The organism is Pararhizobium polonicum (assembly GCF_001687365.1).
GTDB lineage: Bacteria > Pseudomonadota > Alphaproteobacteria > Rhizobiales > Rhizobiaceae > Pararhizobium > Pararhizobium polonicum.
In genome coordinates this window covers 113864-229206 of record NZ_LGLV01000007.1, presented here as the reverse complement: position 1 = coordinate 229206, position 115343 = coordinate 113864, and the positions used below count along the sequence as shown (strand labels likewise).

Below are 115343 nucleotides of genomic sequence, written 5' to 3'. Positions count from 1 at the left end.
GAAGGCTTCCTGCCGCCGTCGCTGGTGGCCGGCAATCCGGAATTCCTGCGTCCGATGGTCGGCGTTCTTCCCGCCGACGGCCATTTCCTGCATTTCTGTTCCTTCGAGATCGGCCGTGGGCCGGATGGCAACTGGTGGGTGCTGTCGGACCGCACCGAGGCGCCATCGGGCGCCGGTTTCGCGCTCGAAAACCGGGTGGCAACGACGCGCGCCTTTTCCGATCTCTATGCCGAAACCCATGTCCATCGTCTGGCCGGCTTTTTTGGCGCCTTCCGCGACGAACTGCAATCGCGCAAGAAACATCCCGACGACCGCATCGCCGTGCTGACGCCCGGCGTTGCCAACGAAACCTATTTCGAACACGCCTATATCGCCCGCTATCTCGGCTTCATGCTGCTCGAGGGCGAGGACCTGACCGTCATCGACGGCCGGGTGATGGTGCGCACCGTTGCCGGCCTCAAACCCGTCGGCGTGCTCTGGCGCCGCCTCGATGCCGCCTTTGCCGATCCGCTGGAGCTCAACCAGAGTTCGCATATCGGCACACCCGGCATTGTCGAGGCGCTGCGCTCCGGCTCCGTTTCGATCGTCAATTCGCTTGGCTCCGGCATTCTCGAAACCCGCGCCTTCCTCGCCTTCACGCCGACCATCTGTCGTCATCTGTTGGGCGAGGACCCGCTGCTGCCGAGCATCGCCACCTGGTGGTGCGGCCAGCAGCCGGAGCGCGATCAGGTCGCCCGCAACATCGAAAAGATGGTGATCGGCCCAGCCTATTCCACCCGCCCCTTCTTCGACGACAACGGCCAGTCGATCCTCGGTTCCTCGCTGCGCGACAATGCCAAGGTCTCGGCCGCCGAATGGCTGCAGGCAGACGGCCCCAAGCTCGTCGGGCAGGAAGTCGTCACGCTCTCCACCACGCCAGCCTGGGTCAACGGCAAGCTGACGCCGCGGCCGATGAGCCTGCGCGTCTACGTTGCCCGCACCCGCGACGGCTGGCAGGTGATGCCCGGCGGCTTTGCCCGCATCGGCTCCGGCGCTGACGCAGCCGCCATCGCCATGCAGGCCGGCGGTTCGGCCGCCGACGTCTGGATCGTCAGCCAGAAGCCTGTCGAGCAGATGACGCTTCTGCCGGCCGAGGAAAGTTTTATCCGCATCATGCCCGGCAGCCTGCCGAGCCGGGCGGCCGACAACCTCTTCTGGCTCGGCCGTTATATCGAGCGGGCGGAAGGCGCATTGCGCATCCTGCGCGCCTGGCACGGCCGCTATGCCGAAACCGCCAATACCGAAATGCCGCTGTTGAAGGATATCACCGACTATCTGGCCGGGCTCGATATCGATACCAAGCAGCCGGTGCCCGACAGCCTGATGGCCAATATCAACAGCGCCCTGTTTTCGGCCAGCAACATCCGCGACCGCTTCTCCGCCGATGGCTGGCTGGCGCTCAACGACCTCGCCAAGACCGCGCGCAAATTCCAGTCGACGGTTCAGGCCGGCGACGACGCCACCCATGCGATGACCATCCTCTTGCGCAAGCTCGCCGGCTTTGCCGGTCTGGTGCATGAAAACATGTACCGCTTCACCGGCTGGCGCTTCCTGTCGATCGGCCGCTATCTGGAGCGCGGCCTGCACATGACCCGGCTGCTCGGCCATATGTCCGGCGAGGACGCACCGGACGGCGCCTATGACATGCTGCTTGAAATCGGCGACAGCGTCATGACCCACCGCCGCCGCTACAACGTCAATACCGCGGCGCTGACGGTCACCGACCTGCTGGCGCTCGATCCGCTCAACCCGCGCTCGATCCTCTACCAGCTGAACGAGATCAAGACCGAGGTCGAGCAACTGCCGAACGCCTTCTCCAATGGCCAGATGTCGCCCTTCTACCGTGAAGCCATGAAACTCCATGCCGGTCTCGCGGTGATGACCCCGGAAGCCATGAACGCATCGGTCTACAACCATCTGGAACAGGAACTGGGGCGCTTCTCCGACATCCTCGCGCAAACCTATCTCGGATAGGATATGACAGCCCTCACGCGCCGGATTTGAGAAGCCCATGCTCTACGACATCAATCTGCGGATCACCTATACCTACGAAGCCCCGGTTTCCGGCGGCCGGCATGTCGTGCGCGTGCTTCCCCTCTCGCTGCCGGACCGCCAGCGGCTGGTGGCCGGCACCGTCACCTGCACGCCGGCACCCGAGGAGCGCCGCGACAGCGTCGATTTCTTCGCCAATCCCGCCACCTCGATCCTGTTTCGCAAGCAGCATGAAAAGCTGGTGATCCGCATGCAGGCGCGCGTCCAGCTCGAGCCCCAGCCGCTGACCGCCGATTTTTCGCCCGATCTCGCCGGCTTTCCGGCCGAGCTTGCCAGCGTCTGGTCGCTCGATGCCAATTCGCCGCATCATTTCCTCGGTGCCAGCCCGCGCCTGCCCGACGATCCCGCGATTGCTTCCTATGCCCGCGGCATCGCCAAACCCGGCATGACGGTCCGCCAGATCGCCACCGCCATCTGCGCCGAGATCCACAAGGATTTCGTCTACGATCCGAAGGCAACCACCGTCGACACCACGCCGCGCGAGGCCTTCAAGCTGAAACGCGGCGTCTGCCAGGATTTCACCCACGTGATGATCACCGCCCTGCGCAGCCTCGGCATCCCCGCCGGTTACGTCAGCGGCTTCTTGCGCACCATCCCGCCACCGGGCAAGGAGCGCCTCGAAGGCGCCGATGCCATGCATGCCTGGGTGCGGTTCTGGTGCGGAACCGCCTCCGGCTGGCTCGAACTCGACCCGACCAACAATATTTTTGCAGGATTGGATCATATTGTCGTCGGCCATGGCCGCGACTACAGCGATGTCGCCCCCGTCATCGGTGTCCTGAAAAGCTACGGATCGCACAAGACCGAACAGGCCGTCGACGTCATTCCGTTGAAGTGACCCAAAACGGGAACGTCCGCCGTCCCCTTTCCGCACACCGGAGCAGCCTCAACAGCCTGCATTTGCGGGATCGTTAAAATTATCATCAATTTCAACTTCCACGATCAACCCGACCGTAACACTTACCGGATAAAGGTCGCTCCATTGAAAATCACGTCTGTTTTGTGTGGGGAAAAATGGCAAAGCGTTCACTTCTTCTGCAGTCCTGTTCAAAATTTACTGGCGACCGCCGCGGCAATTTCGGCATGATGACGGCACTGTTGCTGCCGGTCCTGCTCGCCTCGGGCGGCGTCGCGATAGACCTGACCAATATGATGATGGCCAAGAACCATCTGCAGGACGCCACCGATGCGGCAGCACTCGCCGCGTCCTCGGCTCTTGCAAACCAGACATCGACCCAGGCGCAGGCCAAGCTGATGGCCAAGGACTTCGTCAAGGCCCAGATGCAGAACTGGAAGTCGTCCAGCATGACTCCGGAAGAGCTGGCCGCTTTTAACGAGGCTTTTTCCGCCACGGTCGTTGATATCGAGGAACAAACGGTCACGGTCGGCATGGGAAATAGCAAGACCTACAATGTCCAGGTCTCGTCGAGCTTCAGCGTCCCGCTCAATTCCATGACCCAGCTGCTCGGCATGAAACAAACCACGATCGGCACGACCAGCAAGTCAATCGGTGCCACCGAAGCGAAGAATGCGCTCTCGATGTTCCTGGTTCTCGATCGCTCCGGCTCGATGGCGTGGAAGACCAACGCAATCGATACCACCAGCAAATCCTGCTATACCTATCAGGAAAGCGACTGGCCCAGGGCCACGTGGAGCACACCTTGCTACGTGGCGAAGATCACGTCGCTCAAACTCGCCGTCGGCAATCTGCTTGCCCAGTTGAAGACCGCCGATCCGGACTCCAAATACGTCCGGACCGCGAGCGTGTCGTACAGCAGCCAAAAGGACAACACCGGTGCCCTCGCGTGGGGCACGGCATCAGCCCTGAGCTATGTCAATTTGCTTACCGCAGAGGGTGGCACGGATTCGAGCGGCGCATTCAAGGCCGCCCTTGCTGCACTGACACTGCCAAAGACGGATAAAAGCTCGGAAGAAAAACTCCACGAGGCAAAGAACGGCCAAACCGACCCGAAAAAATACATCGTTTTCATGACCGACGGCGAAAACAACTTTTACGGCGGCAAACAAGGCACCGGCAACGACACGAAGTCCGATAATGATACGAAGTTGGCTTGTGAATCGGCCCGGACCAATAAGATCGAGGTCTTCACCGTCGCCTTCATGGCGCCGACACGCGGCCAGACCCTTCTGAGATATTGCGCAACCGATGCCAGCCATTATTTCCAAGCGGAAAACAGTGCCGCCCTTATCTCCGCCTTCAAGACGATCGGTGAAAAAGCATCCAACTTGACCGTTCGACTGACACAGTAAGACGGAAGAAACGCACAGTAACGAGCCCGCCCGAAACATCGAGGCGGGCTTTTTTGCGTGTTATCGCCGCCCCCACCAGAACATCGGCGCGCAGACGTCCGGCAATTCGCAAGCCGTTTCGAAGACGCGGCCGGATCAATTTTCATCTTATTGAAAACGCTATTGCAAGCGCTTCGTATCGGTGCATAAATCGCTTATATGCCCCGTTGGTGTCCGCCTCCGGTCTCCCAAACCGCACGCAGAGGGTAACCCTTTTCCATGATCGATCGTTTGTCCAACGAAAAAATTCCCAGCGCCGCGCCCCGCGAATCGAACGCTGGAGTTCTCGCCCAGGAAATCATCGAACGCCTCACCTACCGCATCGGCAAGGACCCGAAAGTCGCCAAGCCCCACGACTGGCTGACGGCCGCGATCCTCGTCGTGCGCGACCGCATCACCGACAAATGGATGGAATCGACCCGCAAGGCCTACGCCACCGATGCCAAGCGGGTCTATTACCTCTCGCTCGAATTCCTGATCGGCCGCCTGATGCGCGATGCCGTCACCAATATCGGCCTGATGGACGAACTGCGCGAGGCGCTTGCCTCCTTCGGCGTCGATATCGATGTCATCGCCGCCCTTGAGCCGGATGCAGCGCTCGGCAACGGCGGTCTCGGCCGTCTGGCTGCCTGTTTCATGGAATCGATGGCGACCGTCGATATCCCGGCCTATGGCTATGGCATCCGCTACGTGCACGGCCTCTTCCGCCAGCAGATGGCCGATGGCTGGCAGGTGGAGCTGCCGGAAACCTGGCTTGCCCACGGCAACCCCTGGGAATTCGAGCGCCGCGAAAGCTCCTACGAAATCGGTTTCGGCGGCTCGGTCGAAACCGTCAATGTCGACGAGGAAGTGACCCGCTACGTCTGGAAACCGGCCGAGCGCGTCATCGCCACGGCCTGCGATACGCCGGTGGTCGGCTGGCGTGCCAAGCGCGTCAACACCCTGCGCCTGTGGACCGCCCATCCGATCGATCCGATCCTGCTCGACGCCTTCAATGCCGGCGACCACATCGGCGCGCTGCGCGAAAGCAACAAGGCGGAAAGTCTCGCCCGCGTCCTCTATCCGGCCGACGCCACGCCTGCCGGCCAGGAACTGCGCCTGCGCCAGGAGTTCTTCTTCTCCTCCGCCTCGCTTCAGGACATCCTGCGCCGCCATCTGCAGCAATATCCGGATTTCACCTCGCTCGCCGACAAGGTCGCCATCCAGCTCAACGACACCCATCCGGCCGTCTCCGTCGCCGAACTCGTCCGCCTTTTGACCGACGTGCACGGCATGGATTTCGAAGCCGCCTGGGATATCGCCCGCCACACCTTCTCCTACACCAACCACACGCTTCTGCCGGAAGCGCTGGAAACCTGGCCGGTGCCGCTATTCGAGCGCCTGTTGCCGCGCCACATGCAGATCGTCTACGCGATCAACGCCAAGATCCTGCTGGAGGCGCGCAAGCAGAAGAGCCATAGCGACCAGGAGGTCCGCAATATCTCGCTGATCGACGAGAGCGGCGACCGCCGCGTGCGCATGGGCAATCTCGCCTTTGTCGGCTCGCACTCTATCAACGGCGTTTCCGCCCTTCATACCGAGCTAATGAAGGAAACGGTCTTTGCCGATCTCCATCGGCTCTACCCGACACGCATCAACAACAAGACCAACGGCATTACCCCGCGCCGCTGGCTGATGCAGTGCAATCCCGACCTGGTGACGCTGATCCGCGGCGCCATCGGCGATGAATTCATGGACAATACCGAAGCCCTGCAGGCCCTCGACGCCTTTGCCGACAAGCCCGACTTTCAGGAGCAGTTCGCAAGGATCAAGCGGTCCAACAAGGTCAAGCTCGCCCAACTGGTCCAGAGCCGCATGGGCATCCGGCTCGATCCGTCAGCGATGTTCGATATCCAGATCAAGCGCATCCACGAATACAAGCGCCAACTGCTCAACATCGTCGAGGCGATTTCGCTCTACGACCAGATCCGCTCGCATCCCGAACTCGACTGGGTGCCGCGGGTCAAGCTGTTCGCCGGCAAGGCGGCGCCGAGCTATCACAATGCCAAGCTGATCATCAAGCTTGCCAATGATGTCGCCAAGGTCATCAACAACGACCCGTCGGTGCGCGGCCTTCTGAAGATCGTCTTCATTCCCAACTACAACGTCTCGCTGGCCGAGATCATGGTCCCGGCGGCAGACCTTTCGGAGCAGATTTCGACGGCCGGCATGGAAGCGTCGGGAACCGGCAACATGAAATTCGCGTTGAACGGGGCGCTGACCATCGGAACGCTGGATGGCGCCAACGTCGAAATGCGGGACTGGGTCGGTGCGGACAACATCAAGATTTTCGGAATGACGGCGGACGAAGTCTCCAAGGTGCGCGCCGAGGGTCACAACCCCCGCGCCATCATCGAGCAGTCGCGCGAGCTGTCGCAGGCGCTGTTTGCGATTTCCTCCGGCGTCTTCTCGCCGGATGACCGCAACCGCTTCACCGGCCTGATCGATGGCATCTACAATCACGACTGGTTCATGGTGGCGGCCGATTTCGATGCCTATGCCACGGCGCAGCGCGAGGTGGACGCCATCTGGACCGATACGGCCAGCTGGTATTCCAAGACCATCCGCAACACCGCGCGCATGGGCTGGTTTTCCTCCGACCGTACAATCCGGCAATATGCCGGGGAAATCTGGAGAGCTGGATGACAATAGTGCCAAAAGACGCCACGCCTGCCGTCCCGCCAGCCAGCCTGTCGACGGAAGAGATAGCGGCGATCCTCGCTGGCACGCATAGCAATCCGTTCGCAGCCCTCGGCGTCCATCCGGCCGGCAAGGACTTCGTTGCCCGCTGTTTCATCCCCGGCGCCGAGACGGTGAGCGTCGAGACACTGGCCGGCAAGGATATCGGCGCGCTTGCCCGGCGCGACGATGCCGGCTTCTTCGAAGGCCCGGTTGCCGTCAAGAAGACCCAGCCGGTCCGCTACCGCGCCCGCAATCCCGGCGGCGAGTGGACCGTCACCGATCCCTACAGCTTCGGTCCCGTGCTCGGGCCGATGGACGACTATTACATCCGCGAAGGCTCGCATCTGCGGCTGTTCGACAAGATGGGCGCGCATCCGATCAGGCACGACGGCTCCGACGGATTTCACTTCGCCGTCTGGGCGCCCAATGCGCGGCGCGTCTCGGTCGTCGGCGATTTCAACGAATGGGATGGCCGCCGGCATGTCATGCGGCTGCGTCAGGACACCGGCATCTGGGAAATCTTCGTGCCCGATGTCCAGTCCGGCGCCATCTACAAATACGAGGTTGTCGGCAAGAACGGCGAACTGCTGCCGCTGAAGGCCGATCCCTTTGCCCGCCGCTCGGAACTGCGCCCGAAGAATGCGTCGGTGACGACGGGCGAGATCGCGCAGGTCTGGCAGGACGAGGCGCACCGGGCCCATTGGGCAAGCGTCGATGCGCGCCGCCAGCCGATCTCGATCTATGAAGTCCATGCCGCTTCCTGGCAGCGCCGCGACAATGGCGACATGCTGACCTGGGACGAGATGGCCGAACGGCTGATCCCTTACTGCGTCGACATGGGCTTTACCCATATCGAGTTCCTGCCGGTCACCGAATATCCCTACGATCCGTCCTGGGGATACCAGACCACCGGCCTTTATGCGCCGACCGCCCGCTTCGGCGAGCCGGAAGGTTTTGCCCGCTTCGTCAACGGTGCCCACAAGGTCGGCGTCGGCGTCATTCTGGATTGGGTTCCAGCGCATTTCCCGACCGATGCGCATGGCCTGCGCTGGTTCGACGGCACCGCCCTTTACGAGCACGAGGATCCGCGCCAAGGCTATCACCCCGACTGGAACACCGCGATCTACAATTTCGGCCGCGCCGAGGTGTTTTCCTACCTCGTCAACAATGCGCTCTACTGGGCGGAGAAATTCCACCTCGATGGCCTGCGCGTCGATGCGGTCGCCTCGATGCTCTATCTCGACTATTCCCGCAAGCACGGCGAATGGGTGCCGAACGAGTATGGCGGCAACGAAAACCTCGACACGGTCCGCTTCCTGCAGACCATGAACAAGGAAGTCTATGGCAGCCATCCCGGCATCATCACCATCGCCGAGGAATCCACCTCCTGGCCGAAAGTCTCCGCCCCGGTTCATGCCGGCGGACTGGGCTTCGGCTTCAAGTGGAACATGGGCTTCATGCACGACACGCTGCAATATCTGCAGCGCGAGCCGATCCACCGCAAGCACCACCACAACGACCTGACCTTCGGCCTGCTCTATGCCTTCAGCGAGAATTTCGTGCTGCCGCTTTCCCACGACGAGGTGGTGCACGGCAAGGGTTCGCTGATCGCCAAGATGGCCGGAGACGACTGGCAGAAATTCGCCAATCTGCGCGCCTACTATGGATTCATGTGGGGCTACCCCGGCAAGAAGCTGCTGTTCATGGGCCAGGAATTCGCCCAGTGGCAGGAATGGGCGGAAGACCGTTCGCTCGACTGGAACCTGCTCGAATACCCGATGCACGAGGGCATGCGCCGGTTGGTGCGTGACTTGAACGGCACCTACCGCAACAAGGCGGCACTTCACGCCCATGACTGCGAAGGCGACGGCTTCGAATGGCTGATCGCCGACGACCGCGAGAATTCGGTCTTTGCTTGGCTGCGCAAGGCGCCCGGCGAAAAGATGATCGCCGTGATCAGCAACTTCACCCCCGTCTACCGGGAGAATTACACCATACCGCTGCCCGTGGAGGGGCGGTGGAAGGAGATCCTCAACAGCGATGCCGAGATCTACGGCGGCAGCGGAAAGGGCAACGGAGGGGCCGTCCAGGCGGTAAAAAACAGTTCAGGCATGATAACGGCCACCATCACATTGCCGCCACTTGCGACATTGATGCTGGAGCAGGATTAGCGCGTTGCAAGGCCGGCCGCAGGGCCTGGCCGGGCGGCACGTCAGAAGAATATTTGGAGAGGACACTGGTCCAAAGGACGGCTGTACCGCTCCTGGGAACCATACTATCGGGAGGAAAATCAATGGAAAAACGAATACAGCCCCTCGCCCGTGACGCAATGGCCTATGTCCTTGCCGGCGGCCGCGGAAGCCGCCTGAAGGAACTGACCGACCGTCGCGCCAAGCCCGCGGTCTATTTCGGCGGCAAGGCCCGCATCATCGACTTCGCGCTGTCCAACGCGCTGAACTCCGGTATCCGCCGCATCGGCGTCGCCACGCAGTACAAGGCGCATTCGCTGATCCGCCACCTGCAGAACGGCTGGAACTTCTTCCGCCCCGAACGAAACGAAAGCTTCGACATCCTGCCCGCCTCCCAGCGCGTCTCCGAGACGCAGTGGTACGAAGGCACCGCCGACGCCGTCTATCAGAACATCGACATCATCGAGGATCATGGCGTCGAATACATGGTCATCCTGGCCGGCGACCATATCTATAAAATGGACTACGAACTCATGCTGCAGCAGCATGTGGACAGTGGCGCCGACGTCACCATCGGCTGCCTCGAGGTGCCGCGCATGGAAGCCACCGGCTTCGGCGTCATGCATGTCGACGAAAAGGACCAGATCATCGCCTTCGTCGAAAAGCCGGCCGACCCGCCGGGCATTCCCGGCAATCCGGAGATGGCGCTGGCGTCGATGGGCATCTACGTCTTCCACACCAAGTTCCTGATGGACGTGCTGCGCCGCGATGCCGCCGATCCGACGTCGAGCCGCGACTTCGGCAAGGACATCATCCCCTATATCGTCCAGCACGGCAAAGCCGTTGCCCACCGCTTCAACCAGTCCTGCGTCCGCTCCGATTTCGAGCGCGAGGCCTACTGGCGCGATGTCGGCACGATCGACGCCTACTGGCAGGCCAATATCGACCTCACCCACGTCACCCCGGAACTCGACATCTACGACGGCACCTGGCCGATCTGGACCTTCGCCGAAATCAAGCCGCCGGCGAAATTCGTCCATGACGACGAAAACCGCCGCGGCTCGGCGACCTCCTCGCTGGTGTCAGGCGACTGCATCATTTCCGGCGCCTCGCTCAACCGCTCGATGCTGTTTACCGGGGTGCGGGTCAATTCCTACTCCCGTCTCGACGGCGCCGTGATCCTGCCGAACGTCAGGATCGGCCGGCATACGCAGCTGAGCAATGTCATCATCGACAGCCGCGTCGTCATTCCGGAAGGCCTTGTCGTCGGCGAAGATCCGGAATTCGATGCCAAGCGTTTCCGCCGCTCGGAAAACGGCGTCTGCCTGATTACCCAGGCGATGATCGACAAGCTGGACATGTGAGCATGGAGGTTCTGTCCGTCGCATCGGAAGTCTTTCCGCTGATCAAGACAGGGGGTCTCGCCGACGTGGCGGGCGCCCTGCCTTTTGCGATGAAGCCGCATGGCGTGCGCATGCGCACGCTGATGCCCGGTTATCCGACGGTCATGCAGAAGATCGTCAAGCCGCAGGTAATCGGCGGCTTCGACAATCTCTTCGGTTCTCCAGCCTCGATCCTCGCGGTGGATCACGACGGCCTCGATCTTCTCGTGCTCGACGCGCCGCACCTGTTTGATCGCGACGGCGGCCCCTATGTCGATACGACGGGGCGTGACTATCCCGACAATTTCCGCCGCTTCGCCGCCCTGTCGCTGGCCGCGGCCGAGATCGCCGGCGGCCTGCTGCCGAGCTGGAAACCGGACCTCGTCCATGTCCATGACTGGCAGGCGGCGCTGACGCCGGTCTATATGCGCTTTGGCCCCGCGTATGCGGTACCCACGGTGCTGACCATCCACAACATCGCCTTCCAGGGTCAGTTCGGCCCGGATATCTTTGCGGAACTGGCGTTGCCGCCGGAAGCCTTTTCGATGAGCTATGTCGAATATTTCGGCGATGTCGGTTTCCTCAAGGGCGGCTTGCAGACGGCCAGCGCCATCACCACCGTCAGCCCCTCCTATGCCCAGGAAATCCTCACGCCCGAATTCGGCATGGGCTTCGAGGGCCTGCTGACCTCGCGCCTTTCCAGCCTCTCCGGCATCGTCAACGGCATCGACACCGATGTCTGGGACCCGCAGACGGACAGGCACATCGCCGAGACCTATAGCGCGACTTCGCTGAAGAAACGCGAAGCCAACCGCAAGGCGCTGTCAGCCCATTTCGGCTTCGACACTGCGCCCGGCCCGATCTTCTGCGTCGTCAGCCGGCTCACCTGGCAAAAGGGCATGGACGTGCTGGCCGAGGTGATCGACGATATCGTTCACAATGGCGGCAAGCTGGCCGTGCTCGGCTCCGGCGATCCGGCGCTGGAAAGCGCCTTCATCGCCGCCGCGGCGCGCTATCCCGGCCGGGTCGGCATGGCGGTCGGCTACAACGAGCCGCTGTCGCACCTGATGCAGGCGGGCGCCGACGCCATCCTCATCCCCTCGCGCTTCGAGCCCTGCGGCCTCACCCAGCTTTACGGCCTGCGCTACGGCTGCGTGCCGATCGTTGCCCATACCGGCGGCCTTGCCGATACGATCATCGATGCCAACGAGGCAGCGCTGTCAGCCAAGGTCGCGACCGGTTTCCAGTTCTCGCCAGTCTCCGCTGCGAGCTTGCGCCAGGCCCTGCGCCGCGCCTTTACCGCCTACCGGCAACCGAAACTCTGGGCCCGCCTCCAGGCCCAGGGCATGAAATCAGACGTTTCCTGGGATATGAGCGCGCATCGTTATGCCGATCTTTATTCCAGTCTTCTTGCGAAAGGCTAAGACCATGATCAGAACCGTTCAAACCACGCCCTACAAGGACCAGAAGCCCGGAACCTCCGGCCTGCGCAAGAAGGTGCCGGTCTTCCAGCAGACGAATTATGCCGAGAATTTCATCCAGTCGATCTTCAACAGCCTCGAAGGCTTCAGGGGCGAAACGCTGGTGATCGGCGGCGACGGCCGCTACTACAACCGCGAGGTCATCCAGATCGCCATCAAGATGGCGGCGGCCAACGGCTTCGGCCGCGTGCTCGTCGGCCGTGGCGGCATCCTGTCGACGCCGGCCGCCTCCAACGTCATCCGCAAGTACAAGGCCTTCGGCGGCATCGTCTTGTCGGCCAGCCACAATCCCGGCGGCCCGACCGAGGATTTCGGCATCAAGTACAATATCGGCAATGGCGGCCCGGCCCCGGAAAAGGTCACCGACGCGATCTATGCCGGCACAAGGACGATCGAGACCTACAAGATCGCCGAGGTGGCCGACATCAATCTCGATACGGAAGGCAGCCAGAACGTCGCCGGCATGGAAGTCGTCGTCATCGATCCGGTCACCGACTATGCCGAACTGATGGAAAAGCTGTTCGACTTCCCGGCGATCCGCAACCTGATCGGCGGCGGCTTCCGCATCGTCTTCGATGCCATGAGCGCGGTGACCGGCCCCTATGCCAAGGAAATCCTCGAAAACCGGCTGGGCGCCGCCAAGGGCTCGGTACTCAACTTCATTCCGCTGCCCGATTTCGGCGGCCACCATCCGGACCCCAACCTCGTCCATGCCCGCGCGCTCTATGAGGAGATGATGGGCGATGACGCGCCGGACTTCGGCGCGGCCTCGGACGGCGACGGCGACCGCAACCTGATCATCGGCAAGGGCATCTTCATCACCCCCTCCGACAGCCTGGCCATGCTGGCCGCCAATGCCAGCCTCGCCCCGGGTTATTCCAAGGGCCTTGCCGGCATCGCCCGCTCGATGCCGACCAGCGCTGCCGCCGACCGCGTCGCCGAAAAGCTCGGCATCGGCATCTACGAGACGCCGACCGGCTGGAAATTCTTCGGCAACCTGATGGATGCCGGCCTCGTCACCATCTGCGGCGAGGAAAGTGCCGGCACCGGCTCCAACCACGTGCGCGAAAAGGACGGCCTCTGGGCGGTGCTGCTCTGGCTCAACATTCTGGCCGTGCGCATGGAAAGCGTCCAGGATATCGCCCGCCAGCATTGGACCACCTATGGCCGCAACTACTATTCCCGCCACGACTATGAAGAGGTCGACGCGGACGCCGCCAACGGCCTGGTGACGGCGCTGCGCGACCAGCTCGCCACCCTGCCCGGCAAGACCTTCGGCAAGCTGAAAGTCGCCACCGCCGACGACTTTTCCTACAATGATCCGATCGACAAATCGGTCAGCAACAACCAGGGCATCCGCATCCTGTTCGAAGGCGGCTCCCGCGTCGTCTTCCGCCTGTCGGGCACCGGCACCTCGGGCGCAACCCTGCGCGTCTATATCGAACGCTACGAACCCGATGCCTCCAGGCACGACACCGAGACGCAAGCAGCCCTTGCCGACCTGATCGCCGTCGCCGACGAGATCGCCGGCATCAAGACCCGCACCGGCCGCACCGAACCGACTGTCATTACCTGACCGGATGCGTTAGAGGGAGGCGTATGGAGAAAGACCCCCTCTGGCCTGTCGGCCATCTCCCCCACAAGGGGGGAGAGATCCTGCCGCAAAAGCTTGTTTTTAAGCCACGGACAGAACGGCAGGCCAAGCCCCTCCCCCTTGTGGGGAGGGGTTGGGGAGGGGACTTTTTTCATATGCGATAGCCTTGCCCCTAAACCAAACCCAGCCACGAAAGAACCGCGACAATGACCGACGACGAACTTGTCGCCCTCTACAAGGCCGGAAAATTCAAGGAAGCGCTGACGGCCGCCATCGGCGAAAACGGCAAATCCAAATCCACCCCCACCCGCCTCGTCATGGACAAGCAGGCCGGCAAGCTGCGCTGCTACCGGGGCAACAAGCGCGTCGAGAAGGACGCACAGGGTGAGTGGCAGCTGGTGAAACTGCTGGGGTGATAGCCCTATCGTCGGCCTTTACGGCACCGGCCGCCCGCTTGCCACTTCCAGAACCTGAAACCAGTCCTGCAGATCGAATTCGATCTCCGTCGCCCGCGCCAGCGCCGTCACCCGTTCAGGATCGGTCGAACCGATGATCGGCAGTGGCTTCGACGGCAGGCGCAGCAGCCAGGCAAGCGCCATCGTGCCCGGACCGGGCATTCCATAGTGCTCCGCAAGGCTGGTCAAAAGATCGACGAGCTGCGGATTGCCTTTCTCCCGGTCAAACAGACGGCCGCCCCCCAGCGGCGACCACGCCATCGGCACAATCCCGTAATTGACGCATGCGTCCAGCGTCCCATCATAGAGCGGCGCAGTGTGCGTCACCGAAAGCTCGATCTGGTTTGCCATCAGCGGAATGGTCAGTTTCGATTGCAGCATCGAAAACTGCGATGGCGTATAGTTCGAAACACCCACGGCCCGCGTCTTGCCTTCTGCAACCAGCGCTTCCAGAACCTCTGCCACCTCGGCTGCGTCCAGCAGGGGATCGGGCCGGTGCAGAAGCAGCAGATCGACATGATCGACCTTCAGGTTGCGCAGCGAATTCTCCAGCGACCGGCGGATATGATCCGCCGTGCTGTTATAGTGCTTGACGCGATGCTCCGGACGCGCCGGGCCGGTCAGCGCGATGCCGCATTTCGTCACCAGCTCGATCCTGTTGCGCAGGTCCGGGCGGGTGGCCAGCATCTCGCCGAACAGCGCCTCGACGCGGTAGCCGCCATAGATATCCGCATGGTCGATCGTGGTAATCCCTGCATCGAGGCAGGTATCGACGGTGCGGGCGATCGAGGCGATCTCGCTCGTTTCCCGGTTGTTGGCGATGCGAAAGGCGCCCCAGACCAGCCGCGAAAATTCCGGACCGTCACGATGAATCTTGAGGCGGGACGCGATAGTGCTGGATGACATGGCGCTCACTCGGCGGTTTGTGAAACGGACGAGACCGGTTCACGGCTGCGGTCTCCAACGTATAGAGGCCTGACAAACCCGGCACAACGGATGGACACGAAACCGCCCCTCGACACAAAAATCATCCCCGTAAATCCCCGCCTTTGAAACCTGTGTCATCCTGACGTCGTTCCGCCCATGGATACGCTGCCAGACGTGGCAGTGAGGCGGGGCCGGTGCCGGATGGTGGACAGACGTAAGCCTTCATCCGGTGGACGAACAGAAAAAGGTTTCCCTCCGCAGGCTGAAGCTGCTGCGGGCGTGCTTGTGAGCACACAGGGTTGACGCGAATGTCGGCCGTAGAGGAACCGGAGTTGCCGCCGACGACCACCGAACGGGGCGCTGGAAGGCGTCATATAAAATTACTTTGTCCTCGGCACTTTTCAGCGCCCCGGCCAAGTGAATGAACAAGCAAAACCACGGCGGATCTTCCGGGCGTGGGCAAAGGTGTTGATGTCGGTGGTCTCAACACCAGAACCATGATTTTGCGATCTCGCTGCCGGCTTCCCGGCGCGTCACGCCGATATCCTGAAGCTGCTCGTCGCTGAGTTCGGAAAGGGCGATCCGGCCGCTGCGTTTCTCGAAATAACGGGCCACCTGCGAAAGCAAGGCCAGCCAGCGGCTTTTCAGGGATATCCGGCGCGACGGGACAGCATCCGGCGCCAGCAATTCCGGTTTGTCGCCGGGGTAGTCCATCGTCATCTCGGTCAATCTCCGCGTTCAACTCCCCTCACCATGCGCTGGATTTTGATATTAAAGAAGATTATGATCTTTATGCTTTCCATAAGGAATTCTTCGGTGTCTCTCAGCCTCGACCAGCTCCACTCCTTCATTCACGTCGCCGAGCTCGGAAGCTTTACGGCCGCCGCCGAAAAGGTCGGCCTCACCCAGCCGGCCATCAGCCTCCAGATCAAGCTGCTGGAACAGCGCCTCGGCGTCCGGCTGATCGAACGGGTCGGTCGGCGCGCGCAGCCGACCCCGGCGGGCCACGACCTTCTCGTTCACGCCCGACGGATCATCCAGGACGTGGCCGGGGCCGAAGAGGCGATGATCCCGCACCGGAGCAGCGTTGCGGGCCGCGTCCGCATCGGCAGCGGCGCCACGGCCTTCATCCACCTGCTGCCGCAGGCGATCCTCAAGGCGAAAACCGGAATGCCCGGCCTGGACATCACGGTTCGCATCGGCAATGCCCATGACATCCTGCTCGATCTGGAATCGAATGTGCTCGATCTCGCCGTGGTCACCCTGCCGGCATCGGGACGATCGCTTGCGGTCGAGGAGTTCTACGAGGATGAACTGATGGCCGTCGCCCCCAAAGGCACGGCGATGCCCCCGCAGGGACCGGACGCCGCCTTCATGAATGAGCAGACGCTCCTCGTCTACGAAGGCGGCAACACCCGCCGCAGCATCGAGCAATGGATGTCCGCCGGCGGCATCCGGCTCAAGCCCGCCATGGAGTTCGGCAGCGTCGAGGCGATCAAGGAACTGGTCGCCGCCGGTCTCGGATGGTCCATCCTGCCCGGACTGTCGCTGAAGCGGGACCGGAGCGACTTTCTGGAAGCCTGCCCGGTCCGCCCGAAGCTGGTGCGCAAGCTGGGCATCGTCATGCGCCGCGACAAGCATCTCACCCGCGGGCTGCGGGAGGTCGTAAAGGCGCTTCGGGACGCGAAAACGATGCCGGTGGGAGGCTGATGGTAGGTCCACCGCCCCCTCGAGGGGAGGGTGAAACATACCGCTTGCAACATCCGCCAAAGCGGGGACAAATCGCTGTTAAACCAATCCGGTACGAAGCCGCATCCCGACTGCTCCCCGCCCGCCAGTTCAAGGTGACCCGATGCCAGACCCCACCGCCATCTTTCCCCCCGGAGCCACGCCAACACCGAACGGAACCGAATTCGCCGTCTGGTCCGCCTCCGCCTCCGGCATCGAACTCTGCCTCTACGACGCAACCGGCGACCGGGAAATCCGCCGCCTGCCGATGCAGAAGGGAACGGATGGCTGGCACCGGCTGTCCGTCTCGCAGGCTCCTGCCGGCACCCGCTACGGCTTTCGCGCCTGGGGGGCCTATGCGCCGGATGACGGTCTCTGGTTCGATCCCGCCAAACTGCTGGTCGACCCCTATGCCCGCGAACTCGACCGCCCCTTCCGCCATGATCCGCGCCTGTCCGTCTTCGGCGACGACACCGCCGATCTCGTGCCGAAAGCCATCGTCACGGAGCTACGGACCGTGCAGCCGCAAGCCCCGCTTTTTGAGACCGGCGGCCTGATCTACGAAATCGCCGTGCGGCCCTTCACCATGCTGCATCCGGGCATTCCGGAGCCCCTGCGCGGCACGGTCGCGGCGCTCGCCCATCCCGCCGTCATCGCCCATCTGAAGCGCATCGGCGTCTCCGCCGTCGAGCTGATGCCGATCACCGCCTGGATCGACGAGCGCCACCTGCCGCCGCTGGGGCTGACCAACGGCTGGGGCTACAATCCCATCGCCTTCATGGCGCTCGACCCGCGCCTCGTGCCCGGCGGCATGGCCGAGCTGCGCGACACCGTGGCAGCGCTGCATGAAGCAGGCATCGGCGTCATCCTCGATCTGGTCTTCAACCATTCCGGCGAAAGCGACCGGCTGGGCGCGACGCTGTCGATGCGCGGCCTCGACAACCAAACCTACTATCGCCACGCCGAAGGCCGGCCCGGCGAACTGATCAACGACACCGGCTGCGGCAACACGATCGCCTGCGACCACCCCGTCGTGCGCCAGCTCATCCTCGACAGCCTGCGCCATTTCGTGAATACCGCCGGCATCGACGGCTTCCGTTTCGATCTCGGCTCCATTCTCGGCCGCGATGCGAACGGTTTCCGCAGCGATGCCGCCCTCTTCACCGAAATACTGGCCGATCCGGTGCTGAAGGACCGCGTCCTGATCGCCGAACCGTGGGATATCGGCCCGGGCGGCTACCAGCTCGGCAATTTCCCGGCCCCCTTTCTCGAATGGAATGACCGGGCCCGCGACGACCTGCGCCGCACCTGGCGCGGCGACCGTCCCATCGTCGGCGCTCTGGCAACGGCGCTGGCCGGCTCGTCGAATATCTTTTCCCGAAACGGCGGCCAGCAAACCCGCAGCGTCAATTTCATCGCCGCCCATGACGGCTTCACGCTGATGGATCTCGTCTCCTATGCCGGCAAGCACAACGAAGCCAACGGCGAGGACAATCGCGACGGCCACAGCGACAACCAGTCCTGGAACAATGGCGCCGAGGGCGCGACGGACGATCCGGACATTCTGGCCTTCCGCGGCCGCGATGTGATGGGCCTGCTGTCGACCCTGTTTGCCACGCGTGGCACCATCATGCTGACGGCCGGCGACGAAGGCGGCCGCAGCCAGCGCGGCAACAACAACGCCTATTGCCAGGACAACGCCATCACCTGGGTCGACTGGGCGGCGCTTGACGACACGCTCATCGCCCACACCGCCGCCCTGTCGCAGATCCGCCTGCGCTTCGATGTCTTCCGCGAAACCGCCTTCTTCACTGGAAACGGCGATGTCGAATGGCTGCGGCTCGACGGCCAGCCGATGGGCGTCGCGGACTGGGAGAGCGACACCACCGACACTCTGGCGATGCTGCTGACCACCGGGGACGCCGTTCAGGACAAACGCACCCGGCTTGCCGTGGTGATCAACCGCAGTCACGCGCCGCAGCCGTATCAATTGCCAGTGCGGCCGGGTGTCCGCTGGCAAACCCTCCTGCCCCCGGCCGATACCGGCAGCGGCACGATCGCCGCCCGCAGCGTCAGTTTCCTCGCCGAAATATTATGAGCCTATACGGCCCGCCTGATTGCCGTTTTTCAAAAGAGCGGCATATAGAGAAAACGGGGGGATGTTTTTGATCGGAAGAGAGAATGCCGCAGGAAATTTCACTGTCTGACGTCAAGGATCTGGTCGGCAAGGAAATCGGGATCTCCGACTGGATAACCGTATCGCAAAAAACCATCGACGGTTTTGCCGATGCCACCGACGACCACCAGTTCATCCATACCGACCCGGTGCGCGCCGCCGCCGAAACGCCCTTCGGCGGCACGATCGCACACGGGTTTCTGTCACTCTCGCTCTTGTCGGCGATGAACTACAATTGCGTGCCGCGCGTGCGCGAGCAGACCATGGGCATCAACTACGGCTTCGACAAGGTGCGCTTCATGACGCCGGTGAAAAGCGGCGCCAAAGTGCGCGGCCGTTTCACCATGGCCGAGGCGCGCTTTCGCGGCGCCGGCATGCTGATGGTCACCTATGACGTCACCGTTGATATCGAGGGCGAACGCAAACCGGCGCTCACCGCCACCTGGCTGACGATCATCCAGTTCGACCCGAAGGACCGGCCGGACGATGCCTGAAGAACCCGCGACAGACCAGACCGTCCGTCTCGCGTTCGAAAAGCAGGCCAGCGCCTGCCGTGGTCTCGGCTCGCCCTTTACCGCGCAGCTGTGCACGCTGGCTGCCGGACGGCTGACGGCCAGACGGTCGAAAAGGCCGATGCGGTGGACTGGCTGCAACGGCGGCTTCGGCCCGTCCACGAGGGCCATGTGCATGTGATCTACCATACGATCGCCTGGCAATATCTGCCCAGGGCTTCACAGGAAAGAGGCGATGCGCTGATTGCCGCCGCCGGAGCACGCGCAACGGCGAGCGCACCTCTGGCACGCCTGCAGATGGAGGCGGACGACCAGAAGCACAGCGCCGCACTCAGCCTGCAGATCTGGCCGTCAGGCGAAAGACACCCGATCGGCCGCGCCGATTTTCACGGCCGCTGGGTGGAATGGACCGGCTGGCCCGGGGCTCATTGAGGCACGTTGACTTCGACAGCGGCACGGCCCCTCACCCTAACCCTCTCCCCGCAAGCGGGGCGAGGGGACGACCGAGTTTGCGGCTTGGTCCTTCTCCCCGTCAGAACGGGGAGAAGGTGGCCGACAGGCCGGATGAGGGGCTGATCACATCAGCGCATGCTAACGACGATCAATTCCCCGCATCCTCGGCAGCCTCATTCAGAAGCGCCGAAACATAGGGCGAAAACGACCGCCAGCACTCGACCCGGAACGCATCTTCACCCGTGCGCAACAGCACGATCTCGGCCTTGGCCAGAACGGTGCGCGAGCAGGCGCCGACCGGGAAGGCGGCCAGCGACAGGTCCTGCGGGCAGCCGCCATTGATGGCCACTTCGGCGCCACGGCCCTTGACGAGGATCGCCGTGTTGCGGTGGGAGATGTCGGTCGCCGAATGCAGCACGCCGCTCGACGCGACCGCCGCCATCAGGTCGGCCTCGTTTTCGTCGATCACCAGCCACTCGTCCGGACCAAGCCAGAGCGCATGGCGGCCATTGGCGGAGGCCGAAGTCTTGGCCTTCACCGGCAGCGACAGGCCAAGCGCGCCGGACAGCGCGGCCACGGCATCGGGTTTGGCCCTGAGCGAGATCCGGGTTGCGGGTGCGGCGACGGAAAGCGAAGCGGCGCCGGAGCCGCCGTGGAAGCCTGCGAGAGGCAGGGTACGCGTTGCCAGATCAGCCCCAATCAGTTCAGCCATGGATACGGCCTCCTTCCTTGTCAAAGAACACCATATCGCTCACCTCGACGGCGATCGTCTTGTCCGGCATCGGCACATAGAGCGTCTGGCCGATCTTCGCCTTGCCGCCGGCCACCAGCGCCAGAGCGATCGAGCGGCCGCAGTTTTCCGACCAGTAGGACGAGGTCACATGGCCGATCATCGTCATCGGCAGCGGCTGGTTGGGATCGGCAACGATCTGCGCGCCCTCCTCCAGCACGGCCTTCGGATCCTTGGTCAGAAGGCCGACAAGCTGCTTGCGGCCATCGGCCACCAGATCGGGACGGCGCAGGCCGCGGATGCCGACGAAGTCCGGCTTTTTCTTGCCGACAGCCCAGGAAAGCGACGCATCGTCCGGGGTCACGGTACCGTCCGTATCCTGACCGACGATGATATAGCCCTTCTCGGCGCGCAGGATGTGCATCGCCTCGGTGCCATAGGCGCAGGCGCCGAGCGCTTGCGCCCGCTCATAGATCGCAGCCCAGACGGCCGGGCCGAAATCGGCAGGCACGTTGACTTCGAAGCCGGTCTCGCCGGTGAACGACATGCGGAACAACCGGGTCGGCACGCCGCAGACCTTGCCCTCGCGAACGCTCATATGCGGGAAGGCTTCGTTCGACAGATCGATACCCTCCACCAGCGGCGCGATGATTTCGCGCGCCTTCGGACCCTGGACCGCGATGACGGCCCACTGTTCGGTGGCAGAGGTCAGCCAGACGTTCAGATGCGGGAACTCGGTCTGGAGATAGTCCTCCATATGGTTCATGACGCGGGCAGCACCGCCGGTCGTCGTCGTCACATGGAAACGATCCTCCGCCATGCGGCCGACGACACCGTCGTCATAGACGAAGCCGTCCTCGCGCAGCATGATGCCATAGCGGCAGCGGCCGGGCTTCAGCGTATCCCAGCTGTTGGTGTAGATCAGGTTGAGGAACTGCGCCGCATCCGGGCCGACCACCTCGATCTTGCCGAGCGTCGAGGCATCGAAGATGCCGGCGACGTCGCGCACCGTCTTGCACTCGCGGTTGACGGCCTGATGCATGTCTTCGCCGGCACGCGGATAATACCAGGCGCGCTTCCATTGGCCGACATCCTCGAACACAGCACCCTGTGCTTCTTCCAGAGCATGCATCGGCGTCTTGCGGGTCGGGTCGAACAGTTCGCCGCGCGAATGGTTGATCAGCGTCCCGAACGTCACCGGCGTATAGGGCGCACGGAAGGTGGTGAGACCGACCTTGGGGATTTCGCGGCCGAGCGTTTCGGCGGCGATCGCCAGACCATGGATGTTGGACAGCTTGCCCTGATCGGTCGCCATGCCATTGGTGGTAAAGCGCTTGATGTGCTCGATCGAGTGCATGCCTTCGCGCACGGCAAGGCGGATATCCTTGGCGCAGACGTCGTTCTGGAAGTCGATGAAGGCCTTGACCGTGGTGTCCGGTCCGGCCCCTTCGGCGCTCCCGGCCATGCCGCCGGTCCAGGCAAAGGCGTTCGCGCCCTGAAGCGCGAGCTTTTCCGAAGCGGTGAAGCCGGATGCATTCGACATCAGCTCGCCGGCCGCCAGCGATTCCTCGATGGTTGCCTGCAGGTCGTTGGTGCCGTTGCAGGCGCCGACGGAGAGGCAATCCTGCGCGTAAGTGCCGGGCAGGAAGCGCTGGGTCTCATTGTCATAGGCGACCTTGCCGCGCGACTGCGAGAACATATGCACCGATGGCGTCCAGCCGGCCGACATCAGCAGCGCGTCGATGGCGATCTTGCGGGCAGCACCGCCGCCGTTGCGGGCAACGGACATCGAGGAAACCCTGAGCTTGCCGCCGGTATCGACGACGCCGTGACCGGCCAGAACCTCGATGCCGAGCGCCCGGGCTTCGGCCAGAACGCCCTCGCCCGGCTGCTCTCGGCTATCGACGATGGCAGCGATGGTGACACCGGCGCGCTTGAGGTCGAAGGCAGCTTCATAGGCCGAGTCGTTGGCCGTATAGACGCCGACCTTCTTGCCGACAGCGACGCCGAAATGGTTGAGGAAGGTCCGCGCCGCCGAGGCCAGCATGATGCCGGGCCGGTCGTTGTTGGCAAACACCATGTGGCGTTCGATGGCGCCGGTGGCGATGATGACGCGCTTGGCGCGGACCTGCCAGAGGCGCTCGCGCGGCAGCTTGCGATCGGGCTTGGCCAGATGTTCGGTGACGCGCTCGTTGAGGCCGACGAAATTCTGGGCGTAGTAGCCGAACGCCGTGGTGCGCGGCAGCACGGTGACGTTGTCCATCTTGGCGAGCTTCGCAGCCGTGCCTTGAGCCCAGGCAAAGCCGTCCTGACCGTCGATGGTGACGCTCTTGTCATAGTGCAGCGCCCCGCCGACTTCCGGCTGCTCGTCGCAGATGATGACACGGGCGCCGGTCTTGGCAGCAGCAAGCGCCGCCGAAAGGCCGGCCACGCCCGCACCGATCACCAGCACGTCGCAATGGGCGTAGCGGCTGGAATAATGGTCGGTATCGTCCTCGGTCGGCGAGACGCCGAGACCGGCGGCCGCGCGGATCTGCGGCTCGTAGACATGCTTCCAGGCCTGCTTCGGCCACATGAAGGTCTTGTAGTAGAAGCCGGCGGCAAAGAACGGTGCCAACAGGTTGTTGACCGCGCCGACGTCGAAGGAAAGCGACGGCCAGCGGTTCTGCGAGATCACCTTCATGCCGTCGAACACGTCCTGCACGGTGGCGCGCACGTTCGGCTGCTTGCGGGCGGCGTCGCGCTCGACGCCGATCAGCGCGTTCGGCTCTTCCGCACCGGCCGATACGATGCCGCGCGGGCGATGGTACTTGAACGAACGGCCGACGAGATGGACGCCGTTGGCCAGCAGTGCGGAGGCAACGGTATCGCCTTCAAGGGCCGCATAGCTCTTGCCATCGAAAAAGAAACGGGCGGTTTTTGCAGGGGTGAGACGGCCTGCACCGGGGATACGATTGGCGCCGCTCATTTCGCGTCCGACTCCGTGGCTTCATGGGTTTCGACTGGGGCGGCAGCGGCGGGACGCAGCGTGCTGACATCCGGCTTCGGCAGACCGGCCTTGTAGGTGGTCAGGAACTTGTCGCTGACGGTATCGCGGGCCGCATTGAAGAAACGGCCGCAGCCGTTCAGATGCCGCCAGCGCTCGAAGGTGAGGCCCTTGAAATTGTCGCGCAGGAAGAAGAACGCCTCGAATTCTTCATCCGTCATCTCGGTCATGTTGGTCGGACGGGCGATGTGGGCGTCGCCGGCCTGGCGGAATTCGAGCTCGGAACGCTCTTCCTCGCAATAGGGGCAATAGATCAGAAGCATGGTGTTTTCCCCTTAGTGCGCAACGGCCGCAGCGGCCGCTTCGTCGATCAGGCGGCCCGAGCGGAAGCGTTCCAGCGTGAACGGCGCGTTGATCTTGTGCGGCGCATCGTTGGCGATGGTATGGGCAAAGACATTGGCCGAGCCCGGCGTTGCCTTGAAGCCGCCGGTGCCCCAGCCGCAGTTGACGTAGAGGCCCTGAACCGGGGTCTTTGCCAGGATCGGCGAGCGGTCCGGCGTCACGTCGACGATGCCACCCCAGGAGCGCATCATCTTCATGCGGCGGAAGATCGGGAACAGCTCGCAGATCGCATCCAGCGTATGGGTGATGATCTGCAGGCCGCCGGTCTGCGAGTAGGACGAATACTGGTCGGTGCCGGCACCGATGACGAGCTCGCCCTTGTCGGACTGCGAGATATAGGCGTGCACGGTATTGGACATGACGACGCAGGGGAAGATCGGCTTGATCGGCTCGGAGACCAGCGCCTGCAGCGGATAGCTGACCAGCGGCATGCGCACGCCGGCCATTTCCATCAGCACCGAGGTATGACCGGCGGCAACGACGCCGACCTTCTTGGCATTGATCTGGCCGCGATTGGTATCGACACCGGCAACCGAACCATCGGGATTGCGGCGGATGCCGGTGACCTCACAGTTCTGGATGATGTGCACGCCGCGATCGGCGGCGGCGCGGGCATAACCCCAGGCGACGGCATCGTGACGGGCGGTGCCGCCACGGCGCTGCAGGGCGGCACCATTGATCGGATAGCGGGCGGTCCTGGAAATATCGAGCGGCGGGCAGAATTCCTGCGCCTGCTCCGGCGTCAGCCATTCATTGTCGATGCCGTTCAGGCGGTTGGCATGGATATGGCGCTTAAACACCTGCTGGTCATGGATGTTGTGCGACAGCATCATCACACCGCGCGCCGAATACATGACGTTGTAGTTGAGGTCCTGGCTGAGGCCATCCCAGAGCTTCAGCGCGTGGTCGTAGATCCCCGCGCTTTCGTCATAGAGATAGTTGGAACGGATGATGGTGGTGTTGCGGCCGGTATTGCCGCCGCCGAGCCAGCCCTTTTCAAGCACGGCGATATTGGTGATGCCGTGTTCCTTGGCAAGGTAATAGGCCGTGCCGAGGCCATGGCCGCCGGCGCCGATGATGATGACATCATAGTCCTTGCGTGGCTCGGGAGAGGTCCACTGCGCCTCCCATCCCCTGTGGCCGCGCATCGCCTCGCGAGCGACAGCAAAAACCGAATATTTGCGCATCCGCCTTCACACTCCGTAGTCCCGCCCAAAAGGGCCGGTGAATTTCCTGTGGTCGCCGCTAGAAATCGCAAATCCCGGGCTTCCGCAACGTTTCTTTTGCGACGCGAGACGGCGCTTGTCGCACGAGTTGCGACATGCAGCACCCCGGCATCCTATAAGCCATTGCACATCGGCTGGAACACTATACATAACGGCCCAACACGACACCGCGTGAACAGACGTCATGCGGGAGAGGTGGAAGAAACACGGCTTTCCGGCAATTTTCAGCCCTCGAGACCAACTCGCGGCTGGACTTTGAGCAACCGATCTGGTATCCGCTCTTTCAATCGTAAAGCTTTCGGGCTCCGCGAACCATATTTTTTTGCCTCGTTGACCTGACTTCATGAGGCGAACACTCGAAACCAAAGGAACGGGATTAACGTGCAGGTACTAGTCCGCGACAACAACGTCGATCAAGCGCTTCGCGCACTCAAGAAGAAGATGCAGCGCGAAGGCATTTTCCGCGAAATGAAGATGCGTGAGGCCTACGAAAAGCCATCCCAGAAGCGCGCGCGCGAAAAGGCCGAAGGCGTTCGTCGCATTCGCAAGCTGGCGCGCAAGCGTGCACAGCGCGAAAGCGGCATCATGCCAGCCGGCCGTCCTGCGGCGGCTGCAGCACGCTGATTAGCGCTTCCAGCGCATCAGACGCGTAAATCGGGCGGGGGCGACATGGTCGCCACCGCTTTTTCTGTTTGAAACAGGTGTTCTGAATCCCGTTTCGGTTTTTGTGCGGCCGATTTGAATATCCCGGCCGTGTGCGAACAGCGCGCAGAGCGTGCTACAATGTCTTCAGACTTGGAGCGTAGCATCCACAGGGGTGCATTTAATGTGTTCCTTGACTTGAAACTGTGCATGTTGGCCCGATCTACCGCTTTCAGGCGCGGGACATGCCGCGAAACTTCGCTTAATTGAGGGATCAATCTTGACATCGACTGCCAGGACTGCGGATTTTTCCGACCACACCAGCATCAACACCGGGCGCACCAGCACACGCGGGTTCGCCTTTGCCTCAATGCTGGCCGTTGCCGGAGCGCTGATGCTTTCAGGCTGCACGACGGCGGATACGTCGAGCGACATGATGCGCGTCGAACGGGCACAGGGCAGCGACCAGAACATTGCCTCGCTGTCGGCCGTGATCGCCGCCAATCCGAGCGACCCGGAAGGCTATAATGTCCGCGGCTCGGCCTATGGCCGCGCCGGCGAATTCCGCCGGGCTCTCGCCGATTTCAACAAGGCCCTCGAACTCAACCCGCGCTTCTATCAGGCCTATGCCAATCGGGCGCTTGTTCAGCGCAACATGGGCAACCAGAGCGCTGCGCAGAGCGACTACAATACCGCCCTGCAGCTCAACTCGCGCTATGATGTCGCCTTCATCGGACGCGGCAATCTCTATCGCCAGGCCGGCCAGCTGGATCAGGCCTTTGCCGATTTCAACAAGGCGATCGAACTCGACACCACCGATCCGCGCGCCTATCACAATCGCGGCCTGATCTATCAGGCCCGCAAGCAGCATGCGCAGGCGATCGAGGATTTCTCCACCGCCATCTCGCTGTCGCCCAGCTCGCCAGAACCGTATAACGGCCGCGGCATTTCCTATGTCGCCCTGAACGACGACGACAACGCATTCGCGGATTTCAACACCGCCATCAACCTGAACGGCAAGATCGCCGAATCCTGGGCCAACCAGGCGCTGGTCTATGAGCGCCGGGGCGACAAGGTGAAAGCCGCCAAGTCCTATTCGCATGCACTGTCGCTCGATTCCAAATACGAGCCGGCCCGCGCCGGCCTTGCCCGCGTCAAGGCTGGCGGCGCCTGAAAAAGCCGCTACCTGCCGCCGAATGATATCGAACCCGCTGCTCCCGCAGCGGGTTTTTTGTTGCCTGCCATTCCCGGCCAAACGGAACCATCCGCCATGCGGACCGTTATCCGATCGTCATCCGCGCGCGGATATCCGAAACGATCGGACATCCGTGCGCAAGACCGAATGACGGGAACGGGTATGCCGCCACGACGCGCAGGCGCCCGGCCCGAACAGGAGTAAGAACAATGCTGAAACGCACAATCATCGCCGCAGCCGCCCTGGCCGCCGTATGGACCGTGCCTGCGGGCGCTGCCAACTATGTCACCCTTGGCCGGCTGGTCTGCGGCTCGGAAGGCGGCGTCGGCATGATCGTCACCTCGCAAAAGGCGCTGAGATGCACCTATACCTCGGCAGCGGGCGGCCCCGCTGCGCTCTATGACGGCAGAATCGAGAAATTCGGCGTCGATCTCGGCCAGACCGGCAAGAGCGTGATGATCTGGGACGTACTGGCCAAGACCGGCGCCAGCGACGCCAACTTCCCGCTGAGCGGCGCCTATTACGGTATCGGTGCCGATGCAAGCTTTGCCGCCGGTGCCGGCGCCAAGGTTCTCGGCGGCGGAATGGACAAGGCCTTCATGCTGCAGCCGGTCAATGTTCAGGTGCAGGAAGGCCTCAACATCGCCGTTGGCGTCGAGAAAATGACGCTGGCGCCGGCCGCGATCTGACCGTCCCGGCCCCCAGTCGCAAAAATGCCCGCTTCACCGGCGGGCATTTTTCGTATCGGGCTGCCAGTGCCGTGGACGCTCAGTGCGCCATTGCCTTGACGATATCGTCGGTCATTTTCTTGGCGTCGCCGAGCAGCATCATGGTCGCGTCCTTGTAGAACAGCGTGTTGTCGATGCCGGCATAGCCGGAACCGAGCGAGCGCTTGACGAACAGGCAGGTCTTGGCTTTGTCAACATCGAGGATCGGCATGCCGTAGATCGGCGAGGTCTTGTCGTCGCGGGCTGCCGGATTGGTGACGTCGTTGGCGCCGATGACATAGGCCACGTCGGCCTGGGCGAATTCGGAGTTGATATCCTCGAGTTCGAACACCTCGTCATAGGGCACATTGGCTTCGGCAAGCAGCACGTTCATATGGCCGGGCATGCGGCCGGCGACCGGATGGATGGCATATTTCACCTCGACGCCGTTTTCCTTCAGCTTGTCGGCAAGCTCGCGCACGGCATGCTGGGCCTGGGCGACCGCCATGCCGTAACCCGGCACGATGATCACCTTGGAGGCATTCATCATCAGGAAGGCGGCATCGTCGGCAGAGCCCTGCTTGACGGTACGGCTCACGCCGTCATCGCTGGCAGCCGCTGCCGCATCGCCGCCGAAACCACCGAGGATGACCGAGATGAACGAGCGGTTCATGCCCTTGCACATGATGTAGGACAGGATCGCCCCCGACGAGCCGACCAGCGCGCCGGTGATGATCAGCGCCAGATTGCCGAGCGTAAAGCCAATGCCGGCAGCCGCCCAGCCGGAATAGGAATTCAGCATCGACACGACCACCGGCATGTCGGCGCCGCCGATCGGCACGATCAGCAGAACGCCGAGCGTCAGGGCCAGAATGACGATCGCCCAGAAGTCGAAATGGCTTTCGGACGCCGCCAGACCGACGATGAAGAAGACGATGAGCGCCAGAAGCGCGATATTGATGACATGCCGGAAGGGCAGCATGATCGGCTTGCCCGACATACGGCCGTCGAGCTTCAGGAAGGCGACGATCGAGCCGGTAAAGGTGATGGCGCCGATGGCGACGCCGAGCGCCATTTCGACCAGCGCCTGCGCATGGATCGAGCCGATCTCGCCGATCCCGAAGGAGGACGGCGTATAGAGTGCGGAGGCTGCGACCAGCACGGCGGCAAGACCGACCAGCGAGTGGAAGCCGGCCACCAGCTGCGGCATCGAAGTCATCGGGATCGAGCGGGCGATATAGGCCCCTGCCCCGCCGCCGATGGCAAGGCCGAGAACGATCAGCACGAAGCCCCCGAACGACGGCGTCGCCAGCAAGAGCGTCGTGACGATGGCGATGCCCATGCCGACCATGCCGAGGATATTGCCGCGGCGCGAAGTGGTCGGATGCGACAGGCCGCGCAGCGCCATGATGAACAGGACGCCGGAGACCAGATAGAGGAAGGCTGCGATATTGGCACTCATGACGGCAGCCTCACTTGTCTTTTTTCTTGTACATGGCGAGCATGCGCTGGGTGACCAGGAAGCCGCCAAAGATGTTCACCGAGGCGAGGATCAGCGCCACGAAGCCGAAGCCGGTGGCAAGGCCGGACGCCGAGATACCGACCGCCAGCAGAGCGCCGACGACGATGACCGAGGAAATCGCATTGGTGACGGCCATCAGCGGCGTGTGCAGCGCCGGTGTCACCGACCAGACGACGTAATAGCCGACGAAGATCGACAAGACGAAGATCGCCAGCTGGAAGACGAACGGATCGATCGCACCGCCCGACAGCCCGTGCACCACATTGCCGGCCGCATCCGGCACATATTCGGCCGCCGTGCGCACCGCTTCGACCGCCCGGTCGAGGTCGCCGATCGCCTTGTCGAGAAGCTCATTCGCCATCAAACATCTCCCTTGGGCGGCCGCACTTCTCCCCGAAGTGCCGGCATCGCCCTCTCCAATCTTTTTAAGCTGTTGCTGCGATTGCCAGCGGCGCCGGTGCAAAATTCGGATGCACGATCGTGCCGCCATGCGTCAGCATCGTTGCCTTGACCAATTCGTCCTCAAGGTTGAGGGCGAGCGTCCTGGTTTCCTTGTCGACCATGGTCTCGAGGAAGGTGACGAGGTTCTTGGCATAAAGTGCGGACGCCGACGCTGCGATACGACCGGGCACATTGAGATACCCGACGACCTTGACGCCCTCGATCTCGACCACCTGATCGGCCACGGCCCCCTCGACATTGCCGCCGCGCTCGACGGCGAGATCGATGGCGACCGAGCCGGGCCGCATGGCTTTCAGCATCTCGCGGGTGATCAGCCGCGGCGCCGGACGGCCCGGGATCAGCGCGGTGGTGATGACGATGTCCTGTTTGGCGATATGCTCGGCCGTCAGCGCGGCCTGCTTGGCCTTGTATGCGGCCGACATTTCCTTGGCATAGCCGCCGGCAGTTTCGGCCGCCTTGAATTCCTCGTCCTCGACCGCGATGAACTTGGCGCCGAGCGAGGCGACCTGTTCCTTGGAGGCCGGACGCACATCAGTGGCGGAGACGACGGCGCCGAGACGGCGGGCGGTGGCAATCGCCTGCAGACCGGCAACACCGGCGCCCATGACGAAGACCTTGGCTGCCGGAACGGTGCCTGCCGCCGTCATCATCATCGGCATCGCCCGGTCGAATTCGGCGGCCGCATCGATCACCGCCTGGTAGCCGGCCAGATTGGCCTGGCTCGACAGCACGTCCATCGACTGCGCCCGGGTGATGCGCGGCATCAGTTCCATCGCAAAGGCGGAAACGCCGGCATTGGCCATATCGTCCAGTGCCTGCTCGTTGCCATAGGGATCCATGATCGCCAGCACGACGGCGCCGGACTTGTAGCCCGCGACCTCGGCGGACGACGGACGCCGCACCTTCAGCACGACATCGGCACTCGCGGCATCTGCCGCTGACCCGATCCGTGCACCAGCCTTCTCGAACTCGCTGTCGGGAATACGCGACAAGGTGCCGGCCCCCGCCTCAACGACGACGTCGAAACCCAGCGTCTTCAGCTTCTTGACGCTGTCGGGCGAGCCGCCAACACGGCTTTCACCGGCGGATGTCTCCAAGGGTATGAATACGGTATCTGCCACAGGTTCTCCTCCCTGAGACGGGCTTGCGGACCACGGCAAGGCCGATGATCCGATATCCCGCACACTCGATAGTCTCGCGCAGAACCGTTATCGGCCCGGCGTCAATACATGCCATGCCCGGCAATTGCCGGGCCATGGGAAAACTGGCACCTCACTCCCAAGTGCCGGCCTCGTCAAAACGTGGGAAAGCCGATCAGCGCAGCAGCACGAAGCCGGCGACATTGAGGAGGATGAAGAGAACGAGGGCCGTGAAGAAACCGGCGCTGGTGAAGAAACCGGCAGCCATGGCGATCAGCAGCGCAACACAGAAGATCGTGACGATTTTCGTGCCTTCCAGGAAGAAATTGTAGGTCTTCTCGTGTTCGGCATAATCCATCGGCGCACCCGTTTCGGCCGGTCCGGAATGATGTTCAGCCATCGTCCATATCTCCCTGAAGTTCAGCTGCGCTCTGCCCTGTGGTTGCAACGGCGAGCACCGCATCTCGTCTCAAATCCATCCTATGTGCATCCGGCGTGCCCTGCGGCACCGATTGCATATAGCGGCCATACACAAAGCCACGGTCAAACGCAACGAAAACCGCAGGCAAAGACCCGTGCATAAGCCTTTGCCTGGCATCGGGAATGCCTGACATGGAAACCCGATCAGGCCTGGCTGCGCGAACGGCTCTGCGTCGTCAGTGCCAGCCGCGCGGTCGGCAGAATCGTCAGCGGTGTGTGCTGCGTTTCCAGGCTGTCGCCGAACATCATCCGCCGCTCGAACGGCTCTGAATCGAAGAACGGAAACCGGGTGTAGAGCCAGGGCCGGATTTCGCGGACGCGGGCGGCGAGCAGCGTCAGATCGATCTTGTAGGCGCCACAGTTCTTCTGTGGAGAGACGATCGTGTCGGCATCGAAAACCCGCTTGTAGAAGGCCGCATGCTGCGGCTTGACGAGGGACAGGCAGCGATCGACATCGAAATGCTCGGACGCCATGGTGGCGACACGCAGGGTGAGATAGGGGATGGCCGGCATTTCCTTGAGAATTTCTGGATCGGCCGCCAGCCGGACCGGATCGATCAGCGACATGCCGGCATCGAGAAAACCATTGATCTCCGCGCCGAAGATCGAGCCCGAGGAGCTTACCCTGTGCTGCGGGGTCACATGATGCACCCGCACCGTACTGATCAGCCGCTCCTCGAAATAGATCCCGAAAACATAGGCGTGGCTGTCGAAATCGATGTCGTCGATCAGCGTCGTGCCGGACAAGGGCAGGATATCGGCCATCTTGTAGGCCTTGAAACGAATGCGGGCGACATCCTCCATGTCCTCCCCCGATTCTACCCGCCGGTATTCCACATGGTCCAACAGCGCGAGCAATCGCTCTGAAAACCTGTTCTGCTGCTCCGCTTTCATGTCGTCGAATGCCCCTGTTCGCGGGCTATTCATCTTGCAAACGGAGGCACCTCACAATGTTTTAATAAAATATTAACGATAAACCATTTGTTAAGGTTAACAGATCGTTAATGCTAAATTACGAAGGCATAAACCACCTGCGCAGTACCTTGAAACACAGCGCGGCCACAAGGTCTCACAGCTTGCAATCCGGATGAAATGGCGGCTGCGCAACTGGCTTAGAACGCCGGAGCGACGCGCCGGTTGCGCCGTTTCGGGACGGCCGTCTTTTTCAAAAGCGTATCGGAGAGGCTGATGATTCCCGCCGAAGGCATGGGGGCTGCGAACACATAGCCCTGCACCAGGTCGGCACATTTGAATTCGTTGATCAGGGCCAGCTGATCCTTCGTCTCCACTCCCTCGATAACGATCTTCAACCCCAGCTCGCGCGACAGGTTCACCGTGCCACGCAGAAGCTTGAAACGGCGCGCGTCCTCACGGATGTTGCGCACGAAGGAGCGATCGATCTTGATGATATCCAGCGGCAGCGCATCGAGATAGCTGAGGCTGGAATATCCGGTTCCGAAATCGTCGATGGCGATGGTGATGCCGCGGCCACGCAACTCCTGCAGAATCGTCTGCACCTTGGCGGCCTCTTCCATCAGGCAGCTTTCGGTCACCTCCAGGTGAAGCCGCGACGGGTCCAGCCCGGTTTCGGAAAGAACATCCGTGACGATCGAGACGATTTCGCTGTTGCGCAGATCGAGAACCGAGAGATTGACGGAAACGGCCATATGCCCGGGCCACTTCAGGCAGTCGAGGCAGGCCTGGCGCAGCATGAACCGGGTAATCTCGGAAACCACCCCCATCTCTTCGGCCAGCTGGATGAAGACATCGGGCGGTACGGGGCCACGTTCGCAGTGGGTCCAGCGGGCCAGCGCCTCGCAGCATTCAATCCGCGAACCGTCGGCAAGAAACATCGGCTGGTATGCGACCGAGAGCCCGCCGGTTTCCACGGCTTCGCGCAGATCGGTCTTCAGCTTCTGCCGGTCGAGATAATGCGCGTCCATTTTCGCTTCGAACGCGGTGCAGCCTCCCTTTTCGCGGCTCTTGCTTTCGAACAACGCGAGATCCGCCTTGATCTGCATGTCCTCCAGCCGGAAATCGGCGCTGTCGGCAATCACATAACCTGCGCTCATCGAGATATTGAAGGTGAAGCCACCGGCCTCATAGACGCCCCGCATCTGCGTATGCACGGCGCTTATGCGCTCTTCCAGTGCACGGCGGTTTGTCTCGTTCGGAAAGAACAACACGAATTCGTCGCCCATCAGGCGCGCCGCGATGGCCTTGTCGCCCGTCACCGTTTTCAGCCGCTGCGAGATTGCGCAGAGCAACCGGTCACCGACCACATGGCCGCGCGTATCGTTGACATGCTTGAACTCGGCGACATCGAGAACCATGAATCCGGCCTGCCCCGTGCGCTTGCCCTCGGCCAGCGTGCTAGCGACCAGCTCGCTGAAATAATCGCGGTTGGGCAGACCGGTCAGGCTATCGAACCGGACCATCTGCAGGATTTTCTTTTCCGCCCGCACCCGCGCCGTCACGTCTTCAAAGATCAGCACGACGCCGCCATTGGCGCGCTGGCTTGCCGAAAACTCGAGAAAAAGGTCGTCGGAGAACGGAATCAGTGCGCGCGACTGCAGCCCCTTCATCAATTGATCGAGCTGTTTCAGGACCTGCGTTGCCTGATCCTGCTCAAGGAACGTGTGGCGCACACCGTAACGCAGCACGGTATCGAGATGGCAATCCTTGACGCGGGCCTGATCGCCCAGATTGAGAAGCTCACATGCCCGCCGGTTGGCGACCAGAATGCGATCGTCCGCATCCAGCATGAACAGGCCATGCGGCATATTGTTGAGGGCGAGATCAAAACGGCCGGCGATCATCGAAATCTCGCTGGCGGCCAGCACGTTCTTGCGCAGGGTTTCGCGCACGCCCCGCGCCATCGACCATGTCGTCAGAATGAACGGCACCACCAGCAGCGCAAGCAGCGCCATGAATCCGTCCAGCAGGCCCAGCAGGCCGATGATGATCGGACCGCAGGCCGACAGCGACATCACCACGACGGCCCTTGCCGATCCGTAATTGCGGCCGACGAGCGAAACCATCGAGGCAAGCGTCACGGAAACGCAGGCGAGTTCCGCGAACGGATCCCTGCTGATCAGGATGCTGTAGCCGCAGGCCAGACCAAGCGTGATGGTGGCGCAGACGGCTCCCACATTGTAGCGGATTTCCCAGCGCCGAATGCCTTTGACATCCAGCGCCGCGAGATTTTCACGGTCGAACTGGCGCATCCCGATGCTGCGGACCACCCAGATCAGCGCGATGGCGGTGGCGCAGCCGAAGTAGAAGAAATCGGCGGTTTTCGCAAAGGCGAGCAAAAATGTAACGACATGCGAGAGCATGCCGATCAAAAGCATCTGGCGATATTGGTAGAGCGAGCTTACGAACGAAAGATACACCTCGGTCGGAAGAGCGCTCTGTTCACTTGATTTCATCAACCCTCTGCTCCGGTTTGGCGAAGTGTTATTCCCGAGGGTTTAACGAAAGATTTCGCGCGCTTACCGGAAAAAATCGTTCCATATACTGGGTCTGGCGGCCAAAATGCTGCCTTTCTGGAAGATTTCAACCCAGTATTGCAGCGATTCCTAAAGAATATCGCTTTTCTGCAACCGTGCATGGTTTCAACTGCGGACTGGTTATTCATTTCTTCCAGCGCCACGGTTTCTTCCCGCAATTATCCGATCGATTAACCGCTGGAATGGTTACTGTTATTCTAAGAGAAACCTGTCAAATCTTGCCCATGTCTGCCGGATGGCCATGCCCCTTCTTGCCGCCGATCGCAGTTGACTTTACCCTGCCGCTCACAGCAATGGCCTGATAAGACAGACAGAAGGCCGTGACCTGCCCGCAGCTGGAGACCCGCAATGCCCAAACCCGTTGTTGCCATACCGGCCGATTTCAGAACATTCGACGGCAACGTCTGGCATGCCACGCCGCATCAATATGTCCGCGCCGCCGTCGAAGGCTCCGGCGTGATGACCTTCCTGGTACCGGCACTCGAAACCGGCAACGACGCGGATGAAATCCTTGATCGGGTGGACGGTGTTCTCGTCAGCGGATCGCGCAGCAATGTGCACCCTTCCCTGTACGGAAAGGAGGCCAGCCAAAATGACGGCCCCTTCGATCCCGGCCGCGACGCGACGAGCCTTCCGCTGATCCGGCGTGCCCTAGAGCGCGGCGTGCCGTTGCTGGCCATCTGCCGCGGCATCCAGGAACTGAACGTCGCGCTGGGCGGCACGCTGGCGAGCGAGATCCAGGACATGCCCGGCATCTGGGATCACCGCAAGCCGGACGTGCCCGATCTCGATATGGCCTATGGCATCCGCCAGAATGTCATCGTCAAGGAAGGCAGCTGCCTTGCCTCGGTTCTCGGCGCCGGCGAAGTACAGGTGAACTCACTGCACCGGCAGGCGATCTCAAAGGCCGCGCCGCGCCTCGCCGTCGAGGCTGTCGCCGAAGACGGTACGATCGAGGCCGTTTCCGTTATCGATGCCAAGGCCTTTGCCGTTGGCGTGCAATGGCATCCCGAATACTGGGTCGGCCGCGACGGCCCGTCCTCGACCCTGTTTAAGGCTTTCGGCGATGCGGTGCGCGCCTATGCGGCATCGAAAGCCAAAGCCTGATCGCTTTTAAGCGGTCTTCCGCTTGAACGGCGTCTCGGCCACCGGGGTGAGCGCCGCACCGGTTTCGAACCACGCCACCAGATTGTCGACGACCAGATCGGCCATGGCATCCCGGGTCGCCTGCGAGGCGGAGCCGACATGCGGCAACAGCGAGGTGTTCGGCAACGCCAGCAGCGCATCGGGAACATGCGGCTCGTTCTCGAAGACATCCAGACCGGCAGCCGCGATCACGCCGCGCTGAAGCGCGTCGGCAAGGGCTGCCTCGTCCACGGTCGTGCCGCGTCCGACATTGATCAGCACGCCCTGCGGCCCCAGGGCCTGAAGAACCTCGGCATTGACCGTCCTGCGGGTGCTTTCGGTGCCCGGCACGATGACGATGATCGTATCGACCGCCTCGGCCATTCCCTTCAGCGTCGGATAATGGGTATAGGCGAGCCCATCGCGTGGCGTGCGGGTGTGATAGGCTATGGAAACATTGAAGCTTTCAAGGCGCCTGGCAATCCCCAGCCCGATACGGCCAAGTCCATAAAGACCGACGGTTCGCCCGCGCAGGCTCAGCGGCGACAGCGCAAAGGCGCCTTCCTTGGCCCAGCGTCCCTGGCGCAGCCACTGCTCGGCGGCCGGAAACCGGCGCACGGTGTTGAGCAGCAGGCCGATCGCCGTATCCGCCACCTCCTCGGTCAAAACGTCCGGTGTGTTTGTCACCACCACACCCCGTTTTGCCGCATGTCCGGCATCGACGCCATCGTAACCGACGCCGAAATTGGCGATGATCTCGAGGCTTGGAAAGGCATCCATGAAATCGGTGGGGATCTTGCCCTGCACGGCGATGCCGGTGACGCCGGACGCCATGTCCGCCGTCACCAGAGCCGGATCGGCGGCATCGACAAAAACCGTGTCGAACGTCGCAGGCAGGCGATCGAGCACGCGCTGGCTCATCTTGCCGGGCACGACAATACGCGGGCGGCCTTGCGGCATGGGTTCGCTCCTTCCGGGACTGGATCGATTATTCGGTTGAATTGGGCCGAAGCGGGCCGGTCGACTGGCGGATTCGCATTTCGGGCTTGATCAGGTGGATACCGTCCGGCTCGTGGCTGCCGTTGAGCTTGTCGAGTAGCGCCCGGGCGGCACTGCGGCCGACATCGGACTGACCGTTCCAGACGGTGGTGAGCGCCGGCGTCGAGATCGAGGCTTCCTCGAGATCGTCGTAACCGGTGACCGACACATCGCGGCCGGGAACGAGGCCGGCGCGGGCAATGCCGTTCATCATGCCGATGGCGACGAGATCGTTCCAGCAAACCACTGCCGTCGGCTTCTGCGGCAGGGAAAGCAGGTGCACCGCCGCCTCGAAACCGCCCTGCATGGAGCGCGGGCCGGGAATGCGCAGGTCCGGATCGACATCGATATTGGCCTTGCGCAGCGCGTTGACATAGCCCTGATACCGGTCGCGGCCGGTGGAGGTCTGGTCCGTGCCGCCAACCATGGCGATGACACGGTGGCCGAGGCTGATCAGGTGATTGGTGGCAAGCGAGATGCCATAGGCGTCGTCGCCGCGGAAAATCGGCACGTCGAGGCCTTCGATCGAGCGGGCGATCAGGATGGCCGGCATGCCGTTATCCTCCGCCAGCTGGATATCCTCCGGCGGCGTGCCGATGGCCGGTGACATGATCACGCCATCGCCGCCCAGCTGCAGCAGCGTCTCGATGAAGGCGCGCTGCTTTTCGACGGAATCGTAGTGATTGGAGAGAATGAAGGTCTGCCGGTCGCGGTCGAGTTCGGCCTCGATGGCCTTGAGAATTTCGCCGTAGAACGGGTTCATGATGTCGTGCACGACGACGCCGATGATACCGGAGCGGGAGGTGCGAAGGCTGGCGGCGCGGCGATTGTAGATATAGCCGAGCGCGCGGGCCTGTTCCTTGATCTTGTCGCGGGTCATGGCGGCGACGAGCGGACTGTCACGCAGGGCCAGTGAAACCGTGGCCGTGGACACGCCGAGCGTTTCCGCAATGGTGGAGAGCTTGATCTTCTGCGCCACGTTTCCCCCTCAATGCCGCCGGCTGGCTCGCCGGCGGAACACCGCTATTTTTAAATCCTCTTTAAACTGTTTAAATTGCTGCCGCAATCGCCAAATCGCAACACGGTTTCAGGGGCGTTTACTCGGCAGAAGCCGTGCCTTGAAGATTGCCGTCGACGGCGCGCAGAAGCTTCATCAGCGTCTTGATCTGCTTTTCGGTCAGCCCCTTCGTCGCCATCTCTTCCGAGGTCTTGCCCGCCTCGGCGATGGTCTGCAGGCGATCGCGGCCGATGGTGGTCAGATAGACCTTCGTCAGCCGCGCATCCTCGTCGTCGGCCCGGCGCTCCAGGAAACCCTGTGCTTCCATGCGGCCGATGGTGCGGGTCATGGTCGGCGCCTTGACACCGAGCTTCATCGCCAGCACGCCGGCCGTCAGCCCGTCGGTTTCGGCCAGCGCCAGCATGACGCCGTCCTGGCCGGCATAGAGGCCGCTTTCGAGCAGGTTGCGTGACAGAACGGTGCGCATGGAGCGCGCCGCCTGGACCAGCACCGAGGCGAGATCCTGTGCGTGAACCTCGACGTCGTGATGCTTCTTCTTAGCCCCCTTGGCTTTCTTTTCGGCCTTGCTCTTCTTTCCCATCGGTCCTCCACCAAATTTCTTGCACGGCCATCCGCTCTCTGTATGACTCGAATGACGGCCATACCGCAAGTACAACCGAAAGGCTCTCAGGAGCATGACAGTCCCCGCACCCCGTTGGAAAGACAATGTTTCCGATCTTCCGCCCGCAGCGAGAGCGGACTGGATCGCCGTGTTGCCGCTGGGCGCCCACGAGCAGCATGGACCGCACCTGCCGTTCGACACCGATACGCTGATCGCCGAAGGGCTGGTCACACGGGTGATCGACCGCCTGCCGCCCACCCTGCCCGTCACCTTCCTCCCGGCCGAACCGGTGGGATATTCGATCGAGCATATGGATGTCGAAGGCACCCGCTCGCTGACTTACGACGAAGCGGTACAGCGCTGGCTCGGCATAGCGGAAGGCCTCATCCAGCAGGGCATCCGCAAATTCGTCATGCTGAACGCCCATGGCGGCAATTCACCACTGACGACCATTGTCGCGACGGAAGCACGGGTACGGTTCAACATGCTGGCGGTGGCGACGAGCTGGACACGCTTTGGCCAGCCGGATGGCTGGATCGGCGCAGAAGACAAGGCCATCGATATTCACGGCGGCGATATCGAAACGTCGGTGATGCTGGCGCTCTATCCGGACAAGGTGGACATGACGAAGGCGGCCCGGTTCGGCTCCCGCCAGACGGATTTCACACAGCGCTTCCGGCATCTGCGCGCTTACGGCCCGCATGCGTTCGGCTGGAAGATGTCGGACCTGAACGACAAGGGCGTCGCCGGCGATGCGTCCGCCGCGACAGCGGAGCGCGGCGAACAGTTGATCGCCCATGCGGTCAGGGGCATTGTCGAACTGCTGGAGGATGTTGACGCCTTCGACCCGTCGATCCTCCGCTAGCAACGACAATCGCCTCCGGTCCTGATGCGGAAAAAGCAGCGCGAAGATCCGGCAGGCATTTGCGCTGGCGCTTTCCATCTCCTATATCAGCAGCAACCCCTGCCAGAAGGCATCCCGATTTTTCCGAGGCTCCCATGACCGAAGCATCCACAGCTGCCAAGCCCATTCCCGTCACCGTCCTCACCGGCTATCTGGGCGCCGGCAAGACGACGCTGCTCAACCGCATCCTGACGGAAGCCCATGGCAAGAAATATGCCGTCATCGTCAACGAGTTCGGTGAGATCGGGATCGACAACGACCTGATCGTCGAATCCGACGAAGAAATCTACGAGATGAACAATGGTTGCGTCTGCTGCACGGTGCGCGGCGACCTGATCCGTGTCGTCGAAGGCCTGATGCGCCGTCCCGGCCGCTTCGATGCGATCATCGTCGAAACCACCGGCCTTGCCGATCCGGTGCCCGTTGCCCAGACCTTCTTCATGGACGACGACGTGCGCGCCAAGACCGAACTCGACGCCGTGATCGCGCTGGTCGATGCCAAGCACCTGCCGCTGCGCCTGAAGGACTCACGCGAAGCCGAAGACCAGATCGCCTTTGCCGATGTCGTGCTTTTGAACAAGACCGACCTCGTCACGCCGGAAGAACTGGCGAAGATCGAGGCGACCGTGCGCGCCATCAACCCGTCGGCCCGTATCCACCGCACCGAGCGCTCCAATATCGACCTGACCAAGGTTCTCAACCAGGGCGCCTTCAATCTGGAACGGGCGCTGGAAAACGAGCCGCACTTCCTCGACCACGACGATCATCACGACCATGATCACGCCTGCGGCCCGGACTGCACCCACGATCACCACCACCACGATCACGACCATCACCACCATGATCATGATCACCATGGGCACGACCACCATCACCACGATCACGCTCCCTCGCCGATCCATGACGTGACGGTGCAATCCGTTTCGCTGCGCGGCGGCGAGATGAACCCGGACCGCTTCTTCCCCTGGATCCAGAAGATCACCCAGACGGAAGGCCCGAATATCCTGCGGCTCAAGGGCATCATTGCCTTCAAGGGCGATGCCGACCGGTATGTCGTCCAGGGCGTCCACATGATCATAGAAGGCGATCACCAGCGCGCCTGGAAGGATGGCGAGAAGCGCGAAAGCCGCCTCGTCTTCATCGGCCGCGAATTGGACAAGGAAAAGCTGGAGCGCACTTTCAACGCCTGCGCCGCCGCTCCCACTGAGGCTGCAGCACACTGATGCCCACAGTTGCCCCCCTCGATCTTCAAGGTCACGTCGCCGGCGTGGCCTTTCTCGGCGACGTGCCGTTTTTCGCCGAATCCTCCGGCCTCATCCATCGTCTCGATCATGGTCACAAGACCGTGGAAGCGCATGAAGGGCTTCTGTCGTGTATTCACGACGAAGCAACCGGGACGCTGCTGACCGGCGGCGAGGATGGCAAGGTTCTCCGCATACAGGCGGACGGCACCATCAGCGAGATCGCCAGCGCCCCGCGCAAGTGGATTTCGCAGGTCGCCGCCGGGCCGCAAGGTGCGGTCGCCTATGCCTATGGCAAGACGGCCCATGTCAGGCTCGCCGATGGCAGCGTCAAGGATTTTGCCGAGGAGCGCACCGTCGAAGGCCTTGCGTTCGCGCCCAAGGGTCTGCGGATCGCGGTCGCCCGCTACAACGGCGTCTCGCTGCATTGGGTGGCGATGGCAGGACAGCCGGTCGATCTGGAATGGAAGGGCGCCCATACCGGCGTGACCTTCTCGCCCGATGGCCGCTTCGTCGTCACCTCCATGCAGGAAAACGCGCTGCACGGCTGGAAGCTGGACACCAAACCGGGCGCCGAAACACGGCACATGCGGATGACCGGCTATCCGGCCAAGATCAAATCCGTCTCCTGGTCCGCCAAGGGCAAATGGCTCGCCTCTTCCGGCGCCCCCGCCGCCATCGTCTGGCCGTTCCAGGCCAAGGACGGGCCGATGGGCAAGGCGCCGCTCGAACTCGGCACCCGCGCCAACATCATGGTCACCCAGGTCTGCTGCCACCCGGCCGAAGAGATCGCCGCAATCGGCTATGCCGACGGCATGATCATGGTGGTCCGCTTTACCGACAGCAAGGAAGTCCTCCTTCGCCGTCCCGGCAAGGGCGCGATCACCGCCATGGCCTGGAACAAGACCGGCCGCCAATTGGCCTTCGGCTCGGAAGCCGGCGACAGCGGCGTGGTCGATATCGCGGGCTGATGTCCATTGCATGTGTGGCGCGGATCAGCGCGCCACACATGTCCCGTACCGGTTCACCACATCAATTCCACCTGCGGCCGTCCGTTCGATGTCTTTTCGATCGTCCGGCCGGTTTCGTCGATCGTGCAGTGGACGCGTTTGCGGAAGGCCGAGAAGCTGTCGAACGTCACCACATCGACCGGCTCGTCGAAATCCAGCGTCAGCCTGTAGCGGCCCGGCTGGGCGGTGATGGCCTGGACGCCGAGAATTTTCGCCTCGAAAGGCTGGCCGAGATAGTGGCCCCTGACGCGCGAGCCAAGCATCCAGGGATTGAGCGGCGGCCGGTTGCCGACCATCGCATGCAGCGTGTTCCAGTCGCGAAAGCCGTATTGCACGGCCAGAAGCTCCAGCGATTTCGAATGGGTAATGCCCTGACCGTCCGAGGCCAAACCGGCACGAAGCCGTTTCGCCTGATCCTTCAGGGCATCGAGTGAGGGTAGCGGGACTGAACCGCGCATCTTCAGGTCTCCAACATGGAGCGTGCAGTCATTCGGAGGGAGCCCGCCTTGCCACCGTTCGCACGCCACAGGATGGACGACCGAATTGGGAACGAGAGACTTCACCAAAAGCTTGACGCTTGCGGACGGCCGGGGCTCTCACCCGTTGCCGTGGCATTTACCCCAGCAGGACTTTCCTGTCAAACGATCGCCATCAGCCGGGACGGTCCGCAGTCCCGGTTTCGCTTGCAAGGATGATATCGGTCATCAGCTGGTGCAGGCTGTCGCGATAGCCGGTGCGGGCAGACGGCGCGTCTTCCTGCGATGTCATGGCGACGGTGAGGCCGAGCGAGGGCACGATATAGAGCATCTGGCCACCATAGCCCCAGGCATAGCGAACGTCCCGGCCCGCCATGGTGCGCAGGAACCAGCCATAGCCGTAGCTGTCGCCGGTAAAACGCGAATTGGTCCTGTGCTGCCAGGATTGCGCGATCCAGTCCGCCGGCACGATCTGGACGCCTTCCGGCGTCTTGCCGCCATTCCGGTATAGTTCACCGAAAGCCAGGAGCGATCGCGTGCTCATCGCCATCTGGTTACCGCCGAGATAGATGCCTTGCGGATCCCGGTCCCAGGCGGTGATGGAGAAGTCCTTCAAGGGTTCGAACCAGCTGCGCGCCAACGCCAGCGTCGATTGCCCGGACGCGCGCGTCAGGATGGCGGACAGGAGATGCGTGGAGCCTGTCGAATAGAGCATGGGACCACCCGGCTCCGCCTCGAACGGCGCGGACAATGCGCTGCGAACCCAGTTGCGGCTCGACACCCAGCGGCCGTAATTGGGGCCGGAAGTTCGTTCCAGCCCGGCCTGCATCGACAGCAGGTTGCCGACCGTCACCTGCGCCAGACGCGGGTCGGGATCATCCGGCAAGTCACGCGACAGGATGGGCGCAATTTTCTGATCGACACCCTCAAGCTCGCCCTTGGCAATGGCAATTCCGACCAGCGCCGACATGACCGACTTCGAGGCCGATTTGATATTGGTGGGTTCCCGCGATGTGTGGCCGCCATAGCCACGGTCGGCAATGATCTGACCATCACGCGACACCACCACGGATTTCAGCGACGGCAGTTGGGCGGCGCGGTCGAAAACGGCCGTCAGCCTTTCCGCCGCTCCCGGCGTCGTGGCTGCGCCATCCTGCGCATGCGCGGGAACGCTGGAAAAAACGAGGGCAAGCGACAGGGCGATCCGGTTCAACATTCCGGCATGCTGGCGACCGAAAAAGGCAAATTCCAGGGAAAAAGGCCGTCCTGGCGGATTGTCACGCGATTTTGACAGGTGCGTGACCCACTGGCCGGGAAGCGGCAGCGCGTTTTCCCAACGCCCTTCCCCCTCCGATAATTGCACCGCCCTGCCGCGAACCCGCAGAGAGGCATCCACGGCACGATCCCGAGATTTTTCCTCAAGAAGGAATTTGAGAAAGCGGCGCATTTTTTGCGCAGGCGAAAACCCCGCTCCGGAGACAGTCGGGACTCCGGAGCGGCGCTGCTTGGGAAATGGCAGGCAGCACTATCGGTTTTGGTCGAGTGTCAGGCTTTGCTGCCTGCCGGCACCGGATTCCACGGGCATTTGCCAGTGTTTCCCGATACCGCCTTCAGGACCGGACCACGCCGGGGGACGAGGCCGGTTCGCGAACCCGGTTTCCCGCCCTGAAGATGATCACAGAATGACACGGGTTTTCAGGGCGGGGATCAACGGGGATAAAAAAATCAGGCAGCCCGGCGCAGGCGCGGCATGGCAAGCTTGCGGCCGCTGGCAACCAGCATGCCGGCGGCACCGTCCAGCCAGCCGTCCTTCAGTTCCAGCGCCAGGAAGCGATCGCGCTCGAACGGACCCGGCATGACCAGATGACGTGCCTTGACGGCAAAGAAACCGAAACGCTCGTAATAGGGCGCATCGCCGACCAGCAGGATGGCGCCGTGGCCACGGCTCTTTGCCTCGCCGATGGCAGCCCGCATCAGCGCGCCGCCGATACCCTTGCCCTCATGGCCGCCATCGACAGCCAGCGGGCCAAGCATCAGGGCTTCGACCGGCACGCCGTCACGGCCGACGCCGGCTTCGACGTTCCACAGGCGCACGGTACCGATGACGTGGCCATCCGCATCGCGGGCGACCAGCGCCAGACCCTCGGCCGGAACGCGGTCGCGGCGCAGCGTCTCGGACGACTTGCGGCGGCGGTTCGGGCCCATGGCGAGGTCAAGCAGGTTTTCACGCGCGACGACGTCGCCCGGATTTTCCGTGTCGATGGTGAAGGCATTCTGCGCAAAGAAGGCGCGAACAGAATCAAGAACAGCGGCCATCTTGGCCTCCCGTACCCAATACCGTGATAAGCGGCGGTTATGACGAATTGTGAATTGGCTGCTCCGGTTTGACCCGGAGCAGGCCTGTCAGATGACGCCAATCAGATGACGTAGGACTTCAGCGGATCGAACCCGTTGAAGGCGACGGCCGAATAGGTCGTCGTGTAGGCGCCGGTGCCTTCGATCAGAACCTCGTCGCCGATCGTCAGCGAGACGGGCAGCGGGTACATGTTCTTCTCGTACATCACGTCGGCCGAATCGCAGGTCGGGCCGGCCAGCACGCAAGGCTCCATTTCGTCGGCGTCATGGATGGTGCGGATCGGGTAACGGATCGCTTCGTCCATGGTTTCGGCGAGACCGCCGAACTTGCCGATGTCGAGGAACACCCAGCGGTGGTTGTCATTGTCCGACTTCTTCGAAATCAGGACGACTTCCGCCTTGATCACGCCGGCATTGCCGACCATGCCGCGGCCCGGCTCGATGATGGTCTCCGGAATGTTGTTGCCGAAGTGCTTGCGCAGCGACGAAAAGATCGCCTTGCCATAGGCTTCCGCCGAGGGCACGTCGCGCAGGTACTTGGTCGGAAAACCACCGCCCATATTGACCATCTTCAGCTCGATGCCCTGCTTGGCCAGCTGCACGAAGACGCGCTTGGCATCGGCCAGAGCCGAATCCCAGGCATCGACCTTGGTCATCTGCGAACCGACATGGAACGAGACGCCGTGCGAAACGAGACCGAGCTGATGGGCGTAGACGAGAACGTCGACGGCCATCTGCGGCACGCAGCCGAACTTGCGCGACAGCGGCCATTCGGCACCTTCGCCGTCGGTCAGAACGCGGCAGAACACACGGGCGCCGGGAGCGGCACGGGAGATCTTTTCGACTTCCTCATGGCTGTCGACGGCAAACAGAGAAACGCCGAGCGCATGCGCCTTGGCGATGTCGCGTTCCTTCTTGATCGTGTTGCCGAAGGAAATGCGCGAAGCGGTCGCACCGGCATCGAGCGCCATTTCGATTTCAGCCACGCCGGCGCAATCGAAGTTGGAGCCCATCGAGGCGAGCAGACGCAGGATTTCCGGCGACGGGTTTGCCTTGACGGCATAGTAGATCGAGCTGTCCGGCAGAGCGTGGCGGAAAGCCTTGAAATTGTCGCGCACGACATCGAGGTCAACCACAAGGCACGGGCCTTCGGGACGTCGGGTGTTCAGGAAGTCGATGATGCGTGCAGTCGTCATGGTTCTATCCCCAATCAGGTACGCTCCACGAAGACGTGGAGGACAAAGGACATACGTAAGCACGCCCTGGAACCAGCCGGTGGAGACCCCGGATCCAGACATGCGCACGATGCGCGAATGGTGGAACAACGCCCTGCCAAGAGCTTTGATCCGCTTTGTCTGCCATTGATTGGAAGGATAACCTACCGCACGTCCGGCAATGAAGGTGTGCCTCTTCAGTAACCCCCGCTGATGGAAAGCAGGGAGAGAACAAAAAGGCCCGCACCGTCGTTGCTTCAGATGTCCTCGCATTTCCGGTTGGCCGGGATAGCGACTGGAGGGGTTAGTTCCAGGTACCTTACCAATTCCTCACCAAACGAGGGATCGGCGGACACCCATGGGCACGTGCGACTTTGGGCTGACGTGGAGATAAGAAAAAACCTTGTCGTAATCAAGACTTTTTTCGAATTCGCCGTTGAATTTTTCACGGAGACGGAAACAATCGGCGCGTTCACATTTATTGAACAATGGAGGAACTGGTCTGGATTGAGTTAAGCGCCTGATTCAAATCAATTTCCTTCAAAAAAACGGCAGACGTTCGACAAATTCCGGCGAACCGGCAAGAAAACCGGCTGGGCGCCGCCGTGAACCCGCTATTGTGACCCGGCCAGCCGATGGCGCGAATCGAACGCGGCAACGGCAATCGCACAGGCAGAGGATGAAAACCCGATGGACACCCTGACCCGCATTCGCGCCTTTATCGATGTCGTCGATGCCGAGGGTTTTTCCGCCGCCGCGCGGCGCGTCGGACGCTCGAAGGCGCTCCTGTCCAAATATGTGCGCGAACTGGAAGACGAGCTCGGCGCCCTGCTTCTGAACCGCACGACCCGGCAGTTTTCACTGACCGAGGCCGGGCATACCTACTACCGGACCGCATCGGAAATTCTGAAAGAGATCGACAATCTCGCCGATCTCGTCCGCGCCAGCAATTCCGACCTCAAGGGCCGCCTGCGCATTTCGGCGCCACGCACCTTCGTCGATGCCGAGATCGGCCAGTCGCTGATCGATTTCGGCAAGGCGCATGCGGAACTGTCGCTGGAAATCGTCTCGGACGACCGTTTCGTCGACCTGGTCGAGGAGGGTTTCGACGTCGCCGTCCGCATCACCAAGCTGGAGGATTCGACGCTGATTGCCCGCAAGCTCGACGATTTTCAGGTGAAAATCTGCGCGTCGCCGGAATTTCTCGAAAAAAGCGGACCGATCCACCACCCCTCGGAGCTGTCGCGGCACGCCTGTATCATCGATACCAACGGGCGCTCCTACAGCAACTGGCGCTTTGTCGAAAAGGACGGCACCGGCTTCAGCGTTCCCGTCGGCGGGCCAATCGAGGTCAACAGCCCGCTCGCCGCCGTGCGCGCCGCCGAATCCAGCATCGGCATCTCCAGCATCCCCGATTTCATCGCCCGGCCGAAGATCGCCGCCGGAACGCTGGTCTCCATTCTGGAAGACTATCTTCCCAAGGATCGCGGCATCTATGCGATCTATCCGCATCGCCGCTACCTGCCGACAAAAGTGCGGACCCTCGTCGATTTCCTGCATGACTGGTTTCGCAAGCACACCGGGAATTGATGCGTTTGCCGCAGGGCGAAAGTCCCAATTCCGTCCCATTTCACATACATTGCATGGATGCCGGTATTGCACCGCAACAGCCAAGGGAATCACGTCCGTATGAAACCATCGTCCCTGATCCTGACGGCAGCGGCAGTGCTTGCCCCTTCAGTTGCGCTTGCCCATCCGCATATCTTTGCCGAGGCACGCCTCGAGATCGTTGCCGACGCGACGAACCATATTACCGAGCTGCGCAATGTCTGGCGTTTCGACGAGCTTTTCTCCGCCAGCGTGGTGATGGATTTCGACAAGAATTCGAATGCGCAGCTCGATCCCGACGAGCTGGAAGAAGTCGGCAAGACGGTTCTCGATTCGCTGGCGGAATACAATTACTACACGACGATCATCCAGAACGGCAAAACCATCAAGGTCAACAAACCGGATGCGATCACCGCCGACTACAAGGACGGACAGTTGCTGTTGATGTTCGCCGTCAAGCCCGCCGAACCCATGCCGCTCAAGGGCAATCTGTCGTTCGGAGTATACGACCCGACCATGTACACGGCGATGGATTTTCCGACCGACGGCGACCTGGTGCCGGTCGGCGCCCAGCTGAACGCCTGTGAGCACAAGGTGGTTCGTCCGGACCCCGATGAAGTGCTGGCCCAGAACCAGGCGACCCTCACCGACGCTTTCTTCAACGACCCGACCGGGACCGACATGTCGAAAATGTTTGCCACAAGGATCGAATTCAAATGCTGACGGCCCGCCCCCCTGTCCGGTTGATCGGCCTTGCGCTGATGCTCACGGCCCTTTGCGCAACCATGGCCCACGCCCAGTCGCCGCTTGGCATCGGCACCGCCGAGCCGTCCTTCTCGACCACCGGCATCTTCGGCGGATTTTTCGCCTGGGTGAACATGGAGCAGCAGCGCTTCTACCATACGCTGACGGAAGCGATCAAAGGCATGCGGGAAAACCCCTGGCATCTCTGGTCGCTGATCGGGCTGTCCTTTGCCTATGGCGTCTTCCACGCCGCCGGCCCCGGCCACGGCAAGGCGGTGATCTCCTCCTACATGATCGCCAACGAGACCGAACTGAAGCGCGGCGTGCTTCTGTCCTTCCTGTCCTCGATGCTGCAGGGGCTGGTCGCCATCCTTCTCGTCGGAGCCGCCTATCTGGTGCTGCGCGGAACGTCGATCTCGATGACGCAGGCGACGCATTTCCTCGAAGTGGTCAGCTACGCCCTGATCGCGGCCTTCGGCGGCTGGCTGCTGTTCCGCAAGCTGCGGGCCATGCGGGCGCGCAGCCTGGCGCCGGCCATCGCCCACGATCATCACGGCCATGATCACCATCATGACCATGGGCACGATCACGCGCACCACGCCCATGACCACGGGCATGCGCACGATCACGGACATTCTCATGACCACGGTCACAGCCATGGGCCGGGCGAGGTCTGCGATACCTGCGGCCACGCCCATGCTCCCGATCCATCGATGCTGAAGGGCGATCGTTTCGCACTCCGCGAGGCCTGGTCGGCCATCATCGCGGTGGGATTGCGGCCCTGCTCCGGCGCGCTGATCGTACTCAGCTTTGCGCTGTTGAACGGGCTTTATCTGGGTGGCGTTCTCTCGGTCTTTGCCATGTCGATCGGCACCGCCATCACCGTTTCGGCGCTGGCGACGCTGGCGGTCACCGCCAAGGATCTGGCTGTCCGCTACGCCTCAAGCGGAGCAGCAGCCATGCGCATCAGCAACGGCATCGAAATCTCCGGCGCCCTGCTGGTGCTGGTGCTGGGCTTCGTGCTGCTCGGGGCGTCACTGCAGGGCTAGAGCGCTTCATCTTCAAACGGAAGCATTCTGCCGGAAGGAATTTCGGCCAGGACCAAGGCGGTTGGCGAAGAGCGCAGCAAAAGCTGCGGTCGAGACGGCAGCCGCCGGTAATGGCCGAAATTCATCCGGCCCAAAGGGTTGGCTGAAACCGGCCGTCCGCAGCGTCGGCCGGCTTGTACGATGGGCTCGGCATCGCCCTGCGCCGACCTTCTCGCGGCCCGGCCGGTTTGAGCCAACAGAATTGCTTCCGTTTGAAGATGAAGCGCTCCAAAGCAATTCCAGCAAAAGTGCACAGCGGTTTTGCGTCCGGAATTGCGAAAAACAAGCAGTCAGAGCCCGCGCCGGCGCTGGTAGCGGGCCCGCAGCCAGAAGATCAGGAAGAAACCGAGCACGAACAATCCGCCGAAGGCGCCGGCAAGCAACGGCGAAAAGTCGCCGATCCAGAGCATGATTTTCGGCAGGACGAAAAACCCCACCCCGACGACAAGCAGGATGATGGCGGCGGCAATCGCCGGCGAGCGGTCTTTCTGTTCCGGCGCGTTCATGCCGTCTCCTTCTGAGCAAGATCTGCGCGGATGTCTTCGAGCTTGCGCTTCTGCGTTCCGTCGCCTGAAAAATTCTCCGGCGACAACCAGGCTTCGAAGGCAGCCTTCAGCAAGGGCCACTCCCCGTCGATGATCGAAAACCACGCGGTATCCCGATTGGCCCGCTTGGAAAGCATATGCTGGCGAAAGACGCCCTCGAAGGTGAAGCCGAGGCGGTTGGCGGTCTTCTTGCTGGCTTCGTTGCGATTGTCGCACTTCCATTCGTAGCGCCGATAGCCCAGCCCCTCGAAAGCGTGCCTGGCCATCAGGTAATGCACCTCAGTCGAGAGAGGCGAGCGCGCCATCGCAAAGGAATGCGCGACACCGCCGACTTCGACCACCCCGTTTGCCGGATCGGGCCGCATGTAATTGGCCATGCCGACGACATCGCCGCTGGCCTTGTCGTAGAACACCTGCGTGATCCAGCCGGATTTCTGCACGGCGGTCAGCCAGGCATCGAAATCCGCGATGCCGCGAAAATCGTCCTGCGCGAAATATTGAAGGCGCGCATTGATATCGAGCCCGCCGAAAGCCTGCCACAGCGCGTCCAGATGCGCGGTGCGGTCATAGGGCACGATCCGGACGTAACGGCCGTCCAGCGTCACCGGCGCCGGCGCCGGACAGCCGGTCCAATTCGTCAAATCACGCATCTGCACCTCCCGGATCAACAGCACCATCGTCATGACCGGCAGGGGGCTGCCCGGACCGGTCATGACAACGGATCTGACGCTGGCATAGGACAGCTCAGTCATCCGCACAAATGCAAAGTGATGATGGATCGATCACCAGGGCGATTTGATCGGCGGCTGGCCCGTTTGCGGCACCGAAGTCTGGGGCGCATTCGCCTGCGCTTCCACCACCGGACCCTTGGCGGAAGAGACCGTCGCCTCGATATGATCGATCAATGCATCGGCAAGGCCGAGGCGTCCGGCCAGCTGATCGAGATAGCCGCGTTCGGCCCGGCTGTCGGCATCGATGGCAAGACGCGAAGCCGTATAGAGCTCGACGCGCTCTTCTTCCGTTACGGCCGCCGCAACGATGCTGTCGAGATCGACGGGCTTGCTCAATTCATCATTGAGGAACCCTTCGGCTTCCGAATCGAGACCCGACACCTTGACCTTGTCCATGATGCGGGCGCGCTCGGCATCGTCGATATGACCATCGGCGCGGGCAGCCGCGATCATGGCGCGAACCAGAACCAGCACGAAATCATTGCGGATTGCCGCCGGTTCGCTGCTGAAGCCGGAATCGGCCGGTGCGGGCAGAAGCTCTGGCTGGGCCTGTGCTTCCGGCTGTGCGACCGGCTCCTTGCCGGCCTGGTAATTCTTGTAGGCCTGATATCCGAGGCCGGCGATGGCGGCGAGACCGCCGAGCTTCAGGGCAGAGCCCGTCACCTGACGGCCGGTGCCGGTGCCGAGCAGAACGGCGGCGATGGCGCCTGCGGCCAGCGGATTGTCCTTGGCGAGCTGCGTCGCCTGCCCGGCGCGGTCCCGCACCGTGCCGCCGGCGCCCGGGATCTGCGAGCCTAAAAACTGGTCCAGCAATTTCTTCGCGTCAAACATTCGGTCACACTCCCTTGGCCGGTTGAAGTCGAATGGAGACATAGGAATGCAACGAAAGGAATACAAATAAAAGACACCGGACATGAAAAAGGCCGGCAGCAAGCGCTCCGGCCTTTTGAATGCTTTGGCGGTTGGATCAGCCCCTGAGCGCGAACGCTTCCGCGGCAAGCTTGGTGATACCGGCCCAATCGCCCCTGGCGACCAGTTCCTTCGGCGCGACCCAGGAGCCGCCGACGCAGACGACGTTGGGCAGCGACAGGTAGTCCTTCGCATTCGACAGCGAAATGCCGCCGGTCGGGCAGAACAGCGTGCCGGCAAGCGGCGAGGACAGCGACTTGAGATAGGCGGCACCGCCCGCCTGTTCGGCCGGGAAGAACTTCATCACCTTGTAGCCTTCTTCGCGCAGGCCCATGACCTCGCTGGCGGTTGCGGCACCCGGAAGCAGCGGAATGTCGGAATCATTGGCGGCGTCGATCAGTTCCTGCGTCGTACCGGGGCTGACGATGAACTGCGAGCCCGCTTCGACCGCCGCCTGGTATTGAGCGGCATTAAGGATGGTGCCGGCACCGGCGACGGCGCCTTCGACCTCGTTGGCGACGGCACGGATGGCCTCAAGAGCCGCCGTCGTGCGCAGGGTGATCTCGATCGCCTTCAATCCGCCGGCGACAAGAGCCCGCGCCAAAGGCACGGCTGTCGCAACGTCATCAATGATCAGAACCGGTACGACCGGCTGCAATTTCAGGACGGAAAGAAGTTTTTCGGTTTTCTCGCTCATGCCGGACCGCCTTTTTAAAACGATTGAAGTGACGTTCGAATACTCTTCCCATCCGCCTTTGTCGATACCAAACGGGCGCTTTCGAACCTATTCGAGCATCGTGACGCGGGCTTGACAAGCGGCCCGCTGCAACGCTTCGCCGCAGGTAACGCCAAGCCCCAAGTGCGCGCTTGTCCCATCGTCACAATCCTGTAGTCTGCGCTCGATCGGCGTCGACAAAGCGGCAGGCAGGGCAATGGCCAAGGAAATCGAACGCAAGTTTCTGGTCGCGTCCGACGAATGGCGGGATGGGGCGGATACCGGGACGCGTCTGCTGCAGGCCTATATCGTCACGATGGACGACCGCTCGGCCCGCGTGCGGCTGATGGACGACACGCGCGCCAGGCTGACCGTCAAGATCAGCAACGGCTCGATGACGCGCGACGAGTTCGAGTATGATATTCCGCTTGCCGATGCCAAGGAGCTGATGTCGAAGGCCATCGGGCTCACCATCGAGAAGACCCGCTATGAGGTGAAACATCGCGGTTTTATCTGGGAGGTCGATGTCTACGGCGGCGCCCATGACGGCCTCGTCATTGCCGAAGTCGAACTGAGTGCCGAAGGCGACACGCCGGACCTTCCTTCATGGCTGGGTGCCGAGGTCACCGGCGACCCTCACTATTCGAATCAGTATCTCTCAACCAGCCCCTTGGTTTCGAAGGCGGATCATGAGTTATCGTATTCGCCCTTCTGAACATTTCACCGGGGAATTCAAGGCGGCCGGCACCGAGCAATTGCAGCGTGCCATCGCCGCGCTGACCGAACGTCCGGACGGGCTTGTAGAGGCCATCCATCAAGCCCGCAAGAATTTCAAAAGGCTGCGCTCCCTCTACCGTCTCGCCGCTGCCGATATCCCGGCCTTCCGGCGCACGGAAAATGCGCGCATCCGCACCATGGCAAGGACGCTCTCGACGTTTCGCGATGCGACGGCTCTCGTCGAGGTCAGCCATTATCTGGCGGACCACGCGGAAACCGGAAAAGAGCGTGCGGCACTGAAGCGCATCGCCAAGATGCTGACTGCCCGGCGCGACGAACGGGCCACCAGTGAGACATCTGTCGAAGACAGCGTGGCGGCGGCGATTGCCACCTGCGGCCGTGCGCTCGAGGCACTCTCCCGCATCACCTTTGAGGACGGTGCCGGCAAGAGCGCCACACGCATCGAAAAGGGCTGGCGCAAGGCACTGGAACGGGCCGCCGCCGCACGCGCGGCTTGCGAAAACACCACCGACGCCCATCTCTTCCACGAATTGCGCAAGCGTAGCCAGGACTACCGGTTCTATCTGGACCTGCTGCGGCAGCTCTGGCCTTCCGCCATGCATGCCAAACGCAGGGAAGCGGCTGTGATCGCCGAGCTGCTCGGCCATCACAACGATCTTGCGCTGCTGTCCTCCCTCGTCAACGAACAGCCGCATCTTTTCGGAAAGAGCGAGGATCTGGCCACTCTTCGCTCCTTGATGACGACCCGGCAGGAGGCGCTGCGGAAGGCCGCGCTGAAGGTGGCGGATTCCGCCTTCCGCGACGATCCGAAGGACGAGAGCCGGACAATCCGGCTGCTTTGGAAAGACGCCGCCTGAGCCTGCGCGCCCTGCCGCAATCGGGATTGATGCTGCCACTTACTGACAGTATGGTTGGATCATGTCCCGCTCCGCCCGCCTTCTCGATCTGATCCAGCTGCTGCGCACCTACCGGCGCCCCGTCAGCGGCAGCACGCTTGCCCAGCGCATGGGCATCAGCATCCGGACGCTCTACCGCGACATCGCCACGCTGCAGGCGCAGGGCGCCGATATAGAGGGCGCGCCGGGCTTCGGCTATGTGCTCAAGCCCGGCTTTCTGATGCCGCCGATGATGCTCAGCGAGGAGGAGATCGAGGCCCTGGTTCTGGGCGCCCGCTGGGTGGCGGCGCGGACGGATGACGAGCTGAAGGACGCGGCCCGCAACGCACTGGCGAAGATCGCCGCCGTGCTGCCGGCCGACATGCGGCACGAACTCGAAACAAACTCCCTGCTTGTCTACAACACACGCGAATTGCCTCTCGACACCACCGACTTCCCCGCCATTCGCGAGGCGATCCGGCAAGGTATGAAGCTCGACATCGACTATGCCGACGTCAACGGACAGCCGACGACGCGGCGCATCTGGCCTTTTGCACTTGCCTATTTCGAAGAAACCCGCGTGGTTGCGGCCTGGTGCGAATTGCGCAATGATTTTCGTCACTTCCGCACCGACAGGTTCACCACGATGACGGTTACCGGCATCCGCATTCCGCGCCGGCGCGACCGTCTACTGGCGGAATGGCGGCATGCCCACAACGTCACTCAGGACATGTGATCCTACTGCCATAAATTGACAGCATGCCGGAATAGACAAAGTCTCCGAACCCACCGAGAGGAGACTGCCATGAAAACCGATTTTGTTCTGCCTGTCGAAAGCCCGGCCGAAAGCGCCGTTTTCTACATGGCGATGTTCGGTGCGCTGCCGCTGGAACTGTCGCCGACCTATGCAGTCGTGCTGATGAACGACGCCTTGAAGCTTGGCTTCAAGGCAAAGAAGAAGATGCTGCCGGCCGCCATGAACGCCAACGACGCAGAGCTTCCGATCTTCGTCGCCGGCCGGGAGGGTGTCGACGCGCTTCACGACGAATGGCGCAGGAAAGGTGTCCCGATCTTGCAGGCACCCGCCTCGTCGGACTCTGATTATACCTTCACCTGTACCGATCCGGATGGCCACCGCCTGCGAGTCTTCACCCCGGAAGCCGCCTGACCGCCTCTATTCCGGCCACGCGCCCGATTGCGTGTGTGGCCGGAAAGCTGTATTTCACGCCGTATGACAGACACGCTTCAAACCCCTCGCCCGGAAGCCCAAGGCCAGTTTCTGGTGGCGGCGCTTTATCATTTCGTCTCGTTCGAGCGGTTCGCCGCGTTTCGCGAGCCGTTGCAGGCGATATGTGACGACAATCAGGTCAAGGGCACGCTGCTCATCGCCCACGAGGGCATCAACGGCACGATCGCCGGACCGGAAGACGGCATCAGGGCCGTGCTGGCCTTCCTGCACGCCCAGCCCGAATTCGCAAATCTCGAGCACAAGGAAAGCTGGGCGTCGTCCATGCCGTTCCTGCGCATGAAGGCGCGGCTGAAGAAGGAAATCGTCACCATGGGCGTCGAGGATATCGACCCCAACCGCATTGTCGGCACCTATGTGGCACCGAAGGACTGGAACGCGCTGATCTCCGATCCGGATACGCTGGTGATCGACACCCGCAACGATTACGAGACGGCGATCGGCATGTTCCGCGGCGCGGTCGATCCGAACACCAAGAGTTTTCGCGATTTTCCCGACTGGGTGAAGAACAATGCGGACCTTGCGGCCAAGCCGAAGATCGCCATGTACTGCACCGGCGGCATCCGCTGCGAAAAGGCCACGGCCTTCATGAAGGAACAGGGCTTCGACGAAGTCTACCACCTCAAGGGCGGCATCCTGAAATATCTGGAGGAAATGCCCGAGGAAGAAAGCCTCTGGGACGGTGCCTGCTTCGTCTTCGACGACCGGGTGTCTGTGACCCACGGCCTGAAGGAAGGCGAACACACGCTCTGCCACGCCTGCCGCCAGCCGCTGACACCGGAAGACCGGCTATCGCCTCACCACGAACACGGTGTCGCCTGCATCCATTGCCATGAGACCCGCACCGAGGAAGACCGCCTGCGCTACCGCCAGCGGCAGCGGCAGATGGAACTGGCCAAGAGGCGCGGCGAGCGGCATCTAGGGAGCTGAATTACGGCCGGCAGTCGAATGTGACCCTTGAGCGCCACCAGACGCTCGGCAAAATCGTGGCTGACCTGCCGCAGATAAAGACAGCCGTCGATATGGGCTGCCTCGATATCGATGAAGCTTTCGGCGCCGACGGCAGCGGCAGAACGCGTCAGCAGCCGCATACAAAAGGCGGCCGCCTCACCGTGGGTTTCCGGCCAGCAATGCAGTATCGAAGGAGGAAAGTTGAAGGGCCATGATCTCGAATAGGGCCCGGAATCATTCGGTGTCAATTGCCGCTACCCGGCATGTTTTCAAATTCCGGCAGACCGCCGGCGATATGATCCCAAACGGGGCGGCGGCTTGTCATCACCGCGCTGTCCGGCTGGAACAGGGAGGGATCATCAAGGGTCCCGGCGTAGACGGTCCAGCGATCGTCGTCCGGCGGACCGGAGCCAAAAATCGGGCTGCCGCAATTCTCGCAGAAAGAGCGCACCGTCTCCGCGCCGCTGCCACCGATCGTGCTGAACGACTTTATTGCACCGGTAAACGCCACCTCGCCACGACTGAAGATCATGTAGCAGCAATGGCCTGTCCCCGTCGCCCGCTGGCAATCCCGGCAATGGCAGAAACCGGAATATTTCGGCATTGCAACTGTTCGGTAACGGACAGCGCCGCACAGACATCCACCTGTCATCATGCTCTGTCCTCCCAAGCAAGCCTCAATCCGTTTGATCCGCTCCCGTCCGCGCGATCGCCTGCGCGAAACGCTGCAGATTTTTCATGAGAATAACCCGCGTCTCGGAATCCGCCAAAATCGCACGACGCTGCTCCGGCGTCTTGCCGAGAAGATTGATGCGGAAGGACGTTTCCTCAACCAGTCGGACGGACATGGTCTTCAGCACTTCCGTCAACGCCTCAAGCGCGGAATCGCCGCGATGGGAGGCATGGATGAGCATCACCGGCTTATGCGGAATTTCATCGCGTGAGACCAGCCAGTCGAGCGCATTCTTCAGCCCGCCGGGAATGCCGTGGGCATATTCCGGTGAAGAGATGATCAGCCCATCGGCAGCGCGGATTTTGGCTGTCAGCGCCAGCACGGAGGCAGGCATATCGTCGGCTTCGCGATCGGGATTGAAGATCGGCAGGTCGCCGATCAGATCGCAGATTTCGATCGTGATCCCGGATGGAGCGATGGCACACAGCGCCTCCAGCAGAGCCCGGTTGGACGACGCCTTTCGCAAGCTGCCGGCCAGAGCGTAGAAAAACAACGGCTGCCGGCCGGATGTCATGCGCATGCCTCCCAAGACGAGAATCGTCCCGGCCATCTTGCAGACCGGGGCTCATCTGTCACCCGGCCTTGTGATTGCCTTTCGGAAACTGTTCAGCCAGTTCCTTGTACCAATGTCCGCTCTTCTTGATGGTGCGGACCTGGGTGTCGTAATCGACATGGACGATGCCGAAGCGCATCTTGTAGCCTTCCGCCCATTCGAAATTGTCCATCAGGCTCCAGGCGAAATAGCCCTTCATCGGATAACCGTCGCTGATCAGGTCCGCCGTCACGGCCAGATGATCGGCGATGTAGTCGAGGCGCGGCTGGTCGTCGACCACACCGTTTTCGACGCCCATATTGTAGGCAGCGCCGTTCTCGGTGATGTAGCAATCCGGCAATTCGTAGCGCGCATTGACCGTGCGAATGAGGTCGCCGAGCGCCTGCGGGAAAATTTCCCAGCCGATATCGGTCTTCCCGTCGCTGACAGGCTTGGCATTGACCGTTGCCGGGAATTCGGCCCCCTCGGACGGGTCGTGGGAAACGCGCATCGGCGTGTAGTAATTGACGCCCCACCAGTCGGTCTTCTGGCTGATCGTCGCCATGTCGCCATCCTCGATGGCAGGCATGCGATGGCCAAGGGCAGAGAGGAAGCTTTCGGGATATTCACCCTTGAAAACCGGACCGAAGAAGACGCCATTGTGGAAATCGAAGGCGCGTTCGGCTGCGGCCTTGTCCTCGGTGCTGTCGCTGCCGGGATAGACATGCATCGGGTTGATGACGATACCGACCGGCAGGTTGGGATATTCCTCGCGCACCGTGGCAACACCGAGCCCGTGGGCCAGATTGGTGAAATGCAGCGCATGCAGCGCCGCGTCCATGTTGCGTTCGCCCGGGGCATGGATGCCATAGAGATGGCTGAGCCAGACCGAGCACCAGGGCTCGTTGAAGGTCGCCACCGCATCCAGCCGGTCGCCGAGGCGGGCAATCACCGTCTTGGCGTAACGCTGGTAGGCATAGGCGGTCGAACGCGCCGTCCAGCCACCGTCCCCCATCAGCGCCAGCGGCAGATCCCAATGATAGAGCGTCGCAAACGCCTTGATATTCCGCTGCTTCAGCCCATCGACGAGGCGATCGTAGAAATCCAGCCCCTTCTCGTTGATCGGGCCGGTGCCTTCCGGAATGATGCGCGGCCAGGCGATCGAGAAGCGATAGGCTTCGACACCGAGGCTCTGGATCAGGTCGAGATCTTCCTCCAGCCGGTTGTAATGATCGCAGGCGACATCGCCATTGTGGCCCTTGTAGACGCGGCCCGGCATATTGGAGAAGGCGTCCCAGATCGACGGCTTGCGGCCATCCGTCTTGGTGGCACCCTCGATCTGGAAGGAGGCGGTCGCCACACCGAACATGAAATCGCCGGGGAAACGCGCGGCGAGGGTCTTGGGATCGATCATGAAATACTCCGGATAAGCGGTGCGGACTGCAACGTTGCAGTAAAACGGTCTGCGAAAAAGTCAACCGCGCGCTGGGCAAGGGTCGTCAGTTCAAGGCTGCTGCGAAGATGCGATATTCATGTTTCAGGAAAAAGAATGGCGTCGTAGTCCTGAATCCGTTGAGGATATGCAGGATCTCACCCCTGTCATCACTCACGGTATAAAAGATCAGATAGCCTCAATGGGAGCGCCTTCTAACGCCAACATGCGCATAACGCGGTACCAGCGGAAAGGCATGGGGCGATTGCACCAGCCGCTCGCAACGGTCGATCAGCTCCCGGACAAAGGTGACCGCACGACCCGGATTATCGTGAGAGATATGATCTGCGATATGCTCGATATCCGCCTCGGCCGCGTCGGTAAAAACGACGATCACGAATTGCCGTCTTTCTCCCCGCGATCATATTTGGCGACAAGGCGCGCAAGCACATCCTGTCCGAGGTTCGCGCTGCTTGGCATGTCATTTCCCTTCGGTCAGCCGACAGGAAACAATAACAGTTAGCATAACAGCAAGCGCGAACCGGATAAAGGCTGCTCGAGCAGCTTAAACCTTGATCCAGGCCCCATTCTGCTTGGACGACTGCACGCAGGCATCGACGAACACCATGCCCTTCATGCCATCGTCGATTGTCGGATAGATGACAGCCGGATCGACCGCTTCGCCGTTGCGCTTGGCGAAGATGGCGCGCGCCGCTTCGGTATAGATATTGGCGAAGCCTTCGAGATAGCCTTCCGGATGGCCGGACGGGATTCGGGAAACGCGGGCGGCGGCCGGGCCGGAGCCGGCACCGTTGCGGGTGATCAGGCGCTTCGGTTCGCCAAAGGGCGTGTACCAGAGATAGTTCGGGTCCTTCTGGGTCCATTCGAGACCGCCCTTGGTGCCGTAGACCCGGACCATCAGGCCGTTCTCGTGGCCGGGCGCCACCTGGCTGCACCAGAGCAGGCCCTTGGCGCGCTGGCCGTTCTTTTCCTTGAAGCGCATCATCACATGGGCGTTGTCGTCCAGCGCACGGCCCTCGACAAAGCTGTCGAGATCGGCAGCCAGTTCTTCCAGCTCCAGGCCGGAGACGAAGGCGCCGAGATTATAGGCATGCGTGCCGATATCGCCGGTCGAGCCGCCGGCACCGGACTTGGACGGATCGGTGCGCCAGGCGGCCTGCTTCTGGCCGCTGCTCTCGATATTCTCCGTCAGCCAGTCCTGCGGATATTCCATCTGCACCAGACGCACGGCGCCGATATCGCCATTGGCGATCATCTCGCGGGCTTGGCGCACCATCGGATAGCCGGTGTAATTGTGGGTCAGCACGAACAGCGCGTCGCTCTCGTCGGCCAGCTTCTTCAGCTTTTTGGCATCGGATAGCGTCGAGGTCAGCGGCTTGTCGCAGATCACATGGATGCCGCGCTTGAGGAACTCGCGTGCCGCCTCATAGTGCACATGGTTCGGCGTGACGATAGCCACTGCCTCGATGCCGTTCTTCAGCTTGGCTTCGCGGATGGCCATTTCCTTGAAATCGGAATAGCTGCGCGACGGGTCGAGGCCCAGTTCGGCGCCGGAGGCCTTCGCCTTTTCCGGTGTGGATGACAGCGCACCGGCCACCAGTTCGAAATGATCGTCGAGACGCGCCGCCATGCGATGCACCGCGCCGATGAATGCGCCCGAGCCGCCGCCGACCATGCCGAGACGGATGCGCTTTTGCCGAACCTCTGTGGTTCCTTCGATTGCCATGTTTTTCTCCTTGGATGTGTTTGTATATGCGGAGAGTTTTACCTCCCCCTTCAGGGGGGAGGTCGCAGCGAAGCTGCGGGTGGGGGTGATCCATTGGATGTGGTGGAAATCACCCCACCCCGGCGCTGCGCGCCGACCCTCCCCCTCAAGGGGAGGGTGAAAACTTACAGCCCCAGCATGCGCCGGTTGGCCGCCTCGTCCGTGCCGCCGTCGGCGAAATCGTCGAAGGCTTTTTCCGTGACGCGGATGATGTGGTGCTTGACGAATTCGGCGCCTTCGCGCGCGCCGTCTTCCGGGTGTTTCAGGGCGCATTCCCATTCGACCACGGCCCAGCCGTCAAAATCATGAGCCGTCAATTTCGAGAACACGGCACCGAAATCCACCTGGCCGTCGCCGGGCGAGCGGAAGCGCCCGGCCCGGTTGACCCAGCCCTGATAGCCGCCATAGACGCCCTGGCGCCCCGTCGGATTGAACTCGGCGTCCTTGACGTGGAACATCTTGATGCGCTCGTGATAGATGTCGATATTGTCGAGGTAGTCCAGGCACTGAAGGACATAGTGCGAGGGATCGTAGAGCATGTTGGCGCGCGGATGGTTGCCGACACGCTCGAGGAACATCTCGAACGTGACACCGTCATGCAGATCCTCGCCGGGATGGATTTCGTAGGCGACATCGACGCCGCAATCTTCGGCGTGATCGAGGATCGGCTTCCAGCGGCGGGCCAGTTCGTCGAAGGCAGTCTCGACGAGGCCGGCCGGGCGCTGCGGCCAGGGATAGATGAAGGGCCAGGCGAGCGCCCCGGAGAAGGTCGCATGCGCCTTGATGCCGAGATGCTTCGATGCCGTCAGCGCCATCTTGACCTGTTCGACCGCCCATTCCTGACGCGCCTTCGGATTGCCGCGCACTTCAGGCGCAGCAAAACCGTCGAAAGCCTCGTCATAGACAGGGTTGACCGCGACCAGCTGCCCCTGAAGATGGGTCGAAAGCTCGGTCACCTCGATGCCGTTTTCCCGCGCCTTGCCGGCAAATTCGTCACAATAATCCTTCGACGCCGCCGCCTTTTTCAGGTCGATCAGCTGGCTGGCCCAGGTCGGGACCTGAACGCCGATATAGCCGCAATCGGCGGCCCATTTGGTAATCGAATCCCAGGAATTGAAAGGCGCCGCATCGCCCGCGAACTGCCCGAGAAAGAGGGCCGGGCCCTTGATGGTCTTCATCTGTCGTCTCCTCCGTCGAAAGAATGACCGCTCACCCCGGCCACATCAGTCAATCTTGAAATGTTTTCTGGCGTACGTACATCTAATAACAACCGCTGAACCTGAAACGTTGCAGGGCGCCCGGGAAGCTAACATGTTTGCGCTGCCGGGCAATCGGTCTCGCGACAAAAAATTTCGCAAAGTCACCATCAAAAAGAAAAGCTGCCCATAGCACCAGGCTACGGGCAGCTCCAACATCAGACCCGGATCAGAACGGTGAATCGGGGAAGTAGAAATCCTTGGCATTTTCCTTGGTGACGAGCGTCGCGTCGATCGTGTAGACGCCGCGAACCGGAACCTGGCCGTAGAAGTTGGCAACCGTCATTTCGAGCGCGGTGCCGACCATTGCCGGCGGATAGAGCACGTCGACCGGGATCATCTTGTCGCCGTCCATGACCTTCTTGATCATGTCCTTCGAGCCGGCGCCGGCCACGACATACTGGATGTCGGTGCGCTTGGCCTGCTCGATCGCCTGCAGCACGCCGACAGCCATGTCGTCGTCCTGGCACCAGACCACATCGATCTTCGGATGCTTGGTCAGGTAATCCTGCATGACCTTGAAGGCGTCGTCGCGGTTCCAGTTGCCGAACTGGCGGTCGAGAACCTTGACGTTGGAGCCTTCGATGCCCTTGTCGAAACCGTCCTGGCGCTGCTGGTCGATCGGGATCGGCAGGCCGCGGATGATGACGACTTCGGCGTCCGGCGTCGTCGCCTTGATATATTCACCGGCCGTCTGGCCGAGAGCCGGGTTGTTGCCGGCGACATAGAGGTCGCGAACGGTGTTGTCGTTGACGCTGGGCGCGCGGTCGACGATGGCGACGAACGTGCCCTTGCTCTTGACTTCCTTGATGGCGTTGACCAGCGGATCCGGATCGGACGGCAGGATGACCAGCGCGTCGATGCCCTGGGTTTCCAGATCCTGCACGGCATTCGCCTGGCTTGCCGGATCCGGCGATGTCTTGACGATGATGTTGAGGCCCGGATGGCGCGCCATCAGAAGCTTGGCGACGCGCTCCGCATGGAACACCACACCCGAGGTCCAGCCATGGTCGGCGGCCGGGATCGAAACGCCGATCGTCACCTTCTTGTCTTCCGCGTGGGCCACGCCGGTCAGCGCCATCATGGCGACGGCCGCTACGCCCAATAATCCTTTACGCATGTTTCTCTCTCCCTAGTGAATACGGGTCTGACAGTCCGTGACCGGGCGACCCATGAACCCGGTTATTCATGATTTGCGGACCAGCGAGCGCTGAACGAGCATGGCAATGATGATGATCGCCCCCTGAATGGCCCCGATCAGATATTCGCTGATGAAATTGGACAGCAGCATGATATTGCCGACGAGCTCCAGAATGAAGGCGCCGCAGATCGTGCCCCAGACACGTCCCGCGCCACCTTTCAGCGCGGTGCCGCCAACGACGACGGCCGTGATCGCCTGAAGTTCCCACAGGATGCCCGTGGTTGCCGAGGTCGAACCAAGGCGCGGCACATAGAGCAGGACGGCGATCGCGACGCAGAGCCCCTGGATCACGAAGGCGATGGTGCGGACGCGATTGACCGGGATGCCGGAATAGCGGGCGACATCGCTGTTCGAGCCCACGGCAACGACATGCCGGCCGTAGCGGGTGCGATAAAGAACGAAGGCTGCAACAGCGGTCACCACCAGGATCACGGCGATCGGCACCGGCACGCCGAAGATCGAGCCGAAATAGGCAGGACGGTATATTTCCTGGAGGGCCGGGTCCTTCAACGTAATGGCGCCGCCCTGCGACAACCATGTCGTCAGGCCACGATAGATACCCATGGTGCCCAGCGTGGCGATGAAAGGTTCGATCCTGCCGACCGTGGTGATCAGGCCGTTTGCCAGACCGCATAGGGAACCGGCCACGACGGCGAACAGCACTGCTGCCGTCAGCATCAGGGCAGGATCGGCGATAACACCGGAGTTCATGAACAGGATCATCAGGCTGGCGACGAAGGCCACCATCGCGCCAACGGACAGGTCAAGATCGCCGGAAGAAATGACAAACGTCGCACCAACAGCGATGATGGCGATGAAGGCGCTGCGCGTCGCGACATTGGCGAGGTTGTTTAATCCGATGAAATTCGGATTGACGATCGCGCCCAGGATGAGAAGCAGCACCAGGGCCGCAAAGGGTGCGACGGCCCGAAGATCGACATCCCGCCAGTTTCGACGCCGGACTTCCCGGGTTTCCTCATTCACGCTCATATCCAAACCAACCTCCCGTCCCATTGTCCCTGGGAATTCTCTTCCTGTTCCTTGGCCCCGCACCCTCGCGCGGTCAGGCCACAGCCTTTTTCTTCAAACCCGCCGCGTAGCGCATGATCTCCTGCTCGCTGATTTCATCGCCCTCCAGCATGCCGACGATCCGCCCTTCGCGCATGACCGCAACGCGGGTGCAAAGACCGATAACCTCGGGCATCTCGGAGGAGACGACGATGATCGAGCGGCCGTCGCGGGCCAGCGCCGAAATGAAATGATAGATCTGCTGCTTGGTGCCGACATCGATGCCGCGCGTCGGCTCGTCGATGATGATGATATCGGGCTCGGTCTCCATGACCTTGGCGAGAAGCAGCTTCTGCTGGTTGCCACCCGACATGCGGCCGGCCACAACATTGCCATCGCGAACACGGATATCGAAACGGCGGCGCGCACGCTCCAAAGCGGCCGCCTCGCTGGCCGGGCTCAGATAACCGAGCTTGCCGTGATTTTCGAGGGATTGCAGCGTCAGATTGGCAATCATCCGCGAATTGAGAAGCAGCCCCTTGGACTTGCGATCCTTGGTCATATAGGCGAGGCCGCACCGGTTTGCCGCATGCACATCGCCCGACGGCACCGATTCCCCCTTGATCAGCACCTCGCCGGAAGCGCGCGACCGCAAGCCTGCAACCGCCTCCATCAACTCCGTGCGGCCGGAGCCGATCAGGCCGGAAAACCCGAGAATTTCACCCTTGCGGATCTCGAAGCTCGCATCCCGGACATAACCGGTCGAAAGGGCGTTGACGCTGAGCATGACCGCTTCATCGACATCCGGCTCGTTCTTGGCCGGAAAAAGCTTCGAAAGCTCGCGGCCGACCATCAGCTGCGCGATCGACTCCCCATCGAGGATCGCCGTCGGTGACGTCTTGATCCATTGACCGTCGCGCAGGACGGTCACCCGGTCCGTCAGCTCCATCACCTCATCGAGCTTGTGCGACACGAACACGAAACTCGTGCCCTGATCGCGCAGCTTGCGCACCTGCTTGAACAGGAAATTGGTCTCTTCGCGCGACAGAACCGCGGTCGGCTCGTCCATGAACACCACGCGCGCATCGCGGCTGATGGCCTTGGCGATTTCCACCATCTGCTTGTCGGCGATGGACAGCGAACTGATCATCGCATTCTCGTCGACATGCGAACCGAGCAGATCGAGCACGCGGCGCGTTTCGGCGCGCATGTGCTTGCGATCGAGCATGCCGAAACGCGTCACCTCACGGCCGAGAAACAGGCTCTCGGTCACCGTCAGATGTTCGGCCAGATTGAATTCCTGATGGATGATGACAATGCCGAGCGCCTCGGCCGCGCCATTGGGCGGCAGCTTGACCGGATTACCGTCGAGGATAATGTCGCCGGAGGTGGGCTGCTCGAAGCCGGACAGGATTTTGACGAGCGTCGATTTTCCAGCGCCGTTCTCGCCCATGAGCGCATGGATTTCGCCGGCTCGCAGATCGAAATCGACGCTGAAAAGCACCTGCACACCGTTGAACGACTTGCTGATGCGGCGCGCCGACAGCACGACCGCGCCGGCACCGGCCTCGATGGTCTGCGAACTCATGATCCCTCCCTGCGGCTCCCATCCGCTGGAGAAGCTATGTAAACCTTTACATAGACCATGTAAAGGTTTACATAGGAACATAACAGAGAATTCCACCCAGCGGGCTTTGACCGCCGGGCAAGTCTGTGTAGTGTCCCGCCGAGACTAAAACCCAAGGCAGAGCGCAGTGTCGAATTCCACGCCGGCAACCATCGAAGACGTCGCCCGGATTGCCGAGGTTTCGATCGCGACAGTCTCGCGTGCGATCCATATGCCGGAGAAAGTCGCCAACTCGACGCGGCTCAAGGTCAGCCAGGCGATCGCCATGACCGGCTACACGACCAATGCCATGGCCCGCAGCCTGCGGCTTGGCCGGTCCAACATGATCCTTGTCGTCGCGCCCGATATCGGCGACCCGAACTTTTCCAATATCCTGGTCGGCCTCGAGAACGAGGCGCGCGCGCATGGCTACGGCATCCTGATCGGCCACACCCAGAACGATGCCCAGCGCGGGCTGGAATATCTGAAGTTTCTCAATTCCAACCAGGCCGCCGGGCTGATCCTCTTCACCGGCATCCTGCCGTTTGGCCACCAGACCATGACCGCCCGGCTGCCGCCCAGCGTCGGCGTTTTCGAACCGGTCTTCAACGGCGGCATTCCCTATGTCGGCGTCGATGATATCGAAGGCGCCCGCAAGGCGATCGACCTTCTGCTGGCCGAGGGCCATCGCAAGATTGCCTTCATCGGCGATTCCCGCACACGGCTGGCCTATACACGGCGGCGCATGGGCTACGAGGCGGGGCTGGATGCGGCAGGGGTCGGCGCCGATCTGCGCATCGTGCTCGAAGGCGACGGCACGATCGAAAGCGGCCGGCTGGCCATCGAGCAGCTTTTCATGCGCGACACGCTGCCGACGGCCTTCATGTGCGTCAACGACCAGACCGCGATCGGCGTGATGATCGGCCTTGGCGCACGCGGCTACGATATCCCGCGGGATTTTTCGGTGACCGGTTTCGACGACGTGCCGCAGGCCGCCTTCATGTCTCCAGCGCTGACGACGATCCGCCAGCCGCGCACGATGATCGGCAAACATGCCATGGCGCTGCTGCTGGAACTCCTGTCCGACGGCCAGCCGGCCGAGACGGAAATCCTCTTGCGCCCCGATCTCGTGGTCCGCAACTCCGTCGCCGCCCCCTCGCGGGAATGGACGAAGCGCTAAGCCTTTCTGCACGACGCTCCCTCAGCCTCTTTACATCCTATTCAACGCGCTCAGGCGTAACGGCGCTCGGGCTGGCGGCGTGTGGCCTCGGGAACCCGACGCCGTTGCGAAACCGTGAACTGATCGGCGAGCCCCTTGAGGGTCGTGCTGACGCGCATCAGGTTAAGAGTGGCGGCATTGGTTTGCTCGACCATTGCGGCGTTCTGCTGTGTCATCTGGTCCATACCGGTGACGGCCGTATTGATTTCGGTGATCCCGATCGCCTGTTCCCGTGCCGAACCGGCAATGGCGTCGATGTGCCCGTTGATGTGGGTCACCTGTTCGCCGATGGTGCGCAGCGCGTCGCCGGTCCGGTTGACCAGCGAGACCCCCATCAGCACATCTTCGAACGACTTGTCGATCAGCCCCTTGATTTCCTTGGCGGCATCGGCGGATTTTTGCGCCAGCTCGCGCACCTCCTGGGCAACCACCGCAAAGCCCTTGCCCGCCTCACCGGCACGCGCCGCCTCCACCCCGGCATTCAGGGCCAGCAGGTTGGTCTGGAACGAAATCTGGTCGATGACACTGATGATCTGCGTGATCTTGCGGGACGATTCCTCGATGGCGCTCATGGCGCTCACCGCCTGTTCGACCACAGCGCCGGACTTGCGCGCCTCCTCCGTCGCATGACCGACAACGCGGCGGACCTCCTCCGTGCGAACGGCCGTTTCCTTGGAAATCGTGGTGATCTCCTCAAGCGCCGCCGCCGTCTGTTCAAGCGATGCCGCCTGCTGTTCCGTCCGGCGCGCCATATCGTCGACGGCCGTGACGAGTTCGCCGGCATTGCCGGAGGTTTCGTCCGCCGCCAGCACGATCGAACCGAGAGCTTCGTCCAGCGTTCCGAGCGCGGAATTGAAATTGGATTTCAAGCCATCGAACTGCGGCGCAAGCGCAGCACCGAGCATGGCCGTCAGATCGCCGCCGGCCAGGCCGGTCAGCGACCGGTCGAGCGCGGACAATGCCTCATCCTGCTGCAACGCCAGCGCCTGCCGCTCGGCTTCGCCGATCGCCCGCTGCTCCTGCAACGCCTCCAGATAGACCGAGATGGCATAATCCATATCGACGAAGGCCGCCTTCATGATGGCGGTCACCTCGATACTGATATCCTTTGCCTTCTTCCTGTAGAGAAAACCGTCGAGATGCTTCTCGACGACAGCCTTGATGATCGATTCCATGATCAGCGCGTAACCACCGATATACCAGCGCGGTTCGAGACCCAGGCGGGCATGCGTCTTGCCGATGCTCGTGACGGCCTCGACATATTTTTCATCAAACGCACCGGAAGCAATCTGGTCCCAATGCCGGACCTGCCGGTTCTTGGCGCTTTTGACATGCGCATCGCTGGAAAAGAACTTCGCCGTTTCCGGGTTCACTGTCGCCTTTTGGTAAAATTTGTCCAGGGCGCCATCCAGCGAAGCGGAAATGGTCGGCCTTGCCCGAACCAGGGCATCCCTCTCGTCTCCCACGAGTCCGACAAAATCGAGCCGCTCGTTGAGGTGTTTGGTCGTGGAAACGGGCGCAGACATACGGGGCATCCTAGATCAAGACGTGGAAAGGCATGCGCGCTGCGCGATCGGCGTCATGCCGGCAGATGTTCCAAGGCGTGGCCGCAGGATTAGGTCCGTATCGTTAAGAATGTCTTTCGAGCGGCGACGGCGGAGTGTCGAGCCTCATCGATAAGAGACTGTTTTCCTGTCGTATTTTCTCAAAATTGCGACAAACTGCCCGAGGGGCGCATCGATATCGATGATATCAAGGGCAGCCGAATTCGCGGCAGGCCTCGATATTTCAACATCCGTGTTCCTGTCGCCGATACCCTCCCGATCGAATGTCCTGTGCATCCGAGACCCAAAAAGTCCGGTGCCGCAAAACTGCCGATCTGCGCCGGCCATTTCGGCCGCCGCGCAACAGGAACTTTCACGCACAAGGCCGGGAAGCTTTCGCTCCCCGGCCTTGATGAAAAGCCCTGCCGGTATCAGACGTAGCGGTTGACGACGTTTTCCAGCAGTTCCTGCTTGCCGGACTTCGGCTGCGGGTTGAGATCGGTCTTTTCGACATAGGCCGTGATCTCCTCCAGCGACATGCTGGTAAGACGCTTCTGGCCCTCGGCCGATTTCCAGCCGGCATAACGTGCATCGAGCGGACCCGACAGCGCCTTGTCCTCGACCATCTTGGCCGCTGCGCGAAGGCCACGGGCACAGCAATCCATGCCGCCGATGTGGCCGATCAGCAGATCTTCCGGATCGATCGACTGGCGGCGCAGCTTCGAATCGAAATTGGTGCCGCCGGTCTTGAAGCCGCCGCCGGACAGGACCTGGTAGTAGGCCAGCGCCATTTCCGGAACGTTGTTCGGGAACTGGTCGGTGTCCCAGCCGGACTGGTAATCGTTGCGGTTCATGTCGATCGAGCCGAAGATGCCGAAGGCATTGGCAAGCGCCAGCTCGTGTTCGAAGGAATGGCCGGCAAGGATGGCATGGCCCTGCTCGATATTGAGCTTCACCTCGTTTTCGAGACCGTAGGTCTTGAGGAAGCCGTAGACCGTCGCGACGTCGTAGTCGTACTGGTGCTTGGTGGGCTCCTGCGGCTTCGGCTCGATCAGGATCGCGCCCTTGAAACCGATCTTGTGCTTGTATTCGACGACCATGTTGACGAACCGGCCGAGCTGGTCGAGTTCCTGCTTCACATTGGTGTTGAGCAGCGTCTCATAACCTTCGCGGCCACCCCACAGGACGTAGTTGTCGCCGTTAAGCTTCTGGGTCGCGTCGATGCAGGTTTTCACCGTGGCAGCGGCAAAAGCAAAGACGTCCGGATCCGGATTGGTGGCGGCGCCCGACATATAGCGGCGGTGGGAGAAGAGATTGGCCGTGCCCCAGAGCAGCTTGACGCCGGTATCGGACTGCTTCCTGGCGAAATAGTCGACGATCTCGTTGAGATTGCGGGTGTTCTCGGCAAAAGTCTTGCCTTCCGGGCGCACGTCGGCGTCGTGGAAGCAATAGAAGGGCGTGCCGAGCAGCGAGAAGAATTCGAACGCGACGTCAGCCTTGAGCTTGGCTGCCTTCATGCTGTCTTCGAACCAGGGACGCTCGAAGGTCTGACCGCCGAAGGGGTCGCCGCCCGGCCAGACGAAGGTGTGCCAATAGGCAACGGCAAAGCGCAGGTGATCTTCCATGCGCTTGCCGAGAACGATCTCATCGGGATTGTAGTGGCGGAAGGCCAGCGCATTGGTGCTGTCGGGGCCTTCATACTTGATCTTGGCGATATCGCCGAAGAAACCTGTGCTCATCGATATTTCCTCTTTGTGTTCTGAACGTCGATCGGGGTCAGTAGGCGTTGCGGATCGCCGGGTAGAGCCGGCGATACCGGTGATAGGCATCCTCGTAGGCACCACGCAGCGATGCATCGGGCTGGACGGTTTCGGCCGTGGCCGGCGCGGTGAAGACCGACAGCGGATTAGCCTTGGTCGCCGCGACGAGCCCCAGACGGGCGGCGCCGAAGGCCGCGCCGAAGTCGCCATCGGCGGGCACATCGACCGGCAGGTCCAGCGCCGTCGCAATCGACTTCAGCCAGTAGCGCGAGCGTGAGCCGCCACCGATGGCGGTGACCCGGGAAAGATTGGTGCCGGCGGCGCGCAAGGCCTCCAGGCTGTCGCGCAGCGCGAAGGAAACGCCTTCGAGCACCGCCTGCGTCAGAACCACACGGCTGCTTTCATGGCCCAAGCCGGCAAAGACGCCGCGAATGGCGGCATCGTTGTGCGGCGTGCGCTCGCCGGAGAGATAGGGCAGGAAAGTGACGCCGGACGGCGCATTGAGGCTGTCGCCAAGCTCTACCGTCAGATCGGCGGCACTTTTACCGGTGATGCCTGCATGCCAGTTGAGCGCATCGGTGGCCGAGAGGATGACACCCATCTGGTGCCAGGTGTTGGGCAACGCATGGCAGAACGCATGCACCGCGCTGGCCGGATTGGGCAGATAGCTCGCATTGGCGGCAAACAGCACGCCGGATGTCCCGAGCGACACGAAGGCGTGGCCTTCGCCGACCGTGCCCATGCCGCAGGCGGAGGCCGCGTTGTCCCCTGCCCCGCCAGCGACGACGACATTTGCGCCCATGCCCCATTTGGCCGCGAGACCGGCTTTCAGCGTACCGCCGGGCTCGGTGCCCTCGACCAGCGACGGCATATGGCTTTCCGTCAGCCCGGTCGCATCGAGCAGGCTTTCCGACCAGGCGCGTTTGCCGGTATCGAGCCAGGAGGTGCCGGCCGAATCCGACATCTCGGAAATATGTTCACCGGTCAGCCACAGGCGCAGATAATCCTTCGGCAGCAGAACCCAGTCGACCTTGTCGAAAATATCGGGTTCGTTTTCCGCCACCCAGGCGAGCTTGGGCGCTGTGAAGCCCGGAAAGACGATATTGCCGGTCAATGCCCGGAACTGCGGATCGGCATCGAGCGCCAGCGCCTGCTTGTGGCTGCGCGTATCATTCCAGAGGATGCAGGGACGCAGCACCTGGTCCTTCGAATCCAGCAGCGTCGCGCCATGCATCTGGCCCGAAAGGCCGATACCCTTGACGGCGGCAAGCTCTGCCGGATGCGCGGCCTTGAGCCCGGCAATGGCCTCTTCCGTTGCGCGGATCCAGTCGGCCGGATTCTGTTCCGACCAGCCGGGATGCGGGCGCGACACATCCATGGCGCCGGATGCGGAACCGATCACCGTCTGGGCGTCGTCGATCAGCAGTGCCTTCACCCCGGATGTGCCGAGGTCGATACCGAGATACATGATGGTCTCCCTAGTCTGCTCTGCCCTGTCCGGGCTCCTGGTTGCCGGCCTGCTCGAAGGGCAGGTCTGTTTCGCTGCCCTCATCGAAGGGCAGGTTATCCTTGAGGAAGATGTCGAGCCGGATACGCTCCTGCGCGCCGATCACCGCCACGCCGTCGGCCTTGGCCTTCAGCACGCGGATGGCGCTGCGGACCTCGTGTCCTCCGTCCTGATTGAGAACCGCGTCGATCAGCCCGTCATTGAGCGCTGCCCGGGTGTGCTGCGTCAGTTCATGGGCGATCACGCAGACCGGCTGCCCGCTCTGCCGCCGTTTCAGCGCGGCAATCAGGCCGCGATTGCCGGCGCCGAGGCTGTAGACGCCCGCGATCTCCGGCGATGCGGCAAAGGCCGCGCCGACAAGCCGCTCCGCCAGGGCGGGATCGTCCTGTCCCTCGAGAACAGGCAGCAGCGCATGGGCTGGAAAACTCTCGTTCATGACCGCGCGAAAACCCTCGAGCCGGTCGCGATGGTCGCGCACCAGCATGGAACCGGCCAGCACCGCCACCGGTCCCGACCGGCCGCCCAGAAAGCGGCCCATCAGGCTTGCAGCCGTGCGGCCCGCCGCGATGTTGTCGACGCCGGCGAAATGATCGCGCAGGGAACCCGCCAGATCGGAAACCAGCGTCACCACCGGGATGCGCGCCGCCCGAAGGCGATCGACCGCGGCAATGACATCCGGCGAATCGACCGCCACAACAGCCACACCGGCCGGAGACGCCGCGCGGGCCGCATCCAGCGCCGCGACCAGCGCCTCCACATTGAACGCCGGGACAGTGACGATGGAAATCGCCGTGCGCTCCACCGGCGAACGGCCGATCGCGGCACGTACCTGCGCTTCAAGCCCGCGCATGAAGGAGTTGTCGCCGGACGGCAGGATGAAAATGAAGGGATAGACGCGGCTCTTGGCAAGATTGGCCGCCGCCACGTCGCGGACATAGCCGATGCGCTCGATCGCCTGCTCGACCTTTTCGCGCGTCACGGTGCGGACACCGGCGCGCTGGTTCAAAACGCGATCGACGGTGGCAAGGCTGACCCCTGCCGCGGCGGCAATATCGTGAACTGTCGGTCTCATGGTTCCTCCGGGAAAGAGCCTTAGAGGAAAATTTGATGTACGTAAATCAAAAATTATCATGATCGCCGGGCGGCATTCGTTTTCCCGCAAGGGGCTGCCGGATATCAGCCGAGCCGTTTGCTGAAAGCCTTGAGAAAGGTCACATCCCCGGCATCTCCCTGCGCCTGTGCAAGGACCACATCCATATAATCCGCAGTGATGCGCGCGAGCGCAAAACCGCCCTTGTAGGTGGCGATCGGCTTGAACAGATCGAGATCGCCCTGCTTGTAGATCATCGGCGTATCATGCTCATGCCCGTGAAACAGACCGACGACATTGTACCCCTTCAGGACCGCCAGCAATGCCGCCCGGTCGTCGTCGCTCCACCAATGGGCGTGGCCGGAGCCTTCATCGTCGAAGGTCGATTTCGCCGAATCCCATTTCTCCAGCGAAAAGGCGTCCCAGCCATAGTGCTGGAACAACACCACCGGCCGGCCGTCGGCAGCCGACGCGGCAAGGTCCTGCCCGAGCCATTCCAGCCCGCCGATCGCCCCCTTGGTGGTGTCACCGCCGAAACGCTGCAGCTGCACCAGATGCAGTCCGCCCCAATCCCAGGAATAGTTGTCGGATTCGATATCGTAGTTCGCGACCGCCACCGGCGGCTTGTAGAACACCGTCTGGCGGTGATTGAGCTCGACATAATCGCGCAGTTCACGGCGGTACCAGTCGATATGCGGCGGCATGCCGTCCTGATCGAGATCGTGGTTGCCAAGGCCGTTATAGACCGGGAAATGCACCCGGTCGGGCCCGACGCCCTGCTGGTAGCGGCTGGAGAACTGCAGCAGCTGATGCCCCTCGCCGGGAACCTTGACCTGGCCGCCGCCATCATCGGTCATGTCGCCGCCGATGACGATGCCGAGCGGCGTGGCGATTTTCTGGCCCGCACCGGCAAGCCCGGTCGCCACGCCGCCGATTTCCGCTGGCCAGTCAAACTCCGCGATACGATTGACCGCCGCCACGTGCCGGAGAAGGTTGGCGTCGGTCTTCCCCTCCTGCTCGCAATTCGGGCTCAGCGTACCGCCGGAGACGAGGCAGGTGTGGACATCGGCCGTGAACAGGAACGTCGCATCGATCGGCGGCCAAGGCGACTTCGCTGCCGTCGCGGCAAACACCGGCCGGACGGACGACACCACGCCGAAGCTCAGGATATTGGTGAGAAGCGCGCGCCTGGACAGCGGGAGGAATGTGCGGTCGTTCATGCAAAATGCCCTGAAGTGTTGTCTTCAGGGCATTGTGACCGATGACTGGCGGAACGTACAGGTCGAAGGCCTGTCCGGTGATTGTATCGCTAGTGGCCGCCGCCACCGCCGCCGGTCGGTGCCGCCTGCGGTTTCTTGATCAGGAAGGCGCAGACGACCAGACTGCCGAAAAGGCCGGTGAGGATCAGGAACACATCGATGAACGACAGGATCACCGCTTGCTGGGTGACCATGCCGGACAGTTTCTGGATCGCGATCGTCGCACCGTCGAGACCGTGCGCATTGTATTTCGCGATCATGTTGTTGAGCTGATCCATGGCGGCCGGATTGCCCCATTGCACATGTTCCTGCAGCCGGGCGTAGTGTTCCTCCTGGCGCTGCGTCAGGATCGTGTTGATCGCCGCCAGCCCGACCGCACCGCCGAGGTTACGCGTCAGGTTGAAGAGACCGGAGGCGCCGCGGATACGGGCGGGCGACAGCGTACCGAGCGCGACGTTGTTGATCGGCACCATGCACATCATCAGCCCGAAACCGCGCAGGATCTGCGGCAGCAGCAGCTCGTAGAAATCCCAGTCGGCCGTCAGCGAGCTCATCATCCAGGTGCCCCCGGCAAAGCTGGCAAAGCCGATGGCCATCATGATGCGCGGATCGAGCTTGGTCGACACCTTGCCCGCGATCGGCGCCGTGCAGAACATCGCAAGCCCCGACACGAACATCGTCTCGCCGATCATCAGCGAATCATAACCCCGGATCCGGCCCAGATAGACCGGATAGAGATAGGTCAGCCCGTAGAGCCCGATACCCATGACGAAGGAAAACAGCGACCCGAACGCAAAGTTTCGATTGGCGAAGGCCCTGAGATCGACAATGGGGAAATCGACCTTGAAGGCACGGTAGAAGAAGACCAGCGCGCCGATCCCGGATGCGACGGCAGCCAGGAAGATCGTTTCGTCACTGAACCAGTCGTTCTTGTTGCCTTCCTCCAGCACATATTCCAGCGTGCCGAGAAAGACCGCCATCGACAGCAGCCCCCACCAGTCGAACTTCTTGAACAGGCTCAGTTCCGGCTTGTCGAAATCGATGAAATTCCAGGTGACGATGGTGACGATGATGCCGGGAATGATGTTGACCAGGAACAGCCAGTGCCAGGAAAACGCATGGCTGAGATAGCCGCCGACGGTCGGACCGATGGTCGGCGCCAGCGTTGCGACCAGGCCGATGATCGGCGAGACGATGCTGCGCTTGGAGGGCGGGAAGATCGTAAAGGCGGCCGCAAAGACGGACGGGATCATGCCGCCGCCGATGAACCCCTGCAGGGCCCGGTAGACGATCATCTGGTCGATGTTCGTGGCCGTCGCCGCAAGCGCGCTGGCCAATGTGAAGCCCGCGGCCGACACCGAGAACAGCACCCGCGTGGAGACGATGCGGGCCAATGTGCCGGATAGCGGGATCATGATGACCTCGGCGATCAGATAGGCCGTCTGCACCCAGGCGACCTCGTCCGAGCCGGCGCTCAAGCCCGCCTGGATTTCCGCCAGCGATGCCGAGACGATCTGGATGTCGAGGATCGACATGAACATGCCGAACACCATTGCGAAGAAGGCGATCAGGCGCTTGGGATCCATCCGCTCTTCCGCGCCGGCGGCAGGAACGGATGGGGGGGACATCCTACCGGTAGTAACAGTGGCAGCCATCGGCTTTGCTCCTGGCGCAGTCCACGTTCAGACGAACGGAACGGCCATCGTGATCATGAAAAAGGATGCATCCTGCATTGTCCGGCACCGGTCATCGCGGCAGCGGCAGATCCGATGCCGACAGCCGAAACGCCGCGCCCGAACAAGGGCGCGGCCCATCGAAACGGCAGAGCGGCTTACTGCGTCGCCGCGGTATCCTGCGTCTTCGGCGCCGTGCGCGTATCGACATCGACGACAACGCTGAGACCCGCGCGCAACCGGCCGCTGTCCAGCACATCCTTCGGGAACACGATGCGCACCGGAACGCGCTGGATCACCTTGGTGAAATTGCCCGTGGCGTTTTCGGCAGGCAGCAGCGAGAACACCGAGCCGGAGGCCGGCGAGATCGACTGGACTGTGCCGACGATCGGCTCTTCGTCGAAGGCATCCACATGGATGTTGACCTTCGAGCCCGGCACCATATGGGCGATCTGCGTTTCCTTGAAATTGGCATCGATATACAGCTGATCGACCGGAACCAGAGCAGCCAGGCGCTGGCCGGCGGAGACGAGGTCGCCGTCCTGCACCGCAAGATTGCCGATGATGCCGTCATAGGGCGCTTTCAGGACGGTAAAGCCCAGATCGCGCACGGCCTTGTCGTGGGCGAGCTGCAGCGACCGGATGGTGCTTTCGGCTTCGGCACGCTGCGCGGTCAGCACGGCGACATTGGCATTGGCGGCAACGATATTGGCATCGCCGCCGATCAGGTTGGCCTTGGCCTGATCGAGGGCAACCTGCGCGCTGTCGAGAGAGGCGACCGTACCGACGGCCTTTGACTGGAGGTCGCTGGCACGCGCGAGCGTGGTTTCGGCACCCCGGACGGCCGCCTCAAGGGCAGTTTTCTGTGCCTGCGCCTGCTGCACGCTGGCCTTGGCACCGGCAATCTGCGCATCGAAACGCTGCAGCGACAGCTTTTCGGTGTCGATCTGTGCCTGCGCCTGGTCGGCGGCAATTCTGTAATCTTCCTTGTCGAGCGTGATCAGCGCATCGCCGGCCTTGACGTGCTGGTTGGCAACGACATTGACCTTTTCGATATAGCCGGAAACCTTCGGCGAGATCGACGCGATATCGCCACCGATATAGGCATCGTCGGTCGAGATCATGAAACGGCCGTTGGTCCACCACTGATAACCGTACCAGCCGCCAGCGGCCAGCGCGGCAATCACGATCACCGGCATCACCAGTTTGCGGCGCTTCGGGGCTGGCTTTTCTTCGGCCACGGCAACCTGCGGCGCGGCTTGCGCCTCGGCAGCAGGCTCGCCTGCGCCCTTGGCTTCAGGCGTCAAGTCCTGTTCCTGCGGCGCTTCGAAATCATCACCAACGGGGCGGACGTGCGCAGCACCGGATTTGCTTGAAACTGACATATTGCACTACCAGCCCTTATATGGGAAATTCGAACCGAACCGTTCAGTTCGATTGACATAATGCGAATTCGACCTCATATCAAGAGGAATCGAACCGATCGGTTCGAAAAGTTAACGACGAGACAAGAATGCCCGGACAGGACGAAAAGTTGATGGAAACCACAGGCAGCGACAGCTGTCCCGCCGGACCATATTCTCTTTCCGGACGCCGGGCCGCGGGCGAAGATCCGGCAAAACGCGACCAGATCCTCGAGGGTGCCAAGCGCGTGTTCATGAGCGTCGGCTTCGACGCCGCCAGCATGAACGATATCACCCGGGAAGCCGGCGTCTCCAAGGGCACCATCTACGTCTATTTCGCCAACAAGGAAGACCTGTTTTCGGCGATGATCGAAGCCGAGCGCGCGCTTTTCCTGGCGACGGTTCGCACAGTGCTGGCCGCCCATGAAGATGTCGAAGCCGGCCTGTATAAATTCGGCGTCAGCTTCGTCACGCACATGACCGCAGACAAGGTCATCAACGCGATGCGCACCGTTCTCGGGGTTCGCGATCGCATGCCCGCTCTGTGCCAGCGCTTCTTCAAGGGACCGGAAAACCTGCGAACGGTGATGCAGGAATTCCTGAAGCATCAGGTCGATATCGGCAACCTGGAAATCGATGACCTTGACCTGGCGGCGGGCCAGTTTCTCGATCTCTCCAGTGGCGGCTTCTTCAAGTTTCGCCTGTTCGGAACCATGGAGACGCCACCGTCGCCGGAGGAAATCGATCGGGTCATCACCGGCGCCGTTCGCGTCTTCATGGCCGCATATGGAGCACGGCAGGCCAAAACGGCCTGAAAGCGGCAGCATAGGCCGTCCGAAATCTGGCTTCCCATGAAGAGTTAACAGTATCGCCGCCCATTTGAGCGGCCTTCATCGCTTGCCTTGCCGCCATTTCCTCTTACATAAGAAATGTTAAACACACCCGCGCTGCCCACCGGCTGCGCGGTTTTCCCTTATGTGCCCTTTGAATCGAGGAAGGAACGACCCCCCGATGCAGGACATTATGCTCCTCATGCAAGATCCCACTGCCTGGATCGCCCTCATCACGCTGATCGTGATGGAAGTCGTGCTTGGCATCGACAATCTCATCTTTATCTCGATCCTCACCAACAAGCTGCCAGCGGAAAACCGCGAAAAGGCGCGTCGTATCGGCATCGGGCTGGCATTGCTCATGCGGCTTGGGCTGCTGGGAACCGTCGCATGGATTGTTCAGCTGACCGAGCCGGTATTTGACCTCTTCGGACACGGCTATTCCTGGAAGGACATGATCCTTGTTGCCGGTGGTCTCTTCCTTGTCTGGAAGGCGACGAAGGAAATCCATCATACCGTCGATCCGGTGGATCATGAAGAGGATGCGCTTGCCAAGGCCGGCACCACCACCTTCGCTGCCGCCATCGGCCAGATTCTGGTCCTCGACCTCGTCTTCTCGATCGATAGCATCATCACAGCCGTCGGCATGACCCCGCATCTTCCGATCATGATCGTTTCCGTCATCTTCGCAGTGACCGTTATGCTCGTGGCATCCGGGCCGCTTGCCCGCTTCATCGAAAGGAACCCGACCATCGTCATGCTGGCCCTCGGCTTCCTGCTGATGATCGGCACGACGCTGATTGCCGAAGGCATGGGCTTCCATGTTCCGAAGGGTTACGTCTACGCGGCGATGGCCTTCTCGGCGCTGGTCGAGGTGCTCAACATGCTGTCACGCCGCAAACGGCAGAAAGACAAGGCATCAAAGCCCTGATCGGGCTGGGTATCGCAAAATGAAGCGGCCCGGGACAGCAGTCCCGGGCCGCAGTTTTCCTTGACGCGCCCTTTTGAATATGGTCTCACGCCAGCCATATGGAATTTCCGGTATTTTCTGCCGTTTCAGGCATCGATCGGGCACTTCCTTCCCTTAAAAGCATGCGCCTTCGCGTCCGGATATCCCTCCCCGGCAGGAAGGCCGAAAGCACGTAAAGCACGGGCCAGGATCATGACAGACAGACCAGTCCGGGTGCGCATCGCACCTTCCCCCACCGGCGAACCCCATGTCGGCACCGCCTATATCGCGCTGTTCAACTATCTCTTCGCGCAGAAACAGGGTGGCGAATTCATCCTGCGCATCGAAGACACGGATGCGACCCGCTCGACGCCCGAGTTCGAAACGAAGGTTCTCGACGCGCTGAAATGGTGCGGCCTGAAATGGTCGGAAGGCCCGGATATCGGCGGCCCCTACGGCCCCTATCGCCAGAGCGACCGCAAGGATCTCTACAAGCCCTTCGTCGAACAGATCGTCGACGCCGGCCACGGCTTCCGCTGTTTCTGCACGCCCGAACGGCTGACGGAAATGCGCGAAGCCCAGCGCGCCGCCGGCAAGCCGCCGAAATATGACGGCCTCTGCCTGCATATCTCGGCGGAAGAAGTCACGGCCCGCGTCGCCAGCGGCGAACCCCATGTCGTGCGCATGAAGATCCCGACCGAGGGCTCCTGCAAGTTCGTCGACGGCGTCTATGGCGAAGTCGATATCCCGTGGGATGCGGTCGACATGCAGGTCCTGCTCAAGGCCGACGGCATGCCCACCTATCACATGGCCAATGTCGTCGACGACCATCTGATGAAGATCACCCATGTGGCGCGTGGCGAGGAATGGCTGTCCTCGGTGCCCAAGCACATCCTGATCTACCAGTATCTCGGTCTCGAGCCGCCGGTGTTCATGCATCTGTCGCTGATGCGCAATGCCGACAAGTCGAAGCTGTCGAAGCGCAAGAACCCGACCTCGATCTCCTACTACACCGCGCTCGGCTACCTGCCCGAAGCGCTGATGAACTTCCTCGGCCTGTTCTTCATCCAGATCGCAGAAGGCGAGGAAATGCTGACCATGGATCAGCTCGCCGAAAAATTCGATCCGGCCAACCTCTCCAAGGCCGGTGCGATCTTCGATATCCAGAAGCTCGACTGGCTGAACGGCCGCTGGCTGCGCGAAGGTTTGAGCGAAGACGAATTCGCCGCCCGCGTGCTCTCCTGGGCGATGGAAAACGACCGCATCAAGCAGGGCCTCAAGCTCTCGCAGTCGCGCATTTCCAAGCTCGGCGAACTGCCGGATCTGGCGGGCTTCCTGTTCAAGTCCGATCTCGGGCTGGACGCATCGTCCTTCGCCAAGGTCAAATCGACGCCGGAAGAGCTGGTCGAGATCTTCAACACCGTCCAGCCGGATCTGGAAAAGATCCTCGAATGGAATGTCGAAGCGATCGAGGCTGAACTGCGGGCGATTGCAGACCGCATGGGCAAGAAGCTGAAGGTCATCGTCGCACCGCTGTTCGTGGCCGTCTCCGGCTCGACCCGCTCGCTGCCGCTGTTCGACTCGATGGCGATCCTCGGCCGTTCGGTCGTGCGCCAGCGTTTGAAGGTTGCCGGCCAGGTGGCGGCTTCGATGGTTGGCAGCGGCAAATAAAGGCTTGCGCGGTAAACTCCCTCCCCCTTGTGGGGAGGGTTGGGGAGGGGACTTCCTTTTAATAGGTAAAGAACCCCTCCCCTCCGCTTCGCTCCGACCCTCCCCACAAGGGGGAGGGTTAGACCGGGCAAGCCGCACCGACTATGATTGACACAATTTCAAGATATGCCGCATCGATAAGGCGAGCCCTATGACCGAAAAGACCGAAACCGCCCTCTCCTCCGACGTCACCGAAGTGCGCGCGCAAAAGTTGAAGATGCTGCGCGACAAGATCGGCGACGTCTATCCGGCGCATTTCCACCGCACCATCACCAATGCGGAACTGGCCAGCAAATATGAGAGCCTGGAAGCCGATGTGGTGACCGAAGATGTCGTCACCGTCGCCGGCCGAGTCTACTCCTCGCGCAATTCCGGCATGTTCATGGACATCCATGACGCCGGCGGCAAGATCCAGATCTTTTCCCACAAGGACACCACGCCGGAAGAGGCAAGAAACCTTTTGCCGCTGATCGATCTCGGCGACATCATCGGCGTCACCGGTACTGTCCGGCGCACCAAGCGCGGCGAACTGTCGATCAACGCGCATGAGATCACCATGCTGACCAAGTCGCTGCTGCCGATGCCGGAAAAATGGCATGGCCTGTCTGACATCGAACAGCGCTACCGCAAGCGCCATCTCGACATCATGACCAACGAGGAATCCAAGCTCCGCTTCCAGCAGCGCTCGAAAATCGTCTCCGGCATCCGCCGCTTCATGGAAGACGACGGTTTCATGGAAGTCGAAACGCCGATGCTGCATTCGGTCTATGGCGGCGCCACCGCCGAACCTTTCAAGACGCATCACAACACGCTGAAGCTCGACATGTACCTGCGCATCGCACCGGAACTGTTTTTGAAGCGCACGCTGGTGTCGGGCCTCACCGACAAGGTGTTCGAGATCAACCGGAACTTCCGCAACGAAGGCGTCTCCACCCGGCACAATCCCGAATTCACCATGATGGAATGCTACTGGGCCTATGCCGACTACGAGGATATCATGGACCTCGTCGAACGGCTGTTCTCAAAGCTGGCGATGAGCATTCACGGCACGACCGAATTCGCCTTTGGCGACAAGGAAATCTCCTTCAAGGGTCCGTTCAAACGCGTGCCCATGCCCGACGCCGTCAAGGAAGCCACCGGCCTCGACTTCATTGCGATGAAGACCGACGAGGAAGCCCGCACCGCCGCCAAGGCCGCCGGCTTCGAAGTCGAGAAGGACTGGACCTGGGGTGAGTGCCTGGCCTTCATCTTCGAGGAAAAGGTCGAGGGCACGCTGATCCAGCCAAGCCATGTCACGCATTTCCCGAAGGACATTTCGCCCTTCGCCAAGGAAGTGCCCGGCGAGCCGCGTCTGGTCGAGCGTTTCGAGACCTATTGCAATGCCTGGGAACTCGGCAACGCCTTCTCGGAACTGAACGACCCGGAAGAGCAGCGCAAGCGCATGGTCGAGCAGCTGGAACAGGCGCATGCCCGAGGTGAAAAGGACAAGCAGCTGGACGACGAATTCCTCGATGCCATCGACCAGGGCATGCCGCCCGCCGGCGGCCTCGGCATCGGCGTCGATCGCCTGATCATGCTGCTCACCAACGCACCGTCGATCCGCGACATCATCCTCTTCCCGGCCCGCCGCAACAAGGCCGACTGAGACAAAACGACGAACGCGCCATTTTGGAAACAGGATGGCGCGTTCCCATCAGCCGATGGAACTTTTCAGGGTCCTGCGCGTCAATGTCCGCAGAATCTGAAAGGAACCCTTCCATGCTGAAATGGGCGCTCATCTTCCTCGTCATCTCGCTGATTACCGGTTTTCTCGGTTTTTCCGGCGTCTCGGCCGCAACCGCGACGATCGCGCGTGTGCTGTTTGCCATCGCCCTGATCATCTTCCTGATCTTCGTGGTGCTCGCCTTCATCGCCGGCAACGCGGTGCTTTGACAGGACAGCTGCCAACCGTCTTGCCTGGCGCAACCACACACAGGCTCGATCGGAAAATCCGTCAGTGACCGGCAGCTTCTGCCGGTTCGGCTGGTGCAGCCTTGTCACCCCAGACCATTGCCATCATCGAGCCGAAAAACCCTTTTTCATCGGCTTCGACCTCGACCGGTCCCTCGGCAACCTCAATGCTCTCTGCCCCGGATTCCGATCCGGCGGAGCCCGCAGCCTCGGCTGCGGCAACCGGGTCGAAGCAATCGGACCTGTCGTTCATCGCCGTCAGGGTGGTCTGGATATCGTCGGCGGAAAGAACGACGTCGCGGCCGTAGAAAAGACCAACCGTGTTTGCCTTGCCGTCATTATAGCGGGCGACGAAGGGCGCGCTCATCCCCGGCAGTTTGCCCGGGTCTGGCGCAAAAATGACCTCGGCACCGATGGCAGGGCCGCGGCGGTGGGCCCGGTCCAGCGGTCCGGCTTCATCGAGCACGACGACCTGATAGAGATCCGCCTTTTCTTCACTGGCAAGCAGGCCGGTGATGCGCAATGCCGTGCGGACACGATCGACGCCCTCGGCCGAATCCGTGCTGACATATTTGCGGATCCAGCGTTGGCCGTTGCGGCGCATCTTCACGGTCTCGACGGTGGTGCAGGAAAGCCCCGAGACCGAAGGCACTTGCCGTCCGGCGACACGCAGCAAGGCGTCCTTGCCGGAATAGACAGCGAAGGCGCCGGATGCGCCCGACAGCACGACAATGCCGGCGATGAGGAACATCACCTTGCGGGGGAGGCGTATCTTTTTAAAGACCGATGTCACGCGCGACGCTCCGTCATCAGCTTCAACTCCATGGCCTGTCACCGCAGGGCTGCCTATTGTGCTTGAGGCCCCAACCCTATCTTGGCCACGTTTCGGAAAGTTTAAACGTTTGAGCGCTTTCAGACCGATGGCCCGCGGATTTGCCCTGTTTTGGCACTTTGCTCGAAACCGGCCTGCAAAATCGGTTGCTCTTGGCCGCCGCCCCGCTAAAACCGGGGCTCACATCCCGTTCGGCACAAGGACATCTCCGACATCATGGCGCGCATTGGCATAGCAGGGGCAGGCATCATCGGATGCGCCACCGCCGTTCACCTGATCGAGCAGGGACACGAGGTCACGGTGTTTGAAAAGGATATCGGCGGCCTGCCGGCATCCGTCGGAAATGCCGGGATCCTCGCCGTTCCCGAGATCGATCCGCTGGCCCGCCCGGACATGATCCTGTCGGCACCCAAATGGCTGCTCGATCCACTCGGCCCCCTGACCCTGCGCTGGCAGGATCTGCCGGCTCTGACGCCCTGGCTCGTCAACCTGCTGATGGCTGCAACGCCGGCGCGGGTCGAACGCTCGCGCACGGCCCTGCTGGGACTGATGCGCCAAGCGCTCGCCGCCCATGAAGACCTTGCCCGCATGACCGGCCTTTCAGGCCATATGAAAGCGACGGGAGCCCTGACGATCTTCGATACAGACAAAGCCGTCGAGGCCGCTTTCCGCCACGAAAGCGAGAATGCGGCCTTGCTGGGTTATGCGGTCGAAAAACTGAACGCGGCGCAAGCGAGATCCCGCGTATCGGCGCTGGAAGGCAACTTCGCCGGGGGCGTCTTTTCCGCGGGCTACCAGACCTTCCTCGATCCGCTCGCCCTGCTCCGGCATCTCCAGGCCTATGTCCGCCAGCGCGGTACGGTTGTCGATGCCGAGGTGCAGAGCGTCCGGCAGGAGACCAACGGCGTTGCGTTCCTTACCGGGGGGCAGCCGCCTGTCATATTCGACAAGGTGGTGATATCCGCCGGCGTCTGGTCGCGGACACTCGTTCGTGGCCTGGGCATGAAGGTCCTGCTTGAAAACGAACGCGGCTACAACACCACCTTCACCGCTCCGCAGGTGACGCTGGAACTGCCCATCTTCTTCGCCGAGCACGGCTTCGTCGCCACGCCGCTCAGGAATGCCCTTCGGGTCGGCGGCGCGGTGGAACTGGCAAAGCCGGAAGCGCCGGCAAATTTTGCCCGGGCCGCCGCCATGCGCCAGAAGATGCGCCGCTACGTTCCAAGCCTGCCGGAGACCGGCGGCGCGGAATGGATGGGCCGCCGGCCGTCGACACCGGATTCGGTGCCGGTGATCGGCCTTTGCCCGCACGATCCGCGCATCGCGCTCGCCTTCGGCCACGGCCATCTCGGCCTGACGCTGTCGGCCATTACCGGCAAGAAGATCGCAGGGCTTCTGCAAGACGGAGAAACGCCGGATCTCGCACCGTTCGGCATCCAGCGCTTCCAATGACCTGATACGGACGCGGCTGGCTTTCACAGCCGCACCAACTTCTCCCGCTCAAACGGCGGCAGCCTTTCCAAACAACGAAAAGAAGACATCATGCACAAGGTAATTTTTGATACGGACCCCGGCGTCGACGATGCGATGGCCCTGCTGTTCCTGCACAATCACCCGCAGATCGACCTGATCGGCATTACCAGCGTCTTCGGCAATGCCGCGATCGAAACGACGACGCGCAATGCGCTGTATCTGAAGCAGCAATGGGATATCGCCGCCCCCGTCGCCCGCGGACTGGGCGAAACGCTCGATCCCGCACGCCCACATGTCGGCTGGCCGACCGGTATTCATGGCGATGACGGTCTCGGCAATATCGGCGCACCGGCAACCGTCGATCTGCCCTGCGACCCCCGCCCCGCCCATCGCTTCATTATCGACACCGTGCGCGAAAATCCCGGCGAAGTGACCATCGTCGCCGTCGGCCGCATGACCAACCTGGCGCGGGCGCTGCGCGACGATCCGGATATCGCCGTGCTCGTCAAGGAGATCGTCATCATGGGCGGCGCCTTCGATATGCGCGGAAATATCACGCCGGCCGCCGAGGCCAATATCCATGGCGATCCGGAAGCCGCCGATGCCGTGATGACGGCGCCCTGGCCCGTCGTCGTCGTCGGGCTCGACGTGACCGAACAGACCGTGATGACACGCAAGCGGCTGGCTGACATCGTCGCTGCCGGCGGCGCGCGCGCAAAGCTGCTCTCCGACATCTCGCAATTCTACATCGATTTCTACGAGCAGCATGTCGAGGATGGCATGGTGGTGCATGACAGCTGCGCCTGCGTCTATGTCGTGGCGCCCGAACTCTTCACACTGCGCAGCGGTGCGATCCGCGTCGTCTGCGGCGGTATCGCCGATGGCCAGACCATCCAGAAGGCTGATGATCACCTGTTTCCGCCGAACGCCTGGGACAACCTGCCAAGCCAGAATGTCTGCGTCGGCATCGACGCCGAAGGTGTCCTTGATCTCATCTCGAAGACGCTGGGGCTGAACCCGGCAGCCTGAGCCGGTAAAAATTCATCGCGATAGCTGGCAGCCGGACGATTGCCAGCTATCTTCGTTTCCATGAAACCGGAAACGCTGCTTTATCCGACGCCCAAGGGTCTCTATTGCGAGAAGGGCGGGTTCTATATCGATCCTGTCCAGCCCGTCGAAAGAGCGCTGGTCACGCACGGACATGCCGACCATGCGCGGGCCGGCCATACCCACGTACTGGCAACGCGCGAGACGCTGGACATCATGCGCATCCGCTACGGCGATGCGTTCTGTGTCAGCGCGCAGGAAGCCGTACTCGGCGCCAGAACCGCCATCGGCGATGTCAGCGTCAGTTTTCACCCCGCCGGTCATGTCCTGGGTTCGGCACAGATCGCCGTCGAGGCCGGTGGTACGCGCATCGTCGTTTCAGGCGACTACAAGCGTCGGCGCGACCCGACCTGCCTCTCCTTCGAGCCGGTTGTCTGCGATGTCTTCATCACCGAGGCGACTTTTGGCTTGCCCGTCTTTCATCATCCCGACGATCGGGGCGAAATCGCCAAGCTACTGACCTCGCTCAGGCAATTCCCCGAACGCACTCACCTGGTCGGCGCCTATGCCCTTGGCAAGGCCCAGCGTGTCATCGCGCTCCTGCGTGAAGCAGGGTATGACGAACCCATCTTCATCCATGGCGCCCTGACGAAGCTCTGTGATTATTATGAGAGCGAAGGCATAGACCTTGGCGATATCCGGCCTGCCACGCTTGATACGAAGGACAAGCAATCCTTCGCAGGCGCCGTCGTCATCGGCCCGCCGTCTGCCTTCGCCGACAAATGGGCGCGGCGCTTTCCCGACCCCGTATCCATCTTTGCCTCCGGCTGGATGCTGGTGCGCCAGCGCGCCAAGCAGCGCGGCGTCGAACTGCCGATGATCATCTCGGATCACTGTGACTGGCCGGAGCTGACCGGAACTATCGGCGAGATCGGGCCAGGCGAGGTCTGGGTGACCCATGGCCGCGAGGAAGCATTGGTGCGCTGGTGCGAATTGCAGGGCATCGCCGCACGGCCGCTGCATCTCGTCGGCTATGATGACGAGGGAGAATAGCCTTGCGCGCCTTCGCCGAACTGCTCGACCGTCTGGTCCTCACCCCGCAGCGCAATGCCAAGATCATGCTGATGGCGGATTATTTTCGAAACACGCCCGATCCCGATCGCGGCTATGCGCTCGCTGCCATCGCCGGCACACTGACGCTCAAGACCGTGAAGCCGAACGTGCTGAGGCAACTGGTGCTGGAGCGGATGGACGAGGTACTGTTCCGCTATTCCTATGATTATGTCGGCGATCTCGCCGAAACGATTTCGCTGGTCTGGGAGAGACCGCCCGGCGGCGAGATGCCCCTGCCGGATCTCTCGCTCAGTACCGTCATGCACCGGCTGGAGACGGCAGGGCGGGCGGATGTCCATGGCCTCGTCCGCAACCTGCTCGACCAGCTCGAAGGATCGAGCCGCTTCGCGTTTCTGAAACTCATCACCGGCGGCCTGCGCATCGGTGTATCGGCGCGGCTGGTGAAACAGGCGCTGGCCGACATGGGCAATGTCGATATCACCGAAATCGAAACGCTCTGGCACGGCCTGTCACCGCCCTATACCGCGCTTTTCCCGTGGCTAGACGGCAAGGCGGACAAGCCGGAACTGGATATGCCGGCGGTTTTCCACGCCGTCATGCTGGCAACGCCGGTGGGCGACAACGATCTTGCTTCGCTCGACCCGAAGGACTTTGCCGCCGAATGGAAATGGGACGGCATTCGCGTGCAGCTGGCCAACCTGGCGGGCACACGCAGGCTCTATTCACGCAGCGGCGACGATATATCCGCGGCCTTTCCCGATATCCTCGAAGCGGCCGATTTCGAAGGCATCATCGACGGCGAACTGCTGGTCGGCGGCACCATGCGCACCAACCTTGCCACCCGCACCTTTTCGGACCTGCAACAGCGGCTGAACCGCAAAACCGTGACGCGCAAGATGCTGGAGGACTATCCCGCCTTCATCCGCGGCTACGATCTGCTGTTTTCCGGCAGGCGCGATATCCGGCCGGAGAGCTTTCTCACTCGGCGCGCGGAGCTTTCCGCCCTGATCGACAAGGCCGCCCCCTCGCATTTCGACCTGTCGCCGCTTGTCCCTTTCTCCAGCTGGGAGGAACTCGACCGCCTGCGCACCGATCCGCCCGATCCGGTGATCGAAGGCATCATGCTGAAACGGTTGGATTCGCCCTATACGTCCGGTCGATCGAAGGGACCCTGGTTCAAGTGGAAGCGCGAGCCCTACAATGTCGACGCAGTGCTGATGTATGCCCAGCGCGGACACGGCAAGCGGTCGAGCTACTATTCCGACTTCACCTTCGGCGTCTGGACGGAAAGCGACGGCAGGCAGGTGCTGGTGCCGGTCGGCAAAGCCTATTTCGGTTTTACCGACGCGGAGCTCGAAGTGCTCGATCGTTACGTCCGCAACAATACGGTCGAGCGGTTCGGCCCGGTTCGCTCCATCCGCGCCGAAGCAGACCACGGCTTCGTGGTCGAGGTTGCCTTCGAGGGCATCAATTTTTCCAGCCGGCACAAATCCGGCGTCGCCATGCGCTTTCCGCGCATATCGCGGCTGCGGACCGACAAGCTGCCACGGGACGCCGACAGGCTCGAAACGCTGCTTGCGATGATCGGGCCGGCTTGAGGGCAATTCAAGCCGGCTCCGGGGAACCAATCCGGCGGACGATTGTTTAACAGGCAGCATCCGGCTGAAGGAGAAAGACGATGCCTGCAAAATCCCAAGCCCAGCAGAAAGCCGCCGGTGCCGCCCTGTCGGCAAAGCGCGGCGAGACGAAGAAATCGGACCTCAAGGGTGCTTCCAGGAGCATGGAGAAATCCATGTCGGAGAAGGAACTGAAGGACCTCGCGGAAACCAGCCGCAAGACACTGCCCGAAAGGGTCAAGCCGAGATAGGCCGCATGCCAGTCGCCTGCGGCTTGCCCCGCCCCATCTTTTAAATGATTCGCGTCGACGAAGGTTGGCGGGGCAACAACATCGGACCGATTGCCACCGTCGCACAACCTGACACAGAGATATCCGTGTATCGATTTGTTTCCATGATCGGCATTTTTGTATTTTAGAATTTCCTATTTGTGTCGCGATTTCAACCGGACATGTCTGAAAGGCAAAACGGCCGGGGCCGCCGCTCAAGGGCGCACAACGAAATGTGAGAATAGCGGCGCCCATAGGGCTTCTTGCGTAGAATATTCTTCCACAAATTGCCGATATCGCCCCCTTCGACGGCCTGTTCCCGCCCATTTCGCGGACACACGGCACCCGCAACAGCATTTCTGCAATGTTTCCAATCGTGCCCCTCCTCAAAAAACAGGGATGATTTCTCGAAGATTGCAGTCAGCTTTCGTTAGTGGATCGATGCGCTTCTCTTATCTCCCGAAACGAAAACGCAAAGGATTCGAAATGGTTGGAGCGATATCAAGCACCTCACTCCTGACGACGCTGAGCACCGGCAATTCGAGCAGCAGCTCAAGCAGTGCACAGATTGCATCCCTGGAAGCACAGCTTCAGGCCAAGCAGACGGAACTGGAAGAAGCCAGGACCGACGACGACAAGGCGGAAATAACCGAGGCGATCGCCGAGCTGCAGGCGAAGATCAAGGCACTGGAAGCCGCAGACGCGCGCAAGGCCCAGGCCCAGCAGACGGCGGCATCGAATGGCCAAAGTGGCCAGGAAGAGCCGGCATCGCTCGTTGGCACCCGCAACTTCCAGGATGGCGACCCATTCGGCAAACGCGAAGCCTGGGTCTGAGCGGTCTCCACCCCGGGGGATGCATGACGCAGCCCCGCAATCGTCACCATGAGCGGCATCGCACGACCTCGGCAATGATTGCCGGGCGCCTGTTGCTCATGCACGGTCCGTACCAATACGCACCTGCGGGAAACAATTCGACACCGGGCCGACAAACGCCAGACATATGCAGCCTTTAATGGGTCAGGCTGTCTCTGCAGGTCGCGTTCATGATACTGGCTGGAGGAAATTTGCCACCGGCATGGATTTTCCGTCCGCACGGAAAAATTTTTTCCACCCCTTGAAATCACAGACGCGACATCCAAGCCGTGGCACTTGGGAAACACTAAAGCTGGGGATATTCTTTTTCAGCCCCATCTTTGCAATTGTTCCCTCGCATGCGGCGCGGAAAATGTTAAAGACGAAAAAAGTGAATCGTTTGTTACCGGGACGTCATGTTTCGGATGGGGACCCAGATGAAAATTGTAAAAGCGCTCCTTCCCTTGAGTCTGCTCCTTCTCTCCGGCTGCGTGGTCGGCCCCGACTATCAGGCTCCGAACGCGGCTCTGCCGGCAAAATTCTCGCAAGGCGGGCATGCGGAAGCCAGTGATGTTACGCTCACCCCGTGGTGGGAAGCCTTCCGCGACAAGAAGCTGAACAGCCTCGTCGCCCAGGGCCTCGGCGAAAACCTTGACGTCCAGCAATCGATCGAGCGCATCATGGAAGCGCGCGCCAACGTCATCATCGCCGGTGCCGGCGGCCTGCCGCAGATCAGCGCCAGCGGATCGGGGAGCATTGCCGGCCAGGACGGCTCCTATCCCCGCAACAGCAGCGGCAGAAGCCACAGCGAAACCAAGACGATCGGCGGCGGCGGCGACGCATCCTGGCTGGTCGACCTGTTCGGCCAGTATCGGCGCGCCAAGGAATCGGCAAACGCCTCGCTTGACGCCGCTTACGCTGACGTCAATGTCGCCCGCCTTGCCTACCTGTCCGACCTGACGACCTCCTACATCCAGGCCCGCTACAATCAGGAAGCGCTGGCCCTGCAGCAGAAGAGCCTTGCCTCACGGCGCGAAACGCTCAAGCTGACCAATGACATCAAGGCTGCCGGCGCGGCCTCCAGCCTCGACGTCGTCCAGGCAGAGGGCCTCGTCAACTCGACACTGGCGGAACTGCCCGGTTACCAGACCGGCTTCAACCAGGCAGCCAACCACATTGCCACCCTGCTCGGTCTGCCGGCGACATCGGTCACCGCCGGCCTGATCAAGGGTTCGTCGCAGCCCTCGCCGCGATACAACACGAAAATCGGCGTTCCGGCCGATCTCGTGCGCAATCGTCCCGACATCCGCAAGGCCGAACGCCTGCTGGCGGCTGCCACCGCTTCTATCGGCGTTGCCGAAGCGCAGCTTTATCCGAGCCTCAGCCTGAGCGGCACAATCGACGGTTCGCGGATTGTTGCTTCCGCTGCCAGCGGCGGCCTCAGCAGCTGGTCGTTCGGCCCCAGCCTCAACCTGCCGATCTTCAACGGCGGCCGGTTGAAGGCCAATGTCGATGTCGCCAAGTCCGGCGCGCAGCAGCAGTATCTCGCCTGGAAGCAGACCGTTCTGAACGCGGTCGAAGAGGTCGAGAACTCGCTCGTCGCGCTTCGCAACAATTACCAGACCGTTGCAGCACTGCGCAAAGTGGTCGATTCCTACGAGCAGGCATTGGGCCTGGCGCGTGAAAGCTACAAGGGCGGCGCCACATCGCTGCTCGACGTCCTCGACGCAGAACGTTCGCTCGCGTCCTCGCGCATCTCGCTTGCATCCGGCATCCGCGATCTGGCCAACAACTACGTCACTCTGAACGTCGCCCTCGGCGGCGGCGGTGCCATCGAAGCGGCCGGTCAGTAAGCGACAGACAATACGCCCGTTGTATCGGCGGGCGTAGACAGGAATAAAAATCATGCGCGGCGGATTTCGGTCCGGCCGCGCATATTTTTTGCGCCCTCCCTTGAGGCCGCGGCATCTGTCGGTGCTCGAAACTGATGATGCGGTAAAATACGGACGAGATCGAACGGACGTCTACCGGGCCCACTACGCTGTCAGCAGGCACGTGCGCCGACCGTCAACATCCCCTCCTGTCCCGGGAAGGCCAGCGCGGTTTCGCAGCACCGAGGACCCGCCACCTTGAAAAGACAAATTGGACTTGGCCCTATGTGTGCTGGCGGCTGGAAGGCCGCCTTGTTCTCGTCAATCCTGTATCTCAATGCACAACGGCAGGCATACGGTCTGCAGCAAACCACCCTCCGGGCGATTGACGATGGTAATCGTGCCGCCATGGTTCTCGATGATCTCGCGCGAAATGGCGAGCCCGAGACCAGCCCCCGGCACGAGCTGCCGGCGGGCCTGATCAACGCGGAAGAACGGCTCGAACACGCGATCGAGCAGATTTTGCGGAATACCGGGACCGCTGTCCATAATGGTCAAAACGGCGTCAGTGCCGGTGCTGGAAAGCGAGATATGCGCACCCTGCCCATGGGTCGCGGCATTGACCACCAGATTGCGCACGGCGCGCTTCAGTGCGAAGGGCGCCCCCTTGACCGACGCCTGCATGATCGATCCCTCCTCGACCGGCAGATCCGTTTCACGGACCTCCTCGGCGACGGAACGCAAAATCGCGTCCAGCGGCACCTGTTCCCGCGCGGCAGGGCTCACCTCCTCGCGCACCAGCCGGATCGCACTGTCGGCGATATGATCGAGTTCGTCGAGATCCTTCAGCCAGGATTGCCGGTCGTCTCCGTCACCGACGAATTCGGCGCGAAGGCGCATCCGCGTCATCGGCGTGCGCATATCGTGCCCCGCAGCCGCAATCATCCGCATCCGGCTGGAAACCGCGGCGTTCAGGCGCGTGGCCAGCCGGTTGATGGTCTTTGCCGTCGTGCGCACCTCCATCGGCCCGGTTTCCGGCAATTCCGGGATGATGCCGTCGGGGCGGATCTTGGCGATCGTCTCATCGAGAATGCGCAAAGGCCGCATCATCACGTTGCTGACGTAAATCGAGACGCCGGCCATGCCGATCGCCACCAGCGCCAGATAGGCCGCAAGCGGCAGATAGGGGAACGGTCCGGGTCCGGGGAAATCGAGATAGGCCCAGCGCGCGCCGCCGAGCTCAACAGCCATATCCTGGCGATGCTTGTTGAAGCTCTTGAGCACGACGACATTGGCTGTATACCCTTGGCGGCGGCCCTCATTCTGAAGGTTGTCCGTCCTCTGCCGGTCGATACGGCTCTCCTCGGGTTTTCCCAGGATCTGGATATGCATGGTCTCGGCTGCCGACGGATCGGCGCGCAGCAGCAGAAAGGCAAGCTCGGCCTTTTCCGCAAGAGCACGATCGAACATCGCTTCCGACGGCCGGCGCAGGAGCTGCGCTGTGACGAAGGCGGCAATCACCAGCACCAGAATGACGGAAATGACCAGCAGCACCGTAAACCGCGTGCGCAGTGATAACATCGCTAGTTGCTCCGCTCGACCGGAACCGCGAGCTGATAGCCTTTGTTGCGCACCGTTTTCAGCATGGAAAAGACACTGGCATCGCCAAGCTTGCGGCGCAGGCGGCTGACCAGAATATCGATCGAGCGGTCGAAGGGATCGGCGGTCCGCCCCTGTGTCAGGTCGAGCAGCGACTCCCGCGACAGGACCCGGCCCGGGCGCTGGAGAAAGACCATCAGCAACTCGAACTCGCCGCCGGTCAGATCGACGGCGCTCCCGTCCGGCGCCAGCAGAGTGCGGCTTTCTATATCGGCGACGTAATTTGCAAAGACATATTGACGGCTGCCGGCAGGTTGCGGCTCGCTGCGGCCGCGCCGCAGCACGGCCCGGATGCGCGCGGCCAGTTCCCGGGGGTTGAACGGCTTGCCCAGATAGTCGTCGGCGCCGAATTCCAGGCCGATGATCCTGTCGACATCTTCCTTCAGCGCCGTCAGCAGGATGATGGACAGCTGCGGCATCCGCCCGCGCAGCGCGCGGCAGAGATCGAGGCCGGACCCGTCCGGCAGCATGACGTCGAGAACCAGCAGATCGATCTTCAGCTCGGCCAGCTTGCTTTCGCATTCCCCCTTGCTGCCGGCCAGGCTGACGCGGAAGCCCTGCCCGTCCAGATATTTTCCAAGCAGACGGCGAATCTCGGGATCGTCGTCAACGACGAGAATGTGCGGTATCGTATCCATGGCGCATTTATACCAGCAGCACGCCAAAACGCACACGGCCCGCCCGTTGCCCTCAGCCGTTTTCGGTGTCGAAACATTTCCGGCTACAGCCCGCATACATTTCGTTACAAAAATCATGCCCGAATATTTCCAAACACAACGTTCGCGGCGTGCACAACGGTTTCATCCGCAGACTGTGGCTTCGCCGCACACCGGGCAACGAATTGCCGCAGTCCGTCATTTTTATCGTCGTTGCGGGTTGGCATCGCGGCCGAAAGCAGACATAAAAACACTGTGCCCTTGCACCGTTTCGCGGTGCGCTTCGGGCACCGGTCGCGGCGCGCAAATGCTGCGGCCTTCGCGAACCCCTCGTGGTTCTTTTCAGTCGGAAAACTTTAAGGAAACGGGCACATAGAGATCGCAGCGACATTGCTTCTGATTCTGGTTCTTGCACCTTTTGCAGGGAGCCTCGTTGCAATCTGCATTCCGGCGCACAAGGGCACCGCAAGCGCCTGGTTATCCGGATCGATTGCCTTGCTCTGCCTTGCGATATCGGCAGGCCTCTACCCCATCGTCGCGTCCGACAAGGTGCTTCGCTACGATGTGAGCTGGCTTCCCGAGCTGGGACTCAACTTCTCGCTGCGCATGGACGGCTTTGCCTGGATGTTTGCCAGCCTGGTCACGGCGATCGGCCTGCTCGTCGTCATCTACGCGCGCTACTACATGTCCTCCAGCGATCCGGTGCCGCGGTTCTTTGCACTGTTCCTCGCTTTCATGGGCGCGATGCTCGGTGTGGTTCTCTCCGGCAATCTGATTCTTTTGGCGATCTTCTGGGAACTGACCAGCATCATCTCCTTCCTGCTGATCGGCTACTGGCACCACAACGCCAATGCCCGCGACGGCGCGCGCATGGCGCTGACGGTCACCGGCACCGGCGGCCTGTGCATGTTTGTTGGCCTGATGCTGATCGGCCATATCGTCGGCAGCTACGACCTCGATGTCGTGCTCAACTCCGGCGACCTGATTCGCAACGATCCGCTCTACACTACCGTATTGATCCTCATCCTGCTCGGAGCGCTCACCAAGAGCGCCCAGTTCCCCTTCCACTTCTGGCTGCCGCATGCCATGGCCGCGCCAACGCCGGTCTCGGCCTATCTCCACTCCGCCACCCTCGTCAAAGCCGGCGTCTTCCTTCTGACCCGCCTCTGGCCGGTCATGGCGGGCACCGACCAGTGGTTCTGGATCGTCGGCCTCGCCGGTCTCAGCACGCTGTTGCTCGGCGCCTATTTCGCGATCTTCCAGCAGGACCTGAAGGGTTTGCTCGCCTATTCGACGATCAGCCATCTCGGCCTCATCACCGTGCTGCTCAGCCTCGGCAGCCCGCTGGCGGCGGTCGCGGCGATCTTCCACACCATGAACCACGCAACGTTCAAGGCCTCGCTTTTCATGGCGGCGGGCATCATCGACCATGAAACCGGCACGCGCGACATGCGGCGGCTGAGCGGCCTGTTCAAATATATGCCGATCACGGCGACGCTTGCGATGGTTGCCAGCGCCTCCATGGCTGGCGTCCCGTTGCTGAACGGCTTCCTGTCGAAGGAAATGTTCTTCGCCGAGGCGATCGAGACACACAGATACAATATCCTCGATACGATCACGCCTTATGTCGCGACGCTCGCCAGCATGTTCTCCGTCACCTATTCGCTGCGCTTCATCTACAGCGTGTTCTTCGGTCCGCCGCCGCTTGACCTGCCGAAAACACCGCACGAGCCGCCGCACTGGATGCTGGCACCGATCTATTTTCTCGTCTTCTCCTGCCTCGTCGTCGGCGTCATCCCGACGCTCACCATCGGTCCTTTCCTGCATACGGCGGTCCAATCGGTGCTCGGCGATGCCACGCCGGTCTATAGCCTGGCCGTCTGGCACGGCTGGAACCTGCCGCTGTACATGAGCCTGATCGCGCTTGCCGGCGGCGGCGGGCTGTTCCTGATCATGAGGCCCTATCTCGCCACCAGCACCGAGGGGCCACCCTTCTTCCGCCGTCTGGAGGGGCAGCGCATCTTCGAGCGCGTGCTCGTTACCCTGTCGTGGAAATGGGCGCGCTCGATCGAGATGCGCGCCGGCACCCGCCGCCTGCAGCCGCAGATGCGCATCCTCGTTGCCGTTGCCGTGATAGCCGGCGCGGTTACGCTGCTGTCACAGGGTTTCAAGCCGGCAACGATCGCCTTCCGCAGCATCGATCCGGCCTTCGCGCTGATCTGGCTGATCGGCATGGTCTGCGCCGTCGGCGCTGCCTACCAGGCCAAATTCCACCGCCTGGCGGCCCTCGTGCTGCTCGGCGGCGCCGGGCTTGTCACCTGCCTCACGTTCGTCTGGCTTTCGGCACCGGACCTTGCAGTCACCCAATTGCTCGTCGAGATCGTCACGACGGTTCTCATCCTGCTCGGCCTGCGCTGGCTGCCCAAGCGGATCGAGGACCCCAACGGCCCGGAAATGATGACGATCTCCACGCGCCTGCGCCGCCTGCGCGATCTCGCCACCGCGCTCTTTGCCGGTCTCGGCATGATGCTCGTGTCCTATACGATGATGAGCCGCGAATTGCCGGAGACGATTTCGAGCTATTTCCTCGAACGCGCCTATGGCGAAGGCGGCGGCACCAATGTCGTCAACGTCATCCTCGTCGATTTCCGCGGCTTCGATACGCTTGGCGAAATCGCCGTGCTGTGCATCGTCGCACTGACCGTATTCGCGCTTCTGCTGCGCTTCCGCCCGGCCATCGAAAGCCTTGAGGCGCCCGAACAGCAGCGTGTGCAGAATGCGTTCGACGACGATCATCCGGACCGCAAGAAGGGCGACAGCATCGCCGAATACCTGCTCGTTCCCTCCGTCATCATGCGCTGGATGTTTCCGGTTATCGGCATGCTGGCCGCCTTCCTGTTCTTCCGCGGCCACGATCTTCCGGGCGGCGGCTTTGCGGCCGGCATCGCCATGTCGATCGCCTTCATCCTGCAATACATGGCCGGCGGTACCCGCTGGGTCGAGGAGCGCCTTCGTATCCATCCCCTGCGCTGGATGGCCATCGGCCTGCTTGTCGCTACAGTGACCGGCCTCGGGTCCTGGGTCTTCGGCTATCCGTTCCTGACCTCATATGCGCAATATGTCACCCTGCCGGTCATCGGCAAGATTCCCTTGGCAACCGCCATCCTGTTCGATCTGGGTGTCTTCTCGCTGGTGCTTGGCGCCACCGTGCTGATCCTGATCGCCCTTGCCCACCAGTCGGTGCGTGCGCCACGCGCCCTGATCCGGGCGGCGAAGCTGGCTGCGAAGGAAAACGCATAATGGAACTCGTTCTCTCCGCAGGCATCGGCGTTCTGACCGCTTCCGGCGTCTGGCTCCTGTTCCGGCCGCGCACCTATCAGGTCATCATCGGCCTGTCGCTGCTCTCCTATGCCGTCAATCTCTTCATCTTCGGCATGGGGCGGCTCAGGGTCAACGCACCGCCGGTACTCGAGACCGGCGGCACCGGTGGCCTGCTGACCCATACGGATCCCATTCCCCAGGCTCTGGTGCTGACCGCCATCGTCATCGGCTTTGCCATGACGGCCCTCTTTCTCGTCGTTCTGCTTGCCTCGCGCGGCTTTACCGGTACCGACCATGTGGACGGCAGGGAGTAGCGCGGCATGAACTGGTCCCATCACCTGATCATCCTGCCGATCCTGCTGCCGTTGATCACGGCTGCCAGCCTGATCCCGCTTGATGAGCGCAACCGGACACTGAAGGGCGTAATCGGCTTTGCCTCCACCATGGTGGTCTTCCTGGTCGGCATCTTCCTCATGCGGGTCGCGGCCTCCACGGAGGGCGAATCCGGCGCCAGCGTCTACCTGCTCGGCAATTGGCCCGCACCCTTCGGCATCGTCCTGGTGCTCGACCGGCTGTCGGCCCTGATGCTCGTGCTCACCTCCGTCCTTGCACTTGCGACGCAGGTGTTCTCGATGGCGAAATGGCACCGGGCCGGCTATCATTTCCATTCGCTGTTCCAGCTGATGCTGGCCGGACTGAACGGCGCCTTCCTGACCGGCGACCTGTTCAACCTGTTCGTTTTCTTCGAAATGATGCTGGCTGCATCCTATGGCCTGCTGTTGCACGGTTCGGGGCCGATGCGGGTCAAGGCGGGCTTGCACTATATCGCCGTCAACCTTGCCGCCTCCTCGCTGTTCTTGATCGGCGTCAGCCTGATCTATGGCGCGACCGGCACGCTGAACATGGCCGACCTCGCCTTGAAGATTTCCGCCATCGGCCCGGAACGCCGCATGCTGATGGAGGCAGGCGCCGCTCTTCTCGGCATCGCCTTCCTCGTCAAGGCCGGCATGTGGCCGCTCGGCTTCTGGCTGCCTGCCACCTATTCCGCCGCCACACCGCCGGTCGCTGCGATCTTTGCCATTCTCACCAAGGTCGGCATCTACATCATTCTTCGCCTTTCGATGCTCCTGTTCGGCAGCGATGCCGGAGCTTCTCTCGGCTTCGGACAGGCCGTCCTGCTCTACGGCGGCCTGCTGACCATCGGCTTCGGGGCGATCGGCGTTCTGGCCTCGCAGGCCATGGGCCGGCTTGCGGGCTATTGCGTGCTGGTCTCGTCCGGCACGCTGATGGCGGCGATCGGTCTCGGAAACGGCGCGGTCATCGGCGGCGCACTGTTCTATCTGGTCAGCTCGACACTGACGATCTGCGCCTTCTTCCTGCTGATCGAGCTGGTGGAGCGCGCCCGCGACGCGGGTGCGGACGTTCTGGCCGTGACGATGGAAGCCTATGGCGATGTCGACGAGAACGAGGAGGAAAAGGAAGGCGGCGTTGCCGTGCCCGGGACCATGGCCGTTCTCGGCCTGTGCTTCTGCACCTGCGCCATCCTCCTGTCCGGCCTGCCACCGCTGTCGGGGTTCCTCGCCAAATTCGCCATGCTGCACGGATTGTTCAATCCCGGCAGCTTTGGCGGCGATGCACCGGTCTCCGGGCCGGAATGGACCTATACGGCCCTGCTCATCCTGTCAGGTCTTGCCGCCATGATCGCGATGAACCGCGTCGGCATCCGCACCTTCTGGACGTCGATCGAAGGCACCATTCCGCGCGTCTTCCTGATCGAGATCACCCCGGTTCTTCTGCTGCTCGTCGCCTGCCTCTTTCTCAGCCTCCAGGCCGGCCCGGCCATGCGCTACATGGATGCAACGGCCAAATCGCTTGGCGAGCCGCAAAACTACATCGGACGGGTGATGTCGGCACCGCGCGCCGGCACCGCGGGAGGACAATAGACCATGCGCTACTGGTTTCCCTACCCGCTCCTGTCCCTGTCCCTGCTTACCCTGTGGCTGCTCATCAACCAATCACTGTCGCCGGGCCATATCGTGCTCGGCTCCATCCTTGGCATTGCCTTGGCCTGGGCCATGGTCAACCTCCAGCCCCACAAGACCCGGCTGAAGAAACTCAGCCGCATCGCCGTGCTGGCGGGACACGTCACCATCGACGTCATGCGCTCCAACATCGCCGTGATGCGCGTGATCCTGCGCAGTGGGACACGTCCGGTGAAATCCGGCTTCGTGGCGATCGATATCAGCCTGCGGGACGAAAATGCGCTGGCGGTGCTTGTCTGCATCCTGACCGCGACACCGGGAACCGCCTGGCTCGAATTCGACCGGCAGACCGGCGTGCTGCTCATTCATGTGCTCGATATTGAAGACGGCCAGCCCTGGGCAGAGCTGATCAGGACCCGTTACGAAGCCCCGCTGAAGGAGATATTCGAATGAGCGAGCTCTCCATCATCTGGTCGATCCTCGCCTCGCAGGTGCTGCTCGGCCTGGCCATGGCATGCGCCCTGTTTCGCGTCGTCCGCGGCCCCCGCGCGCAGGACCGTATTCTCGGCCTCGATGCGCTCTATATCAATGCAATGCTGCTTTTGCTGACATTCGGGGTCCGAACGGCCAATTCGATCTACTTCGAAGCGGCCCTGATCATAGCCCTGCTCGGCTTCGTGTCATCGATCGCTTTTGCGAAATTCCTGATGCGCGGCGAGGTGATCGAATGAACCATCTGACCGACCTTCCGGCCTGGGCGGCGATCCCGGTCTGTATCCTTCTCCTTGCGGGATCGGCGATCACGCTTGTCGGTTCGATCGGGATGATCCGGCTGAAGACTTTCTACGGCCGCCTGCACGCGCCCACAATCGGTGCCAGCGCCGGAACGATCCTGATCTGCCTTGCCTCGATGATCACCTTCGCGGTGCTTCAGAACCGCTGGATCTTCCATGAAGTCCTGATCATCGTCTTCGTCATCCTGACGACGCCGGTGACGCTGATGCTGCTCGGCCAATCGGCGCTTTACCGCGACCGGATCGAAGGAAAAGACGACGTGCCACGCAAGGCAGCCGGCGAAGAGCCGGACAGCGCGGGCCTGGATATCTGAGACTTTTACAGCCCGTCGCGACCGCGAAAGCGGCGCTGGTAGGCGGCATCGTAGAGCGAACTCTCGCGAAAACCGGTGGCGCTGAGTGTGCGACCGACAAAGATCAGCGCCGTGCGCTCGATCGGGTCGGCTGCAACTTGGGCTTCGATATCGCCAAGCGTTCCCCGGACCACCCGCTCATCCGGCCAGGATGCCTTGACGACGATGGCGACCGGGCAATCCGCGCCATAGAGCGGCGTCACTTCCTCGACCACCTGACCGAGCGCATGAATGGCAAGATGGATCGCCAGCGTCGCACCGGTCGCGCCGAAGCCGGCCAACGTCTCGGCATTCGGCATCGGCGATGCGCGGCCCGAGACCCGCGTCAGAACGAGGCTCTGGGCGACGGCGGGAATGGTCAGTTCCCGGCCAAGCGTTGCGGCGGCAGCGGCGAACGCCGGCACACCGGGCGTCATCGTATAATCCAGACCATGCTTTTCCAGCCGGCGGATCTGCTCGGCAACCGCGCTCCAGACCGAGAGATCGCCGGAATGCAGCCGCGCGACATCCTGTCCGGCCTCAGCCGCCTTGACATACTCGGCTTCGATTTCATCCAGCGACAGGGGTGCCGTATCGACGATGCGCGCACCGTCCGGGCAATATTGCAGCAATTCCGGCGAGACGATCGAACCGGCATAGAGACAGACCGGGCAGCGGGCGATCAGATCGCGGCCGCGCACGGTGATCAGGTCTGCGGCCCCCGGGCCGGCACCGATGAAATGGACGGTCATGCTGCTTCCTCTTACAATTCCGAAATCACGGTTTTACCCATGACCACTGCGTGACCGGCATGGCGGGACGCCAGCCTGTCATCGCCCCCACGGGAGAGGCACGGGCGATATCGATGCGAATGAGCGAACCACCCAGCCGGGCATGATGCTCCAGCAGCAGCGCTTCCATCTGCGTCGTCACGGCATTGGCCACCAGCCGGCCACTGGACGCAAGCGCTGCGATCACTGTAGCCATCACGCCCTCTTCACTGCCGCCACCGCCGATAAAGACCGCGTCAGGGCGTGGCAATCCGGCCAGCGCGGCGGGCGCCGCGCCCTGCACAACAACCAATCCCGGCACGCCGAAACGGGCGGCATTCCGCTTGATCCGCTCCGCGCGCTCAGTAGAGCCTTCAATGGCAATCGCCTTCATGGCCGGGTCGCACAGCATCCATTCGATGCCGATCGACCCGGATCCCGCGCCGATATCCCACAGCAGTTCGCCCCGGCGCGGTGCCAGCGCCGACAGGGTCAGCGCCCGAACTTCCCGCTTGGTGATCTGGCCGTCATGCTCGAACAGCCCATCATCCAGCCCCCTGCCCAGCGGCAGAACCCGCGCATCGATTGCGGCAACGACATCGATGGCGCAGACATTGAGTGGATTGATACCAGCAAGAGAAAAATCCGAAGCCGTCTGCGAGGTTATCCGCTCCTGGGCGCCACCCAGGGCCTCGAGAACAATCAATCTGGATTGCCCGAACCCGTTTTCGGCAAGAAGTGCTGCAAGTGCGGCCGGACCGTGCTCATCGGAGGTCAGCGCCAGAATGCGGTTACCCGGCTGCAGATACGGCCGGATCAGATCGAGAGGGCGGCCGTGCAGGGAAACCGTCACCGTGTCCTGCAGCGCCCATCCGAGACGGGAGGCTGCCAGACTGAAGGACGACGGCGCCGGAAGCACGCGCATCTGCGAACGATCGATATGCCGCGCCAGCGTCACCCCGACACCGAAGAAGAACGGATCGCCCGAGGCAAGCACGACGACCGGCATTCCCCGAAATGCGATCACTGCTTCGACGGAGCGCTCGAACGGGCTCAGCCAGCTGTGCTGTTCACCTGCGATCAGCGGCGCGGCAAGCGCCAGATGACGCGTGCCTCCAAAGACAGCCGCGGCACCGGCGATGCAGCGCTTGGCCTCGTCGCCGAGACCCGCTAAACCGTCTTCACCGAGGCCAATGATCGTCAGCCAAGGTGCAATGCTACCGGCAGAAAAGGCCTGACCGTCATCCATGGGCAAACACCGTATCCTGATCCTCGGCGGCACGACCGAAGCGCGGCAACTGGCCACCGCTCTGTCGCGGCGCGCGGATTGCGATCTGCTGCTCTCGCTTGCCGGACGGACGGCCGAGCCCATGGCCCAGCCCGTTCCTGTACGCAGCGGCGGCTTTGGCGGCAGCCGGGGGCTTGCCGAATTTCTCAAAGGTGGAAATTTCAATCTTCTGATCGATGCGACGCATCCGTTCGCAGCGCAAATTTCGCGCAACGCCACCCTGGCTGCGGCTGAAACCGGCATTCCGTTTTTCGCGCTGCGCCGTCCCGCCTGGAACCGGGAGCCAGGTGACCGCTGGACGAGCGTTGACTCGATCATCGATGCAGTCGGCGCGCTCGGCGACAGGCCGAAACGGGTTTTCCTGACCATCGGGCGGCAGGAGGCGTTCCATTTCGAAAACGCGCCGCAGCATCATTACATCATCCGCAGCGTCGATCCGGTGACGCCGCCGCTCGGTGTTCCCGATGCGCATTACATCCTCGCCACCGGTCCGTTCGAGGAAGCAGCCGAACGCGTGCTCCTGACGGAAAACCGGATCGACGTGATCGTCGCCAAGAACAGCGGCGGGATCGCCACCTATGGCAAGATCAGGGCCGCGCGGGCGCTGGATATCGCTGTGATCATGGTCGAGCGTCGGCAACCGGCTGATGTCCGCACGGTCGATACCATCGGGGAAGCGCTCAGCCTTGTCGATCACCTTTTCTCCCCGGACATAAAGCGCGGCGTGTAGACGAGATCAGGCCTGCCCGGACGCTCGACGATCCGGGTTTCCGGCGAGCCGATAATCACGCAGGTCGCCATATCGGCCTTCTGGGCATCCGCATCCCCGAGCGGCATGACCAGCATGCGCTCGTCGGGGCGGCCGGCCGCGCGGCCGAAGATCACCGGCGTTTCAGCGGGCAGGACGGTGCGCAGGATATCGAAGGCCTCGCCAAGCTGCCATGGCCGCGCCTTGCTGATGGGGTTGTAAAGCGCGATCACCAGACCGGCCTCCGCCACCAGCTTCAGACGACGGGTGATCACATCCCAGGGCTTCAGATTGTCCGAAAGGGAGATGGCGCAGAAATCATGCCCCAGCGGCGCACCGATGCGGGCGGCAACGGCGAGCATCGCTGTGACGCCCGGCACGATGACGAGATCGACAGTCCGCCATTCGTCCGGCCCGTTGTCGATCGCCTCGCAAACAGCGGCCGCCATGGCGAAGACGCCGGGATCGCCGCCGGAGACGACGCAGACATGGGCGCCGGAAGTCGCGCGAACGAGCGCGGCCTGAGCGCGGTCCAGCTCTTCCCGGTTGTCGGAGGCGATGCGGTTCTGGTCCGGACGCAGCGACAAACGATCGAGATAGGGACCATAACCGAGGAAATCGGTCGACTTCGACACGGCATCGACCGCTTCCGGGGTCATCTGCTGCGGCCCGCCGGGACCGGTGCCGATCACATACAGGGTACCGCTCATGGCCTGCCCTTCCAGCCGGGCACCAGCACCAGCGAAAAATAGGGCGCGACATCGTCGGCCTTCTCGGCCAGCGGGATCATCGCGGAATTCGCCATCGTGCCGCGTTCGACATAGAGGGCCTGGTCAAGCTTGCCGGCAGCAACCAGCGCCCGGCGGATCTTCGGCAGATTGCGGCCGACCTTCATGATCACGGCAGCCTCGGTATCGCCAAGACGACGGACAAGCTGGTCTTCGGCCATGGTGCCGGGAAGCACCGAGAGAACATCGTCGCCCTGAACGATCGGCAGGCCGGCCAGCGACCAGCAGCCGGACATGGCGGTGATGCCCGGAACGACCTCGACCGGGAAACGGCCGGCCAGCCGCACATGCAGATGCATGTAGGAGCCGTAGAACATCGGATCGCCCTCGCTCAGGATGGCAACCGTGCGTCCTGCCTCCAGATGTTCGGCAACGGCAGCCGCCGAGGCATCGTAGAAGCCGGTGATCTGGCTCTTGTAGTCGTCATGATCCTTGTCGATCTCGACCGTCACCGGATAGTAGAGCGGCAACTCCAGGAGACCCGGCTTCAGCAATCCATCGACGACGGCACGTCCATTGCCCCGCCGTCCTTCCTTGGCGAAATAGGCGAGCACATCGGCTGCCTCCAGCGCCCGGACCGCCTTGAGGGTCAGAAGCTCCGGATCGCCCGGACCGGTGCCGACACCGATCAGCCTGCCTGCGGAAGCGGCGCTCAAAGGCCCGGCCTCGCCAGCGAATTGACGGCAGCTGCCGTCATGGCGCTGCCGCCGAGACGGCCGCGCACGATGGCATAGGGCACACCATAGGAATTTTCCGCCAGCGCATCCTTGGATTCCGCCGCACCGACGAAGCCGACCGGCATGCCGATGATCGCTGCCGGTTTCGGGGCACCATCGCGCAGCAGTTCCAGCAGATAGAAAAGTGCCGTCGGCGCGTTGCCGATGGCAACCACGGATCCGGCCAGGCGATCGATCCAGAGTTTCAGCGCCGCCGCCGAGCGGGTATTGCCGATCTCGCGGGCGATCGCGGCAGTCTGCGGGTCGCGCAATGTGCAGATCACCTCGTTATCGGCCGGAAGGCGGGCACGCGTGATGCCATGCGAGACCATGAAGGCATCGCAGAACACCGGCGCACCGCCTTTCAGGGCCTGACGCGCCGCCGGAACGAAACCGGGCGAGAATTCGAAATATTGCGCCGCTTCGACCAATCCGCACGCATGCACCATGCGGACAGCCAGATCGGACTCTTCCTCGGAAAAACGGGATAGATCGGCTTCGCTGCGAATAATGGCAAACGAGCGTTCGTAGATGGCATCGCCATCCCGGATGTAATCGTATTCAGGCATCTCTATCCCTGTTGAACCGCGGTTGTGATCACATCCGCTCCAAGCCGTGTAAGGCAGGACCGTGCCGATTCGCCAGCCCGTTTCCCGCCGGACACCAGCGTATCGAGATGTTCCATCGCGGTTCTTATCTTGTTTTCTTCGATGTAGGCGTTTGGCGCAGCCGAGGCAGGGCCATTTACGACAAGGCCGTAGCCTATTGGCGCAGCCGTGATCGTCAGCGCCGCGGCGGACGGTTTCGCACAGCCCTTGGCGCAGCCGGAGACATGAACCGTCAACGATCCGTCGAGCAGCGCCGGCGCATTGCCGATGATGGTTTGCGCCACCGCTCTCGTATCGATCAAGGCAGAAGCACAGGCGCCGATACCGGCACAGACGGCAATGTAGTTTCGCGGATCGCGCGGGAAGGCCCGCAAGCCATGCCCGAGCGCCAGTGCCTGCGCGGCAGCAACTCTGTCTGCCGCAATTCCGAGCACCATCAACGCATGACCGGGCGCCAGACGGATTTCGGCCGCGCCGAGAATGTCCAGCGCTTCAAGAAACGCCCGAAGGGACGTCGCGTGGATTTGCCCGAATGCGAGGCCGACACCCAAAACCATCCGGCCCGCGCCGAGATCATGGATACCTGCGGAATTCGGCGCAGGCTCCAAGGGCTCGATTGCATCGGGGGCAACCGTCGAGGCGAGGCTGGCCCTCAAAGCCACCACGTCGATATCCCGGGCGCGAGCGGCCGGGCCGATCGAGGCAAGGTTTTCGAGAATATGCATCACCGCCGGGACGACAGCCGTTTCCTCCAGGGCAGCGATCCGGACGGCCGTTGCCTCCGTACCGGCAAGAGCCAACAGCCAGAGCACCTTTCCCTCGGCGTGGACCGCACGCAGGCGAATGTCGGCCGTCACCTCGCCGAGATGCAGCTGGCCGCCACCATCGACAATGAGAGACAGTTTCGGCGCGAGAGCAAGAGGCGGCCGATATGCCGCCACGACTGTGCGAAGCCGCTCTGCAAGAGCAACAGGATCGGCAATTTGCGAGGCGTCCAGCCCGGCCAGAGGCGGCGTTTCGATCGCAAGGCCTTCCGCGATCGCGATCCCTGCATCGGCGATCTTTTCAGCCAGAAGCGGCACCGTTTCCGCCGCCAGCCCGCGGATCTGCAGGTTTCCCCGCGCCGTGATTTCAAGGATGCCGTTTCCGCACAGCGCGGCCGCATCCGCGATCGCCATCAGTTCGCCCAGCCTGAATCCCGGCCTGGCAGACCGCAGGCGGACCAGCAGACCATCGCCCGTCATCATCGGCGCAGCCAATGACGGGCAGGCTCCGCGGCGCATCGCTGATCGATGTGCCGGATCTGTCGATCCCTCAAATGGTGCAGCACAGAACGTCATGGCGGGTGGTAGGCCATCCTCGGGTTTCAAAGGCACAATCACGTGCGCCGGGCAAATACGCCGGGCCATCTTCGGCCCGTCATGACAGCATTCTACAGCACAGACAAACGGGCCGCCATGCCGCGTTGCAAAGCAACCGGGACGTTACAGCTACTCTTCGAAATCCGCGCCCTTTTGCAGGAGATAGATATCCATGATCCAGCCATGCCGCGCCCGGGCCTCGGCCCTGGACTTCAGGATGTCATCCCTCACATCCGCGAGCCGGCCGGAAATGACGATCTCCTGCTCCGTTCCGAGATAGGCGCCCCAATAAATCCAAGCATCCGGATCGTCGATCTTCATGAAAGCCTGTTCGCCGTCGAGCATGACGACAGCCGTCTCGCTCCTTTGCGGAAAGCTTTCCGACAGACGCCGGCCGGTGGTGATCTCGACGGGCTTGCCGACAAGATTGAGCGGGATCCTGTGACTGGCGGCCAGCGCCTGGATGCTGGTGATGCCGGGAATGACCGAATAGTCGAACGCCACCGTTTCCAGGGCGCGGACGCGCTCGACAATGCGGATGGTGCTGTCATAGAGCATCGGATCGCCCCAGACGAGAAAGGCACCGGTCTGCCCCTCCACAAGCTCTTCGAGCAGCAGGCGTTCGTAGGCGGTGGCGATCGCTGCATGCCACTGATCGACACTGTGGTGATAGGACCGTTCCGCCGTCTGGCGGACGGGGACCGCGAATTCCACGACCCGGCTATCGGCCCGGGTGACATAGCGCGAAACGATATCGCGGCGGATGCCGGCAAGCTGGGCCTTTGCCTCACCCTTGGTGGGAATGAACAGGACATTTGCCGTGTTGAGGGCGTTGATCGCCTGTACGGTCAGATGCTCGGGATTTCCGGTGCCGATCCCCACGATCAGAATATTTTTCATGTCCAAGCCCCAGCCATACTGCACCCTTGCGTCTTTGGCCGATCGGTCAGACGGATGCAAGCCGCGTCAGGCCTCGAAAATGTCCGTCTTGTCGCGAATGAATGGCACAACACACCTTCACGCCAGCTCTATACGCATCCGCCATGGACCGCGCAGGCAAAGCCTTCGATTAGCCATGGCAAATATTTACAAGAAACGGAGAGGAAACCATGGCAATACTCCGTCTATTCCAATATGAAATTGTTACATTTATTTATAGAGCGCAGAAACTGGAAACAGTGGCGCAAAAGCATGTTCCCCAGGTGACAGAACCCCAAGTCATGCGGATTTAGAGAAATTATGCCACATTGTGCATTCCATTTGAGACGATAACCGTCTCGCGAGGGCTTCTACAGTGACGAACCATTCGAAAAGCAAAGCGAACGCGTCCGATCCGGGCGAAGCCCTTTGGAACTGCAAGGCAGGCTTCATCGGCATTTTTGTTGCCAGTGCGCTTGTCAACATTCTCTATCTGACCGGCTCCTTCTTCATGCTGGAAGTGTATGACCGGGTGCTGCCGAGCAGAAGCATTCCGACGCTGATCGCGCTCTGCCTGCTGGCACTGCTGCTGTATGCCTTTCAGGGTGCCTTCGAGATGGTGCGCGGCCGCATGCTCGTGCGCATTGCCGGAGCTCTCGACGAAGCGATGAGCGGGCGCATCTATCGCGCCGTGGTCCAGGCCCCGCTGAAACTGCGCACCCAGGGCGACGGCCTGCAGGCGCTGCGTGATTTCGACCAGGTTCGCTCGTTCCTTTCCGGCACCGGTCCGGCCGCCTTCTTCGATCTGCCCTGGCTTCCGTTCTATATCGGCATCTGCTTCCTGTTTCATCCGATGATCGGCATCGTCGCGATCGTCGGTTCGATCATCCTCATCGCCCTCACCTTCCTGACCAATCGCGGCACGCAAGGCCCGTCGAAAAAGGCATCCGAAGCGGGCAACCATCGCAATGCCTTCGCGCAGGCCTCGCAGCGCAATGCCGAAGTCATGCAGGCCATGGGCATGATGGGGCGGATGTCGCAGCTCTGGGACTTGCGCAACAACCATTACCGGGACCAGAACCGCGAGACATCCGACGTCGGCAACGGTTACGGTGCCCTGTCCAAGGTGTTCCGCATGGCGCTGCAATCCGCCGTTCTGGCAACCGGCGCGGTCCTCGTCATCGAGGGGCTGGCATCGCCGGGCATCATCATCGCCGGCTCGATCCTGACCGCCCGTGCGCTTGCGCCGGTGGAACTGGCGATCGGCAACTGGCGCGGCTACGTTGCCTGCCGCCAGAGCTGGCAGCGTCTGAAGGAGCTGCTTAAGGCTCTGCCGGAACGCGAGCCTCCCCTGGAACTGCCCGTGCCCAGGGAAAAGCTGAGCGCGGAAAGCCTTGCCGGCGGCCCTCCCGGCGCGCAGCGCCTGACCTTCGCAGACGTCAATTTCACCGTGAAGGCCGGCAGCGCGCTTGGCGTCATCGGGCCCAGCGCATCCGGCAAGTCCTCCCTGGCACGCGCCCTGATCGGCATCTGGCCGGCATTTCGCGGCTCGGTTCGCCTTGATGGAGCAGCGCTCGACCAGTGGGATAGCGACAGGCTCGGCCGCAGCATCGGCTACCTGCCGCAGGACGTCGAACTGTTCGCCGGCACCGTCGCCCAGAACATCGCGCGCTTCACCGAGAATGCGCCGTCGGACGCCATCGTTTCGGCTGCCCGGGCAGCGCGTGTCCACGATCTCATCCTGAAGCTGCCGAATGGCTATGAAACCGAGATCGGTGAAGGCGGAGCTGCCCTTTCGGCCGGCCAGCGCCAGCGCGTGGCTCTCGCTCGCGCCCTGTTCGGTGAACCTTTCCTCGTGGTCCTCGACGAGCCGAACTCCAATCTCGACGCCGAAGGCGAACAGGCGCTGAGCGAGGCGATCATGAGCGTGCGGGCGCGCGGCGGTATCGTCATCGTTATCGCCCACCGGCCAAGCGCACTTGCCGCCGCCGATATGGTGCTGATGATGAACGACGGGCGGATGCAGGCCTTCGGACCGAAGGACGAGGTGCTGGCCCAGATCCTGCGCAAGGAAAACCGCCAACCGCAGATCGCAAGCCCCGCCTCGCTGAAAGTCGTGGGTGAAGGACAGGAGTCCGCATCGTGACCGATAACCAAGCCAATCCCGCCAGCGCGCATCGTTCGCTTGGCCGGCATATAACCGCCGTATCGGTCCTTGCAGTCGCGCTCGTCGCCGGCGTCGGCGGCTGGGCGACCACGACCGAACTGTCGAGCGCCATCGTCGCCGGCGGCACCGTCGTGGTCGAGAACAACGTCAAGAAGATCCAGCACCTGACCGGCGGCATCGTCGGCGAGGTTCTGGTGAAGGAAGGCGACAGCGTCACGGCCGGCCAGATTCTGATCAAGCTTGACGGCACGACGGTCCGCGCCAATCTTTCGATCGTGCAGAACACGCTTGCCCAGCTCTATGCCCGGCGCGCGCGCCTTCTCGCCGAACAAATCGGATCCGACGATTTCAAGATCCCGGAAAATCTGGAAGAACTGACATCGAGCACGCCCGCCTCCGTTCTCGAACAGAGCGAGCGCAAGCTGTTCATCAGCCGCAAGAGCGCACTCGTCGGTATGAAGAGCCAGCTCGCGTCACGCAAGGACCAGCTTGCCGACGAGACCAAGGGCCTGACGGTTCAGCTGGATGCCATCGCGGATGCGCTGAAACTGATCGGTGAAGAACTCACCGGTCTCGACAAGCTCTACGGCCAGGGCCTGGTTTCCATGCAGCGGCTGACCGAGCTGAAGCGCGACCGCGCCCAGCTTGAAGGCGACCGCGGCGCGCGCATTGCTGCTCGCGCCCAGGCTGCGGGCAAGTCGAGTGAAATCGATCTGCAGATCCTGCAGCTCGACGAGGACCGCCGCACCGAGAACGCCAAGGAGCTGACCGATGTCGAAGGCAAGATCGCCGAATACGAAGACCGCCGCATCGCCGCCATCGACCAGCTCAAGCGCATCGACATTCGCGCGCCGCTGGACGGCCGGATCTATCAGCTGGCCGTGCATACGGTGAACGGCGTCATCAATCCCGGCGAAGTGCTGATGCTCGTCGTCCCGGGAGCCGACAGCCTGACCGTCGAGGCAAAGATCGCCACGCATGACATCGACCAGATCCGCCTCGGCCAGCCGGTGGAAGTCCGCTTCAGTGCCTTCAACCAGCGCACCACCCCGATCGTCGAGGCTGAGGTGGTGACCATCGCTCCCGACATTGTCACCGACCAGCGTACCGGCATGACCTATTATCCGCTGCGCATCAAACCGAAGCCGGCAAGTCTTGCGGGCCTGAAGGGGCTGGCGCTTTATCCCGGCATGCCGGCGGAAGTCTTCATCAAGATCGCCGATCGCACCGTGCTTTCCTATCTCGCAAAGCCGCTGACGGAACAGATCCAGCATACGTTCCGCGAGGATTGATCAGAAGCAGAAACAACACGCGCGGCACCTGAGCGCCGGGCGTGTTGCCGGAAAGCGCCGGTCTGAAACAAACAGTGCCGCGCCGCAAAAATCCCATGGCGGCTCAACGCTCCACGAGTATATGTCCGTCCCCATGACCTCGAAGCGAACCGGCTACATCTTCGTCCTGCTTGCCCTCGTGATTTTCTCGATACAGGACGCAATCTCAAAGCATCTTGGCGGCCTTTATCCGCCGGCTTTCATCACCATGATCCGCTACTGGGCCTTTGCCGCCTTCGCGATCACGCTGGCTGCGCGGTCGCGTGGCGGCCTGGCCGTCACGGCGAAAACCAGGAGGCCGGTGCTTCAGATTCTGCGCGGCATTCTGCTCGTGGTGCAGATCGTCATCGTCATCATCTCCTTCTCGACGGTCGGCCTTGCCCATTCACAGGCGATCTTCTCCTCCGGGCCGCTTTTCGTCGCACTTCTATCAATGCCCCTGCTGGGGGAACGTGTCGGCTGGCGGCGGTGGACGGCGATCATCATCGGATTGCTCGGCGTGCTGCTGATCCTGAAACCGGACAACAGCGCCTTCGACATCAAGTTCCTGATCCCGCTCTCGTCAGCCCTGATCTTTGCGATCTATGTCATCACGACGCGGCTGGTCAGCCGGGACGACAGTTCGATCACCAGCTTTTTCTACACCGGTGTCGCCGGTGCGGTGGCGATCACCGTCATTGGCCCGTTCTACTGGACAACGCTCGCGCCGCAGGACTGGGCATGGATGCTGATGCTCTGCATCACCGGAACATCCAGTCACTTTTTCCTGATCAAGGCCTACGAACTGCTCGACGCCGCCGAGGTTCAACCGCTGACCTATCTCCAGCTGGTCTTCGCCTCGATCCTCGGTGTTTCTATTTTTGGCGAGACATTGAATCTCAACATGATCGCCGGCTCGGTGATCGTCGTCGGCGCCGGGATCTTCACCGTCTGGCGCGAAAGCGTCGTTGCCCGGCGCAATGCCAGACAGCCCGGACCGCCATCCTCCCAGACCCTGACTTAAACCTGTATTTCCGGGTTGACAGGCAACGCCCAATCAATGGGTTTCAGTTCTTTCGACACCAGAAAGTCGTTGGCCTTGGAGAAGGGCTTGCTGCCGAAGAAGCCGTTATGTGCCGACAGCGGCGACGGATGCGGCGACCGGATAACGAGGTGGCGGCTCTGATCGACGAACGCAGCCTTCTTCTGCGCGTAGGATCCCCAGAGAATGAACACGACGGGATGTTCCTGTTCGTTGACCGCACGAATGATCGCGTCGGTGAACTTCTCCCAGCCTTTGCCCTGATGCGACGCTGCCATGGCGCGTTCGACCGTCAGCACGCTGTTGAGCAAAAGTACCCCCTGCCGCGCCCAGTGTTCGAGAAAACCGTGACGGGCCGGCGCAATGCCCAGATCGCTCTGCAATTCCTTGTAGATATTGACCAGCGACGGCGGCGAGCGCACGCCGGGTTTGACGCTGAAGGACAAGCCATGCGCCTGCCCCTCGCCGTGATAGGGATCCTGTCCGAGGATGACGACACGCACCTTGTCGAGCGGCGTCAGATCCAGGGCGCGGAAATACTCGGGCCCTTTGGGAAAAATCTGCTTGCCGTTGCTCTTCTCCTCGACCAGGAACCTCTTGAGATCGGCCATGTAAGGGCTGGAAAATTCTGCGGCCAAAGCTGCTTTCCAGCTTTCCTCGATCTTCACATTCGATTCCATGGCGTTGCGCGGCCCTTCCGTTTGCCCGTCCTTCGGAACAGCAGAATTTAACCTCGAACGTATCGATGGCAAGCGCCAATCCCGGCACATGCACCAAGGAGTTTCAATATATTTTGATCAATATAACGCTAGCCATTCCGGATATACCGTTATATCTAAACATATATCTCGAAACCAATGGGGGATCGCATGCATACCGAACGCCGCACCTTGCTGAAATTTCTCGGGGCAACCGTTGCCGCTCTCTGGATTGGCACAATGCCGCTGGCCCAGCCAGCTGCGGCCGCCGAAAAGGTCACCGTCTTTGCCGCCGCCAGCCTGAAGAACGCGCTCGATGCCGTCGACGCCGAATGGCTAAAGGAAACCGGCAAGGAAACCAGCGTCTCCTACGCCGCAAGTTCAGCCCTCGCCAAACAGATCGAATCCGGTGCACCGGCCGATGTCTTCATCTCCGCCGATCTGGCCTGGATGGATTACGTCGAGGAAAAGAAACTCATCAAGGATGAGACACGCGACAACCTGCTCGGCAACCGCATCGTGCTGGTAACCGGCAAGGCGGATGCCGCCCCGGTCGATATCAAGCAGGGCTTCGACCTGAAGGGCCTGCTCGGCGACGAAAAGCTCGCCATGGGCGCCGTCGATTCCGTTCCGGCCGGCAAATACGGCAAAGCCGCTCTCGAAAAGCTCGGCGTCTGGTCGTCCGTCGAAAGCAACGTCGCTGGCACCGAGAATGTCCGCGCCGCTCTTCTGCTGGTCTCCAAGGGCGAAGCGCCCTACGGCATCGTCTACCAGACGGACGCCGCCGCCGACAAGGACGTGACGGTCGCCGGCACCTTCCCGGAAGACAGCCATCCGCCGATCGTCTATCCAATCGCCATCACGGCCGACAGCAAGAACCCGGACGCCGCCGCCTACGTCGATTTCGTCAAGTCGCCCAAGGTCGCGCCCCTCTTCGAAGCGCAGGGTTTCACCATCCTGAAATAAGCATCGGATGCGCTCTATCCGCTGGCGGATGGAGCGCATATCGTCTGACCGTCAAGGACGGAGCAGAAACATTTGGACTGGCTAGTTTTGAGCGATGCGGAATGGACGGCCATCCGCCTCAGCCTGCGCGTATCGCTGGTTGCCATGCTGGCAAGCCTGCCTTTCGCCATCGCCATCGCCATGGTTCTGGCGCGGGGGCGGTTCTGGGGGAAATCCATCCTCAACGGCGTCGTTCACCTTCCCCTGGTTCTGCCGCCGGTCGTCACCGGTTTTCTCCTCCTGATCCTCTTTGGGAAACGCGGGCCGATCGGCGCCTTTCTCGCCGAATATACCGGCCTTGTCTTTTCCTTCCGCTGGACCGGCGCGGCCCTGGCCTGTGCCGTCATGGCCTTTCCGCTGATGGTGCGCAGCATCCGCCTGTCGATCGAGGCGGTCGACCGCAAGCTTGAACAGGCGGCGGCAACGCTCGGCGCCGGGCCTGTCTGGGTTTTCCTGACCGTAACGCTGCCCCTCGTCCTGCCCGGTATCATCGCCGGCATGATCCTCGCCTTCGCCAAGGCGATGGGCGAGTTCGGCGCGACGATCACCTTCGTCTCCAACATCCCCGGCGAGACCCAGACGCTGTCGGCAGCAATCTACAGCTTCACCCAGGTGCCCGGCGGCGATGCGGGGGCACTTCGCCTGACCCTCATCTCCATCGTCATTTCCATGGCAGCCCTGATGGTATCGGAAATACTGGCCAATCTCGCGGCCAAAAAGGTGGACGCGAAATGAGCCTTGTCGTCGAAACCCGGCACCGGCTTGGTGCATTCTCCGTCGAAGCAACATTTTCCTCTGACCGGGGCGTCACCGCGCTGTTCGGCCGCTCCGGCTCGGGAAAAACCTCGCTGATCAACATCATTGCCGGACTGCTGCGGCCCGATAGCGGGCGGATCGTCTTCAACGGCGATGTCCTGGCCGATGCCGAGAACCGCATCTTTACCCCGCCGCACAAACGCCGCTTCGGCTATGTCTTCCAGGAAGCGCGTCTTTTTCCGCATCTGAGCGTGCGGCAGAACCTGACCTATGGGCGCTGGTTTGCGCAAGGCCGCAATGACGGGCCGGGTTTCAACCGCATCGTCGATATGCTCGGCGTTGGAGCGCTGTTTGACCGCGCACCGGTCAATCTCTCCGGCGGCGAAAAACAGCGCATCGCCATCGGCCGGGCGCTGCTGTCCAGTCCGCGCCTGCTTTTGATGGACGAACCGCTGGCAGCCCTCGATGAGGAGCGCAAGGCGGAAATCCTGCCCTATCTGGAGCGGCTGCGCGATGAAATGGAAATCCCGATCGTCTATGTCAGCCATTCGGTCAGCGAGGTGGCGCGGCTGGCCAACAAGGTCATCATTCTGGAAAATGGCCGTATCAGCGCCTCCGGGGACGCGGCGGCCATTCTCAGCCAGCCCTCATCGGCCGTCAGCCGCCGCGAGGCCGGTGCCGTGATCGATGGTGTTGTCGGGGCAACGGACACCGAACATCAGATCACCATCATCCGCGCCGGCAGCGCCGAGATTCGCGTGCCGCATCTGGAGGCCGCTACCGGAAAA

General features: G+C 62.1%; 104 protein-coding genes and 2 pseudogenes (2 of these 106 running past the window's edge). 56 read left to right on the top strand and 50 right to left on the bottom strand.

The window, feature by feature from the left end; translation table 11 throughout:
* The 9 genes from ADU59_RS11945 to ADU59_RS11905 form a co-directional block, all read left to right on the top strand.
* Positions 1-2013, top strand: partial view of a circularly permuted type 2 ATP-grasp protein gene (locus ADU59_RS11945; RefSeq protein ID WP_068954345.1) — the 3' portion only. Its footprint begins 402 nt before the window's first position; the window shows 2013 of its 2415 coding nt (coding positions 403-2415); its start codon lies off the left edge, out of view; the stop codon is at positions 2011-2013.
* A gap of 37 nt (positions 2014-2050) precedes the next feature.
* The gene (locus ADU59_RS11940) at positions 2051-2929 is read left to right on the top strand and encodes a transglutaminase family protein (protein ID WP_068954344.1); all 879 of its coding nucleotides are present in this window, start codon (positions 2051-2053) and stop codon (positions 2927-2929) included.
* A gap of 245 nt (positions 2930-3174) precedes the next feature.
* The gene (locus tag ADU59_RS11935; protein WP_244506410.1) at positions 3175-4362 is read left to right on the top strand and encodes a vWA domain-containing protein; all 1188 of its coding nucleotides are present in this window, start codon (positions 3175-3177) and stop codon (positions 4360-4362) included.
* A 258-nt stretch (positions 4363-4620) separates the two neighbouring features.
* Entirely contained in the window at positions 4621-7086 is a 2466-nt protein-coding gene (locus tag ADU59_RS11930; protein WP_099050806.1) for a glycogen/starch/alpha-glucan phosphorylase, read from the top strand.
* Positions 7083-9293, top strand: a complete 2211-nt coding sequence (gene glgB / locus ADU59_RS11925) for a 1,4-alpha-glucan branching protein GlgB (RefSeq protein ID WP_068954342.1) — start codon at positions 7083-7085, stop codon at positions 9291-9293. Before ADU59_RS11930 ends, glgB begins: the two co-directional genes overlap by 4 nt.
* Positions 9294-9415: 122 nt before the next feature.
* Positions 9416-10675 (top strand): glucose-1-phosphate adenylyltransferase, encoded by a 1260-nt coding sequence (gene glgC, locus ADU59_RS11920; protein ID WP_068954341.1) that lies wholly within the window; start codon positions 9416-9418, stop codon positions 10673-10675.
* Positions 10676-10677: 2 nt separating this feature from the next.
* On the top strand, positions 10678-12117 hold the full coding sequence (glgA, locus tag ADU59_RS11915; RefSeq protein WP_068954340.1) for a glycogen synthase GlgA: 1440 nt from the start codon (positions 10678-10680) through the stop codon (positions 12115-12117).
* 4 nt (positions 12118-12121) lie between these two features.
* Positions 12122-13750 carry an alpha-D-glucose phosphate-specific phosphoglucomutase gene (locus ADU59_RS11910; RefSeq protein ID WP_068954339.1) on the top strand — a complete coding sequence of 543 codons (1629 nt, stop codon included), beginning with the start codon at positions 12122-12124 and terminating at the stop codon, positions 13748-13750.
* 224 nt (positions 13751-13974) lie between these two features.
* Positions 13975-14184 carry a hypothetical protein gene (locus ADU59_RS11905; RefSeq protein ID WP_068954338.1) on the top strand — a complete coding sequence of 70 codons (210 nt, stop codon included), beginning with the start codon at positions 13975-13977 and terminating at the stop codon, positions 14182-14184.
* Between the two features lie 18 nt (positions 14185-14202).
* Here ADU59_RS11905 and ADU59_RS11900 read toward each other — a convergent pair whose 3' ends face one another.
* On the bottom strand, positions 14203-15129 hold the full coding sequence (locus tag ADU59_RS11900) for an aldo/keto reductase (protein WP_068954337.1): 927 nt from the start codon (positions 15127-15129) through the stop codon (positions 14203-14205).
* 504 nt (positions 15130-15633) lie between these two features.
* Positions 15634-15870, bottom strand: a complete 237-nt coding sequence (locus ADU59_RS11895; RefSeq protein ID WP_068954336.1) for a DUF1127 domain-containing protein — start codon at positions 15868-15870, stop codon at positions 15634-15636.
* 96 nt (positions 15871-15966) lie between these two features.
* On the opposite strand from ADU59_RS11895, the gene ADU59_RS11890 reads away from it, so the two are divergent.
* The 5 genes and pseudogenes from ADU59_RS11890 to ADU59_RS11875 all read left to right on the top strand — a co-directional run.
* The gene (locus ADU59_RS11890; RefSeq protein WP_068954539.1) at positions 15967-16860 is read left to right on the top strand and encodes a LysR family transcriptional regulator; all 894 of its coding nucleotides are present in this window, start codon (positions 15967-15969) and stop codon (positions 16858-16860) included.
* A 142-nt stretch (positions 16861-17002) separates the two neighbouring features.
* A complete protein-coding gene (gene glgX, locus ADU59_RS11885; RefSeq protein ID WP_068954335.1) occupies positions 17003-18976 on the top strand; it encodes a glycogen debranching protein GlgX in 1974 nt (657 codons plus the stop codon).
* 83 nt (positions 18977-19059) lie between these two features.
* A complete protein-coding gene (locus ADU59_RS11880; RefSeq protein WP_068954334.1) occupies positions 19060-19548 on the top strand; it encodes a MaoC family dehydratase in 489 nt (162 codons plus the stop codon).
* Positions 19541-19747 (top strand): hypothetical protein, encoded by a 207-nt coding sequence (locus ADU59_RS31155; RefSeq protein ID WP_244506421.1) that lies wholly within the window; start codon positions 19541-19543, stop codon positions 19745-19747. Before ADU59_RS11880 ends, ADU59_RS31155 begins: the two co-directional genes overlap by 8 nt.
* Positions 19675-19998: pseudogene (locus tag ADU59_RS11875) on the top strand (DUF2332 family protein); the annotation flags it as partial. The gene ADU59_RS31155 and the pseudogene ADU59_RS11875, both read left to right, overlap by 73 nt.
* A gap of 169 nt (positions 19999-20167) precedes the next feature.
* Here ADU59_RS11875 and ADU59_RS11870 read toward each other — a convergent pair.
* The 4 genes from ADU59_RS11870 to ADU59_RS11855 are packed head-to-tail and all read right to left on the bottom strand — an operon-like array spanning position 20168 to position 25324.
* Positions 20168-20731 (bottom strand): sarcosine oxidase subunit gamma, encoded by a 564-nt coding sequence (locus tag ADU59_RS11870; RefSeq protein ID WP_068954333.1) that lies wholly within the window; start codon positions 20729-20731, stop codon positions 20168-20170.
* Entirely contained in the window at positions 20724-23717 is a 2994-nt protein-coding gene (locus ADU59_RS11865) for a sarcosine oxidase subunit alpha (RefSeq protein ID WP_068954332.1), read from the bottom strand. The genes ADU59_RS11870 and ADU59_RS11865 overlap by 8 nt, the downstream gene beginning before the upstream one ends.
* The gene (locus tag ADU59_RS11860; protein WP_068954331.1) at positions 23714-24058 is read right to left on the bottom strand and encodes a sarcosine oxidase subunit delta; all 345 of its coding nucleotides are present in this window, start codon (positions 24056-24058) and stop codon (positions 23714-23716) included. The genes ADU59_RS11865 and ADU59_RS11860 overlap by 4 nt, the downstream gene beginning before the upstream one ends.
* Positions 24059-24070: 12 nt before the next feature.
* A complete protein-coding gene (locus ADU59_RS11855) occupies positions 24071-25324 on the bottom strand; it encodes a sarcosine oxidase subunit beta family protein (protein WP_068954330.1) in 1254 nt (417 codons plus the stop codon).
* Between the two features lie 420 nt (positions 25325-25744).
* Between ADU59_RS11855 and rpsU the strand changes: the two genes are divergently transcribed.
* The 3 genes from rpsU to ADU59_RS11840 all read left to right on the top strand — a co-directional run bounded on the left by rpsU (position 25745) and on the right by ADU59_RS11840 (position 27889).
* Complete coding sequence (rpsU, locus tag ADU59_RS11850) at positions 25745-25987, top strand: 30S ribosomal protein S21 (RefSeq protein WP_068954329.1); 243 nt, start codon at positions 25745-25747, stop codon at positions 25985-25987.
* Positions 25988-26375: 388 nt separating this feature from the next.
* Positions 26376-27179: a tetratricopeptide repeat protein gene (locus ADU59_RS11845; protein WP_083198245.1), complete on the top strand. Its 804-nt coding sequence runs from the start codon at positions 26376-26378 to the stop codon at positions 27177-27179.
* 230 nt (positions 27180-27409) lie between these two features.
* The gene (locus ADU59_RS11840; protein WP_068954327.1) at positions 27410-27889 is read left to right on the top strand and encodes a DUF992 domain-containing protein; all 480 of its coding nucleotides are present in this window, start codon (positions 27410-27412) and stop codon (positions 27887-27889) included.
* A gap of 79 nt (positions 27890-27968) precedes the next feature.
* Here ADU59_RS11840 and ADU59_RS11835 read toward each other — a convergent pair whose 3' ends face one another.
* The 6 genes from ADU59_RS11835 to ADU59_RS11805 form a co-directional block, all read right to left on the bottom strand.
* Complete coding sequence (locus tag ADU59_RS11835; RefSeq protein ID WP_068954326.1) at positions 27969-29369, bottom strand: NAD(P)(+) transhydrogenase (Re/Si-specific) subunit beta; 1401 nt, start codon at positions 29367-29369, stop codon at positions 27969-27971.
* Between the two features lie 10 nt (positions 29370-29379).
* Complete coding sequence (locus tag ADU59_RS11830; protein WP_068954325.1) at positions 29380-29790, bottom strand: NAD(P) transhydrogenase subunit alpha part 2; 411 nt, start codon at positions 29788-29790, stop codon at positions 29380-29382.
* 64 nt (positions 29791-29854) lie between these two features.
* The gene (locus ADU59_RS11825) at positions 29855-31012 is read right to left on the bottom strand and encodes a Re/Si-specific NAD(P)(+) transhydrogenase subunit alpha (protein WP_068954324.1); all 1158 of its coding nucleotides are present in this window, start codon (positions 31010-31012) and stop codon (positions 29855-29857) included.
* Between the two features lie 193 nt (positions 31013-31205).
* Positions 31206-31430 carry an aa3-type cytochrome c oxidase subunit IV gene (locus ADU59_RS11820; RefSeq protein WP_068954323.1) on the bottom strand — a complete coding sequence of 75 codons (225 nt, stop codon included), beginning with the start codon at positions 31428-31430 and terminating at the stop codon, positions 31206-31208.
* A 224-nt stretch (positions 31431-31654) separates the two neighbouring features.
* A complete protein-coding gene (locus ADU59_RS11810; RefSeq protein WP_068954321.1) occupies positions 31655-32404 on the bottom strand; it encodes an N-acyl amino acid synthase FeeM domain-containing protein in 750 nt (249 codons plus the stop codon).
* Between the two features lie 218 nt (positions 32405-32622).
* A complete protein-coding gene (locus tag ADU59_RS11805) occupies positions 32623-34941 on the bottom strand; it encodes a putative bifunctional diguanylate cyclase/phosphodiesterase (RefSeq protein WP_068954320.1) in 2319 nt (772 codons plus the stop codon).
* Positions 34942-35370: 429 nt separating this feature from the next.
* On the opposite strand from ADU59_RS11805, the gene ADU59_RS11800 reads away from it, so the two are divergent.
* Positions 35371-36129 (top strand): gamma-glutamyl-gamma-aminobutyrate hydrolase family protein, encoded by a 759-nt coding sequence (locus ADU59_RS11800; protein ID WP_068954319.1) that lies wholly within the window; start codon positions 35371-35373, stop codon positions 36127-36129.
* 6 nt (positions 36130-36135) lie between these two features.
* On the opposite strand, the gene ADU59_RS11795 is transcribed toward ADU59_RS11800, so the two are convergent.
* From ADU59_RS11795 to ADU59_RS11785, 3 genes are all read right to left on the bottom strand, one after another.
* Complete coding sequence (locus ADU59_RS11795; protein WP_068954318.1) at positions 36136-37107, bottom strand: 2-hydroxyacid dehydrogenase; 972 nt, start codon at positions 37105-37107, stop codon at positions 36136-36138.
* Between the two features lie 28 nt (positions 37108-37135).
* Positions 37136-38164, bottom strand: coding sequence for a LacI family DNA-binding transcriptional regulator (locus ADU59_RS11790; RefSeq protein WP_068954317.1), 1029 nt, complete (start codon positions 38162-38164; stop codon positions 37136-37138).
* 118 nt (positions 38165-38282) lie between these two features.
* Positions 38283-38783 (bottom strand): MarR family winged helix-turn-helix transcriptional regulator, encoded by a 501-nt coding sequence (locus ADU59_RS11785; protein ID WP_068954316.1) that lies wholly within the window; start codon positions 38781-38783, stop codon positions 38283-38285.
* Positions 38784-38877: 94 nt separating this feature from the next.
* On the opposite strand from ADU59_RS11785, the gene ADU59_RS11780 reads away from it, so the two are divergent.
* The 3 genes from ADU59_RS11780 (at position 38878) to ADU59_RS11770 (ending at position 41920) form a co-directional block, all read left to right on the top strand.
* The gene (locus tag ADU59_RS11780; RefSeq protein ID WP_068954315.1) at positions 38878-39669 is read left to right on the top strand and encodes a creatininase family protein; all 792 of its coding nucleotides are present in this window, start codon (positions 38878-38880) and stop codon (positions 39667-39669) included.
* A 134-nt stretch (positions 39670-39803) separates the two neighbouring features.
* Positions 39804-40931, top strand: coding sequence for a CobW family GTP-binding protein (locus ADU59_RS11775; RefSeq protein ID WP_068954314.1), 1128 nt, complete (start codon positions 39804-39806; stop codon positions 40929-40931).
* Positions 40931-41920, top strand: a complete 990-nt coding sequence (locus tag ADU59_RS11770) for a WD40 repeat domain-containing protein (protein WP_068954313.1) — start codon at positions 40931-40933, stop codon at positions 41918-41920. Before ADU59_RS11775 ends, ADU59_RS11770 begins: the two co-directional genes overlap by 1 nt.
* A gap of 53 nt (positions 41921-41973) precedes the next feature.
* Here the strand turns inward: ADU59_RS11770 and ADU59_RS11765 are convergent, their stop codons facing one another.
* The 4 genes from ADU59_RS11765 to odc2 all read right to left on the bottom strand — a co-directional run bounded on the left by ADU59_RS11765 (position 41974) and on the right by odc2 (position 45986).
* Entirely contained in the window at positions 41974-42417 is a 444-nt protein-coding gene (locus tag ADU59_RS11765; RefSeq protein WP_068954312.1) for a glyoxalase superfamily protein, read from the bottom strand.
* A gap of 193 nt (positions 42418-42610) precedes the next feature.
* The gene (locus ADU59_RS11760; RefSeq protein ID WP_099050818.1) at positions 42611-43651 is read right to left on the bottom strand and encodes a serine hydrolase domain-containing protein; all 1041 of its coding nucleotides are present in this window, start codon (positions 43649-43651) and stop codon (positions 42611-42613) included.
* A 509-nt stretch (positions 43652-44160) separates the two neighbouring features.
* Positions 44161-44751 carry a GNAT family N-acetyltransferase gene (locus ADU59_RS11755; RefSeq protein WP_068954311.1) on the bottom strand — a complete coding sequence of 197 codons (591 nt, stop codon included), beginning with the start codon at positions 44749-44751 and terminating at the stop codon, positions 44161-44163.
* Positions 44752-44852: 101 nt separating this feature from the next.
* The gene (odc2, locus tag ADU59_RS11750) at positions 44853-45986 is read right to left on the bottom strand and encodes an ornithine/lysine decarboxylase (protein WP_068954310.1); all 1134 of its coding nucleotides are present in this window, start codon (positions 45984-45986) and stop codon (positions 44853-44855) included.
* Between the two features lie 708 nt (positions 45987-46694).
* Here odc2 and ADU59_RS11740 point away from each other — a divergent pair.
* From ADU59_RS11740 to ADU59_RS11730, 3 genes are all read left to right on the top strand, one after another.
* Complete coding sequence (locus ADU59_RS11740; RefSeq protein ID WP_068954308.1) at positions 46695-47594, top strand: LysR family transcriptional regulator; 900 nt, start codon at positions 46695-46697, stop codon at positions 47592-47594.
* Positions 47595-47693: 99 nt separating this feature from the next.
* The gene (locus ADU59_RS11735) at positions 47694-48335 is read left to right on the top strand and encodes a DUF1007 family protein (protein WP_068954307.1); all 642 of its coding nucleotides are present in this window, start codon (positions 47694-47696) and stop codon (positions 48333-48335) included.
* Positions 48329-49405 (top strand): nickel/cobalt transporter, encoded by a 1077-nt coding sequence (locus ADU59_RS11730; protein WP_068954306.1) that lies wholly within the window; start codon positions 48329-48331, stop codon positions 49403-49405. The genes ADU59_RS11735 and ADU59_RS11730 overlap by 7 nt, the downstream gene beginning before the upstream one ends.
* Positions 49406-49734: 329 nt before the next feature.
* Here ADU59_RS11730 and ADU59_RS11725 read toward each other — a convergent pair whose 3' ends face one another.
* The 4 genes from ADU59_RS11725 to ADU59_RS11710 all read right to left on the bottom strand — a co-directional run bounded on the left by ADU59_RS11725 (position 49735) and on the right by ADU59_RS11710 (position 52326).
* Positions 49735-49950, bottom strand: a complete 216-nt coding sequence (locus ADU59_RS11725) for a hypothetical protein (RefSeq protein WP_068954305.1) — start codon at positions 49948-49950, stop codon at positions 49735-49737.
* Positions 49947-50639 carry a GNAT family N-acetyltransferase gene (locus tag ADU59_RS11720; RefSeq protein WP_068954537.1) on the bottom strand — a complete coding sequence of 231 codons (693 nt, stop codon included), beginning with the start codon at positions 50637-50639 and terminating at the stop codon, positions 49947-49949. Before ADU59_RS11720 ends, ADU59_RS11725 begins: the two co-directional genes overlap by 4 nt.
* A 132-nt stretch (positions 50640-50771) precedes the next feature.
* Positions 50772-51551 carry a tellurite resistance TerB family protein gene (locus tag ADU59_RS11715; RefSeq protein ID WP_068954304.1) on the bottom strand — a complete coding sequence of 260 codons (780 nt, stop codon included), beginning with the start codon at positions 51549-51551 and terminating at the stop codon, positions 50772-50774.
* A gap of 136 nt (positions 51552-51687) precedes the next feature.
* Positions 51688-52326, bottom strand: a complete 639-nt coding sequence (locus ADU59_RS11710; RefSeq protein WP_068954303.1) for a 2-dehydro-3-deoxy-phosphogluconate aldolase — start codon at positions 52324-52326, stop codon at positions 51688-51690.
* A gap of 235 nt (positions 52327-52561) precedes the next feature.
* Here ADU59_RS11710 and ADU59_RS11705 point away from each other — a divergent pair, with 235 nt between their 5' ends.
* The 5 genes from ADU59_RS11705 to trhO all read left to right on the top strand — a co-directional run bounded on the left by ADU59_RS11705 (position 52562) and on the right by trhO (position 56133).
* Positions 52562-53059 (top strand): CYTH domain-containing protein, encoded by a 498-nt coding sequence (locus ADU59_RS11705; protein ID WP_068954302.1) that lies wholly within the window; start codon positions 52562-52564, stop codon positions 53057-53059.
* Entirely contained in the window at positions 53034-53939 is a 906-nt protein-coding gene (locus tag ADU59_RS11700) for a CHAD domain-containing protein (protein ID WP_068954301.1), read from the top strand. The genes ADU59_RS11705 and ADU59_RS11700 overlap by 26 nt, the downstream gene beginning before the upstream one ends.
* Positions 53940-54000: 61 nt before the next feature.
* Positions 54001-54693, top strand: coding sequence for a helix-turn-helix transcriptional regulator (locus ADU59_RS11695; protein WP_068954300.1), 693 nt, complete (start codon positions 54001-54003; stop codon positions 54691-54693).
* Positions 54694-54762: 69 nt separating this feature from the next.
* Positions 54763-55125 (top strand): VOC family protein, encoded by a 363-nt coding sequence (locus ADU59_RS11690; protein ID WP_068954299.1) that lies wholly within the window; start codon positions 54763-54765, stop codon positions 55123-55125.
* 63 nt (positions 55126-55188) lie between these two features.
* Positions 55189-56133, top strand: a complete 945-nt coding sequence (gene trhO, locus ADU59_RS11685; RefSeq protein WP_068954298.1) for an oxygen-dependent tRNA uridine(34) hydroxylase TrhO — start codon at positions 55189-55191, stop codon at positions 56131-56133.
* Here trhO and ADU59_RS11680 read toward each other — a convergent pair.
* The 4 genes from ADU59_RS11680 to ADU59_RS11665 all read right to left on the bottom strand — a co-directional run bounded on the left by ADU59_RS11680 (position 56067) and on the right by ADU59_RS11665 (position 58833).
* Positions 56067-56294: an aconitase X gene (locus ADU59_RS11680; RefSeq protein WP_068954297.1), complete on the bottom strand. Its 228-nt coding sequence runs from the start codon at positions 56292-56294 to the stop codon at positions 56067-56069. The two genes, trhO and ADU59_RS11680, sit on opposite strands and share 67 nt — an antisense overlap.
* A gap of 104 nt (positions 56295-56398) precedes the next feature.
* The gene (locus ADU59_RS11675; RefSeq protein WP_068954536.1) at positions 56399-56806 is read right to left on the bottom strand and encodes a GFA family protein; all 408 of its coding nucleotides are present in this window, start codon (positions 56804-56806) and stop codon (positions 56399-56401) included.
* 25 nt (positions 56807-56831) lie between these two features.
* Positions 56832-57401, bottom strand: coding sequence for an NADPH-dependent FMN reductase (locus ADU59_RS11670; RefSeq protein ID WP_068954535.1), 570 nt, complete (start codon positions 57399-57401; stop codon positions 56832-56834).
* A gap of 58 nt (positions 57402-57459) precedes the next feature.
* Positions 57460-58833, bottom strand: a complete 1374-nt coding sequence (locus ADU59_RS11665; protein ID WP_068954296.1) for a GH1 family beta-glucosidase — start codon at positions 58831-58833, stop codon at positions 57460-57462.
* Positions 58834-58951: 118 nt separating this feature from the next.
* Between ADU59_RS11665 and ADU59_RS31455 the strand changes: the two genes are divergently transcribed.
* On the top strand, positions 58952-59374 hold the full coding sequence (locus ADU59_RS31455) for a hypothetical protein (RefSeq protein ID WP_425332011.1): 423 nt from the start codon (positions 58952-58954) through the stop codon (positions 59372-59374).
* Positions 59375-59416: 42 nt separating this feature from the next.
* Here the strand turns inward: ADU59_RS31455 and ADU59_RS11655 are convergent, their stop codons facing one another.
* From ADU59_RS11655 to ADU59_RS11635, 5 genes are all read right to left on the bottom strand, one after another.
* Positions 59417-60598 carry a Gfo/Idh/MocA family protein gene (locus ADU59_RS11655; protein ID WP_068954295.1) on the bottom strand — a complete coding sequence of 394 codons (1182 nt, stop codon included), beginning with the start codon at positions 60596-60598 and terminating at the stop codon, positions 59417-59419.
* A gap of 164 nt (positions 60599-60762) precedes the next feature.
* The gene (locus ADU59_RS11650; RefSeq protein ID WP_068954294.1) at positions 60763-61815 is read right to left on the bottom strand and encodes a sugar phosphate isomerase/epimerase family protein; all 1053 of its coding nucleotides are present in this window, start codon (positions 61813-61815) and stop codon (positions 60763-60765) included.
* Between the two features lie 247 nt (positions 61816-62062).
* Positions 62063-63013: a substrate-binding domain-containing protein gene (locus tag ADU59_RS11645; protein ID WP_068954293.1), complete on the bottom strand. Its 951-nt coding sequence runs from the start codon at positions 63011-63013 to the stop codon at positions 62063-62065.
* A 66-nt stretch (positions 63014-63079) separates the two neighbouring features.
* Positions 63080-64084: an ABC transporter permease gene (locus tag ADU59_RS11640; protein ID WP_068954534.1), complete on the bottom strand. Its 1005-nt coding sequence runs from the start codon at positions 64082-64084 to the stop codon at positions 63080-63082.
* A gap of 73 nt (positions 64085-64157) precedes the next feature.
* Complete coding sequence (locus ADU59_RS11635; protein WP_068954292.1) at positions 64158-65690, bottom strand: sugar ABC transporter ATP-binding protein; 1533 nt, start codon at positions 65688-65690, stop codon at positions 64158-64160.
* 166 nt (positions 65691-65856) lie between these two features.
* Here ADU59_RS11635 and ADU59_RS11630 point away from each other — a divergent pair, with 166 nt between their 5' ends.
* Complete coding sequence (locus tag ADU59_RS11630; protein WP_068954291.1) at positions 65857-66888, top strand: LacI family DNA-binding transcriptional regulator; 1032 nt, start codon at positions 65857-65859, stop codon at positions 66886-66888.
* A 50-nt stretch (positions 66889-66938) separates the two neighbouring features.
* On the opposite strand, the gene ADU59_RS11625 is transcribed toward ADU59_RS11630, so the two are convergent.
* The 7 genes and pseudogenes from ADU59_RS11625 to ADU59_RS11590 form a co-directional block, all read right to left on the bottom strand.
* The gene (locus ADU59_RS11625; protein WP_068954290.1) at positions 66939-68453 is read right to left on the bottom strand and encodes a globin-coupled sensor protein; all 1515 of its coding nucleotides are present in this window, start codon (positions 68451-68453) and stop codon (positions 66939-66941) included.
* Positions 68454-68902: 449 nt separating this feature from the next.
* A complete protein-coding gene (gene xylA / locus ADU59_RS11615) occupies positions 68903-70210 on the bottom strand; it encodes a xylose isomerase (protein WP_068954288.1) in 1308 nt (435 codons plus the stop codon).
* Positions 70211-70247: 37 nt separating this feature from the next.
* Positions 70248-71699, bottom strand: a complete 1452-nt coding sequence (xylB, locus tag ADU59_RS11610; RefSeq protein ID WP_068954287.1) for a xylulokinase — start codon at positions 71697-71699, stop codon at positions 70248-70250.
* A 79-nt stretch (positions 71700-71778) separates the two neighbouring features.
* A pseudogene (locus ADU59_RS11605) lies at positions 71779-72810 on the bottom strand (LacI family DNA-binding transcriptional regulator); the annotation flags it as partial.
* A 104-nt stretch (positions 72811-72914) separates the two neighbouring features.
* Positions 72915-74048 (bottom strand): metallophosphoesterase, encoded by a 1134-nt coding sequence (locus tag ADU59_RS11600; protein WP_068954286.1) that lies wholly within the window; start codon positions 74046-74048, stop codon positions 72915-72917.
* 89 nt (positions 74049-74137) lie between these two features.
* Positions 74138-75742, bottom strand: a complete 1605-nt coding sequence (locus ADU59_RS11595) for a DHA2 family efflux MFS transporter permease subunit (protein WP_068954285.1) — start codon at positions 75740-75742, stop codon at positions 74138-74140.
* 176 nt (positions 75743-75918) lie between these two features.
* On the bottom strand, positions 75919-77145 hold the full coding sequence (locus tag ADU59_RS11590; RefSeq protein ID WP_068954284.1) for an HlyD family secretion protein: 1227 nt from the start codon (positions 77143-77145) through the stop codon (positions 75919-75921).
* Between the two features lie 152 nt (positions 77146-77297).
* Here ADU59_RS11590 and ADU59_RS11585 point away from each other — a divergent pair, with 152 nt between their 5' ends.
* From ADU59_RS11585 to ADU59_RS11565, 5 genes are all read left to right on the top strand, one after another.
* Positions 77298-77978 carry a TetR/AcrR family transcriptional regulator gene (locus ADU59_RS11585; protein ID WP_068954533.1) on the top strand — a complete coding sequence of 227 codons (681 nt, stop codon included), beginning with the start codon at positions 77298-77300 and terminating at the stop codon, positions 77976-77978.
* Between the two features lie 196 nt (positions 77979-78174).
* Complete coding sequence (locus ADU59_RS11580) at positions 78175-78924, top strand: TerC family protein (RefSeq protein ID WP_068954283.1); 750 nt, start codon at positions 78175-78177, stop codon at positions 78922-78924.
* 231 nt (positions 78925-79155) lie between these two features.
* The gene (gene gltX / locus ADU59_RS11575) at positions 79156-80613 is read left to right on the top strand and encodes a glutamate--tRNA ligase (RefSeq protein WP_068954282.1); all 1458 of its coding nucleotides are present in this window, start codon (positions 79156-79158) and stop codon (positions 80611-80613) included.
* Between the two features lie 190 nt (positions 80614-80803).
* Complete coding sequence (lysS, locus tag ADU59_RS11570) at positions 80804-82297, top strand: lysine--tRNA ligase (protein WP_068954281.1); 1494 nt, start codon at positions 80804-80806, stop codon at positions 82295-82297.
* Between the two features lie 113 nt (positions 82298-82410).
* Positions 82411-82584, top strand: coding sequence for a DUF1328 domain-containing protein (locus ADU59_RS11565; protein WP_068954280.1), 174 nt, complete (start codon positions 82411-82413; stop codon positions 82582-82584).
* 61 nt (positions 82585-82645) lie between these two features.
* On the opposite strand, the gene ADU59_RS11560 is transcribed toward ADU59_RS11565, so the two are convergent.
* The gene (locus tag ADU59_RS11560; protein ID WP_244506408.1) at positions 82646-83395 is read right to left on the bottom strand and encodes a hypothetical protein; all 750 of its coding nucleotides are present in this window, start codon (positions 83393-83395) and stop codon (positions 82646-82648) included.
* A 255-nt stretch (positions 83396-83650) separates the two neighbouring features.
* Here ADU59_RS11560 and ADU59_RS11555 point away from each other — a divergent pair, with 255 nt between their 5' ends.
* The 7 genes from ADU59_RS11555 (at position 83651) to ADU59_RS11525 (ending at position 91618) form a co-directional block, all read left to right on the top strand.
* Positions 83651-84886 carry an NAD(P)/FAD-dependent oxidoreductase gene (locus tag ADU59_RS11555; protein WP_068954278.1) on the top strand — a complete coding sequence of 412 codons (1236 nt, stop codon included), beginning with the start codon at positions 83651-83653 and terminating at the stop codon, positions 84884-84886.
* 90 nt (positions 84887-84976) lie between these two features.
* Positions 84977-85936, top strand: coding sequence for a nucleoside hydrolase (locus ADU59_RS11550; RefSeq protein ID WP_068954277.1), 960 nt, complete (start codon positions 84977-84979; stop codon positions 85934-85936).
* A 60-nt stretch (positions 85937-85996) separates the two neighbouring features.
* Positions 85997-87007, top strand: coding sequence for a ligase-associated DNA damage response exonuclease (locus ADU59_RS11545; protein WP_068954276.1), 1011 nt, complete (start codon positions 85997-85999; stop codon positions 87005-87007).
* Between the two features lie 2 nt (positions 87008-87009).
* Complete coding sequence (locus ADU59_RS11540; protein ID WP_068954275.1) at positions 87010-88626, top strand: cisplatin damage response ATP-dependent DNA ligase; 1617 nt, start codon at positions 87010-87012, stop codon at positions 88624-88626.
* Positions 88627-88706: 80 nt separating this feature from the next.
* The gene (locus ADU59_RS11535; RefSeq protein ID WP_068954274.1) at positions 88707-88895 is read left to right on the top strand and encodes a DUF3008 family protein; all 189 of its coding nucleotides are present in this window, start codon (positions 88707-88709) and stop codon (positions 88893-88895) included.
* Between the two features lie 504 nt (positions 88896-89399).
* A complete protein-coding gene (locus ADU59_RS11530; RefSeq protein ID WP_068954273.1) occupies positions 89400-89747 on the top strand; it encodes a FlxA-like family protein in 348 nt (115 codons plus the stop codon).
* Between the two features lie 455 nt (positions 89748-90202).
* A complete protein-coding gene (locus ADU59_RS11525) occupies positions 90203-91618 on the top strand; it encodes an efflux transporter outer membrane subunit (protein ID WP_068954532.1) in 1416 nt (471 codons plus the stop codon).
* Positions 91619-91957: 339 nt separating this feature from the next.
* On the opposite strand, the gene ADU59_RS11520 is transcribed toward ADU59_RS11525, so the two are convergent.
* Together ADU59_RS11520 and ADU59_RS11515 are read right to left on the bottom strand one after the other, a co-directional pair.
* Positions 91958-93217, bottom strand: coding sequence for an ATP-binding protein (locus ADU59_RS11520; RefSeq protein WP_068954272.1), 1260 nt, complete (start codon positions 93215-93217; stop codon positions 91958-91960).
* A 2-nt stretch (positions 93218-93219) separates the two neighbouring features.
* Positions 93220-93933 carry a response regulator gene (locus ADU59_RS11515; RefSeq protein ID WP_068954271.1) on the bottom strand — a complete coding sequence of 238 codons (714 nt, stop codon included), beginning with the start codon at positions 93931-93933 and terminating at the stop codon, positions 93220-93222.
* A 390-nt stretch (positions 93934-94323) separates the two neighbouring features.
* Here ADU59_RS11515 and ADU59_RS11510 point away from each other — a divergent pair, with 390 nt between their 5' ends.
* The 6 genes from ADU59_RS11510 to mnhG are packed head-to-tail and all read left to right on the top strand — an operon-like array spanning position 94324 to position 100362.
* The gene (locus tag ADU59_RS11510; RefSeq protein WP_099050805.1) at positions 94324-97251 is read left to right on the top strand and encodes a monovalent cation/H+ antiporter subunit A; all 2928 of its coding nucleotides are present in this window, start codon (positions 94324-94326) and stop codon (positions 97249-97251) included.
* Positions 97251-97586, top strand: a complete 336-nt coding sequence (locus ADU59_RS11505; protein WP_068954269.1) for a Na+/H+ antiporter subunit C — start codon at positions 97251-97253, stop codon at positions 97584-97586. Before ADU59_RS11510 ends, ADU59_RS11505 begins: the two co-directional genes overlap by 1 nt.
* A gap of 6 nt (positions 97587-97592) precedes the next feature.
* Positions 97593-99215 (top strand): monovalent cation/H+ antiporter subunit D, encoded by a 1623-nt coding sequence (locus ADU59_RS11500; protein WP_068954268.1) that lies wholly within the window; start codon positions 97593-97595, stop codon positions 99213-99215.
* Between the two features lie 3 nt (positions 99216-99218).
* Positions 99219-99707 (top strand): Na+/H+ antiporter subunit E, encoded by a 489-nt coding sequence (locus ADU59_RS11495; protein WP_068954267.1) that lies wholly within the window; start codon positions 99219-99221, stop codon positions 99705-99707.
* On the top strand, positions 99704-99985 hold the full coding sequence (locus ADU59_RS11490; protein ID WP_068954266.1) for a K+/H+ antiporter subunit F: 282 nt from the start codon (positions 99704-99706) through the stop codon (positions 99983-99985). Before ADU59_RS11495 ends, ADU59_RS11490 begins: the two co-directional genes overlap by 4 nt.
* Complete coding sequence (gene mnhG / locus ADU59_RS11485) at positions 99982-100362, top strand: monovalent cation/H(+) antiporter subunit G (protein ID WP_068954265.1); 381 nt, start codon at positions 99982-99984, stop codon at positions 100360-100362. The genes ADU59_RS11490 and mnhG overlap by 4 nt, the downstream gene beginning before the upstream one ends.
* A 5-nt stretch (positions 100363-100367) precedes the next feature.
* On the opposite strand, the gene cobM is transcribed toward mnhG, so the two are convergent.
* Positions 100368-101132: a precorrin-4 C(11)-methyltransferase gene (gene cobM / locus ADU59_RS11480; RefSeq protein ID WP_068954264.1), complete on the bottom strand. Its 765-nt coding sequence runs from the start codon at positions 101130-101132 to the stop codon at positions 100368-100370.
* Between the two features lie 25 nt (positions 101133-101157).
* Positions 101158-102399: a bifunctional cobalt-precorrin-7 (C(5))-methyltransferase/cobalt-precorrin-6B (C(15))-methyltransferase gene (locus tag ADU59_RS11475; protein ID WP_068954263.1), complete on the bottom strand. Its 1242-nt coding sequence runs from the start codon at positions 102397-102399 to the stop codon at positions 101158-101160.
* Between ADU59_RS11475 and ADU59_RS11470 the strand changes: the two genes are divergently transcribed.
* Complete coding sequence (locus ADU59_RS11470) at positions 102398-103168, top strand: cobalt-precorrin-6A reductase (protein ID WP_068954262.1); 771 nt, start codon at positions 102398-102400, stop codon at positions 103166-103168. The two genes, ADU59_RS11475 and ADU59_RS11470, sit on opposite strands and share 2 nt — an antisense overlap.
* On the opposite strand, the gene ADU59_RS11465 is transcribed toward ADU59_RS11470, so the two are convergent.
* The 5 genes from ADU59_RS11465 to cobF all read right to left on the bottom strand — a co-directional run bounded on the left by ADU59_RS11465 (position 103132) and on the right by cobF (position 107559).
* Entirely contained in the window at positions 103132-103896 is a 765-nt protein-coding gene (locus ADU59_RS11465) for a precorrin-3B C(17)-methyltransferase (RefSeq protein ID WP_068954261.1), read from the bottom strand. The two genes, ADU59_RS11470 and ADU59_RS11465, sit on opposite strands and share 37 nt — an antisense overlap.
* Positions 103893-104630, bottom strand: coding sequence for a precorrin-2 C(20)-methyltransferase (locus ADU59_RS11460; RefSeq protein ID WP_068954260.1), 738 nt, complete (start codon positions 104628-104630; stop codon positions 103893-103895). Before ADU59_RS11460 ends, ADU59_RS11465 begins: the two co-directional genes overlap by 4 nt.
* The gene (locus tag ADU59_RS11455) at positions 104627-105259 is read right to left on the bottom strand and encodes a precorrin-8X methylmutase (protein ID WP_068954259.1); all 633 of its coding nucleotides are present in this window, start codon (positions 105257-105259) and stop codon (positions 104627-104629) included. Before ADU59_RS11455 ends, ADU59_RS11460 begins: the two co-directional genes overlap by 4 nt.
* A 2-nt stretch (positions 105260-105261) precedes the next feature.
* Positions 105262-106638 carry a precorrin-3B synthase gene (gene cobG, locus ADU59_RS11450; RefSeq protein WP_068954258.1) on the bottom strand — a complete coding sequence of 459 codons (1377 nt, stop codon included), beginning with the start codon at positions 106636-106638 and terminating at the stop codon, positions 105262-105264.
* Positions 106639-106788: 150 nt separating this feature from the next.
* Positions 106789-107559, bottom strand: coding sequence for a precorrin-6A synthase (deacetylating) (cobF, locus tag ADU59_RS11445; RefSeq protein ID WP_068954257.1), 771 nt, complete (start codon positions 107557-107559; stop codon positions 106789-106791).
* Positions 107560-107953: 394 nt separating this feature from the next.
* Between cobF and ADU59_RS11440 the strand changes: the two genes are divergently transcribed.
* The 3 genes from ADU59_RS11440 (at position 107954) to ADU59_RS11430 (ending at position 112078) form a co-directional block, all read left to right on the top strand.
* Positions 107954-109723 carry a type I secretion system permease/ATPase gene (locus ADU59_RS11440; RefSeq protein WP_068954256.1) on the top strand — a complete coding sequence of 590 codons (1770 nt, stop codon included), beginning with the start codon at positions 107954-107956 and terminating at the stop codon, positions 109721-109723.
* Entirely contained in the window at positions 109720-111036 is a 1317-nt protein-coding gene (locus ADU59_RS11435; RefSeq protein ID WP_068954255.1) for an HlyD family type I secretion periplasmic adaptor subunit, read from the top strand. Before ADU59_RS11440 ends, ADU59_RS11435 begins: the two co-directional genes overlap by 4 nt.
* Positions 111037-111169: 133 nt before the next feature.
* Positions 111170-112078: a DMT family transporter gene (locus ADU59_RS11430; RefSeq protein WP_068954531.1), complete on the top strand. Its 909-nt coding sequence runs from the start codon at positions 111170-111172 to the stop codon at positions 112076-112078.
* On the opposite strand, the gene ung is transcribed toward ADU59_RS11430, so the two are convergent.
* Entirely contained in the window at positions 112075-112776 is a 702-nt protein-coding gene (gene ung, locus ADU59_RS11425) for a uracil-DNA glycosylase (RefSeq protein WP_068954254.1), read from the bottom strand. The genes ADU59_RS11430 and ung overlap by 4 nt on opposite strands.
* 189 nt (positions 112777-112965) lie before the next feature.
* Between ung and modA the strand changes: the two genes are divergently transcribed.
* The 3 genes from modA to modC form a co-directional block, all read left to right on the top strand.
* The gene (gene modA, locus ADU59_RS11420) at positions 112966-113760 is read left to right on the top strand and encodes a molybdate ABC transporter substrate-binding protein (protein WP_068954530.1); all 795 of its coding nucleotides are present in this window, start codon (positions 112966-112968) and stop codon (positions 113758-113760) included.
* A 72-nt stretch (positions 113761-113832) separates the two neighbouring features.
* Entirely contained in the window at positions 113833-114534 is a 702-nt protein-coding gene (gene modB / locus ADU59_RS11415) for a molybdate ABC transporter permease subunit (protein ID WP_068954253.1), read from the top strand.
* Positions 114531-115343: the 5' portion of a molybdenum ABC transporter ATP-binding protein gene (gene modC, locus ADU59_RS11410; protein ID WP_068954252.1), read on the top strand. Its footprint extends 255 nt past the window's final position; 813 of the gene's 1068 nt are visible here — the first part of the coding sequence; its start codon is at positions 114531-114533; the stop codon falls past the right edge of the window. Before modB ends, modC begins: the two co-directional genes overlap by 4 nt.

What these genes read in the sequence shown, in the direction of transcription:
- ADU59_RS11940 (WP_068954344.1), top strand. Translation starts at nt 2,051, where the DNA reads ATGCTCTACGACATCAATCTGCGGATCACCTATACCTACGAAGCCCCG.
- ADU59_RS11935 (WP_244506410.1), top strand. Translation starts at nt 3,175, where the DNA reads ATGATGACGGCACTGTTGCTGCCGGTCCTGCTCGCCTCGGGCGGCGTC.
- ADU59_RS11930 (WP_099050806.1), top strand. Translation starts at nt 4,621, where the DNA reads ATGATCGATCGTTTGTCCAACGAAAAAATTCCCAGCGCCGCGCCCCGC.
- glgB (WP_068954342.1), top strand. Translation starts at nt 7,083, where the DNA reads ATGACAATAGTGCCAAAAGACGCCACGCCTGCCGTCCCGCCAGCCAGC.
- glgC (WP_068954341.1), top strand. Translation starts at nt 9,416, where the DNA reads ATGGAAAAACGAATACAGCCCCTCGCCCGTGACGCAATGGCCTATGTC.
- glgA (WP_068954340.1), top strand. Translation starts at nt 10,678, where the DNA reads ATGGAGGTTCTGTCCGTCGCATCGGAAGTCTTTCCGCTGATCAAGACA.
- ADU59_RS11910 (WP_068954339.1), top strand. Translation starts at nt 12,122, where the DNA reads ATGATCAGAACCGTTCAAACCACGCCCTACAAGGACCAGAAGCCCGGA.
- ADU59_RS11905 (WP_068954338.1), top strand. Translation starts at nt 13,975, where the DNA reads ATGACCGACGACGAACTTGTCGCCCTCTACAAGGCCGGAAAATTCAAG.
- ADU59_RS11900 (WP_068954337.1), bottom strand. Translation starts at nt 15,129, where the DNA reads ATGTCATCCAGCACTATCGCGTCCCGCCTCAAGATTCATCGTGACGGT.
- ADU59_RS11895 (WP_068954336.1), bottom strand. Translation starts at nt 15,870, where the DNA reads ATGACGATGGACTACCCCGGCGACAAACCGGAATTGCTGGCGCCGGAT.
- glgX (WP_068954335.1), top strand. Translation starts at nt 17,003, where the DNA reads ATGCCAGACCCCACCGCCATCTTTCCCCCCGGAGCCACGCCAACACCG.
- ADU59_RS11880 (WP_068954334.1), top strand. Translation starts at nt 19,060, where the DNA reads ATGCCGCAGGAAATTTCACTGTCTGACGTCAAGGATCTGGTCGGCAAG.
- ADU59_RS31155 (WP_244506421.1), top strand. Translation starts at nt 19,541, where the DNA reads ATGCCTGAAGAACCCGCGACAGACCAGACCGTCCGTCTCGCGTTCGAA.
- ADU59_RS11870 (WP_068954333.1), bottom strand. Translation starts at nt 20,731, where the DNA reads ATGGCTGAACTGATTGGGGCTGATCTGGCAACGCGTACCCTGCCTCTC.
- ADU59_RS11865 (WP_068954332.1), bottom strand. Translation starts at nt 23,717, where the DNA reads ATGAGCGGCGCCAATCGTATCCCCGGTGCAGGCCGTCTCACCCCTGCA.
- ADU59_RS11860 (WP_068954331.1), bottom strand. Translation starts at nt 24,058, where the DNA reads ATGCTTCTGATCTATTGCCCCTATTGCGAGGAAGAGCGTTCCGAGCTC.
- ADU59_RS11855 (WP_068954330.1), bottom strand. Translation starts at nt 25,324, where the DNA reads ATGCGCAAATATTCGGTTTTTGCTGTCGCTCGCGAGGCGATGCGCGGC.
- ADU59_RS11845 (WP_083198245.1), top strand. Translation starts at nt 26,376, where the DNA reads ATGCTGGCCGTTGCCGGAGCGCTGATGCTTTCAGGCTGCACGACGGCG.
- ADU59_RS11840 (WP_068954327.1), top strand. Translation starts at nt 27,410, where the DNA reads ATGCTGAAACGCACAATCATCGCCGCAGCCGCCCTGGCCGCCGTATGG.
- ADU59_RS11835 (WP_068954326.1), bottom strand. Translation starts at nt 29,369, where the DNA reads ATGAGTGCCAATATCGCAGCCTTCCTCTATCTGGTCTCCGGCGTCCTG.
- ADU59_RS11830 (WP_068954325.1), bottom strand. Translation starts at nt 29,790, where the DNA reads ATGGCGAATGAGCTTCTCGACAAGGCGATCGGCGACCTCGACCGGGCG.
- ADU59_RS11820 (WP_068954323.1), bottom strand. Translation starts at nt 31,430, where the DNA reads ATGGCTGAACATCATTCCGGACCGGCCGAAACGGGTGCGCCGATGGAT.
- ADU59_RS11810 (WP_068954321.1), bottom strand. Translation starts at nt 32,404, where the DNA reads ATGAAAGCGGAGCAGCAGAACAGGTTTTCAGAGCGATTGCTCGCGCTG.
- ADU59_RS11805 (WP_068954320.1), bottom strand. Translation starts at nt 34,941, where the DNA reads ATGAAATCAAGTGAACAGAGCGCTCTTCCGACCGAGGTGTATCTTTCG.
- ADU59_RS11800 (WP_068954319.1), top strand. Translation starts at nt 35,371, where the DNA reads ATGCCCAAACCCGTTGTTGCCATACCGGCCGATTTCAGAACATTCGAC.
- ADU59_RS11795 (WP_068954318.1), bottom strand. Translation starts at nt 37,107, where the DNA reads ATGCCGCAAGGCCGCCCGCGTATTGTCGTGCCCGGCAAGATGAGCCAG.
- ADU59_RS11785 (WP_068954316.1), bottom strand. Translation starts at nt 38,783, where the DNA reads ATGGGAAAGAAGAGCAAGGCCGAAAAGAAAGCCAAGGGGGCTAAGAAG.
- ADU59_RS11780 (WP_068954315.1), top strand. Translation starts at nt 38,878, where the DNA reads ATGACAGTCCCCGCACCCCGTTGGAAAGACAATGTTTCCGATCTTCCG.
- ADU59_RS11775 (WP_068954314.1), top strand. Translation starts at nt 39,804, where the DNA reads ATGACCGAAGCATCCACAGCTGCCAAGCCCATTCCCGTCACCGTCCTC.
- ADU59_RS11770 (WP_068954313.1), top strand. Translation starts at nt 40,931, where the DNA reads ATGCCCACAGTTGCCCCCCTCGATCTTCAAGGTCACGTCGCCGGCGTG.
- ADU59_RS11765 (WP_068954312.1), bottom strand. Translation starts at nt 42,417, where the DNA reads ATGCGCGGTTCAGTCCCGCTACCCTCACTCGATGCCCTGAAGGATCAG.
- ADU59_RS11760 (WP_099050818.1), bottom strand. Translation starts at nt 43,651, where the DNA reads ATGTTGAACCGGATCGCCCTGTCGCTTGCCCTCGTTTTTTCCAGCGTT.
- ADU59_RS11755 (WP_068954311.1), bottom strand. Translation starts at nt 44,751, where the DNA reads ATGGCCGCTGTTCTTGATTCTGTTCGCGCCTTCTTTGCGCAGAATGCC.
- odc2 (WP_068954310.1), bottom strand. Translation starts at nt 45,986, where the DNA reads ATGACGACTGCACGCATCATCGACTTCCTGAACACCCGACGTCCCGAA.
- ADU59_RS11740 (WP_068954308.1), top strand. Translation starts at nt 46,695, where the DNA reads ATGGACACCCTGACCCGCATTCGCGCCTTTATCGATGTCGTCGATGCC.
- ADU59_RS11735 (WP_068954307.1), top strand. Translation starts at nt 47,694, where the DNA reads ATGAAACCATCGTCCCTGATCCTGACGGCAGCGGCAGTGCTTGCCCCT.
- ADU59_RS11730 (WP_068954306.1), top strand. Translation starts at nt 48,329, where the DNA reads ATGCTGACGGCCCGCCCCCCTGTCCGGTTGATCGGCCTTGCGCTGATG.
- ADU59_RS11725 (WP_068954305.1), bottom strand. Translation starts at nt 49,950, where the DNA reads ATGAACGCGCCGGAACAGAAAGACCGCTCGCCGGCGATTGCCGCCGCC.
- ADU59_RS11720 (WP_068954537.1), bottom strand. Translation starts at nt 50,639, where the DNA reads ATGCGTGATTTGACGAATTGGACCGGCTGTCCGGCGCCGGCGCCGGTG.
- ADU59_RS11715 (WP_068954304.1), bottom strand. Translation starts at nt 51,551, where the DNA reads ATGTTTGACGCGAAGAAATTGCTGGACCAGTTTTTAGGCTCGCAGATC.
- ADU59_RS11710 (WP_068954303.1), bottom strand. Translation starts at nt 52,326, where the DNA reads ATGAGCGAGAAAACCGAAAAACTTCTTTCCGTCCTGAAATTGCAGCCG.
- ADU59_RS11705 (WP_068954302.1), top strand. Translation starts at nt 52,562, where the DNA reads ATGGCCAAGGAAATCGAACGCAAGTTTCTGGTCGCGTCCGACGAATGG.
- ADU59_RS11700 (WP_068954301.1), top strand. Translation starts at nt 53,034, where the DNA reads ATGAGTTATCGTATTCGCCCTTCTGAACATTTCACCGGGGAATTCAAG.
- ADU59_RS11695 (WP_068954300.1), top strand. Translation starts at nt 54,001, where the DNA reads ATGTCCCGCTCCGCCCGCCTTCTCGATCTGATCCAGCTGCTGCGCACC.
- ADU59_RS11690 (WP_068954299.1), top strand. Translation starts at nt 54,763, where the DNA reads ATGAAAACCGATTTTGTTCTGCCTGTCGAAAGCCCGGCCGAAAGCGCC.
- trhO (WP_068954298.1), top strand. Translation starts at nt 55,189, where the DNA reads ATGACAGACACGCTTCAAACCCCTCGCCCGGAAGCCCAAGGCCAGTTT.
- ADU59_RS11680 (WP_068954297.1), bottom strand. Translation starts at nt 56,294, where the DNA reads ATGCGGCTGCTGACGCGTTCTGCCGCTGCCGTCGGCGCCGAAAGCTTC.
- ADU59_RS11675 (WP_068954536.1), bottom strand. Translation starts at nt 56,806, where the DNA reads ATGACAGGTGGATGTCTGTGCGGCGCTGTCCGTTACCGAACAGTTGCA.
- ADU59_RS11670 (WP_068954535.1), bottom strand. Translation starts at nt 57,401, where the DNA reads ATGACATCCGGCCGGCAGCCGTTGTTTTTCTACGCTCTGGCCGGCAGC.
- ADU59_RS11665 (WP_068954296.1), bottom strand. Translation starts at nt 58,833, where the DNA reads ATGATCGATCCCAAGACCCTCGCCGCGCGTTTCCCCGGCGATTTCATG.
- ADU59_RS31455 (WP_425332011.1), top strand. Translation starts at nt 58,952, where the DNA reads ATGTTTCAGGAAAAAGAATGGCGTCGTAGTCCTGAATCCGTTGAGGAT.
- ADU59_RS11655 (WP_068954295.1), bottom strand. Translation starts at nt 60,598, where the DNA reads ATGGCAATCGAAGGAACCACAGAGGTTCGGCAAAAGCGCATCCGTCTC.
- ADU59_RS11650 (WP_068954294.1), bottom strand. Translation starts at nt 61,815, where the DNA reads ATGAAGACCATCAAGGGCCCGGCCCTCTTTCTCGGGCAGTTCGCGGGC.
- ADU59_RS11645 (WP_068954293.1), bottom strand. Translation starts at nt 63,013, where the DNA reads ATGCGTAAAGGATTATTGGGCGTAGCGGCCGTCGCCATGATGGCGCTG.
- ADU59_RS11640 (WP_068954534.1), bottom strand. Translation starts at nt 64,084, where the DNA reads ATGAGCGTGAATGAGGAAACCCGGGAAGTCCGGCGTCGAAACTGGCGG.
- ADU59_RS11635 (WP_068954292.1), bottom strand. Translation starts at nt 65,690, where the DNA reads ATGAGTTCGCAGACCATCGAGGCCGGTGCCGGCGCGGTCGTGCTGTCG.
- ADU59_RS11625 (WP_068954290.1), bottom strand. Translation starts at nt 68,453, where the DNA reads ATGTCTGCGCCCGTTTCCACGACCAAACACCTCAACGAGCGGCTCGAT.
- xylA (WP_068954288.1), bottom strand. Translation starts at nt 70,210, where the DNA reads ATGAGCACAGGTTTCTTCGGCGATATCGCCAAGATCAAGTATGAAGGC.
- xylB (WP_068954287.1), bottom strand. Translation starts at nt 71,699, where the DNA reads ATGTATCTCGGTATCGACCTCGGCACATCCGGGGTGAAGGCACTGCTG.
- ADU59_RS11600 (WP_068954286.1), bottom strand. Translation starts at nt 74,048, where the DNA reads ATGAACGACCGCACATTCCTCCCGCTGTCCAGGCGCGCGCTTCTCACC.
- ADU59_RS11595 (WP_068954285.1), bottom strand. Translation starts at nt 75,742, where the DNA reads ATGGCTGCCACTGTTACTACCGGTAGGATGTCCCCCCCATCCGTTCCT.
- ADU59_RS11590 (WP_068954284.1), bottom strand. Translation starts at nt 77,145, where the DNA reads ATGTCAGTTTCAAGCAAATCCGGTGCTGCGCACGTCCGCCCCGTTGGT.
- ADU59_RS11585 (WP_068954533.1), top strand. Translation starts at nt 77,298, where the DNA reads ATGGAAACCACAGGCAGCGACAGCTGTCCCGCCGGACCATATTCTCTT.
- ADU59_RS11580 (WP_068954283.1), top strand. Translation starts at nt 78,175, where the DNA reads ATGCAGGACATTATGCTCCTCATGCAAGATCCCACTGCCTGGATCGCC.
- gltX (WP_068954282.1), top strand. Translation starts at nt 79,156, where the DNA reads ATGACAGACAGACCAGTCCGGGTGCGCATCGCACCTTCCCCCACCGGC.
- lysS (WP_068954281.1), top strand. Translation starts at nt 80,804, where the DNA reads ATGACCGAAAAGACCGAAACCGCCCTCTCCTCCGACGTCACCGAAGTG.
- ADU59_RS11565 (WP_068954280.1), top strand. Translation starts at nt 82,411, where the DNA reads ATGCTGAAATGGGCGCTCATCTTCCTCGTCATCTCGCTGATTACCGGT.
- ADU59_RS11555 (WP_068954278.1), top strand. Translation starts at nt 83,651, where the DNA reads ATGGCGCGCATTGGCATAGCAGGGGCAGGCATCATCGGATGCGCCACC.
- ADU59_RS11550 (WP_068954277.1), top strand. Translation starts at nt 84,977, where the DNA reads ATGCACAAGGTAATTTTTGATACGGACCCCGGCGTCGACGATGCGATG.
- ADU59_RS11545 (WP_068954276.1), top strand. Translation starts at nt 85,997, where the DNA reads ATGAAACCGGAAACGCTGCTTTATCCGACGCCCAAGGGTCTCTATTGC.
- ADU59_RS11535 (WP_068954274.1), top strand. Translation starts at nt 88,707, where the DNA reads ATGCCTGCAAAATCCCAAGCCCAGCAGAAAGCCGCCGGTGCCGCCCTG.
- ADU59_RS11530 (WP_068954273.1), top strand. Translation starts at nt 89,400, where the DNA reads ATGGTTGGAGCGATATCAAGCACCTCACTCCTGACGACGCTGAGCACC.
- ADU59_RS11525 (WP_068954532.1), top strand. Translation starts at nt 90,203, where the DNA reads ATGAAAATTGTAAAAGCGCTCCTTCCCTTGAGTCTGCTCCTTCTCTCC.
- ADU59_RS11520 (WP_068954272.1), bottom strand. Translation starts at nt 93,217, where the DNA reads ATGTTATCACTGCGCACGCGGTTTACGGTGCTGCTGGTCATTTCCGTC.
- ADU59_RS11515 (WP_068954271.1), bottom strand. Translation starts at nt 93,933, where the DNA reads ATGGATACGATACCGCACATTCTCGTCGTTGACGACGATCCCGAGATT.
- ADU59_RS11505 (WP_068954269.1), top strand. Translation starts at nt 97,251, where the DNA reads ATGGAACTCGTTCTCTCCGCAGGCATCGGCGTTCTGACCGCTTCCGGC.
- ADU59_RS11500 (WP_068954268.1), top strand. Translation starts at nt 97,593, where the DNA reads ATGAACTGGTCCCATCACCTGATCATCCTGCCGATCCTGCTGCCGTTG.
- ADU59_RS11495 (WP_068954267.1), top strand. Translation starts at nt 99,219, where the DNA reads ATGCGCTACTGGTTTCCCTACCCGCTCCTGTCCCTGTCCCTGCTTACC.
- ADU59_RS11490 (WP_068954266.1), top strand. Translation starts at nt 99,704, where the DNA reads ATGAGCGAGCTCTCCATCATCTGGTCGATCCTCGCCTCGCAGGTGCTG.
- mnhG (WP_068954265.1), top strand. Translation starts at nt 99,982, where the DNA reads ATGAACCATCTGACCGACCTTCCGGCCTGGGCGGCGATCCCGGTCTGT.
- cobM (WP_068954264.1), bottom strand. Translation starts at nt 101,132, where the DNA reads ATGACCGTCCATTTCATCGGTGCCGGCCCGGGGGCCGCAGACCTGATC.
- ADU59_RS11470 (WP_068954262.1), top strand. Translation starts at nt 102,398, where the DNA reads ATGGGCAAACACCGTATCCTGATCCTCGGCGGCACGACCGAAGCGCGG.
- ADU59_RS11475 (WP_068954263.1), bottom strand. Translation starts at nt 102,399, where the DNA reads ATGGATGACGGTCAGGCCTTTTCTGCCGGTAGCATTGCACCTTGGCTG.
- ADU59_RS11465 (WP_068954261.1), bottom strand. Translation starts at nt 103,896, where the DNA reads ATGAGCGGTACCCTGTATGTGATCGGCACCGGTCCCGGCGGGCCGCAG.
- ADU59_RS11455 (WP_068954259.1), bottom strand. Translation starts at nt 105,259, where the DNA reads ATGCCTGAATACGATTACATCCGGGATGGCGATGCCATCTACGAACGC.
- cobG (WP_068954258.1), bottom strand. Translation starts at nt 106,638, where the DNA reads ATGACGTTCTGTGCTGCACCATTTGAGGGATCGACAGATCCGGCACAT.
- cobF (WP_068954257.1), bottom strand. Translation starts at nt 107,559, where the DNA reads ATGAAAAATATTCTGATCGTGGGGATCGGCACCGGAAATCCCGAGCAT.
- ADU59_RS11430 (WP_068954531.1), top strand. Translation starts at nt 111,170, where the DNA reads ATGACCTCGAAGCGAACCGGCTACATCTTCGTCCTGCTTGCCCTCGTG.
- ung (WP_068954254.1), bottom strand. Translation starts at nt 112,776, where the DNA reads ATGGAATCGAATGTGAAGATCGAGGAAAGCTGGAAAGCAGCTTTGGCC.
- modA (WP_068954530.1), top strand. Translation starts at nt 112,966, where the DNA reads ATGCATACCGAACGCCGCACCTTGCTGAAATTTCTCGGGGCAACCGTT.